Source organism: Nonlabens sp. MB-3u-79, assembly GCF_002831625.1.
Lineage (GTDB): Bacteria > Bacteroidota > Bacteroidia > Flavobacteriales > Flavobacteriaceae > Nonlabens.
Genome location: NZ_CP025116.1, coordinates 2,383,528 through 2,498,870 on the forward strand (window position 1 = coordinate 2,383,528; position 115,343 = coordinate 2,498,870).

Sequence of the window (115,343 nt, forward strand, 5' to 3'; positions counted from 1 at the left end):
AAGCAGGAATAGTATCCAAGCCTAGAAGCCTAGAAGCGCGACACCTGCGTTCTCCAGAAACGAGTTCATACTTACCAAACCCCTTTTTACGTACCGTAATAGGTTGTATCACACCAAGTTCTCTTATGGAAGAAGCCAGTTCTCTTAATTGATCCTCGTTAAAACTGGTTCTAGGTTGAAACGGGTTCATGTCGATGTCCTCTAAAGAAAGGTCTATGACATTACCTACTATTTGATCTGCATTTTTATCTGTAGTAGAATTGATATCGTTACTAGGGTCTTTTAAAAGTGCAGATAAACCTCTTCCTAGTGCTTGTTTTTTAGTTGCTTTGGCCATATTGCTTAGGCGTTTTTCTGTATGAGTTCATTGGCAAGGCTCAAATAGTTTTCTGACCCTTTACTGGACGCATCATAATTAATAATACTTTCTCCATAAGAAGGTGCTTCACTTAAACGCACATTACGTTGAATGATTGTTTTAAAGGTAAGGCCTTCAAAATGTTGATTCACTTCTTCAACCACTTGATTAGAAAGTCGCAGCCTGCTATCGTACATGGTAAGTAATAAACCTTCTATATCAAGGTTGGCATTATGTATTTTTTGAACACTCTTTACCGTGTTCAGTAATTTACCTAATCCTTCTAAGGCAAAGTACTCACATTGAATAGGAATTAATACCGAATTGCTCGCGGTGAGTGCATTTAAAGTAAGTAAACCTAAAGATGGAGCACAATCGATAATAATGTAATCGTAGCTATCTTTTATACTCTGTAAAGCTTTTTTCATCATGTACTCGCGGTCTTCTTTATCTACGAGCTCTATTTCTATGGCAACAAGATCAATATGTGATGGAATAATGTCAACATTAGGAGATGCTGTTTTGATAATTAAATCCTCTGCCTTTGCAGAGTTCTCTATAAGCTGATAGGTTCCTTGTTCAATAGTGTCTACATCAATTCCTAAGCCTGAAGTAGCATTTGCCTGAGGGTCAGCGTCAATGAGTAAAACTTTCTTTTCTAAAACACCTAAACAAGCTGCAAGATTAACAGCTGTTGTTGTTTTTCCTACACCACCTTTTTGATTTGCTATGGCAATTATTTTACCCATGGAAGATTTATAAATTAAAAATGCTAAAGTAAATATTTTACAGCGGATTTTAGGCTCTATTCCATAATTTGGTTGACAAGATTTTGTTAGTAAGTAGGTATTTGTGCTTATTTCATTGATTTGGAGCTTCAGACTTTAACAAATGATTTTATAGCAACTGGTCAATTTATCGATCTAGTAAGATCTAAGAACTAACTTTGCTTTATGAAAAAACTACTCGTCATAGGAAAAAACTGGCCAGAACCTAACACAACAGCTGCAGGCTACAGAATGCTACAGTTGCTCAGGATTTTTCAAGAAGACGCATATCAAATTCATTTTTCATGTGCTGCAACAAAATCTGAATTTTCTGAGGATTTAAAGTCTTTACAGATCATTGAAAAGTCTCTTCTTCTCAACGATTCTAGTTTTGACGATTACGTCAAAGAATTGCAACCAGATATCATCCTGTACGATCGTTTTATGACCGAAGAGCAATATGGGTGGCGCTGTAGAGAACAGGTAACTAAAGCGATTCACATACTGGATACTGAAGATCTACATTTGTTGCGAAAAGCTAGGGAAGAAGCCTTCAAGAAAAAGGAACAGGTAAATGTATATAATGAAACTGCTATGAGAGAAATTGCAGCTATATACAGGTGTGATTTGAGTATTATTATTTCCAAAGTAGAGATGGACCTATTAAAGCAGATATTTCAAGTACCAGACGCCAAGTTGATTTACGTGCCTTTTTTATTCCAGGCTTCTCTATATCAAAAGAATCAGAAGAGCCTCCCTAGTTACCAAGAACGAAAACATTTTATAATGATTGGGAACTCCCTACACCGTCCTAATTACGACGCGATTTTACATATGAAGAAGGATATATGGCCTAGTATTAGAAAACAATTGCCAGGGGTGGAGATTCATATTTACGGAGCTTATCAAAAGGAGAAGATCAACCAACTTCACAATAAGGAACAAGGATTTATTATAAAAGGATTTGCTCTAAATGCCATGGATACTTTAAAACAATATAGAATATTGATGGCACCATTAAGGTTTGGCGCGGGTTTAAAGGGTAAGATATTTGATGCCATGCAATCCTGCACACCAGTCGCAATGTCCTCTATTGCGTCAGAAGGCATGTTTAACGATGGGAAGTTATACGGTTTTGAGGAAAACGACCCCATAGATTATGCAAATAAATCTGTGGAATTGTATAGCTCTAAATCAGAATGGAATCATATCAGTGGTACTAATGAGGAAGTATTAAAAGATAATTATGAGTATACCGCTTTCGCGAAAGCTTTTTTAGATCGAGTTGTATCGATAAATAACCAAGACTTGTCCATCGAGTTAAAGGATGATTTTTTCATCAAAATGCTTAACTATCATTCCAATAATAAATATAAATATTTGAGCAAATGGATCGAGCTGAAAGAGCAGTTATCAAAAAGTTAATTCACCCTTTTTTTCAACCCTTTTTTCGACCAAATTACCAATATGTATTTCATCGATAAAAAATATATTCACCCCACTTTTAGCCCTCAAATGTTCATTACCATCCAATTGGTAACTATTATAAGGGCTATATCTTAACTTTTACCGATTAAAAGCATTAACATTTGTTTAGCATATCGACGTATGAAAAGCTAATTATATTTTTTTATAAATTACTTTATTTATTAATTACCTAATAATCAAGTATTTAAATTAAAATATTTATTTTTTTATGATGTAATGCATAGCATTTTGCTTGTATCTGCTTATTTCATTTTTTATTCTTGTGTCACTCATTTTTAACATTGGAATAATGAAAAAAATTAACCGATTAAACCTTAGGGTGTTACTCACTGTATTCACCTTATTATTTACCGTTTTTCTTTTTGGACAGATTACCATTTTTGATGCTCATTTTGAAAATGGGTTTGGAGATAGTTCATGGTCCTATCAAAACAACGGTGGTCTTTCTTTTCAAAGAGGTACTAATAATACATACTTTCCCGGTAATCCTGGAAGATATCAATACTCAGGTACATCAAGTAATCGCTATCGAAATAATACGGACATATCTGCAACTTCTCCGGTTATTGATTTATCCGGTTATGATAAAATGACTTTGTCTGTAGACATTAGTCATGACACTCAGACTAGTTATGATGGAATGAACATAGAGTTTACCAATGATGCTGGGGCTAACTGGCACTTACTAGGAATATATAACGGTGAAGCAACGAACTGGTATAATAGAAGTTATGATGTAACTGCGACAGGAAGGATTTCAGTTATGATAGGCGCATGGAGTGGAGACTCCAACGGATGGTTCAATGCTTCCATTGATTTGCCATCTCAAGCATTTGATAATCAAAGCAGCGTGCAGTTTAGAGTTAATTTTGAAAGTAATGGTTCTACCACAGACCGTGGTGTGGCATTTGATAATTTTACAATTGTCGGATTTACTCAACAGGTTAAAAATTACATTACTTGTGGAGCTGGTATCTATGACAACCTAGAGTTGTGGCTCAATACAGAAACACTAGCGTTAGCAGGATTGAATAATGGAGATCGAGTGAGTGAATGGGAAAATACTTCAGCATTACTTGCTGGGTCAAATATCAGTCCAGATTGGACTAATGCTAAGGCTTCAGGATCAGAACGACCTACCTATTATGATAATTCCACCAATAACGTCAATTATAATCCAGTAGTCTCCTTTGATGGGTCCAACGCAATGTTTGGTAAGTCTGGATTTTACAGTGAAGATCTATATATCGTCATTAACCCAACACTTACCATATCTGCTTCTCGTCCTACAGAGGATGTTTTTTTAGGAGACGATTATGTGACGGATGGAAGAAATCAAGATATAACAGGTATTGCTATCAATAACTCTTCAGCTAGATATGGAGCTTCGCCGGACATTGTGGGTTATAATCAAGGAGCTCAAAGTGATTACGGTAAAGCCATTATTCATCCTACGTTAGTTTATGACCGCCCCGTTATTTTTAATGCCCGTTTGAACGCCGCTGGTAATGCGATGGATTTGTATCTAGATGGTATAGACTTGGGTGTTACGGTTGCTCCGTCTTTTACTCAGGAAGAAAATCTAGCCACGTTTAAAAACATTTTAAACTCAAGATATTGGTTGGGTAGATCAGAGTATTTTGGACCTAGTTTCACAGGTGATTTTTTAGAGGTGATGTCCTTTTCGCAACGCAAGAGTGATGCAGATCGCAAACGTATAGAATCTTACTTAGCCGTAAAATTTGGAATAACGCTCGGTCTTTATGAACTTACAGCTATAGGTGTTCCACACGTTCCAGGCGAGTATTTTGATTCTAATGGAGTTGCTTTATGGAACACAACATTAGATTTTGGCTATACGAACAATGTAACAAGTATAGGTCGTGATGATTGTTATTTATTGAATCAGAAACAAGCAAAAAGTGTGGACCCGTTTACTTTTATGACGGTAGGTTTAGGAGATATTTATCCTACTAACAGTGCTAATCCAAGTGCTTTTGAAGATAGTGGTGACTTTTTAATGTGGGGTAGTACTCGCGGGGCCCTTTCAGCACTGCCAACCCCTCTAGAGGTAACTTTAGGTCCAAGCCTTGTAACTACGTTTACAGACGTGACAGAGCGAACTTGGAAGTTTAAAGAGCTGTCTCAAAACGCTAATGATATTCCAGAAGTAAAAATATCAGTAGTAACAGCTGGATTAATTTCCTTACCACCACTAGTTGGAAATGACGCTTATGTCATGATAGTTGCCGATGATGATAATTTTACAACAGCAGTTGAAACCATCTTTCTGGAAACGGTGGGTGCTAATCAAGAAGCTACGTATGATTTTGATGGGACACGTTTTATGAAATTTGGCGTTGCTCATGAAGTTATTGCTTCTAAGGACATCCTCTTTGATGGGACCAATGATTATGTAGCTATGGGAGACGAAGTGGGGTTAGGCGGTGATTACTCTATCTCTGCTTGGGTAAAAACAGATGGATCCAATTCAAGCAATTCCAATAAAACAATTGTTTCTAAAAGAGCGGCAGGTAACGATGGCTATCATTTCTACTTAACAGACAGCAATCGCCTGGCAATGAGCCATAACGGGACGTCTATTATAGTTAGTAATACTGCTTTAAGTAATAATGTATGGAGGTATGTGACTTTTACATACACTGGTAGTACAGCAGTGCTTTATATAGATGGAGTCGAAGATATCACTCAGAGTATAGCTAATACAGTTCCTAATGATGCTAAGTTTTGTATTGCTTCTCGGTATGTAGACAAAGATAACATCATCGATAACTTTTCAGGAAGTCTGGATGAGATCAGGATATTTTCCAGAGCCCTTAGTCAGGATCAGATCCGTTTTATGATGAATCAAGAAATTGAAATTGATGGAACAGGTATAAAAGGATCTATTATTCCAGACACAGTGAGTAGGAATGATATTTCTGGATTGGATTGGAATAATGATCTAGAAGCTTATTTCAACATGAATACGTACATAGGAACGCACCTTAACGATGCTTCAGGAAACGGACATAGAGGTGGTTTGATCCAGCCAGATAGTTTTAGTATCAACGAGCAAACGGCACCTCTTCCTTATATATCTACAACAGATGGAAATTGGAATAGCGGTAGCAGCTGGAGTAACGGTAGTGCGATGTTTATCCCAGGCTCCACGAGAGTTATTAATGGCACGACTATTTCAATAGACTGGAATATAGCTGTTGTCAATGAAAATATTATTGCAGATAATAAGGACTACACCCTATTAGGGCTTGAAGTAGGCACGTTAGGAAATCTTTCTATGGAAGGCGATCGAGGCCTTACGATAACTCATAACTTAAAATTAGACGGCACCATAGATCTTCAAGGAGAATCTCAATTGGTACAATCTACGGATAGTGATTTGATCCCTTCTATTACAGGAAAGATAGAAATAGATCAGCAAGGGACTTCTGATTTGTTCAACTACAACTACTGGAGTTCACCTGTAAGCAGAATTACAAATGGTGCTAATAACAACGGATACACCATCTCTGGAGTTCTTAAAGACGGAACTTTAGTAACAACTCCTAGGGATTTATTATTTACTCCGTCCTCAGTAGGAAATGGTGCTCCGGGAACAGCTAGCACACCTGCCACTATTTCAGGAAGATGGTTGTATAAATATGGAAACACAACTAGTAACACCTATGCCAACTGGGAATATGCAGGCCCTAGCAGCAGTCAGCTTACAGGAGAAGCTTGGACGATGAAAGGAACAGGAGCCGCAGGAGCCACACAGAACTATATCTTTGTAGGGAAGCCTAACAATGGAGATATCAATTTAGACATTGATAATGGTAATGATTACTTGGTAGGAAATCCTTATCCAAGTGCACTAGATGCTCATGAGTTTATCTCAGATAATCCAGATACAGATGGGACCGTTTACTTTTGGGAACATTGGGGAGGAAACTCCCATATATTAAGAGACTACCAAGGAGGTTATGCTACCTATAATTACTCTGGTGGAGTAGGAAGTGCGACTTTTGGGACTTCAAATCCAGATATCAATCAGGGAGGAGTAGCCACCAAGCGACCAGAACAATTTATCCCAGTAGGGCAAGGATTCTTTGTCACAGGAATCAATAATGGTGGGAGCATTAGATTTAGAAACGATCAGCGTCAGTTTAGAAAAGAGTCCGATGGGCAAAGCTTATTTGTAACTGCTCCGGGAAGTAATCCTATCTCAAGCATAGGACATCTCAATACAGTCAATGACCCACGCTCAAAAATAAGACTAGGATTTGATTCTTCAAATCTTATTCACAGACAGTTGTTGTTGACTATAGATAGCAACGCGACATCAGGTTTTGACAGAGGTTATGATGGAAGAATGCAAGAAGAGCAAATGGATGATATGGCTTGGAAGCTACCTAATGAGAAACTATTGATCCAAGGAGTTCCTGCCATGGATACTAGCACAGAGCTGCCTTTATTTATAAAAATAAATAACAACAGTAGTTTTAGTATTAAGCTAGATGATTTACGCAATGTGTCTGCTACGCAGGAAATATTTGTCAAAGATGCCTTATTACATACGTATGTCAATCTTATGAATGGTACTTATACCAGCCCACAACTGGTTGCGGGAACTTATGAAGACCGCTTCTCTATTAGCTTTTCAGACCCATCTACTTTGAGTAATGATCCTTTAGAAATAAGCGCTACAGATATTATTGTATTTACACCTAATAATATAGAAGAGCTACATATCAAGAAACCTGTAGAAATAGAGATCCAAGAGCTTAGGATCATCAACATGTTAGGACAAGAGTTGAAAGTTTGGGATGTAGCCGATCAGAATGGAATCATTAGAATAGACACCTCTTCCATTGCGAGGGGTAACTACATTATAAAAATGAATACTAATTACGGTATTCAAACTAGAAAGGTGATCATCAAATAAAAGTCACTCACAAATAATTTAAAAAGCCTGTTTTCAAAAGAAAACAGGCTTTTTTTCTAGCGGGTAACATTGCTGCTTTTAAGAAAACAGTGATTTAACGATCACAATCTACATAATCGCTATTGTAATCCTTTGGGCTAATTCTAATGCGATTAATATATACATAAACACTATTTGGGTCATCTACTAAGAAATAGGATCCATTGGTACCGTTACGACCATCTACATGAATGCGATCGGTAGTTTTTTCAGATCTTTTAATTTCAGCTCTATCTCGATAAGCAACCATTTTTGTGCTAAAATGAATGTTCTCTTCATACCTATTTCTAAACTCAACAGACCAACGAGTTTTTTTTGCATATTTATTATAACCATCATTGCGCACTCTAAAATCCAAACCTCTTAAGCAATCGGTAAGATTCCAAGAGCCCCATTTTCCTTCTTGGTAATCGGCGAGGTTGATTTCTATTAGCAGGTCTAAAGATTCATCAATACACTCTTCCTTTATAGGAGTAAAACTGTATAAAGATATACCAACTATCAGTATACCAGTTAGATAAATTAATTTTTTCATAATTGTAAAATTTTAAGATAACCAAATATACTAGACTTGTCCTTTATATAAAATACCCTATAAAGGGTAATTTTCTTTGATATTTAGTGCTGTTTTATGTTTTTTAAACAATAGGAAACCACAGATGGAACTTTATTCTGTCTGAAAACGACATAAAAAAAGCCCAATCATAAGATGGGCTTTTCTATAAATAGTAGGGGAGTAATCAACTATACCGGTACCAATTCTTCCAGTTGAATTTCACACTGTCCCTTTAATATATCCTTCATAGTTTCTCGTTCTCTTATCAAGTGGGATTTACCGTTGTACCAAAGAACCTCTGCAGGTCTGTAACGAGAATTATAATTACTTGCCATAGAAAAACAATAAGCTCCTGCATTAGAGAAGGAAAGAATGTCTCCTTCTGTAATTTCTGATATTTGACGGTTGTTTGCAAACGTATCTGTTTCACAAATATATCCTACGACACTATAAAACCTGTTCCTACCTTCTGGGTTAGATATATTATTGATGCCGTGGTACGAGCCGTACAACATAGGTCTTATCAAATGATTAAAACCAGAATCAATTCCAGCAAATACGGTAGAGGTGGTTTGTTTCACCACGTTTACCTGTGCCAGAAACTGTCCTGCCTCGCTAACTAAAAATTTCCCAGGTTCAAAAGCCATTGTAATATCACGACCATAATCTTCACAGAATTGGTTGAAACGTTCACTTAATTGCTCCCCTAAGTCTGCAATATCTGTAGAGACGTCGCCTTCCTTATACGGGACTTTAAAACCACTACCGAAGTCAATAAACTCCAGGTCCTTAAACTTAGCAGCCGTTTCAAATAAAATATCGGTCGCATAAAGGAATACACCAATGTCCAAAATGTCACTACCAGTATGCATGTGCACACCATTAACCGTCATTCCCGTGTTCTCTACAATACGCAAGATATGAGGAATTTGATGTATGGAAATTCCAAATTTACTATCGATATGTCCTACAGAAATATTTGCATTTCCACCAGCCATCACATGAGGATTGATTCTTATGCAAACTGGTGTATTAGGATGCTTGGAGCCGAATTGCTCTAAAATAGAGAGGTTGTCTATATTGATTTGTACTCCTCTTGTGGCAACTTTCTCTATTTCCTCTAGGGATACACCATTAGGAGTAAAGATTATTTTCTTAGGATCAACGCCAGCAGCAAGACCTAATTCCACCTCTTGTAGACTCACGGTATCGAGTCCAGCGCCTAACTGTTTAAAAAGTTTCAAGATAGAGATGTTAGAAAGTGCTTTAACAGCGTAGTGAATTCTTAAGTTTTTCGCTTTCGCGAAAGCGGAAACCAAACGTTCATACTGAGCTACAATGACCTCTGCATCATAGACATAGACCGGGCTACCGTGCTCACGAGCTATGTTTAATAAATCTTGATTGTTCATGATTAAAATTAAGCCTACAAAAGTAGTAGAGTAGCAGAATTAAACGTGAATAATATCATAAAATTTAATACTAAGTTTAAAGTCTACAGATGCTCCATATAATGTGCATAAAATAAGCATTCTTTTAGATAGAATAATTTCAAATTCAAAGTTCACTTTCTTACTTTTGCTGTACTTAAATTGAATCTTAAAGAACAATTATGAATCTTCACGAATATCAAGGTAAAGAAATACTCGCCAGCTATGGTGTTACCATACAAAGGGGTAAAGTTGCAACAACTTCAGAGGAAGCAGTAGCCGCTGCAAAAGCGCTTACCGAAGAAACTGGAACTGGATGGCATATCATTAAAGCACAGGTCCACGCTGGTGGTCGTGGTAAAGGTGGTGGTGTTAAACTTGCAAAAAGCCTTGATCAAGTAAAAGAAATTTCTGGACAGATTATAGGAATGGATCTTGTTACTCCTCAGACAAGTGCTGAAGGTAAGAGAGTACACCAAGTTCTTGTTGCAGAAGACGTATACGGCCCAGGAGAGGCAGAAATAGAAGAATTCTATATGTCGGTACTTCTAGATCGCGCACAAGGAAAAAACATGATCATGTATTCTACAGAAGGTGGAATGGATATAGAAACTGTAGCTGAAGAAACACCACACTTGATTTTTACAGAAACGATACACCCATCTCATGGTCTTCAAGCTTTTCAAGCGAGACGCATTGCTTTCAATTTAGGATTAAGCGGTAAAGCTTTTAAAGAAATGACCAAGTTTGTCGACGCTTTATACAATGCTTATGTAGGATCTGACTCTGCTTTATTTGAAATCAATCCAGTCATTAAAGCTTCTAACAATACCATTATTGCAGTTGACTGTAAGATCACTCTTGATGAGAATGCATTGTTCCGTCATAAAGATCTTGAGGCGTTGAGAGATATAAGAGAAGAAAACCCAACAGAAGTAGAAGCAAGAGCTGTAGGATTGAACTATGTAGATCTTGACGGTAACGTGGGTTGTATGGTAAATGGTGCTGGACTTGCGATGGCAACAATGGACCTGATCAAACAAGCTGGTGGGGAACCTGCAAATTTCCTAGATGTAGGAGGAACTGCAGACGCTAAACGTGTGGAAGAAGCCTTCCGTATTATTCTTAAAGATGATAAAGTAGAAGCTATTCTTGTAAACATATTTGGTGGTATCGTAAGATGTGATCGTGTAGCACAAGGTATAGTAGACGCTTATAAAAATATGGGGGATGCTATAAATGTGCCTATTATCGTAAGACTTCAAGGTACAAACGCAGAAATTGCTAAGGAACTCATCGATAGCTCTGGACTAGATGTTCAAAGTGCTATTGAGTTTCAGGAAGCAGCTGATAAAGTACAAGCGGTTTTAAATAAGTAAAACCAAACAAAATATAGAATCAAAAATCCCCTTAAAGCTATGGCTTTAAGGGGATTTTTTTTAACAACACATTTCTTAAATAAAGGAGAGCGTCTTTTTTACTCCATCCCGTCGTCATGCTTTCTATTTTTTAAAGCTCTTTTTGACATGTAATTAATTATGATAGCAGTAGGTAAAACTGGTAAAACTACAAATAACACTATTTTTAAAAATCCCATCATCTTAAAGTATTCTAATTGAAAATTGATATCACTTAAATAAAATAACGCTGCCAAAAAAAATATAACAGGAATGATGACTTTAGCCACCTTGATATTGATATTTTTCATTATTTTCAAATTGTTGCATATGGAGACGTCTCACTAGGTTTTAAATAATACAACGTCTGAGCATAGGCAAAAACAGACCTGGTTTAATCTTCTTCTTCAGCCTTCTTCAAATCATCTACGGTAATTTCTGGAAGTGCTTCTGGATTGTCCATTTCTTTTTCAGAATAATCGTCTTCATCAAAGGATTCCATTTGCATAGAAAGACGCTTAGAAATCTTTACTAGGTACTTTGTATCTTTAGTAATAATTTCTACAGCTTCTATGGTTTCATACTTATGATTTTTAAAAGTAATCACGTCATCATCCCCATATCCATCAGGAAATTTTTCTACTAGCATAGCCAATACTTCTGGCGTAAGTTTTTTGTAATCAACAATAACATTTCTCATATCAAGATCGTTTGGGGCGTACCGAAAATATATTATTTATTACAATTTACAAAACTATATTTTGAAGCAATTTAAATTTTAAAGTAGAGAAAAGCTTTTGATGACATCTTCAACGGGTACGGTCTGGTCTGTAACAAAAGAGCCTATAGATTCCAATAAAACAAATCTGATCTCTCCATTCACATTCTTTTTATCGTGTGTCATCAATTCTAGCATTTGTTCAATTTCAGATGATGTAAAGGCTAATTTCAATCCTATTTGCTGGTACCAAGAAGCTATTTCATCAAAATCTTTTCTATCCAGTCCGGTATGTAGGTGGCTTAAATAAGATTCTAAATAAAGACCTGCAGCAATTGCTTCTCCATGCAATAGTGATTCCTGATGCTCATTAGATAAACAAAAGGACTCTATGGCATGACCTATGGTATGACCGTAATTCAACGATTTACGAGGCCCTTTTTCAAAAGGATCACTGTTTACTACTTTGTTTTTAATCACTGCGCTTTGATATATAAGGCTTTCAAAGGTTTCAGAATAATAATCATCACCTATTTGAAGCATATGATTCCAGTACGTACGATCTACAATAAGACCGTGTTTAAACATTTCTATAGAACCGTTAAGCAATTGTCTTTTTTCTAGTGATGCTAAGTAGGATGTGTCTATTAAGGTCATTTCTGGTGGGACAATAACACCTATTTGATTTTTTAGAGGCCCTATATCAACACCATTTTTACCACCTATAGCGGCATCTACCATACCTAAAACGGTAGTTGGAATGTGAATGAACGAGATGCCTCTTTTAATGGTAGAAGCGATAAAACCGCCTAAATCTGTAATAACGCCACCGCCAAGATTAATCATTAAACTATTGCGATCGCAGCCTAATTCAATCATCGCACTCCACACGCCACTGCATGTTTCTATGTTTTTGTGTTCTTCTCCTGGCTCTACTTCAATGATTTCAATACGAGCTTCTGTTTCTATATGCGGCAGGAGAACGGGATAACAATGTTCCATGGTATTTTCATCTACAAGTATGAAAATGCAGCTTGGGTTTTTAGAAGCGATAAAATTATTGAGATTCAGGTAAGTTTCTTCTTGGAAATGTATGCTGTATTTGGAATTTAGAATGGACTTCATTAAAAAATAGAGTTATAAGTTTGATGCTAATCACGCTTTCGCGAAAGCGAGAACATCACAGGCTTTTAATACATGTTATGTTTTATCAAAAGTAGCGTCTATAAGATTAAATAAATCCAATTTCGCAATTATATTTGTACCATGAACGAGAACCCTTTTAATAATACCGCAAATGCATTTTCTTTAAGGTCTGATAAGGAACTTAAGAAGGCACATTTTATATTTACTTCAATGTCTAAGCCATGGCTTGTCAACTTGGGTTCTAAGGCTACCATGTTTGCCTTAAACTGGCGCCTACCTGTAAAAGGGATCATTGAAGATACCGTTTTTCAACAGTTTTGTGGTGGTACAACAGATGAAGAGTGTATGCCGCTGGTAGAAAAAATGTATGAAAAAGGAGTGAGTTCTATACTAGATTACTCGGTAGAAGGTAAGGAAAACGAAGCTGATTTTGATGCTGTAGTAGGGAAGAAGTTAACCCTGATTCATATGGCTAGTGCTAATAATGCATTGCCTTTTGAAGTGGTTAAGCCCACCGCTATAGGTCGTTTTTATATTTGGCAAAAAATTTCTGAAAAGAAAACATTAACTGTTCCAGAAGAACTGGAGTGGGAACGTATTTACAACAGAGTAGATTTGCTTTGTAAGACAGCTGTGGATAATGATATCGCTTTGCTTTTTGATGGTGAAGAAACTTGGATGCAGGACGCTGCAGATGATCTAATTGGAGAGATGATGCAAAAGTACAATCATGGTAAAGCATACATATATAATACCGTGCAGTGTTATCGTCACGACAGGCTTGATTACATCATGGAGCTTTATGAAGATGCAAAAGCAAATGATTATATCATAGGGGCAAAAATTGTTAGAGGCGCCTACATGGAAAAGGAACGCGAGCGGGCAAAAAACTATAATTATCCAAGCCCTATTTGTGTAGATAAAGCTGCTACAGATGTCATGTATAATAACGTTATGCACTATATTCTAGACAGATTAGACACCATAAAACTTTGTATAGGAACTCATAACGAAGAAAGTACTCTAGATGCTATGCGAGTTTTATCAGAGAAGGAAATAGAGCCTAATACAAATGATGTATGGTTCGGCCAGCTGTACGGTATGAGTGATAATCTTACTTTTAATCTTGCTGCCTTGGGGCACAACACTTTTAAGATATTGCCATTTGGCCCTATTGAAGATGTGATGCCTTATCTTATAAGAAGAGCGCAGGAAAACACGTCTGTGGCTGGTCAAACAGGAAGGGAACTCACTCTTATCAGGCAAGAAATGAAAAGAAGAGGGATTTAATTGCTACTGGCTTAGTACTTTTTCTACTCTAGTAAAGCGATCACAATTTCTGACCCATAAACTGGTGTTAACCAGTTCTTCTCTTCCAGAGATGTGGTAAAAATTACAAGGAATAGTATCGGTGTTGGATTTTGTAAAATCGACCTTACCGTATTTAAGAATGAGTTGAATGTCTAGGGTGTCGATTTCGCTTTGTTGCAGCATGCTGCGTACTTCAGGAGAAAATCTCACATAGTTTTTTCTAGCTATATCGTTAAGTACACGATCTTCTGGTAACCAAGTACATTGTGTTCTCTTTCCGGTAAGAAAAAAGATAAGAAACACAATACCTATAGCAAAGCCGCCACCATAAAAACCTAATCGTTTTATAAAATTCATACTTTTTTAAAAGATGAGCAAATTTACGTCGCTGTAAGGTAAATTATACCATTCACCTACCGATTTATTAGTCACAATACCATGATAAAGATAAATCCCACACTTTAAACCCTTATCCATGCGTATGGCATGCTCTATACCACCGTCGTTTGCTATATTTAATATGTAAGGAGTAAAAATATTGCTTAAAGCTACACTGGCTGTTTTTGAATACCGAGCGGGGATGTTAGGTACGCAGTAATGAGTAATACCTAGTTTGGTATAAGTAGGCTGGTCGTGACTGGTGATCTCACTAGTTTCAAAACAGCCACCCATGTCTATACTGACATCTATAATTACAGATCCTTTTTTCATGTTCTCTACCATAGTTTGAGAAACCACGACAGGTGTTCTGTTTTCGCCTGTTAGCGCTCCTATTACCACGTCACAACGTCTTAGGGCTTTGGAGAGGTACTTAGGCTGTATGGTGGAAGTGAATAATTGCTGACTCACATTATTCTGCACATTTCGCAATTTTGAAATAGAATTATCAAAAATTTTAACGCTAGCACCTAATCCTAAAGCGGTTCTCGCTGCAAATTCGCCCACAATTCCAGCACCTAAAATAACAACATCTACGGGAGGCACCCCTGTTATATTGCCAAAGAGGTGTCCTGTTCTGTTTTCTCCATTAGATAACAGTTCGGCAGCGATAAGGATAGAGGCTACTCCAGAAATTTCACTCAATGCATTTACAGCAGTAAACCTTCCTTCGTCATCTGTGATGAATTCATAAGCAAGCGCAGTAATTTTCTTTTCAGCTAGTTTATTGAAATAATTTTGATCTCTAGTTTTTAACTGCAAAGCAGATATTAAAACCGATTGTGGCTTAATCATCTTGATTTCTTCTAAAGAAGGTGGTGCCACTTTAAGAATGGTGGGGCAAGAGAATATTTTTGCAGTATCAGTAGTCAACTCTGCTCCGGCATTGTTATAATCTTGATCTGAAAAATTGCTAGCTAGCCCAGCTCCTTTTTCTATTAAAATACGATGACCATGAGCACATACTGCGGCAACAGCATCTGGAGTTAAACAAATGCGTTTTTCTTGATGTTGAGTCTCCTTGGGGATTCCGATAAACAACTCCTTCTTGGTTCTTGTAATTTCAAGACGTTCCTCTTGAGGGATTAACTGATCTTTGGTAAAAGGAGTGGAGTAAGAGGACATTCAGCTAAAGCATTTATGAATTATATATTGGGATCAATTATTTGAACCAGCGATCACTAGGTTTCTTTATTCCATCTTCAATCTCACTGATATCGATACCGTGGATTTTATCAAAAATTTTGATTCTAGCAAGATAGGAAAGAGATAAGGAGATTATTACAACAGGAACAATAAAATACAATTCACCTGAATCAATATAAGTTGTAGAAAAATCAAAAAGATTATAAAGTTGAAAGGAGTATAAACTGATAGGTATAATTATAGTGTGGTACCACCAATGTTTACAAGTGAAAAACCAAATGAGTAGCAATAATAAAGGAACTAGTTTTTGAATTAATATCCATGAGGCCATTATACGATTACCGTCAAAGGATATAGATAAAGACTTAAACATCGAGGTTTCCCATAACCAGTTGGGCAATGCTTCATAATAATAGAAAGCGTATGGTATTATAGCCATAATAACAGCAATAGCGCTTCCTATAGCGATATTGTGTTTACCTTGACTTGACTTATTTTGGGTGCCCATATAAATTTAAAATTAAAAAGCTCGCTGAAAGTAAATGTAGTGAGCTTTTTATATAAAATCAAATAAAATCTTATCCAGTTACCAGCGGCTTGAATTTAGCGAATAACTTTTCTCCATTTTACTTGTTTTTTTTTTCTTAATTTCTTGAGGTTGAAACCGAACGGTGGCTCCAGCCATGGATACGCTAAAAATAATAGTGTCTTATAGAGACTGGTTATTCATCGCATAAGAGATGAACGAGTTGTCGAGTAATGATTTTTATTAATGATCTTATCCAGTAACTGGTGGCTTGAATTGTGCAAGAAGGCACTTTTCGATTTTACTTGTTTTTGTTTCTTTAGTTTCTTGAGGTTGAAACTGAACGGCAGCTCCAGCAATGGATACGCTAAAAACGGCTAAAAGGGCTAGTGCTTTAAGAGACTTGTTTTTCATAATATGGTATTTAGATGAGTTGATGAGTAATGAGTTTTATTAATGATCTTATCCAGTAACTGGTGGCTTGAATTGTGCAAGCAGGCACTTTTCGATTTTACTTGTTTTTGTTTCTTTAGTTTCTTGAGGTTGAAACTGAACGGCAGCTCCAGCAATGGATACGCTAAAAACGGCTAAAAGGGCTAGTGCTTTAAGAGACTTGTTTTTCATAATATGGTATTTAGATGAGTTGATGAGTAATGAGTTTTATTAATGATCTTATCCAGTAACTGGTGGCTTGAATTGTGCAAGCAGGCACTTTTCGATTTTACTTGTTTTTGTTTCTTTAGTTTCTTGAGGTTGAAACTGAACGGCAGCTCCAGCAATGGATACGCTAAAAACGGCTAAAAGGGCTAGTGCTTTAAGAGACTTGTTTTTCATAATATGGTATTTAGATGAGTTGATGAGTAATGAGTTTTATTAATGATCTTATCCAGTAACTGGTGGCTTGAATTGCGCAAGTAGGCACTTTTCGATTTTACTTGTTTTTGTTTCTTTAGTTTCTTGAGGTTGAAACTGAACGGCAGCTCCAGCAATGGATACGCTAAAAACGGCTAAAAGGGCTAGTGCTTTAAGAGACTTGTTTTTCATAATATGGTATTTAGATGAGTTGATGAGTAATGAGTTTTATTAATGATCTTATCCAGTAACTGGTGGCTTGAATTGTGCAAGCAGGCACTTTTCGATTTTACTTGTTTTTGTTTCTTTAGTTTCTTGAGGTTGAAACTGAACGGCAGCTCCAGCAATGGATACGCTAAAAACGGCTAAAAGGGCTAGTGCTTTAAGAGACTTGTTTTTCATAATATGGTATTTAGATGAGTTGATGAGTAATGAGTTTTATTAATGATCTTATCCAGTAACTGGTGGCTTGAATTGCGCAAGTAGGCACTTTTCGATTTTACTTGTTTTTGTTTCTTTAGTTTCTTGAGGTTGAAACTGAACGGCAGCTCCAGCAATGGATACGCTAAAAACGGCTAAAAGGGCTAGTGCTTTAAGAGACTTGTTTTTCATAATATGGTATTTAGATGAGTTGATGAGTAATGAGTTTTATTAATGATCTTATCCAGTAACTGGTGGCTTGAATTGTGCAAGCAGGCACTTTTCGATTTTACTTGTTTTTGTTTCTTTAGTTTCTTGAGGTTGAAACTGAACGGCAGCTCCAGCAATGGATACGCTAAAAACGGCTAAAAGGGCTAGTGCTTTAAGAGACTTGTTTTTCATAATATGGTATTTAGATGAGTTGATGAGTAATGAGTTTTATTAATGATCTTATCCAGTAACTGGTGGCTTGAATTGTGCAAGAAGGCACTTTTCGATTTTACTTGTTTTTGTTTCTTTAGTTTCTTGAGGTTGAAACTGAACGGCAGCTCCAGCAATGGATACGCTAAAAACGGCTAAAAGGGCTAGTGCTTTAAGAGACTTGTTTTTCATAATATGGTATTTAGATGAGTTGATGAGTAATGAGTTTTATTAATGATCTTATCCAGTAACTGGTGGCTTGAATTGTGCAAGCAGGCACTTTTCGATTTTACTTGTTTTTGTTTCTTTAGTTTCTTGAGGTTGAAACTGAACGGCAGCTCCAGCAATGGATACGCTAAAAACGGCTAAAAGGGCTAGTGCTTTAAGAGACTTGTTTTTCATAATATGGTATTTAGATGAGTTGATGAGTAATGAGTTTTATTAATGATCTTATCCAGTAACTGGTGGCTTGAATTGTGCAAGCAGGCACTTTTCGATTTTACTTGTTTTTGTTTCTTTAGTTTCTTGAGGTTGAAACTGAACGGCAGCTCCAGCAATGGATACGCTAAAAACGGCTAAAAGGGCTAGTGCTTTAAGAGACTTGTTTTTCATAATATGGTATTTAGATGAGTTGATGAGTAATGAGTTTTATTAATGATCTTATCCAGTAACTGGTGGCTTGAATTGTGCAAGCAGGCACTTTTCGATTTTACTTGTTTTTGTTTCTTTAGTTTCTTGAGGTTGAAACTGAACGGCAGCTCCAGCAATGGATACGCTAAAAACGGCTAAAAGGGCTAGTGCTTTAAGAGACTTGTTTTTCATAATATGTAATGATTTAAATTATTGTCGACTATCTTTGGGTGTTCTACTATTCAAATAAAAACTTATCCAGTAACTGGCGGCTTGAATTGCGCAAGCAGACACTTTTCGATTTTACTTGTTTTTGTTTCCTTAGTTTCTTGAGGTTGAAACTGTACAGCAGCTCCAGCAATGGATACGCTAAAAACAGCTAAAAGAACTAGCGATTTAAGAGGTTTGTTGTTCATAATGAGTGGGTTAAATTATTTGATGAGACGAATCTAAGTAGCCGATGATTATAAATAACAATTAATAAAAATTATTCGTTAAATCACAGGTAAATCAGACGTAAAAAATTAAAAAGCAACAGATAATTATCTAAAGATAAAAAGGTTAGTTATTTAACTACTTTTTCTAAAATCAATTTTCTGGCATCTAAGCCCAGTATTTCGATTTTTATATATTGATAATCAGATAGAAAGGAAATTGATAGCTCTGGCCACTCGATAAGACAAAACGCGTCTTTTTCCAGATAATAATCAATACCAATGTCAATTAATTGATCATATGTTTCTAATCTGTAAAGATCGAAATGTATAACATCGGTAAAAGTGCCTTTGTATTCGTTAACAAGACTAAATGTTGGAGAGGTCACTTCGTTTACGACACCCAGTTGCTTACATATAGATTTTATCAAAGTAGTTTTTCCGGCACCCATAGGTGCATTGAACAAGATTACCTTTGATTCTAAGTTTTCTAGCAGCTTTTTTGCCACCGTATCAATTTCGTTAAGGGTATACGTGATTTCCATTATCTAGGTTCAAATATGGCAAAAGGTATTAACATTTCTTCTAAGGACACACCACCATGTTGATACGTGTTTCTAAAATAACTCACATAATGATTGTAGTTGTTTGGATAGGCGAAAAACAAATCCCCCTTTGCAAAAATAAAACTACTGCTCATATTTATCTTAGGTAACTTGATGGTACTAGGGTCTGTTGCCGCAAGAACATCTTTGTCTTCATAAGACAGGCTTCTACCTGTTTTATACCTTAAATTTAAACTGGTGTTTTTATCGCCTATGACCTTACTTGGATTAGTGACGTTAATAGTTCCATGATCTGTGGTTAAAACTAATTTGAACCCCAATTCCTGTCCGCGTTGTATAATATCTAATAAAGGAGAGTTCTTAAACCAACTTAAGGTTAACGACCTATAACTTTTATCGGTACTTGCGAGTTCTTTAATGACTTCCATTTCAGTTTTAGAATGGGAGAGCATATCTACAAAATTGTAAACAACAACAGTAAGGTCGTTATCTTTTTGGGATTTAAAATTTTCAGCGAGTTTACGGCCGCTATTCTCATTTGTTATTTTATGATATTGGTGTTTGATATGAAGACCAAGTCTTTTTAATTGAGCAATTAAAAAGGCGTTTTCATGCATGTTTTTCCCACCTTCATCAGTATCATCTAGCCATAAGTCGGGATGACGCTTTTTCATGTCTTCTGGCATTAACCCAGAAAATATCGCATTTCTAGCATATTGTGTAGCCGTAGGAAGAATCGAGCAATAGGTTTCTTCTTTAATTTTTTTGTAATGATTATTGATTAGGTTTTCAAAAACTTTAAATTGATCGTAGCGCAAATTATCTACAACTATAAATAAAACAGGTTCCTTCTTTTTTAGTAGTGGAGCAACACGCTTCCTGAAAAGATCATGACTCAAGGTCGGATTGCTTTCATGGCCATCAAACCAGTCAGGATAATTTTTTTCTATAAACTTACAGAATTGCTGATTTGCTTCATTTTTTTGAGCAGTTAAGATTTCGAACATTCCTGAATCATCAACATCTTCTAATTCAATTTCCCAATAAATTAATTTTTGATAAAGCTGCACCCACTCTTCATAAGTATTGATCATGGACATATCCATCGCAATTTTACGGAATTCCCGCTGGTAATCGCTAGTTGTTTTTTCATTGACTAACCTAGAATGGTCAAGATTTTTCTTTACAGCAAGAAGGATTTGATGTGGATTTACAGGCTTGATCAAGTAATCTGCAATCTTAGATCCTATAGCTTCTTCCATTATATACTCTTCCTCACTTTTAGTAATCATGATAACAGGGAGTTGGGCTTGTTTCTCTTTGATTTCATGTAAAGTTTCTAGACCTGTCAGTCCAGGCATATTTTCATCTAGAAAAATAAGATCATATCTTGTTTCTTCTATCGCCTCTAACGCTTCAGAGCCGCTAATTCTAGTGTCTATTGAGTAGCCTTTATTCTCAAGAAATATAATGTGAGGTTTTAATAAATCCACTTCATCATCTACCCATAGTATTTTGATCTCTGCCATATCAGTATATTTGTGTTTAAAATAGCTGTTCCCTTGAAACAACAGAACAAACTTAAAATATTAAACGATCCTATCTACGGTTTTATTTCGATTCCTTCTGAAGAGATCTTTAAAATCGTTGAGCATCCTTATTTTCAACGCTTGCGTAGAATTACCCAAATGGGGTTGAGCTACTTGGTATATCCAGGGGCACACCACACGAGGTTTCATCATGCATTGGGTTGCTTGCATTTGATGCAAAAATCAGTGCAAGTACTTAGATCTAAGTCGGTTGATATTTCAGATCAGGAAGAAGATGCCCTGTATAAAGCAATTTTACTTCATGATATTGGACACGGTCCTTTCTCTCATGCATTAGAATATCAAATTATTAATAAGGTGACGCATGAGCAATTATCATGTCATTTTATGAATCATTTAAACAATGAATTTAACGGTAGTTTAACGCTTGCTATTCAGATATTTAAAGGGGAATATCACCGTCCATTTATGCTAGAGCTTATCTCTAGCCAACTGGATATGGACCGATTGGATTATTTGAAAAGAGACAGTTTTTATACAGGAGTGGCTGAAGGTAATATCAACAGCCAGCGTTTAATCACTATGCTTAATGTTGTTGATGACCAGTTAGTGGTTGAAGAAAAAGGCCTGTACAGTGTAGAGAATTTTCTTTCTGGACGCAGGTTGATGTATTGGCAAGTTTATTTACATAAAACAGGAATAGGAGCAGAGCATTTATTACAGTCTGTGATTAAGCGTATTAAAGAGTTGATTGATAATGGAATAAAGGTAGAACTGCCTAAGCATTTAGATTATTTCATTAACAACTCAGACCCAGATTTTGATACGAGGACTAATGATCTTGAGAAATTTGCATCATTAGATGATTCTGATATTCTTGCCACTTTAAAGTTAGGAAAAGACCATAAAGACTTTGTCCTTAGTGAGTTGTGTACCATGATTTTAAATCGTCAGTTGCTTAAAATTAAATTCTCAAACAAACAAGTTGCTCCTGAAAAGGTGCAAAAACACCTTGATAAATTAATGCAAACTTATGACTTGACAGAGCATGAAGCGTCCTATTTTGTATTTTCTGGTTTTGTTGTTAACGTCGCTTACGCGAAAGCGCAACCTATAAAAATCCTGGATAAAAAAGGAAAATTAATAGAGCTTATCAAGGCTGGAAAAGAAGATAGTTTTAAAGCATTGCTCAAAGAAGTGAGAAAATATTACTGTTGTTATCCAAAGCTGCAAGATTGATATTAATTAGTACTTTTGCTACAATGAAATTTACCATCAAACAAATTGCCGAAATTTTAGAAGGAACCATTGAAGGAGATTCAAGTGTTGTAGTAAGTAAGTTGTCAAAAATAGAAGATGGTACCTCTGGTAGCCTAAGCTTTCTTTCTAATGAAAAGTATGCACCTTATATTTACAAGACACAAGCTAGTGCTGTAATTGTAAACAATGAGTTTGAAGTGGAGCAGCCAGTAAATTGTTCTTTGATTAGAGTAGAAGATGCTTACCTCGCTTTTACAAGACTATTGGAATTTTATCAATTGGCTAAAATGAATAAGCAAGGTATTGAACAGCCTAGCTTTATTCATGAGACAGCATCCTACGGAGACGGCTTATATGTTGCGGCCTTTAGTTATATAGGAGAAAATGTTAGAATAGGGAACAACGTAAAGATTTTTTCCAATGTCAACATTGAAGATAATGTGACCATAGGAGATAATTGTATCTTACATTCGGCGGTACAAGTTAAGTCTGATACCATAATAGGAAATCGGGTGGTAATTAATTCTGGTAGCGTGATAGGTTCAGATGGTTTTGGATTTGCGCCTAACAAAGACGGCACTTACATAAAAATACCTCAAACGGGTAATGTAATTATTGAAGATAACGTAGACATAGGATCGCTTACTACTATAGATAAGGCCACCTTAGGAAGTACAATTATTAGATCGGGTGTGAAACTGGACAATCAGATTCAAGTAGCTCACAATGTAGAGATTGGGTCCAATACAGTAATTGCAGCTCAAACTGGAATTGCAGGATCAACTAAAATAGGAAAGAATTGTAAGATCGGTGGACAAGTAGGTATTGCAGGTCATATAGTTATTGAAGATAATGTCAATATACAAGCGCAAAGCGGTGTCGGTAGGAAATTAAAAGAAGGAACAACTGTTCAAGGTTCTCCAGCTTTTGACTTTGGAGATTGGAATAGGAGCTACGTGTTATTTAAAAATTTAAGAAAAATAGAATCAAGAATTTCAAATCTTGAAAAAAAATAAGCATAGATGACGGTAACAGAATTTAAGCAAACGACCATAAAAAGCGAGATAACCTTATCTGGCGTAGGTTTGCATACTGGTAAAGAAGTAACTTTAGTTTTTAAGCCAGCCCCAGAAAATCATGGTTATGCTTTTCAAAGAGTAGATCTAGAAGGTAATCCGGTAATTGAAGCATCTGCTAATTATGTAACAGATACTAAAAGAGGAACTACTCTTGATAAAAGGGGGGTGCAAATCAATACATGTGAGCACGTACTGGCAGCTTTAGTAGGTTTAGAAATAGACAACTGTTTGATAGAAATAGACAGTAGTGAGCCACCTATTATGGATGGTTCTTCAAAATTCTTTATTGAAGCCCTAGAAAAAGCTGGTAGAGTAGAACAAGATCAGTTCAGAGAAGAATATGTGGTTCAAGAAAATATTTATTATAAAGATGAAGAAACAGGTAGCGAGATTATTCTAATGCCTGCTGACTCCTACCAAATCACTACAATGGTTGATTTTGGGACTAAAGTTTTAGGAACTCAAAACGCGACACTTCATAAAATAAGTGACTTTAAAGAAGAGATTGCTAGTGCGAGAACATTCAGTTTTCTTCATGAAATTGAAATGCTCATGGAACATGGCTTGATAAAAGGCGGTGATCTTAATAACGCCATTGTTTACGTTGATAAAGAGCTGTCGGAGAAAACAACAGAAAGCCTTAAAAAGGCATTCAAAAAAGATAATATTACCATTAGGCCTAATGGAATTTTAGATAACCTAGAACTTCATCACCCTAATGAGGCTGCACGTCACAAGTTGTTAGATGTGATCGGTGACCTCGCTTTAATAGGTTATAGAATTAGAGGTAAAGTTATTGCAACTAAGCCTGGACATTTTGTCAACACTCAATTTGCAAAGAAAATGTCTAAAATTATCAAGAAGGATATAAAAGATAATGTACCTCAAGTAGATATTCGTAAGGAACCACTTATGGATGTGATGCAAATTATGGAGGTGTTGCCACATCGGCCACCCTTTCTTTTAATTGATAAGATATTTGAACTTTCTGAGAGTCATGTAATTGGTTTGAAGAATGTAACAATGAATGAACCCTTCTTTGTTGGGCATTTCCCAGGCCAGCCAGTAATGCCCGGAGTGCTTATCGTAGAAGCCATGGCACAAACTGGTGGTATTTTAGTTTTAAGTACCGTTCCAGATCCAGAAAATTATTTGACTTTCTTTATGAAAATGGATAATGTAAAGTTCAAAAGAAAAGTATCCCCTGGGGATACCCTTATATTTAAATGTGATTTAATTTCCCCTATAAGAAGAGGGATTTGTCACATGCAAGCTTATGCTTATGCAAATGGTATTCTTTGTGCCGAAGCTGAGTTGATGGCACAAATTTCAAAAGTTAAATAATGAATCAACCATTAGCATACGTACATCCGGGAGCAAAAATTGCCAAAAATGTAGTTATAGAGCCTTTTACAACCATCCATAACGATGTGGTTATAGAAGAAGGAACTTGGATAGGATCTAACGTCACCATCATGGAAGGTGCGCGTATAGGTAAAAATGTAAGTATTTTCCCTGGCTCTGTAATAAGTGCCATTCCTCAAGATAAAAAGTTTGAAGATGAAGATACTGTAACTATAATAGGTGATAATACCACTATTAGAGAATGTGTGACCATTAATCGTGGTACTTCAGACCGCATGAAGACCGTTATAGGTAAAAACTGTTGGATCATGGCTTATTGCCACATTGCACACGATTGTATAGTTGGTGATAATTGTATTTTTTCTAACAATAGTACTCTTGCAGGTCATATTACGGTAGGTGATTATGTAGTGCTAGCTGGTATGGCTGCGGTACAACAGTTTTGTCAGATAGGAAGTCATGCATTTGTTACCGGAGGGTCTTTAGTTCGCAAGGATGTTCCTCCCTTTGTGAAAGCAGGTCGGGAACCTTTAAGTTATGTAGGGATTAATTCTGTAGGTTTGCGTAGAAGAGGTTTTGACCTTGAAAAAATCCGAGAAATTCAAGACATCTATCGCATTCTTTATCAAAAAAATTACAACGTTTCTCAAGGAGTAGAGATTATAGAAGCAGAAATGAGTGCTACACCAGAGCGCGATGAAATATTAGAATTTATTAAAAACACAAAGCGAGGTATCATGAGAGGATACGTTAGTAAACAATAAGATATGGCAAGTACAAGCGACATTAGAAAAGGATTGTGTATTCATTACAATCACGATATTTTTAAAATCATTGAATTTCTTCATGTGAAACCTGGTAAAGGTCCCGCATTTGTAAGAACTAAATTGAAATCTGTTACTTCCGGGAAAGTGATTGATAATACATTTTCTGCTGGACATAAAATTGAAGAAATACGTGTAGAAACTCATTCCTTTCAATTTTTATACAAAGATGGTGAAGGATATCACTTTATGAATACAGAGACTTTTGAGCAAATTATATTGCAAGAAAATTCTTTGGACTCTCCGGGATTATTAAAAGAAGGTGAAGTTGTGAAAATTCAAATCAATACAGAAGATGATTCTCCATTGTCTGTAGATATGCCACAATACGTAATTCTTAAAGTAACGGCTACGGAGCCAGGTCTTAAAGGAAATACAGCAACAAATGCATCTAAGCCAGCTACGGTTGAAACTGGTGCTGAAGTCAATGTTCCTTTATTTATCAATGAAGGTGATGTTATTAGAATTGATACTGAAAAGGGGAATTATCACGAGAGAATGAAGCAATAAGTGAAACTCCCTAAAACATACCAACTTTCTGAAATAGCTGCAATTATCAATTGTGACTATGTGGGTGAAGCCTCTTTTCCTGTTTTGGGAATGAATGAAATTCATGTGGTGACCCCAGGCGATATTGTTTTTGTGGATCACCCTAAATACTATGATAAGGCATTGCAAAGTGCCGCTACCATTGTGTTGATTAATAAACAAGTAGATTGCCCAAAAGGCAAGGCCTTACTTATTTCAGAAGATCCATTTAGAGATTTTAATAAGCTTACACAGTATTTTGTTCCTTTTTCCGCTTTCGCGAAAGCGCAACTTCCCAAAAGCATTGGAGAACACTCACACATTCATCCCAGCGCTACAATAGGTAGGGATGTAGAAATAGGAGATCATACGATTATCCATGCAAATGTGACTATAGGTGATCGCTCTGTTATAGGTGATCATGTGATCATTAATGCAGGAGTAGTCTTAGGAGGGGATGCTTTTTATTACAAACGCCGGCCAGATGGTTATGATAAATTATTAAGTAACGGTCGAGTGGTTATTGAGGATTATGTTGAACTAGGTGCTAATACCACTATTGACCGTGGTGTTACAGGAGATACTACAATAGGTTATGGAAGTAAACTTGATAACCAAGTGCAAATAGGACATGACACCGTTTTAGGTAAACACGTTCTTATTGCCAGTCAGACAGGTGTTGCAGGCTGTGTAGTGATAGAGGACGAAGTAACCATTTGGGGACAAGTAGGAATTACCAGCGGTGTAACAATAGGGAAGAAGGCAGTTATCTCTGCAAAGTCTGGAGTAAGTAAATCACTGGAAGGGAATAAAAGTTATTTTGGTATTCCTGCAGATGATTTTAGAAGTAAATACAAGGAAATAGCAGCTATAAAACAAATTCCTGAAGCCTTAGAACTTCTTAAAAAATTGAATAAGTAATAGTTAATAGTTTAACGAAAAGATAGAATTTTATTCTAGGTTAACATTTCATTCTTACCTAGTTTAGCACTCCATTAAAAGCTTTTATAAATGTCTGTTGCAGCAAAGAAAATAGTACAAAAATTTTTAGATTCTGACGTGTTTGTTAACGTTGAAGAGTTTGATCATTACATACATAAGGATCTTAAAATGCATTGGCATGCAAGCTCTGGGTATAGAGAGTTTAGTTACGATGATTATCACAGACTCAGTCAGTCTACAGCATCTTCCTATGAAAGTATGAGGTCTGAGGTGACGCATATGATCAGTGATAAGAAAGAAGTAGCAGCGAGATTTACAGTTTATGTAAGAACAATTGAAAACCCAAGAGAAGAAATTCCTGTTGGCTATTTTGTTTCTATCTTTAAGTTAGAAGACGATAAAATAATAGAGGTGCACCAATCCAGTCACCCATCACAAGGTTAAATTAAGAATACTCCATATAAATTATAAACAATGAGCGTTTTAGTAAACAAAGATTCTAAAGTAATAGTACAAGGTTTTACTGGTAGTGAAGGTACCTTCCACGCAGGTCAAATGATCGACTACGGTACTAACGTAGTAGGTGGTGTTACCCCAGGAAAAGGTGGTCAAGAACATTTGGGAAAACCAGTTTTTAATACTGTTCAAGAAGCAGTAGATAAAGCAGGAGCCAATGTAACCATCATTTTTGTACCGCCAGCTTTTGCTGCAGATGCTATTAAAGAAGCTGCAGATGCAGGTATCAAAGTAATCATTACCATTACAGAAGGTATTCCAGTTGCAGATATGGTTAAAACTGCAGACTATATTAAAGATATGGACTGTCGCCTAGTAGGTCCTAACTGCCCAGGAGTGATTACTCCAGGTGAAGCAAAAGTAGGTATCATGCCAGGTTTTGTATTTAAAAAAGGAAAAATAGGTATTGTATCCAAATCAGGAACGCTTACTTATGAGGCATCTGACCAAGTTGTAAAACAAGGTTACGGTATTTCTACAGCAATAGGAATAGGTGGTGATCCAATTATAGGAACAACTACTAAAGAAGCTGTTGAACTCTTTATGAATGACCCAGAAACAGAAGCTATCGTTATGATAGGTGAAATAGGTGGACAGTTAGAAGCTGACGCTGCACATTGGATCAAAGCAACTGGTAACAAAAAACCTGTTATAGGTTTTATCGCTGGTGAAACGGCTCCTGCAGGTCGTACTATGGGACACGCGGGTGCAATCGTAGGCGGAACTGAAGACACTGCTCAAGCTAAAAAAGCGATCATGAGAGAATGTGGAATTCACGTCGTGAATTCTCCAGCTGAAATCGGTAAGAAAGTTGCCGAAGTTTTAGGATAAATTCTACAAAGCCAGAATACGTACTATTCATTTGATACTTATTCTGGCTTTTATATAAAACCAACCTACTTATGAAACTATTACAAGGTAAAAACGTAATCATTACTGGCGCCAGTCGTGGCATAGGTAAAGGTATTGCTGAAGTATTTGCAAAACACGGAGCAAACATCGCTTTCACGTATGCAAGTTCTGAAGGCCCAGCCTTAGAACTAGAAAAGGAACTTACCGCCTTAGGAATTAAAGCAAAAGCATATAAAAGTAACGCAGCCGATTTTAAGGAGTCACAAGAACTCGTTGATGCTGTTATTAAAGATTTTGACAGTATCGATGTGTTGATCAATAATGCGGGTATCACTAAGGACAATCTCTTGATGAGAATGAGTGAAGATGATTTTGATAAAGTCATTCAGGTCAACTTAAAGTCTGTTTTTAACATGACCAAGGCAGTACAACGTACCATGTTAAAGCAACGATATGGTAGCATCGTTAATATGAGTAGTATCGTAGGGGTTAAAGGAAATGCTGGACAGACCAATTATGCAGCAAGTAAAGCAGGAATTATAGGTTTTAGTAAATCTGTAGCTTTAGAATTGGGTTCTCGTAACATACGTTGTAACTCTATTGCTCCTGGTTTTATTGAAACAGAAATGACAGATGCCCTTAATGAAGAAACAGTGCAGAGCTGGAGAAATGCTATTCCACTCAAACGCGGTGGTACTCCAGAAGATGTTGCAAACGCCTGTGTATTCCTTGCTAGTGATCTTTCGGCTTACATTACTGGTCAGACACTACACGTAGATGGCGGAATGTTAACCTAAAAAAACAATTTCATGACCGTACTCTGGATGATTATTGCTGCAGTAGTAGCTGCGTTAATAGCTCTTTTTCAATACGGTTATATAGGTGTTTATAAAAACACCAAAAGAAAACCGTGGTTTGCGCTATTGCGCTTTATCACGGTTTTTTGTATTTTATTGTTGTTTATTGCCCCAAGGTTTGACTCTAAAACTTATGAATCTCTTTTACCTCAGTTGGTAATTATGGTTGATAATTCTAAATCAATGGACTATTTAGAGGCATCGGGTACAGTTCAAAAGGATTTGCAATTATTACAAGAAAATGAGCAACTCAATTCAAAATTTGAGATGCAAAGCTTCCAGTTTTCTGACGTTATTCAACCTTTAGATTCCTTAAGTTTTGATCAATCAGAGACAGACTTAGGTATGGCGATTGAGCAACCTCAAGAACTTTTCAAGAATAGAAGTAAAGCTGTCGTTATTCTTACAGATGGTCATCAAACTACTGGAAATAGCTATGCATATGTTCCAGTGGATGATAAAACCAGTTTGTATCCAGTCATTTATGGGGATACGACTTCCTATGCAGATGTGCAAATCACCAATATAAATGTGAATAGGTATTCCTATCTCAATAATGAATTTCCAGTGGAGGTATTTGTAGCCTATCAAGGCACTGAAGAGGTCACTTTAAACTTTACAGTAACTCAAGGAAATAAAACGCTGCACAAGGAATCATTTTCTTTTGACGCAAAAAAACGCGCGGCTATTGCCAGTTTTAATTTAACGAGCACTTCTGTGGGGACACAGTCAATGCTCGCAACCGTACAAACCCTATCTCAGGAGAAGAATACAAAAAATAATTACCAAAGTTTTGCAGTGGAGGTCATTGATCAACAGACCAATGTACTTATTTTAAGTGACCAAATGCACCCAGATATAGGAGTACTCAAGAAAGCGATCGAATCTAACCAACAACGCAAGGTAAGCATCAAGAATACCTCAGATCCCTACGATTTCAATGAGTATAATTTGGTAGTGATGTATGGTGTAAGTTCCGCTTTCGCGAAAGCGTATAGCCAAAAAGCACAAACCAATAAAAACACATGGATCATCACAGGAGCTGATCCTGATTGGAATTACATGAACGCCAATAATCCTTTATTTCAAATTGACGCAAGTAATGAATACGATGAGGCGCAACCTATTCTCAATGATTCTTATGCCTCTTTCAATCTAGAGCAACTTAATTTTGAAGATTATCCACCTATTAAGGTTCCTTTTGGGGATTTGATATTTAATACCAATGTAGATGTTCTTTTTTATAAGAAAATAGGAAGTATCGCGACCACACAACCTATATGGTTTACCTATGAAAACGCCGATTCTAAACACGCAGTAACCTTAACGAGTGGTTTATGGAGGTGGAGAGGCCAAAGTTTTCTTAATAATAAGGACTTTAAAAACTTTGATGACCTAGTAAGTAGTCAAGTTCAGTATCTTGCAAGTAATAAAAAGAGAAATAGAATAGAAGTGTTTTATGAGTCTTTTTATTATCAGAATAAAGCTATTGTTGTTAATGCTCAATATCTCGATAAGAATTTTGAGTTTGAAGATAACGGTATCTTGAATATGACTTTAAGATATAAGGAAACTAATGAAATAGTCACGAGACCCTTTGTGTTGAGTGGCAATTCCTATGTAGTAGATTTAAGTGGTTTGAATGCTGGAGATTATGCCTTTACTGTTCAAGTAGAGAACGATCAATTATCTCGTTCTGGATCTTTTAGTATTTTAGATTATGATATCGAAAAGCAACAAGTGAATGCTAGCGATGTCGGTATGAAAAAATTGGTAGGGTCTTCCAATGTTTTTTATCAAGGACAAATGGATCAGTTGATGGCTCAACTAAATAGTGACCCATTATTACAAACAGTAGAAAGAGCAACCATAAAGCAAAATAGTCTTATCGACTGGAAAGTGATACTGGTAGTGATCCTTTTATTGTTAGGTTTAGAATGGTTTTTAAGAAAATATAACGGATTAGTTTAAAAAAGAAAATTATGCAAAAATTACCCAAAGCAGCAGTATTAACCTTAGTAGGTTTAGTAATACTAGCAATTATTATTATCAAAAGTTCAGTCGTTATTGAATCTGGACAAGCAGGTGTCTTATTTAAAACACTTGACAAAGGTGTTGATAGAGAAAATACCTATGGTGAAGGATTTCACATTATTGCCCCGTGGAATGACATGATCATTTATCCAGTAAGACAGCTTTCTGTAAGTGATAAAATGAGAGTGCTTTCTGTAAATGGTCTAGAAGTTACTGTAGATGGTACCGTATGGTATCAACCAGAATACAACAAATTGCCTTATTTACACCAAGAAAAAGGACGTAATTACGAGTCTGCGATTCTTGCTCCAGCCATTAGTGCTGCAGCTAGAAGTGTAGTAGGACGTTATACTCCAGAGCAATTGTACTCTAGTAAACGAGATGTTATTCAAAATGAAATCCTTGAAGAAGTTCAAAGAGAATTAGCTTCTCAATATATTCAAGTGAATAGAGTACTTGTAGAAGATGTTACTTTACCAATTAAAATTAAAGAGGCTATTGAGCGCAAATTACGTCAGGAACAAGAATCATTAGAATATGAATTTCGTCTGACTAAAGCCTCTAAGGAAGCTGAGAGACAAAGAATCGACGCAGAAGGAAAAGCAGTAGCAAACAAAATTCTAAGTGCCTCCTTAACTGATAAAATTTTAACGGAAAAAGGAATTGAAGCTACCTTAGAACTGGCTAAATCTCCTAATTCTAAAGTTATTGTTATAGGTGGCGGTGAAAACGGAAGTTTACCTATCATACTAGGGAATCAGTAAGACACATCGATTTCAATAGATTTAAAAAAAGTCCCATTTCATAGGTTATGAAATGGGACTTTTTATGTTTGTAAAAGTGGCGTGCTACCAAGTGTCTCCATCGAGTCAATAACAAGAGTCTTAAAAAAACAGCGCTTATGTCATGAACACATATACGTTCTTGAGGCTAGTGCTCATATCAAACTTTATCGGTATATACGGGTGTCTGCTAGACCTGCTATGATCCATTTGTCATCGATAAAGAAAAGGGTAAACTTATTGGTCCCTATATGGGAGAGAAAATTATTGTAATAAAATTCATAAGTAGTGGAAACCGTTGCTATTTGTGTGTCTCCAGCAAAACTAATTTCTATAAGTCGTTCTTCAAAAGGAATGCTGTCTGGAATACTAGCGATGTTTTTAAGAAACTGCGAGGCTTCAGTGGTGCTTAATTTGCGGTCTTCTCCATTCACAGACATAGAAGTCAGCGGGATATTCATAAGCATGGATTCTTTTAATGCGGTCGTATCTTGTGCGTGAAAATGCTTAAAAAAAGTTTTTACGGCACTGATAGCAGTAGGTTTTTCAATAGATACAATGGTAGAATCTTGTGGTAGAGTTTGTTGAGAGTTTGCTTTCGCGAAAGCGAGAATACAAATAATAGGAATTAGAAGTCTCATATTGTTTCAGTTTAATTAGATGTAATATTAGTACTTTTGCTACACTTAAAACAAGTGTTATGTCAACCGCAAAGAAGCAATATAAAAGAGTCACTGTAAAATCGCTAACGGAGATGAAGGGAAATAACGAGAAGATCTCGATGTTAACCGCTTATGATTATACTATGGCAAAAATTATTGATAGCGCTGGTATAGATGTTATTCTTGTAGGTGATAGCGCTAGTAATGTCATGGCAGGTCATGAAACGACCCTTCCCATTACGCTGGACCAAATGATTTATCATGCGAGTAGTGTGGTAAGAGGTACAGAACGCGCTCTAGTAGTAGTTGATTTACCTTTCGGTAGTTACCAGAGTGATCCTAAAGAGGCGTTGCGCAGTGCCATACGCATCATGAAAGAAAGTGGTGGTCACAGTGTAAAGCTGGAAGGTGGAAGCGAAGTAAAGGAATCTATCAAACGTATTCTTCATGCAGGTATTCCAGTAATGGGACACTTAGGACTGACGCCTCAGTCTATTTATAAATTTGGGACCTATACCGTTAGAGCAAAAGAAACAGAAGAAGCAGATAAACTAGTAGAAGATGCACTCGCATTAGAACGCTTGGGATGCTTTGCCTTAGTACTTGAAAAAGTACCAGCAGCACTTGCAGAGAAAGTAGCAGAGCAGCTTACTATTCCAGTAATAGGAATAGGAGCAGGAGCAGGAGTAGACGGGCAAGTCTTAGTCTCTCATGATATGTTTGGGATGACACACGAATTCAATCCGCGTTTTTTACGTCGTTATTTGAATCTCTATGAAGACATGGGTAATGCCGTGTCTAATTATGTAAAAGATGTAAAAGCAGTGGACTTTCCTAATGATGAAGAGCAGTATTGATTTTTAAATTACCGATTGCCGATTTGTATAAGGTTAGATACTAAATATTTAATGGAATAAAATATTGGCATAGGTAGATTTCAAAACATGCCTACAGCTCAGAAAGTTTCTGAGAGAGAAAAGTTCTTTTAGTAGGAGTAAAGCGATTCCTTCAGCTCGCTTAAATAGTATGTTTTTCAAAGAAACCTAAATATAGAACCTCCTTCCTTCCCTTAAACGGAGGTAGACATAGTTGCTGTTAGTGCTAAGAGTAGAGCTTCAGGCTTTAGTACTGGACGAAATATTTTTTTTTAAAATCGAGATATAACCAAGCGTTTTTCCTTGCAGCACAATGACAGGTTAAAAGTATTTATACTTTAGACTGCAAACTATTACAGAATACGGTGACTAAAAACTGTTGATTACTTGTGAATACTAAGCTTAAGAATGCTTTAACAACTTCTTCAAGTTCTTTATTTTTAAAAATCACAATCAAAGACATTCATGGGAACATTTATAATAGAAGGCGGACATCAATTAAAAGGAGATATACATCCGCAGGGAGCTAAAAACGAAGCACTTCAAATACTTTGTGCGGTTTTATTAACGGACCAACCAGTGGAAATTAATAACGTTCCAGACATTATCGATGTGAATAAACTCATCGCTTTGTTGAACAACCTAGGTGTGAAAGTGACTAAAAACGGTCCAGAATCTTACACTTTTCAGGCAGATAACATCAACCTAGACTGGTTACAGTCGGAGGAATATAAAACTCAAGGTCGTGGACTAAGGGGATCGATCATGTTAGTGGGGCCTTTATTAGCGCGTTTTGGGAAAGGTTATATTCCACGCCCTGGCGGTGATAAAATAGGTCGTCGTAGATTAGACACTCATTTTGAAGGTTTTATAAAACTAGGAGCAAAATTCAGATACAACAAAGAAGAGTATTTCTATGGAGTAGAGGCAGAGGAGCTTCACGGAGCCTATATCTTACTTGATGAAGCTTCTGTAACAGGAACGGCAAACATCGTAATGGCAGCTGTGCTTGCCAAAGGACAAACAACTATCTACAACGCCGCTTGTGAACCTTACCTACAACAACTTTGCAATATGCTCGTGCGTATGGGGGCAAATATCTCTGGTATAGGTTCTAACATGCTTATTATTGATGGTGTAGAGAAATTAGGGGGTACTACACATCGAGTACTTCCTGATATGATTGAGATAGGAAGTTGGATAGGTCTTGCTGCAATGACTAAGTCTGAAGTGACTATTAAAAATGTAGCTTATGACGAGTTGGGAATTATTCCCAATACGTTTAGAAAATTAGGAATTACCATCGAGCGCAAAGGAGATGATATTTACATTCCTGCTCATAAAGATGGGTACGAGATCCAGAATTACATCGACGGTTCTATTTTGACCATTTCTGATGCACCTTGGCCAGGTTTTACTCCAGATTTATTGAGTATTGTTTTGGTGGTGGCTGCGCAGGCAAGAGGTAGTGTGTTGATCCACCAGAAGATGTTTGAAAGCCGTTTGTTCTTTGTAGACAAATTGATCGATATGGGAGCAAAAATCATTCTTTGTGATCCACACAGAGCTTGTGTTATCGGTCATGATTTTCAATCTCAATTAAAGTCTACCACCATGACCAGCCCAGATATTAGAGCGGGTATCTCCTTACTTATAGCGGCATTAAGTGCAAAAGGCACTAGTACGATTCACAATATTGAGCAAATTGATCGTGGGTACCAAAATATAGATACTAGGTTAAGAGCGATAGGAGCTAAGATCGAGCGGGTCAACTAATTTTAGTGATTACTATTCCGTTTTTGCAGCTCTAGACTTCGAGAAGCTGAGAATAGCGATGCCGGTATTGATGTCTTATTTAGATGAGGCTTTTGCGAAAGGACTTTTGACAGGTCATAAAGTGCCAGCATTATAAAAAGACAGCTATCAATGAACAATTTGCTTTTGTAACATCATTTTAAAACCTGCCTTTACTCCTATATAAAGGCAGGTTTTATTATTAGAGCTGTTTTTAATGAACTGCAGCTGACACGGAAATCATTCTATATCAATGTCTTTGAAAGTTAAAATTGATTCTCGAGATTTATTTATTATGATTCCTTTAACCTAAAATAACTCCTTAGAATTTATATTAGGCAAGGAATTTGATAACTTGCAACTATGAAAAAGATTGTCGCATTCATTTTTATTTTTTCGTTAGGTATTTCTGTTGCTCAGGAAATCCCTAAAACCACACCACGTACTATCGATCCTGTACCTCAAACTACAACAGGTGGTTCAATGTTATTTCCAGAAAAGAAGGAAACAAAAACCTATACCAGACCTAAAGACAACAACGAAATCAAAATGCGTATTGAAACGGATTTGGTAGATCCAGGAATTAAATACGAAAAACAAAAATTTAAAAGAGATGCTCCTGTTGGGGCGGGTTTTAAAAGTGATACTTTCTTAGGTGAGATCAGAACTGGTGAAAAACTGCTTCGTTTAGTATGCAGAGATCACCAATTTGAAGATGGTGATATGGTTCGCATCTGGCAAGATGATAAAATACTGGTGGATAAAATTTATCTAAGAAATGTATATCAAGGCGTAAGTATACCTCTTAAAGACGGTTTTAATAAATTAGAAATCGAAGCGCTAAATCAAGGAACTTCAGGTCCTAATACAGCCGAATTCAAAGTAATGGATTCCAAAGGAAAAGTTATCCAGCAAAACATATGGAATCTGGCCGCCGGAGTAAAAGCAACCTTGATCATTTTAAAGAATGAGTAATGGTTTCTTTAGTGAAAACGCAAGTGAATAGCTGTGTTAAAGATTTCCGATGACCTAAATCATGCTAACTTCAATAGTAGGAACCTGAAAAAAGAGAACGTTTATGGAGTTGTTATCCGCTCTGTAATTTCTAGAACACTTTCCCCTTTTAAATCTTCTACTGTAAAATCTCCTATTCGCACACGGGCTAATCGCAATACAGGAAAACCTACTGCCGCACACATTTTACGTACCTGTCTAAATTTACCTTCTTTTAAAGTGACAGACACCCAGCTGGTCGGGCCATGTCGGTCATCTCTTACTCGTTGAAGTGTTTGCGGTAATACCGGTAGCTGTTCTAGAATACGAGCTTGACACTCTTTAGTTAAATAGTTACTACCGTTGATGCTGATCTCAATACCCGAAGTCATTTTTTCAGCAGCTTCTGAAGTTATAATGCCATCTACTTGAGCATAATATTCCTTTTCTACCTTTCCCTTTTTATTAATAATGTTGCTGAGTTGGCCGTCTGTGGTAATCATTAATAATCCTTCGCTAGTTTCGTCCAATCTCCCTACAGACATGCATTCTGATGGGAAGTCGTAAAGATCTCCAAGAAAGTTTTTGTTTTTTTGATGCCGGTCGTTCGTCATAAACTGACTTAGCATCTTATAAGGTTTATAGATTAAGAAGTGGCGGTGATCCATCCAGCAAAGTTCATGAAATCAAATAGAAAAGCCGAAGGATTCTTTAAAATAAATCTCGCATAATATTTGGCGGAATTGCAAGCTCTTGTTCTCTCATGTTTATAGGGATTCGGACTAGCTTTAATAGCTTTAATCCGGATGTGGTGATCACTTCACGCAGTTCTTCTATTTTGGTGTTGGTCAGTTGAATACTTAAAATAGAGGGCTTCTCTACTGTAATGTAATGCGGAACCAAGGAAAGCAATTGTTTTCTTTTGGTTTTACACAAACGTTCTAACTTTACGTCTAGGTAGCTAGAGCCTAAGTTTAGCTTTAAAGCCATCCACAATTTTGTAAAAATAGGGGTACTCACCTTTTCTTCCATAATCGCATAATATTGTTGTACTAAGTTTTTCATAATTAATTTTTTAGCTGTTGAGCAAATCATTTATTTTAAAATCCATTACTGTTTTAGTCAAATAAGCATGATAAGCGCTAGGTATGTCATGTGTCCATTTTTGTTAATTAAGTCTTATCAACATCCGGTCTATTTTGAGAAATTAATTCCACGACTAATATTGTCCCAAAAGCTGCCTCAATAGGATTAAAGCTTATTAAAGAGGTAAATGCAATTCCTCATCAATTAGGGTGAAAGACCTGTTTAAAAGACTTCTTTTTAAATTTCATCAAAAGGAGGGAACAACAAGCGATTTGTATCGCTAGAATGATATAAATAAAAACGCTACTATTGTCGTTATGTTGTGGGTGTCATATCCACGCAGCAACCCATAGAGAACTAAAACACCATATTGGTCTGACGGTGCATTCTTCTTAGTTGAACGCTTGAAAAGCCTTGTTTGCCAGTGACTATCCCATATAGAATATTCGAGACTATTCCCAAATACAGGGGTATTATTACAGTCGTTTTAGGAGCAACACTTACAAAATAGTAGCGTGTTAAAATAATTGGTATTAAGAGCAGTCTAAATATGATTAATGCTTATGGAATAAGCATAAGTTCCTTTATTTTGAAAGCTCAAATCTATTGCGTTTTTCCAAGGATCATTTGTGTTGACTCCTAATGTTGTCCTTTTATTTTATGAAAAATACACAATGAATAAACAAGAGCTTGTTATTACCCGCTTTAGCGAAAGCTTAACGAGTATCATCATCTTTTATATAACAAGTGGCAGAGGTGCTAGAAATAAGTTACTACGTCGCTTATAGGCGCCTTCATGGCATTTTCAAACACCAACTCAAACAATCTACTTTATTGACCAATCCTTCCACTAAAGTAAGAGTTCGATTTTTTAATAAAATGGGACAAAAAATAAACGCTCTAAAAGAATCTCTTGAGCGTTATGAACTATTTGATTTTTAAAACAATAGAGACTCAATCAAATAAATCTAAATTATAATAGGTGTTATGAGAAGTAGTATCCTTGGATGGAACCTGCTATGTGTACTTGTTTTATGTATGTTAAAAATAGACCGACAGACGAATAGCTGTTATTAGTAAACTCAGATAAAATTAAGTTTTATAAAACCAGGAAAGCACTATTTATAATTCTACAGACCCTTTCCCTTCACGTAAAAGAACAGGCTCGTCACCTGTAAGATCTATAACTGTAGAGCCTATGTTCCCTCCGTAACCGCCGTCTATGACATAATCCACTAGTTTGTCCCATTTTTCGGCTATAAGACTTGGATCTGTTGTGTATTCTATAACTTCATCATCATCTTTAATAGAAGTAGAGATGATTGGATTTCCTAATAGTCTTACTAACTCTGTAGCAATTTTATTATCGGGCACACGTATTCCTACTGTTTTCTTTTTCTTAAAAACGGCAGGTAAATTATTATTCCCTGGTAAAATAAAGGTATAAGGGCCAGGTAAATTACGCTTGAGAATTTTAAAAGTATGGGAATCAATTTGACTGGTGTAATCGCTTAGATTACTCAAGTCTTCACAGATAAAAGAAAAGTTAGCCTTTTCTAGTTTGACTCCTTTGATTCGCGCTATTTTTTCTAGTGCCGTTTTATTGGTAATATCACAACCCAAACCATAGACAGTATCAGTAGGATAAATGACTAAAGCACCAGCTCGCATAGCATCTGCGATACGCTTTAAGTCCTTTTGATTCGGATTATCGTCGTATATTTTAATCAATTGTGCCATATTAATATTGCGGATTAAAAAATGATTTGATAGGAATCCAGAGAAAGGCTAAAGCGATAATAGCAATGAGAATGCGCATCCAAAACTTCAAATTGCTATCGCCTGAATTGGGTACTACATCATATTTATATTTACCGTTGTGATCTATCTTTATAGAAATAGAATTTTTAGGGGAGTCAGGATTTGTTTTCTGATTTTTTAGAAATATCATCCATCCCAACACAAAAAGCCCGGAAACAATAACGATTGTCAAGGTGCTTTGCAGGCTGAATTGCAGTAATTGCTGTGTTGTAATTAAGCTATGATTCAAGTTCATATTTTATATAGGTTAAATTTAATCAATAAAATTCATTAATAAGCAGGTTCGACTGCGCTTTATGTTTTTAAAAGGCTTGCAGAGCCCTGTTGTTAGATATTCTGTTTCTTCGTTACCCATGTTGTTGCGCTTAGATTTTTGATACTGCCGTTTCTGTTTCTATTTTTTTAGGGTGTCTTATTTGTTCCGCTTTCGCGAAAGCGTGCTAAAAACAACTCTTTATCATTTAGTGTCAACTGGAGCACACCAATCATGGAATTAAAGCCAGCTCATCAACTTTTTAATCCTACTCAATTTAGCAGTGTAGGGGGCGTATCTAACGGGTAAATCGATCCAGGTACCTCTATGTACCACACTTTTGTAATGAGAAAACACTTCAAAAGTTTTCTTCCCATGATAAGAGCCTATACCGCTGCTACCGACGCCACCAAAGGGAAGCCTATCATTGATAACCTGAACAATACTATCGTTGATAACACCACCGCCAAAAGCAAATCGCTTGATGAACCACATTTCAAATTTAGAATCGCCACTAAAGCAATAAGCGCCCAGTGGTTTTTCAAAACTATCGATCCAATGTTCCAGATCTTCTTTTGTAGTATAGGTGATCACGGGTAGCAGAGGTCCAAATATCTCCTTCTCCATTATTTTAGCATCTTTAGATGGTTCATCAACAAGGGTAGGAGCTATATACAATGCGTCTCTATCGTGGTCGCCACCTTCCAGAAGTGTTGCTCCCTCCAGCAGGCTCATAAGTGCATCAAAATGATTCTCTCTAATTATTCTAGGAAAATCTGCCGATTCCTTTACGTTCGCACCGAAGAATTCGTGTATTTGCTTTTTGATTTCAGTAACCAATTGATCTTTAATACTTTTGTGTGCCAACAAGTAATCTGGTGCAATGCAGGTCTGACCTGCATTGAGAAACTTAGACCAGACAATACGTTTTGCAGCTACTTTGATATGGGCAGTTTCATGCACCACACATGGGTTTTTACCACCTAATTCCAAGGTTACTGGAGTAAGATGTTTTGCTGCTGCTTGATAAATTAGTTGACCTACTGCCGTACTCCCGGTAAAGAAGATATAATTCCAAGGCAAGGCAGTGAGTTCTTGCGCCACTTCTGAATCTCCTAAAACGACAGAAACATGTGCCTCATCAAAGGCTTCTTCTATAATTTCTTGCAACAATTTACTCGTGGCTTTGGAGAATTCGCTAGGTTTTAAAACCACTGTATTTCCTGCGGCTACGGCACCAATTAATGGAGCCAGCGCAAGCTGAAAAGGATAGTTCCAAGGAGATATAATCAATGTATTTCCATAAGGTTCTGGGTATCTTCTTGCCTTAGAGGGAAAGTTTAGTATAGACGCCCTAACTATTTTAGGTTGAGACCATTTACTTGTGCTTAAAATGTATTTTTTAAGCTCCCTAGTGATGGCGTTATACTCCGTAAGAAATGATTCAAACTCGCTCTTACCTAGATCATCTGCGAGTGCTTTGTAAACCTGTTGTTCTCGACTTTCAATCGCCTTTTTAAGACGTTGAAGACTTTTAACTCTGTATGTTAGCTCTTGTGTCTTACGCGTCTTAAAAAAATCTTGTTGAGTTTTATGGATCTGTTCTACATTCATCGTGATAATAAGGTGTTAGTAAAAAGGGAGGTCGCTTTTAAGTTATGGTTTTCTAACTTTTGGTCTTGAAGCCAGGTCAGGAAATTATGGATACCGTCAGAGTTCATTTGACCCCAGTGTTGCTTGTCTCCCAAAACAGAACAAGTCAGTATGATAGACTTCTGTAGATCCATATTTTTATCTTTTTCTGGAACCAGAGCCTTTAAAATTTCAGCAGCCTTCTCTGGATGTTCTTGGGCATAGAAAAAACCTTTTTTAGTAGCATTTAAAAATGATTTTAATGCGACTTCTTTGTTTGAAACCGTATGTTCAGAGCAACTTATCACAGGAGAATACGAATATGGAATGCCGTAATCCTTCAGTTGGAACAATATCAACTCCGTATTCTGTTGTGCTGCCTGAACACCTTCCCAATTGGTAAAGATCCAAGTAGCTTGAACTTGATCTTTTTCTATGGTTTCCCAAATACCTAATTTATCAGGGTAGACGCATTCTATAATTCCTTTTCCTCCATCATTTTTGATCATTTGCTTCACTATAGCATCTTCATAACGAGCCTTATAAGAAGCATAAGTGGTATGATCTAAATCTTTAGGGGAGCTAATGCCTATACCAGATTTACAAGCTATCGCACTGAGATCTTCTTGAAACAGAGCTGCAATCGCAACTAAATCAAAAGCTTTTGATTTAGTTTGATAACTCATCACGCTCTCCAGCGGACATAAAGCCAGATCTACTTGGCCTAGTTCTACTTTCTTTGCAGGGGTAAGCTGGTAATTATCCTGAGAAGGATCGATAATTTCTACAGCTACCTCTTCTTTTGTATAGTAGCCTAATTCTTGAGCTATAAAAAACCCAATGTGATTTGCATTAGGTGTCCAGTCCAGAGCGATTTTTAACGATGTCATCGATTGTTTTTAAATTCAAAACAATTTACATCATAGAATAATAAGTTATGTGAAGGAGTTTGTAAAGTTTAGTTTAAAGTGCTATCAATCCCCGACAGCGGCCTTCCACAAAGCATCTTTTTCATTTACAGGAGCGACGATTTTCACAGGTTCTTTTTTCACTGGATGTATGAATTCTAAGGTTCTCGCATGAAGATGAATACTGCCGTCTTTGTTACTGCGTTTGGCGCCGTATTTTAAATCTCCTTTGATCACACAGCCTATTTTACTCAGTTGTGATCTGATCTGGTGGTGTCTTCCTGTTTCTAATTTAACTTCTAAAAGTGTATAACGATCCAGTTCTTTAATAACCGAGTAGGAGAGTGCTGCTTTTTTAGAGTTAGGCACCTCATGATCATGTGCGTAGCTTTTATTTTGCTTTGGATTACGGACCAAGTAATGTTCCAAACGGTCTTTTTTCTTAGGTACATTTCCTTCTACAATTGCCCAATAGGTTTTATCTGTTTCATGAGCAGCAAAAAGGTTGTTCATCCTTGGCAATGCTTTTGAGGTGCGAGCAAAGATCACGACACCACTTGTAGGACGGTCTAATCTATGTACAACACCTAAAAAGACAGCACCAGGTTTATCGTATTTCTTAGCGATATAATCTTTGATCAAATCAGGAAGAATCTCATCTCCGGTTTTATCTCCTTGCACGAGATCTCCAGACTGCTTATTAATAGCAATGAGGTGGTTGTCTTCAAAAAGGATGCGGTGGTTGATGGACATAGGTGATAAACTTGTGGTAAAGGTACTACTTGTAGTGCTCAATTCCCTATGTTTTTGGAATGGACAGACCTAATCTTGTTCTGTTTGAAATGCCGACACTTTACCTGTTGGAATTATTGTAAAAATCAGATCAAACGTTCTTTAAAAGCCAAAAATTTAGACTGCAAAGGAATATCTTTTTTATGGGAGGTATCTTTGTATTCATGGTTAAAGAATTCATAGATAGAACCCTTAGAAGCAATAAACGCATGAAAAAGTTAAGCCCCTATTTGCAAAAGCAAATAGGGGCTTAACCAACTCTTCGTCATACTAAAGACTATTCAACTACTTCGATAAACTCAGAACGATCTAATAGATCAATACTGATTATAGATGATCAAAGGAGTACATCAATTCTTTTTTAAATTAAAACAAACCTTCATTTTTATTAGAAAAATAATTGAAATCGTGATTGTTTTCAATCTTCAATAAAGTTTCATAAATCATTTTGATGACGTTTTCTACATCGTCCCTGTGTACCATTTCCACGGTAGTATGCATATAACGCAAAGGAAGCGATATCAAGGCACTTGGAACGCCGCCATTAGAATAAGCAAATGCATCTGTATCTGTTCCTGTAGAACGAGACGTAGCTCTTTTTTGATAAGGAATCTTTTTCTCATCTGCAGCATCCATGATCAGGTTGCGCAAGTTGTTTTGAATCGCTGGCGCATAAGCGAGGACAGGGCCTTTTCCTATGGCTGCATCTCCATTAGATTTCTTTTCGATCATTGGAGTAGTAGTGTCGTGAGTTACATCTGTAACGATCGCCACGTTAGGTTTTATGGTTTGCGTGATCATTTCTGCTCCTCGCAGGCCTATTTCTTCTTGAACAGAATTAGTTATATAAAGGCCGAAATCCAATTCTTGCTTATTTTCCTTCAGTAATCGCGCTACTTCAGCAATCATGAAGCCGCCCATGCGGTTGTCTAGTGCACGACATACAAATTTATTTTTGTTCAAAACAAAAAACTCATCTGGATAAGTAATTACACATCCCACATCAACTCCTAGCGCTAGCACTTCGTCCTTAGTCTCACAGCCACAATCTATAAAAATATTGTCTGGTTTAGGAGCCTCTTCTTTTGACTTATCTCTTGTGTGAATCGCTGGCCAGCCGAATACTCCTGTCACGACTCCCTTCTTGGTATGAATGTTTACTTTTTTAGAAGGAGCAATTTGATGGTCAGAGCCACCGTTGCGCACCACATAAACAAGTCCGTCGTCAGTAATGTAATTCACATACCACGAGATCTCATCTGCATGTCCTTCTATAACAACTTTAAATTTGGCATCTGGATTGATAACTCCTACTGCTGTACCGTAATTATCTGTGATAAAGCTGTCTACATAAGGTTTTAGGTAGTCCATCCATACCTTTTGGCCGTTCCATTCATAACCAGTAGGAGAGGCGGTATTTAGGTATTTTTCCAGAAAGTCGAGTGATTTTTTATTTAAAATGCTTTTGTCAGCCATGTGATAAATTTTAGAGCGTGAAGATAATAATATGGTCGCAAAAACGCTTGTATTCTATTGGGTTTCTTATTTTTGGAACACTTTTAGAGCATACTTGTTTATGATAAAGAATTTAATTTTTTTACTAGTGGCTTTTGGTGGTCTCGCTTTCGCGAAAGCGCAAGAAACACCAACACCTAAACCTGTTTCAAAGGACTCGATAGTAAAGTCAGTAGAGCAATATTTCTATGTAGACGGCGACTCATTGAGTGCCATAGAACTGGATAAGGTACTTTTGATACAAGACTTAAACTTTGACAGCAGGTACGAACGCATTCGTTATTTAATCTTAAAACGTAAGGTGGAAAAAGTATGGCCTTATGCAAAACTGGCGGCCGAACGTTTAACCGTACTCGATAAACGACTGGCTTCTTTAGAAACTACCAACCAAAAGAAGAAATATTCTAAGATGGTTGAGGACTATATCGAAGACGAATTCAAAGAAAAACTTAAAAAATTTTCCAAATCTGAAGGACAAATACTCATTAAGCTCATTCACCGGCAGACTGGAAACACAGCTTATGACTTATTAAAGCGCTTAAGAAGTGGATGGAGTGCTTTCTGGTTTGATAAAACAGCCAGCGTTTTTGATATGTCTCTAAAAGAAGAGTACCGACCAGAAACCGTTGTGGATGATTTTTACGTGGAAGACATTCTTCTCAACAGCATTATTGATGACAAGTTAGAAGATCAAAAACCAGCTATTGAGTTTGATTATTTTGCTGCTCGAGCCCATTGGAAAACGTATGAAAAAGAACTTCCAGCAAATTATGACAGCATCCAACTCGCTGCAAGAGCAAAACGCATACAGGAATACAACGAGAAAAAAGCACGTAAAGCCAAGCGTAAAAATTAATTTTTTTCCAGTTTCTAGAGTTAAGATGTTCTAGGTACTCCATACCTGCAGCAGCTTCAAAAGGACCATTAGAATACATGAGAAACGGTATAATAGAAAATGTCTATAGTGAGTTTTTTAATTATTTAAAATAATGTTAATCAATTATTTATATGGTTTAAGTAAACAAATAATTGACGTCTTTAAATAGACTTAAACGTTCTTATTTTATCCTTCCATCAGTACACAGCACACCCTGTAATTACATTAAAATCTGTTTAAATTGTTGTACGATGGATTAGAAATTAGTGTTCCTGCTTGCGATTTGATCAATTCATACAACTTTTATGTACAGCTGAAATAAGGAGTTCTAAAAAAGTAAATATTTTTACTGTTGCGCTTTCTTAATCTTATAGCAGCCCTTACATTTGTTATTTAAAATAATTCTAAATAATAAATTATAATGGGTAGAAAAACTTCTCAAAAAATGCGCGAGTTGCACAGGTATCTGGGCTTTTTCCTTGCAGGTATCATGGCTGTTTATGCGATTAGTGGTATTGCTTTAATCTTTAGAGATACAGACTTATTAAAGCAAGAGGTCAGCATTGAACAAATAGTACAACCACAACTGTCCATAAGCGAAATTGGCCCAGCGCTTAAAATAAAGAAACTGGAAGTAGACAGAAATGAGGCTGGGACTTACTATTTTGAAAATGGCACCTATAACAGTCTTACCGGAGAGGCGCAATTCACTAAAATGGAATTGCCTTACCTATTAGATAAGCTCACTCACTTCCATAAAGCAAAAACAGGGCAGCCCTTGTTCTTTTTAAACATCTTCTTTGGTGTGGGTTTGCTATTCTTTGTCATATCGGCATTCTGGATGTTTATGCCTGGCACAAAAATTTTTCAAAAAGGAATCCTTTTTACTGCTGCTGGATTGATCTTAACATTGATCTTGCTATTTGTGTAGTTGTTACTGCTCAACTAGATTTCATTGTAAATAAAAAAATCCTCCAAATAGACACTTGATCTATTTGGAGGATTTTTTTCTAAAACCTAGTGATATCAAGCCCTTTTAAGCTGTATGATACCTACAGCGTTCAGTAATCTAATAATAAGGTAGGTGATGTCTATTTCGTACCATTTCACACCAAAGTTGGCGCGATTAGCGTATTTGTGGTGGTTGTTGTGATAACCTTCTCCCATCATTAAGAAATCAAATCTAAACAAGTTCTTACTGGTATTTTTCATTTGGTAATTCACATAACCATAGATATGACCGAACCAGTTGATGATTACCCCATGAATAGGAGCCATCATAAGGGTGACTGGTAATAATATCCATTGCCACCAAGCGGTTACGAAGAAAGCAAAGAACAATACATACAACGTAATCCATAAAAGTCTAGAGAAACGGGAGCTAGCAAATTTGTCAAAAGCTTTCCATTGAGGTACATTTTTAGTAAAACGTGGCTCTACTGCTATGCGATCTAGATTAATGTCTTGATAGATGGTTTTAGTTTTCCACATCATAGCAAACATATTGTCATCAAATTTTGGGGAATGTGGATCTTTTTCTGTGTCGGTAAAAGCGTGATGCATTCTATGCATGATGCCGTAACCGTAGGCACTGAGATAACTAGAACCTTGGAAGATCCATGTGAGTACAAAAGTAATGCGTTCCATTGTTTTAGACATCGTAAACACTTGGTGCGCTGCATAACGATGTAAAAAGAAGGATTGAAAGAAGAGTCCACCGTACCAAAGTGCTACAACTAAAAGTATAACAGCCATAAGTCTTTTTTTTACAAAGGTAGGAGCAGTACAGGTGTAAAACTATGAACCTAGATCAAGAAATTCGCTTTCTGATTCGGCTCAATGCTTGTGCGGTAACCCCTATATAAGAGCTGATATATTTCAACGGCATGACACGTATCAATTGAGGTCTTTCTTTAAATAACTTCACGTACCTCTCTTCAGCATTGAGATTCAAGAGATTCTGTTCGCGTTTAGATTTTATTAGAAAAAGGCGCTCTGCAGTTAATCGGCCTATAAGATTCCCGATTTGTGTCTTTTTGTATACTTCTTGTAGGTCGTCATAAGTAATGCTGAGCAAACTGGTTTTAGTCAGCGTTTGTAATTGATACAACGAAGGCTGTCTGGTTAAAAAAGAGTCGTAGGCACTTATGAACTGGTTTTCAAAACTAAAGCCAAAAGTGATGTCTTTTTCATCGTCCTCTTTAGGGATAAACAAGCGTACGATACCAGATTCTATAAATGAGATTTGATTTTCTACCTCACCTAATTTTAAAAAAACTTCTTTTTTAGGAATCACTCGTTGGGTTAATTTTGAGGTAAAGAATTCCCAGTCTTCCTTAGAGATGAGAGCAATACTTTCTAAATATTCTTTAATTTGTTCCATTGAGGTCGAGCCTACTGATTCCGTTTCAAAGATAGGTGCATAGAAATGAATTCATAGAACGCAGCTTCCTAATTAAAAGGTAATTTATTTATAAAACATAGCGCACGAACCTATTTGATGGAGGATTGAAATGTTCGGTAGAATAGAGAAGAGATACTAATAAAGACCGTCTCAACCTTTACTTGTTTTTTAGCTACACATAAGGATGCCATCCAGTGAATCGCTTGTCTATTGCATCATTTTATCCCTGCAACGCCATAGTTGCTTTACAATTAGGACAAATAATTTTATTGCCCTTCATTAAATCTTGAGTAAGAAACGGGATCGCAGTTCCACAATCAGGACAAGGGATGCTGGAGGTTTTTCCCTTTTTAATTTTAGTAAACTTCTTGAATAAATCCATTTTCTCTTGATCCATGTCTGTTTTTTCTGTCATTCCTATTTTTACATCACAGTTGGAACAGCTAAAGCTTTTCCCTTTTAGAAATTCTTCTGTGTTTATAGAAATCAGCGTTTGGCAATTGGGGCAAGGGATGTTATCAGACATTGGAGTGGTGTGGATGAAATGCATCACAAATATAAGCTGAAGCACCACTCCTAAAACAGAATAATAATAAAGTCCTGATAGGTTGTTCTACAGATGTATTATTTTTATCCTTGCTAGTACCAAGTGCTTTTAGCGGATTTACCACATCATAAAAAACAAATGACCATGACCATCATCAACATTCAACCATTAGGATTTCCATGGAAAACACAAGATCCTTTTTTGTTCTGTGCCTATCATCGAGATTTATATCCAGCTGGGGATAAGCATTTAGGAATTCCTGATGTTCAAAAAGCGGGTAGGAATATAGGTCAGGATTTTATGATCAAAGATGGTTTTAGAATGTACCACGGTAGTCACGTCCCTGGTTTCCCATACCATCCGCACCGCGGATTTGAAACCATTACCATTAATAAAGAAGGAATTGTAGATCATTCGGACTCTTTGGGTGGTGCAGGTCGTTTTGGCGCTGGAGATGTGCAATGGATGACCGCTGGAAAAGGCATTTTACACAGTGAGATGTTTCCGATGTTGCACGATCATAAGGAAAATACGCTAGAAATATTTCAGGTATGGCTCAATCTACCAAAAGTGAGTAAAATGGTGCCGCCGCATTTTAAAATGTTGTGGAATGAAGAAGTGCCTGTGATTCATCAAAAAGATCAAAACGGTCGTTCTACCGCAGTAGATCTTATTGCTGGAAATTTAAACGAAGTTCATTCCTTGGATCCGACGCCAGATTCTTGGGCAGCAAATGCCGATAATGAAGTGCTGGTTGCTACTATAAAAATGGAAGCTGGTGCTACTTATATATTACCAAAAGCCCAAAGCAGTGAAGCTAAAAGGAATCTCTATTTCTATAGAGGTACGCAACTAGAAATAGCAGGTAAAACAGTAGCTGAAAATCATTCTATTGAGGTTGTTGCAACTGAAGATTTAGAGATCAAAAATATTGGAGCAGATGCTTTTCTTCTCGTTTTACAAGGCAAGCCTATTAAGGAGCCCGTGGCACAACACGGACCATTTGTGATGAACACACAGGAAGAAATTAGGGAAGCCTTTGCAGACTACCAAGAAACCCAGTTCGGTGGCTGGCCGTGGCCAGAACAAGAGCAAGTTCACGAGCGCAATAAAGGCAGGTTTGCTTTGCACAGTGATGGCAGAGTGGAAGAGAAAGGGATATGAATTCTTAATAATGATTAACGCCCAATGAATACCGATTTTCAATTGGTCAATTCTAAAGTATTGTTTGGAGGCTTAGCGCAATGCCTAGTTGAATACTAAATGGATCTCGTTGAGCAGGTAGCATATTTGAGTGCAGGCAAGGTCAATACCTATGAGTGTGATTCGATCTGTTATTATAAACACAGGTTTATGACTGTTGCTCCAACGGGCATCTTCATTATGAAAAGCTACATGAGTAAGAAGTTAGGGAAGTTCTGAAAGACTTGGTGGAGCACTAAAGATATTTCAACCTAGCATTTCACAATCCTTTTCCAATCAAACTCTACGAATACAATATCAAAAACACACCGATCATTATTCCAGCTAGGGGGATTAGTTTTTTGCGTTTATTTTTCTCTTTAAAGAGCAAACCGCCTAGAACTACCGCAATGATGATCTGGCTTCTTTTTATAGCACTGAGCAGCATGATTAAGGCTTCTGGATCTTGTAGGGCTTTAAAATAGAAATAATCGGCGGTTTGTAATAGGATGCCGACTGCTGGAATGGACCACCGGAATTTAAAATCCCTGCGTTTTTGAGCGTACGGAAACCAAGTAATAGAAAGGATCAATATTAAAATCAAAATCGTGTACAAACAAAACCAAAATTGCAAGGTCTGTGGGTTGAGTAGTAAGGTCTGAACTAAAAACTTATCGTACAAACCACTGGAAGCACCTAAAAAGGTAGCGGCGATAATTGCAAAAATCCATTTGTTACTTTTAAAATGAATGCCTTCTTTTTTGCCGATTTTAGAATACAGCAGCACCGACAATATGATCATAAAAAACCCCATCCATTGATAGGTGTTAGGAGCCTCATTATAAATAAAAATGGCTCCAATAAAGGTGAAAAATGGCCCAGCAGATCTTATAGGAGTAACAATAGTCAGCGGTAAATGCTTTAATGCTTGATAAGCCAGTATCCAAGAAGCCGCCATAATCATGGATTTGATAAAAATAAACCCGTGTGTAGACCAAGAAATAGGTTCTATATAAAAGCCTATTTCTTTAGTGGTTGTCGGATAAAAAACAGATCCCAAATAAAAAGGCAGAATCACCAAGAAACCCGCTATCAAGGTGCCTAACAGGACAGGGAACACCTCGTTGCCTTGTACAGCATGCTTCTTACATAAGTTGTGTAATCCTAAAAATAAAGCTGCCAAAAGGCCTAAATACATCCACATGCCGCGAAGATAGTTTTTTGGTCAGATGAAGCAAGCTTTTGAGTTTAGATAGGTTTTGTTGATTGCCTATGTTACTGACATAACAAAGAATCAAAATACCGGAATACGATAACTGTTGTCCTGGTATTGTTTTTATCTTTTCAGTTTGTATACACAACTTTATATTTTTAAGATGAGGTAAAGCAGACAACAACTTATATTTGCGAGCGCATTAACAACGTTTGTTAAGCAGTCAAATCTTCTCATTACACTTTTGTAGTTGAGATTTATAATATTGTATATTACCCAAATCTGTTCGTATTACTATGCTTTGTTAACGAATGGCTTTATTAAACTCCAACATAGCTTTAATCAAGTACCAAAATTTAATAAATGAAATTTGCAATCTTATCAGCCAGTCCAAATCTCTATTCTACTAAAAGAATTATCGAGGCAGGTAAAAAGAAAGGTCATGAAATGATCATTATAGATCACACCAAATGTGATCTTGTTATTGAAAAAAAGAAACCCATTGTTATTTATAAAGACGAAGAGATACGAGACCTTGATGGAGTTATCCCTCGTATAGGTGCTTCGGTAACCTTTTTTGGTACCGCTGTGGTGCGACAGTTTGAAATGATGAAAATATTCACCGCTACAGAGTCACAAGCCTTAGTGCGTTCTAGAGATAAGTTGAGAAGTCTTCAAATATTAGCTCGTGCAGGTCTTGATTTACCAAAAACGGTATTTAGTAATTACTCTAAAAACGTAAGTAATGTAGTTGAGAAGGTAGGTGGCGCCCCCTTAGTTATTAAATTGTTAGAAGGAACTCAGGGGTTAGGTGTAGTCTTAGCAGATAATAAAAACTCAGCAGAGTCTATCCTAGAAGCTTTTAACGGTTTACAAGCCCGTGTGATTGTACAAGAATTTATTAAAGAGGCAAAAGGTGCCGACATACGTGCTTTTATAGTTGATGGTGTAGTAGTAGGAGCGATGAAAAGACAAGGAAAGGAAGGAGAGTTCAGGTCTAATTTACACAGAGGTGGAACAGCAGATATTATTGAATTAACTGACGAAGAAGAAAATGCGGCTTTAAAAGCAGCTAAAGTAATGGGATTAGGTATTGCAGGTGTAGATATGTTGCAGTCGGCAAGAGGTCCTTTAATTTTAGAAGTAAACTCTTCTCCTGGGCTAGAAGGTATTGAGACAGCAACAGGTAAAGACATAGCTTCCCAAATCATCAAATATGTAGAGAGAAATGCCTAACAGTAGTAATATCGAAGTTTTAGGAAAAGTTATTTCAGAAGGGAAAGGAATTCAGATCAATCTCGACATTGCTAAACTTCATACGCGTACAAAAATAGAAGTCCCTATCATTATTGAGAGGGCAAAAGAACCTGGTCCAACTATTTTAATTACTGGAGGAATCCATGGTGACGAAATTAACGGAGTAGAAATTGTGAGACAACTGGTCGCTAATGGGTATCACAAGCCTCAAAAAGGCATGGTGATTTGTATTCCAGTAGTTAATATTTTTGGATTTTTAAATCAAACCCGTCAGTTTCCCGATGGTAGGGATTTAAACCGTGTTTTCCCTGGTTCTAAAAGAGGTTCTCTAGCCAGTATATTTGCTTATCACTTGATGAAAGAAATTGTCCCGCTGGCCGATTACTGTTTAGACTTTCATACGGGTGGTGCTGATCGTTTTAATGCCCCTCAAATACGAATTAATGAAGGAGACGAAGAAAGCTTAGAGTTAGCTAAAATCTTTGGAGCTCCGTTTATTATGAAATCTAAACGCAGAGAAAAATCGTATAGAGATTCTGTCATCAAACTAGGAAAAAAAGTTCTTTTATTTGAAGGTGGGAAATCTTTAGATATAGACAAATCAGTAACTAAAGTAGGTGTCAAAGGAGCTTTGAATTTGATGCATCATTTAGGGGTTAGGGACTTTTCAAAAGAACTGGCTTCCAAGGCAAAAGTTAGTGAGCCTATTGTTGTAGCAAGTTCTAAATGGATCAGAGCTAGTTATTCTGGCATGTTTCGCAGTAATGCAGTGTTGGGAAGGTTATATAACAAAGGGGATAAGCTAGGTAGTATTTCAGATCCTTTCGGCTTTTTTGAAAAAGACGTCAAAGCTCCTATAAAAGGCTATGTCTTTTGTATCAATAAAGCACCTATTGTCAATAAAGGGGATGCCGTTATCAATATGTCTGTAGAAAAGTAGGGGCGTACTTATAAGAGTTGCTCTATATATATTGAAGAGAAGATCTAATTTTTTGTCCTTGGCACTAGAACTCTTTTGGCTTATTCCCGCATGTAGTTTTTTGGATAACAAGTAGCATATCTGATGCCAACTAATTCTTAGAGTGTTATGTGCTGTTTTTTTTTGCCTCGCTTTCGCGAAAGCGGAAGTAGTATAAACATTCTTAACAATAGCAATAGGTTACTGGTTGTTGCTCTCTATAGCGTGAACAGTGCTTTTAGTCCAATCGGTAAAACTCGAATTACTAGGCAGTTCAAATATTTCCAAATTAAAATATGGTACTGCTGCAATCAGATGGTCAAATATATCGGCCATGATGTACTCATAATTTTGCCAGCGCTTATCACTACTAAAAGCATACATCTCTATAGGAATACCATGAGCAGTAGGGGCTAACTGTCGCACCATGATCATCATTTCCTTATTGGTACCCGAATGGTTCTCAATATAGGTCTCCATATACTTTCTAAACACGCCTATATTGGTAAGGTTTCTACCGTTTAACAACAATTCTTTATTGATGTTATTTTCTGCGTTATACGTGGTAATATCAGATTGGCGAGATTCTAAATAGGAAGAAATCAGCTGAATGTCTTTTAATTGTTCTACTTCATCTATGGTTAGATGTTTGATACTGTCTAATTTGATATTTAAAGCTCTTTTAATACGTCTGCCGTCTGATTCTTCCATACCACGCCAGTTTTTAAAAGAATCAGAAATAAGGGCATAGGTAGGTATGGTGGTAATGGTTTTATCAAAGTTTTGAACTTTAACTGTCGATAGGTTGATCTCGACCACATCACCATCAGCGCCGTATTTTTCAAAAGTGATCCAGTCACCTATGCGCACCATATCGTTTATAGACACCTGGATACTGGCTACAAAACCAAGAATGGTATCTTTAAACACTAAAATAATGATGGCTGAAGCCGCACCAATAGTCGTGATGAATTTTATAAACTCTATCCCTGTCATGATCGCAAAAGCAGAAAGTATCCCGAGCAACCAAGCAAAGATCATAATCACCTGTATGTAGCTGTCTATAGGCTTATCATTTAAGCGAGGTAAAGTTTTGAAGTAATCTTTAAGAGCATTTAAAAAGCTACGAGCTATCCATAAAATGAGCAGGATTGCAAATACCTTAAGACCTTTTTCCACTACAGCCTCAAGGTATGGGAAATCGACAAATACCTTAGGGTTAAACTCCAGGATCAACAGAAGCGGAATGATATGAGCTACATTTTGAGGTACCCTGTTTTTAACTAAAAAATTATCAAAAGCGGTTTTTGTTTTTTCGCTAAATTGAGTGAATAACTTGATGATCACTTTACTCGTGATAAAATCAATAATAAACGCTAAGACCAAGAGCACAAAGAGCAAGCTGATGAGGTTTGCATATTTGGCTGCTGTGTCTGACAATCCTGATGCTACTAAATAATCATATAACAGATGTTCTATTTTCATAAAAGTGGCCTTTGTTGGGAACTATTGGTGATGTAATTAGTGTTATTTTCTAGTTTGTAAAATTAGGTATCCTTATATAGAATTGCCTTGGTTTAACAAGATTTATTTTTAAATTTATCAAGCAAGACAAAGAAGGTAGACCGCTTTATACTAAGAAAGTAGACCGTACAGATGTCGTTGGTATTCTTTATTATCAAAGAAATAAAGTAGCCTTTTTGCAAAGGATGTTGTCATGTGGATAAATGGTACTATCTTTGCAGTAATATTAGTATTAATAAAAAATAAATTACATTAAGATGAGTAAAGGAACAGTAAAATTTTTCAATGACACTAAAGGATTTGGATTTATCACAGAAGAAGGAGTTGAAAAAGACCATTTTGTACACATTTCAGGATTAATCGATGAGATTAGAGAAGGTGACGAAGTAGAATTTGATTTACAAGAAGGAAACAAAGGACCAAACGCAGTAAACGTAAAGGTTCTCTAATATATATTTATATATTTAGACAAAAGCCCCATCAATTTTGATGGGGCTTTTTTATGGTCTTTATTTAAAGGTGTTGGAATCATAAGATGTTGCGATTAGATCCGATAGATGCTGCATTACATCAATAAACTCTGTATGTAATGGCAGGTTATTCTTCCTCGGCAGTAGCGAGAACGTCTGCTAGTTCTAGATCTTTGTCCATAGTATGTACAACAGGTACTGAATTTTTAAGAGCGACAAATGATTTTAATTGCTCCATATCTTCCTCTTCACCAGAGAAATAAGGAAATACGTCCATAATAGGCGACTCAGCCACCGCTGGGATGGTGTATTCTCCCATCGTATCTTTCATAGTTAGGACTGTGTTTTCATAAGCTTCCTTGACATCATTAGCTTGAACTAATAAGTACATATTGGTCTTGCGTTCCTTACCGCTTTCTTCGTCAAAGGCAATTAAGGATACACGGGATTTGAACCAGCGATCTGTATTTTCAAACGGGTGGATCTCTGCATAATTGGCCACCTTGATATTGGTGATTTTAATTTCTTCGCTTTCTGGCAAATAAGCTGCCATTTCTTCAGTGATTCTACTTTCGGCTTCTGTATAAGAAATCGCATCCACCAGGAAGGGCTCTGTCTTTATTTTTTGTGTGCCAGAGGCTTCATCAAATTTTCTATATTTTACTTTGCACTCGTACCAAGTTGCACTCATATTTTTTGTTTTAAGGACGCCAAATATAGGCTGCTGCGCCAGCTCCAATCCTTAAAGACCAGAATAGATGTTCACAATTCCAAGGCGGCATTTATAGGGCTTTTAAAGTGAGGGAGTTAGCCGTTTTTTTTCTTTGATCAAATCAAGGCATATTGCGAAAGGGAGGTAGCAGTTGATTTGAACCCCGATTCAGGTCGGTGCTGTTATTATAATTTTTTCATCAAAATGATTTGAAACTACCCGTCGATTCCCGACAAACTCTCCAATGCATAAAATAACCGATTCTTAGCATTGTCCTGCGATCCAAATATGGATCTGTAGAGTTGGCCATTGGAGCTGATCAGGAGCCATTGTGGTGTGCCTTCAGCATGGAATTGCTCGTAGACTTTGTGGTGCTGGTCTATATAGATAGGGAAAGGGATCTGGCCACTAGTAAAAACACTTTTTATATTTTCTTTTGTGCCTTCTCTTGTTGGAAAATCCGCATGGATGGCGGCTACTTGTATACTAGGGTACTGACATTGGAATTCATAGGCGAGTGGCAGGGCACGCCCTGTACAACCTAGACAGTCATTGTTATAAATAAGTAACAACAGCACTTTGTCTTTATAGCGTTTTATCAAATCGACTTCTAGACGATCAAGATCTGTAACGGCTATGGATGCGATACCTGTGTTCATTAGATTAAAGTTGACCTTTTTTCTTGATTCTTATTTCCTTTCTGTTTTGCGTAACCGATTGCAACGGCATCCTTTTGTTTTTCTTTTTAAAACAAAAGATAAAGTGAAAAGCGGGACCCGTTAGGGAAACGCCCAAACCATTACAAACAACTTTTTTCACCTATTTAAAGGTATGTCGCATCTCATCGGTTGAAGAGGCTCCCAACAATTCATTGAATGTTTTTATGGTATTAAAGTCGGAAGTAATAGCCTCAGCAACCATAATACCAGAAACGCCAGTGGCTAGAATGTCTGTTACATCTTCTGTGGTAATCTTGCCAAAACCAATAAGAGGAGTATCTGTGTTTAAAGCCTCTGATATAAGGGTATAACCATTCTTACCTAAAGCTTTACTTGTGGTTTCTGAAGTTGTTTTAAAAGGCCCCAATCCTATATAATCTACTTCTTTAGTGAGCAAAGTCTTACATTCTTCTAAGCTATGTGCTGTAGCGCCTATAGTTTGCCAAGGGTGCAACTCTTCTCTAGCTAGAGTAGGGCAGGCATCATTTTGTTCTAGGTAAAGACCGTCTGCTTTGACCTCATGGGCAATCTTATAAAAGGTCTTAATAACCAACCTGGTTTGAAAATGCGCTGTTATTTTTAATACTTCTTGAGCGAGTTTCAAATGATCTTTTCCATCAATATGCTCCAGGTCAAGTTGTACCAATTCGGCTCCAGAGCTGCAGGCTTTTTGGATGTTTTCTAAATGTGCGGCGCTAGTAGTTGCTTGTGAAAGGTAATGTAGCTTAGGGATCATAAGTTCTTATTTTATGCAATAGAATACATATGGATGTATGGATCTCCAAAAGTATCTATTTAAAATGGGATAGGAGTGCTATTGAAACTACAATTGAACGCAAGTAGTAACAATCTATATGAGTTTGAATGTGATTTGTCCCTTCTTTACACCGCCTATAACGGCTTCTATCTCCTTATCTATTTTGCTCATATAATAATTATACAACGTGATTTTGAATGATTTTTTTGTTTACATTTCGTAAGAATAACAGGCTGAAAAAAAATGTTTTCTTTAAGTAATTTAAAGGCTGTTTATTCCTTAAATATGTAAAGATACTATAGCGATCTAGCGGGCGCAACCACGTGTAACTTCTTAAACTTAAGGGGTGCTAAAAGCCTATTGGACTTGAGGTGGTCAACATCCATGACACATATAATTAGAAATCTAAAAATTTAAAAATAATGAAAACAAAAGCAATAGTATTTTTATGTGCAGTAGGTATATTTTTCTCTTCTTTTAAAACAATAGATCAGGAATTAAAGACTGCTGTAGTAATTTATGACGGTTACGAATATGAAGAGTTTAATTTCACTATTTCAGGTACTGAATACGGAGAAGACAGCTTCCTTTCTTTTACTGTAGTACCTGAGGAAATATTAAAATCTTTTGATTTAGAATCATACGACCTGATAGGAGAAAGTTTTAAAATTACTTATGAAGTTGTTTCCAAAAAAACAGTAGATGGGGAGTTCTCTCTAGAGACTTACGTGTTAAAAACATTAAAAAAAGTAGAATAACAGTAAATCGGAACTGCTTGAAGTGGTCCCGTATTTTTATAAGATCTTATACTTATGGAATCAGATAACAGTACAATTGTCAAGTTTAAAAATAAAACAGTGAGCGTGAAAAGAAAAATCCTCTTTGTTTCCAAGTATGGAGAGACTTTGGATATTGCAAATGCTATCCAATCAGAAGGCCATAGTATTAAGTTTTTTATACAAGAAAGAGGTTGTAAAGAAATTGGTTATGGCTTTTGTCCTAAAGTTACCGATTGGAAGAAACATACCGATTGGGCAGACTTAATTATTTTTGATTACACCGGTTATGGAGCCATTTGCGAAGAACTTAGAAATGCTGGAAAACTTGTTGTAGGTGGATCCATTTATACGGATTCATTAGAGTTAGACCGCAATTTTGGCCATCAACAATTGAAAGCTCATAAGATTAAAGTACTGCCATCTTATGAATTTACTAATTTTCAAGAGGCTATTGTATTTATTGAAAAACATCCAGATACTTATGTTATCAAACCTTCTGGTGAAACCCAAGAATTCAAGCAGTTGTTATTTGTAGGTAGTGATGATGAAGGATTAGATGTGATCCGAGTTTTAAAAGCTTATGAAAAATCATGGGGTAATAATTTTGGTGATTTTCAACTTCAAAAAAAGGTAAAAGGTGTAGAGATTTCTATAGCTTCCTTTTTTAACGGAAAGGAGTTCTTAAAACCTATCAATATCACTTTTGAACATAAGAAATTATTCCCTAAGGAATTAGGGGTTTCCACTGGGGAGATGGGGACCAGCATGTTTTGGACTAAAGATTCTCCCATATTTGATGCGACTCTAAAGAAATTTGAAAGCACTCTAGCCAAATCTAATTTTATAGGACATATAGACATCAATTGTATCGTCAACGGAAACGGTATTTACCCATTAGAATTTACCTCCAGATTTGGATACCCACAAATTCTAATCCAGCGGGCTGGAATTAATGAACCTTTAGGCGATTTCTTCTACCGATTGGCTTCTGGTCAGAAATTTGATATCAAAGTTAAAAAAGGATTTCAGGTAGGAGTTTTTATTGTCGTACCACCATTTCCCTATGAGGATAAGAAAACCTTTCAACTCTTTTCTAAAGATGCTGTGGTAATTCTTAAAAAGGAAGCCAAAGAGGGCATACATATAATGCACCTTAAAAAAGTAAATAATGAATGGCTTATTACTGGGGACACTGGAATAGCGCTTCTTATTAGTGGAACAGGGCTCACCATGAAAGATGCACAGCGGCATATGTACAACCGAGTACAAAACGTCATTGTCAATAATAGTTACTACCGCACCGATATTGGAGATCGATGGCAAGAGGACTCCGACAAGTTATGGTCTTGGGGGCTGTTATAAACGACCGTATGACACTTAAAATTTTAAAAAACGAATCTATTTTTATAGACCTATTGCCTTTAGAGTGGCAAGAAGGTATTCAATCGATTTGGAAAAAAAATAAAGAACATGCTCTTATATATGTACTGGAGCAGGATGATGAAATTTGTGCAGGAGGTATTGTTTTTTCTGCTTTAACACCAGAAATGGAGGTTTATAAAGAGGAGGCTCGTTATTGGTTCTTAAAAGGTTATTTGTACATAGGTTATGTTTGGGTACCTGAAGATAAAAGAAATAAAAGTTACGGGAGTCTATGGCTTAAAAACTTGTTGTTAATGAATCCCAAGCAGCATTATTGGCTGACCACAGAAGAGCAACAACTCCGTTATTTTTATGAAAAAGAAGGTTTTACTTATGTCAAAACAATGAAGTATCAAGACCTGGAGGAAGAGCTGTTTGTTTACTAGAAATGGTATGGAACCTTTTGTAGTTGGTTAATTCTAATTTGCATCTTAATAGGTTATTTAGGAGAGGATTTGCATTATATCTGTGTATCAAGATTAAATGGCTTCTGGATACTATTCCCCTAATAACTTAATATTATAAATGAACCATAATGTATATTATGTCAAATAGAATTTATTAGAACTAACTAACTATATAGAATCATTTACTTAGCCTCTTCTAGCATGGTTGCCTTTAGCTCCTCTCTGGATGCTATAAGGTCATCATGAAAACTGTTGACGAGGTCTCCGTATCCATTGATGTACAAAAATCGCAATGAAGCTATTCTCGATTTGTGTTCCTCACTCTTTAATAAATAATTGATACAATCATTCTCACATTTTAAGTCGGTAATTAAAGTGGTATACCAAAGTTGTGTTTCTTCTAGGTATTCCAGATTTGTAGTAAACTTTTTATAAATGATTTGTTCCATATCATTTATATCCTTAAAATAGGATTTATAAATCCCGCTCAGGTTGATTAAATTTTCAGAGGCTTGAGAATTATGTAATACCGCATTATCTATCCAATTGCTGTTCTGTTTATCGAGACTTAAATCTTTAACATCAAACAATATGGTAGACAATATTCCTTTTTTATCTACTTTAGTTTTATCGTACTCCCGCTCTAGAACTCTTAGATAGGTATTGTCCAAAGTATCTAATTCTTTTAGAAACTCATCCAAGTCATTAATATCTTTATCCAGTTGCGTCAAGACCTTTTCTTGTAATTGGACATTAGCTATTGCAATTTGTTCTTCTTTATTCCAGTTATTGATCCACAATGCTATCAGGATACCTGCTACCACGAGAATAATTTCTCCTGTTGCATACAGCATATACTTGCGCAAACCGCTAGCTTTAATCTGCTCTAATCTTGCTTTATTAAAAAATCTCATATTTGATTGGTTCCAAATTTTAGACTTACTCCTCTTCTACTTCCAGCCATTTTAATCGGCCTTCGTATTTCATAAAGGTACGGTGTGAACTGTTAATGCTTAACCTCACATTATTAGGTTGGTAAATTTGAAGTTCGACGTCCAGCGTTTCTGCATCATTTCTTGTGGTAAATTCATAAGAAAGATAGCCTTTTTTCTCATTGATACTGCTCTTGATATTTTTTATATCGGCTATAAAGTTAAAACCTGTATCGGTACCATAGCCTCCACTCATGCGGCGCTCTCCGTAAAATGGCAAGGCAAATTCGCTCTCTTGCTCTGCTATCTTTAGGCTGTAATGATCGCCTTGTACATCGATGCGTGAAACGTTGTTACCAGTGCGTATCAATAGATCGTTGGCCACATTATTAAGAGCTTGAGTATTAAATGGAATCACAACATCTGCCTCAAATTCAAAACCTTGCTGGCTCATTTGTTTTTGTAGGTCTACTAATTTATTTCGGTCATCCTCTGTAAAACTGGTTTTACAAGAGCTAAAAGTCAGTAACACTAGCAGGAATAAGGAATAGGTTATAGTTTTCATTTTGCTTCTTTTCATTATAAACACACAAATAATGCCGTAAGGCCAGAACTTGTTTTGCTTTTTGGGCTAAGCATAATCAGAGCGCGAAAGCAAATTTTTAATGATGCGATTTATCTTTCTTAAAGGTCCTGCATCCCACTTCTGTACTTTTATAAACTTGTACACAATATACTAAGAAAATCACCTTGAATTCAAGGGGCCATTAACGTTTTAAGGTCACATGTCCTGTAATGAGTTGCTCCTTATAGTATAACTTGTACCAGTAATCATTGCTAGGAAGGGGCTGATTGCGATACATTCCTGTCCACCCTTCTTCTAGGTCATTAATTTGTTGTAACAATTTTCCATACCTATCATAGAGTTCGAGTCTTGCGCCAGGAAATCGGTCAATACCATAAATTTTAAAGGTATCGTGAAATCCATCAGCATTAGGGGTGAAAAATTTAGGGATTCGAATCCGCAAAAACTCTTGTGTAACGACTTCACAACCAAAACGGTCTCTAACTCTAGCAGTAACCTGTAAAAAAGTGGTGATATCAAACGTATTTCTAGTAGTCCATTGACTTCCATCAATACTGAACTGGTAATCGCCTGGAGTTTGTAAATTGATTCTAAGCTCCTCTCCTATTAGATCGAGTGATGATATCACAGGAAGTTCAACCACGCTCACCATAAAGTTGGCAATAGAAGAACAACCAGCTTCATTGAAAACCTCACAGGTGTAGGTTCCTTCAGTTCCTACGCTAATGCTAGGTGTAGTTGCTCCAGTATTCCAAACATACCTCCCATTAGGAACTTGTGGATCCAACACTACCATATCAGTTGGACAGATGGTAAAATCGGCATTGTTGACTACTGGATTATTTTCTATGATATATACTACTGGAACTCTTGTAGGACGCACACAACCACTCAACGAATCACGTGTTTCAACATAATAAGTTCCCGCTGAAGTTGGGGTATATTCGGCTGAATTGCTATTTATCAATGTGCCCGCAGTAGCACTGTCGTACCAATAGGCTTCTAATCCTGGCGCAAGATCAACAATAAGATCTACTAGTTCGCCATCACAGGATACAAAAGGGTCGCTTCTAGGGACAGCCGGGCCAACGACTACTTCTCTAAATTCAAAAATTTCAGAAAAATTGACACATTGTGAATTATTGAGATTTATAGCGTCTTCAGCGACTTTAACTCTATAAAAAGTAGTAGTAGTAGTTACAACCGGAGTGGTATAGGTAGCGGTATTGGCACCAGCGATATCCATAAAATTAATTCCATCACTACTAGTTTGCCACTGGTATGCTGGAGTGACAAAAACGTTTGTTGATGCTGCAGCATTTAAGATAATGGAGGTACCAGGGTCATTTTCACAAATGGAAGAAAAATTTGCGTTTGCTGAATTGAGAACTTCGGTAATATCTCCGCAGGCTTTAAATTCTATATCGTCTATAGCCAAATCATTCCCACAACCTCCTATACCTTCATTGATCATTTTTAAGATACAACCGTTTTGTCCAGGTGCTGTTGTAAACGTAAGTCCGTACTTCACCCATAAAGGTGTGGTATCAGAATTGCGCGGACTCATCACCCCATCAGAAAGTAAGTTGGTATCTGTACTGTCCCAAATTTCAAATCGTACTTGAATAGGAATTTCATTAGTCCCACAGGGATTATTATTGCTCAATACATTTATTACCCAAGAGCTGAATTCATAAGGTGTGTTCTCACAAAGTCCTAAAATCGGAGTTTGATAAAAAACCCCTGGATTAAAATCAGCATTAACGATCAGCATTTTTCCATTGGGATTCCCAGTATGGTCTGGTGCATTCCAGAAGCTTCCTAGTTGTTGCATATTACTTGAAATGGTGTATTCACCATCCTGAACCCCACTGTTTACATAAACATAACTGGTAACGCTAGCTGGTAAGGCGGGACCATTGGTAATTCCTTGACCAAAATCTTCTGTAAAGATCGCATCTCCACTTTGACCAGAGCAAAATCCTAATTGCGCTTTCGCGAAAGCGGAACATAAAAATACACAGAGAAAAAGGCTAAAAAATTTATTCATATTCGAAAAGTACTATGGTTTGCCTGTTTTCTATAAAATAAGGTGTTTAATTTTTAAAATTTTAACGATTACTTGATTATCAAGACATGGAGGATTAAGATCAGCCTTTAACCTAACGCTTATGATAATCCGCTTAAGGACAACTCTACTAGGAGTCGAAGACTTAGCAAATAGCTTCTGTATAGCTGGTATTTCTGTTTTGACCGGTACAACATTTCAATGGCGCTTTTGCGAAAGCAAAACATCCAAAAAAAACACAGGTTTTAAGGGTTAAAGTGTTATTCATTTGTGAATAAAAACACGATTTTTTTGTTTTTTATTAAAAATGAGCATCTTTTTTAAGCTTTTAACGATTAACGGAATTGTAAAACATCGACGAACAACATAATTAACGGCTTTTTTAATTAATTATTAGTTAATATGAAGTACAGCTCTCCCTATTGTCTTATTCCAGGTATTGAGACATTTTTAAAAGTTTATTTGCTCCTTTTATGAAGGCTATTATTTAAATGGAAACAGCCGTTATTGTTGGGCTAGTTCAATTTTTTTGATCTTTTTTTTTACACATAGGACATTTCCCTTTTAACCAAAATGAAACATAAACGTCACTCTTGTCAAATAAAAACAGATCAAACAATAAAAAAAAAATAGGTAAAAGATTTTACTCATATGTTAAACGAACTGACGTTTTCCAGCTTTATTTATAATTTAAATGGTGTAATTTTAAGGATAAACGATCATTATTTTTAACAAAGATAGGTTAGCGGAATAAATTACTTTTTATCGAAGTTTAATCAGTTGTTCAAAAATAGAATTGCTTTTTTTGATTGAAGGGTGTTGTAGAATTACTTTTACTGTCAATTAGCGATTTACATACTATACAAATATGAAAGGATTTTTACTCCGAAAAATGAAAATAATGCCATATGCAGTGGCTTTACTTTTCTTTGTGTCATTAAACACTATTAATGCACAATGTCCAACGGTGCCTGTTTCTCCTCAGGTAATTTGTGACGCTGCTGGTTTTGACTTTAACGATTTGAATGCATTTGCAACACCAGCACCTGGAAACAGTTTGCGCTGGTATCTAAATGCCACTGGTGGAACACCTCTACAGCAATCACAACTGGTTAGACAAGGTACTTATTATGCTGGCGATCCAACAGGAACTTGCGGTACTCGTCCAGCTTTAGTAGTAGACTTTACAGTAGATCCTAGCGGCCAAAGTCTGGATGCTATTTTCTGTTCTAATGAGAATCCTACGGTACAGACTTATATAGACAATGCACTTATCATTAATTCACCGGCGGGTGGAAGTGTTCAGGTTTATGGCGACTTTGCACTCACTAACCTGCTAAATCCAGCAACAGCCTTATCAGGAAACACCAATTACTTTATAGTATTTGTTGATTCCGTTGGTTGTCGTAGCCAAATAGAAACAGGTAGTACTGCTGTATTTCCTTCACCTGTGCCACCTACTCCTCTAGCGACTCAGCAATTTTGTTCAGATACCAATCCAACTATAGCTGACTTGCTTCCTGGAACAACAGCTAACTTTAATTGGTTCGAAAATGTGGATGGATCTAATAATCCTATTCCACCGGCTTTGTTAGATACAGATGCTTTAGTAGATGGTGCTACCTATTATGTTCAGGCAGATAATTTCTTTTGTGAAAGTGATCCAGCAGCTGTAGTTGTTCAAATCAATGACCCAGTTGATGCAGGAATGAGCAATAGTTTAGAGTATTGTGAAGATAATATCCCCGCAGCAGATTTTGACCTATTTCCTTTATTAGGTCCTAATGCTGACACTGGAGGAGCATGGACTGGTCCTCTGACTACATCAAATGGAGATCAAGGAACTGTCAACATAAGTGGACAAGTAATAGGCGTTTATAATTTTGTTTATACCGTTTCCGGAGTTGGCGTGTGTCCAGATGAAACCGCAACGGTTTCTATTGAGGTTTTAGAAATTTTATCTTCTGGTTTGCCTTCCGCAATAAACCCAGTAAGTTTTTGTGTATCTCAATTACCTACATCTTATGACCTGACTTTATTATTGGACAACGAAGACATAGGAGGAACATGGACACAAGGAACAACCAGTATGGATCCAACGGTGACTTCACCTTTAGATTTGTCGTCATTCATTCCTGGAACTTATGACTTTACATACAGTCAAAACTTAACTCCTAATCCATGTCCAGAGGAATCTACCACCGTACAAGTCATTGTGCTAGCAGATCCTAATGCAGGAACTGCTGTGGTTACTGAATTTTGCGAAAATGACCTTAGTGTTAATTCTCCTTATGATTTGTTCAGTTCCTTAGATGGATCTCAAGATAATAATCTTGGAACTTGGACAGACGCTATGAATAACACGGTCACCAATTCGGTTGATATTACTGCTTTTACAGTAGCAGGAAGTCCTTATAACTATACCTACACTATTGATAACGGTTCTTGTCAGGATTCTGAAACGATTGTAATTGATGTTTTACCAGCACCAGAATCTGGTAATTATATAGGAACACCTTTTACAGTTTGTGAAGATCAAGCAGCGGCTAACTCGCCTTATGATCTTTTCAACTTACTAGATGGAACACAAGACACGAACGGAACATGGTATGCTGGTAACACCTCTGCAGGAACAGCAGTAACCAATCCAATCGACTTAACCACATTAGCAAACGGAACCTTTGATTTTACTTATGCAGTTCCTGCGATAGGAACTTGTACAGATGTAGATGTGGTGGTAACGGTAATTATCAATGAATTACCGAATACAGGAACTCCTACTCCATTCTTAGTTTGTGAAAGTGAACTAGCAGCTAACTCCCCTTTAGATTTATTCGGACAACTGTCTGGACAAGATGCTGGTGGAACTTGGTCTGATGACGATGCTACTGGCGCCTTAACAGGCAACACTGTGGATCTTACCGGATTGATCGTAGGTGGCTATAATTTTTCTTATTCGATTACAGACGCTAACGGATGTATGAACAGCTCTACAGTTATAGTAACCGTTGCTCCAGCACCAGAATCTGGTAATTATATAGGAACACCTTTTACAGTTTGTGAAGATCAAGCAGCGGCCAACTCGCCTTATGATCTTTTCAACTTACTAGATGGAACACAAGACACGAACGGAACATGGTATGCTGGTAACACCTCTGCAGGAACAGCAGTAACCAATCCAATCGACTTAACCACATTAGCAAACGGAACCTTTGATTTTACTTATGCAGTTCCTGCGATAGGAACTTGTACGGATGTAGATGTGGTAGTAACGGTAATTATCAATGAATTACCTAATACAGGAACTCCTACTCCATTCTTAGTTTGTGAAGATGAACTAGCAACTAATTCCCCTTTAGATTTATTCGGACAGCTGTCTGGACAAGATGCTGGTGGAACTTGGTCTGATGACGATACTACTGGAGCATTAACAGGCAACACTGTGGATCTTACCGGATTGATTGTAGGCGACTATAATTTTTCTTATTCCATTACAGATACTAACGGATGTATGAACAGCTCAACAGTTTTAGTAACTGTAGCTCCGGCACCAGAATCTGGTAACTATATAGGAACACCTTTTACAGTTTGTGAAGATCAAGCAGCGTCCAACTCGCCTTATGATCTTTTCAACTTACTAGATGGAACGCAAGACACGAACGGAACATGGTATGCTGGAAACACCTCTGCAGGTACAGCAGTAAACAATCCAATCGACTTAACTACATTAGCAAACGGAACCTTTGATTTTACTTATGCAGTTCCTGCGATAGGAACTTGTACAGATGTAGATGTGGTAGTAACGGTAATTATCAATGAATTACCGAATACAGGAATTCCTACTCCATTCTTGGTTTGTGAAGATGAACTAGCAGCTAACTCCCCTTTAGATTTATTCGGACAGCTGTCTGGACAAGATGCTGGTGGAACTTGGTCTGATGACGATGCTACTGGCGCCTTAACAGGCAACACTGTTGATCTTACCGGATTGATCGTAGGTACTTATAACTTCTCTTATTCGATTACAGACGCTAACGGATGTATGAACAGCTCTACAGTTTTAGTAACTGTAGCTCCGGCACCAGAATCTGGTAATTATATAGGAACACCTTTTACAGTTTGTGAAGATCAAGCAGCGGCCAACTCGCCTTATGACCTTTTCAACTTACTTGATGGAACACAAGACACGAACGGAACATGGTATGCAGGAAACACTTCGGCAGGTACAGCAGTAACCAATCCGATCGACTTAACTGCATTAGCCAACGGAACCTTTGACTTTACTTATGCAGTTCCTGCGATAGGAACTTGTACTGATGTAGATGTGGTAGTAACGGTAATTATCAATGAATTACCTAATACAGGAACTCCTACTCCATTCTTAGTTTGTGAAAATGAACTAGCAGCTAACTCCCCTTTAGATTTATTCGGACAGCTGTCTGGACAAGATGCTGGTGGAACTTGGTCTGATGACGATACTACTGGCGCCTTAACAGGCAACACTGTTGATCTTACCGGATTGATCGTAGGTACTTATAACTTCTCTTATACGATCACTGATGGGAATACCTGTACCAACAGTTCAACAGTTGCAGTAACTGTAGCTCCGGCACCAGAATCTGGTAATTATATAGGAACACCTTTTACAGTTTGTGAAGATCAAGCAGCAGCTAACTCGCCTTATGACCTTTTCAACTTACTGGATGGAACACAAGACACGAATGGAACATGGTATGCAGGAAACACCTCTGCAGGTACAGCGGTAGCTAATCCAATTGACTTAACCACATTATCAAACGGAACCTTTGATTTTACTTATGCCGTTCCTGCGATAGGAACTTGTACTGATATAGATGTAACGGTTACGATCATCATTAATGCGCTTACAGAGGCAGGAACAGCTACAACATTTGTAGTTTGTGCCAATGAATTGGCAGCTAACTCCCCTTTAGATTTATTCGGTCAACTGTCTGGACAAGATGCTGGTGGAACTTGGTCTGATGACGATGCTACCGGCGCCTTAACAGGAAACAATGTTGACCTTACTGGATTTGTTGTAGGGGACTATAACTTTACCTATACCGTTACTAATGGATCTTGTTCAGATACGGCAACAGTACTTGTTAGTGTGTTGGATGCACCTAATGCCGGTACTTCTACTGACTTAGACATCTGTCTTTCAGATATCACTACAGGACAAACATTAGATTTATTTACTCAGTTGACTGGAAATGATGCTGGTGGAAACTGGTCTGATGATGATCTTACGGGTGAACTGACTGGTTCTATTTTAAACATTTCTGCTTTAACCACGGGAGTTTATAATTTCACGTATTCCGTTTCTCCTTCTACCACTTGTAGTGCAGACATGGAAACGGTACAAATAACGATCAGCAATATTAATGCTCCTACTGCTCCGGCTATTCAAGACTTTTGTGATCAAGCAACTGTTGCTGATTTATCAGTGATGGGTAATGCCGTGATATGGTATGAAGATGCGGCATTAATGAATCCGCTAATAGGCACAGATGCTCTTTTAGATGGAGAAGATTATTTTGCTACACAAACAGATGCGATAACCAATTGTGAATCTAACGATAGTGTTGCCGTGACGGTAAATATATTTGCATCACCTAATTCTGGTGTTGCCGTATTACTTTCTGTTTGTAACGATCAAAGCATGGTAGATTTATTTACTGCTTTAGATGGCACACAGGATGCTGGTGGTACTTGGATCGATACAGATGCAACCATGGCACTGACAGGAAATATATTTGATTCAACTGCAGTAGTTGCTGGAACCTATAGCTTTGAATATATGGTAAGTGCAACGGCACCTTGTACAGATGCTTCTACCATTGTAATGGTAACCGTAGAAACTCCGGTAGACGCAGGAACAGATGCTGTTTTAGATGCATGTACTGACAATGGAACAACAGATTTATTCACTTTATTGGGAACAGCTACTACTGGTGGAACATGGAGTCCTGCATTAGCTAGTAATAGTGGTGTATTTGACCCAGCTACTGACCTTGCAGCTACTTATAGCTATACGGTTACTAGTTCTTGTAACACATCTTCAGCTGATGTTGTTGTTACGATTACTGAAGCTCCTGATGCTGGAACAGACAATATGATTTCTACTTGTGTATCTGACGGTATCATTGACTTATTAACTCAATTAGGCGGTACACCTGACGCGACAGGGACTTGGTTTCCATTACTAGATAGTGGAACTAATATATTTGACCCAACAGTGGACGTTGCAGGAATGTATACTTATACGGTTACTGCAACTTCTCCTTGTGCTACAGATGCTTCAGCTACCTTAGACATTCAAGTGGATGAAAGTGCAGCGCCTACTCTGATAAGCGCAACTCTTGATTTTTGTGCGACTGATAATCCTACAGTAATGGATCTAGATACAGCTGTAACTGGAGATATGATAGTATGGTATGATGCCATCGATGCAACGATTCCATTAGCAGCTACCGAAAGTCTTATCGATGCAACCACTTATTTTGCATCTCAAACAGAAGCAAATGGATGTGAATCCAGTATCAGAACAGAAGTAATGGTTATTGTAGGAGATGCACCAACCCCTACTTTAGATCAAGATGGAGAACTTTTCTGTATCAATGATAATCCTACTTTGCAACAACTTACTTTGAACGTATTGGAATATGATTCTATTGCTAATAACGTTGTTTGGTACAATGCGGTTGATGGCACGAATGCCTTACCTCTTACTACAATAATGACAAGTGGAACTACGTATTACGCTGCTTTAATAGATGCAGCAACTGGTTGTGAAAGCAGTATAAGACTAGAAGTAACGGTAGATTTATCAGCTTGTGGAGATCTAACCATTCCAGACGGGTTTTCACCTAATGCTGATGGGGTCAATGATACTTTTGATATTGATAACTTGAACTTTCTTTATCCTAATTTCAGTATTGAGTTCTATAACCGATATGGAAGTCGCGTTTATAGTGGAACTGCCAACACACCTAGATTTAACGGTTTCAGTAATCAATCGGCCTTATTGAGTGACGGAGAGTTACCAGTAGGTGTTTATTACTACATCCTTAAATACAACGATGGAACTACAAAACCATCCCAAGGTAGAATTTACTTAAGCCGATAGTCACTTCAAGAAAGAAACAAACAAAATGAAAAATTTTAATATAACACCTTTATTAATTGTATTGATCGGTATGCTTTCCTTGAGCACGGTTGCTCAGCAGGATCCGCAGTTTACTCAATACATGTATAATCAAAGTATCTTGAACCCGGCTTATGCTACTGCAAACAAGTCTGAGCTCAATGTGGGTGCTTTGTATAGAACACAATGGGTAGGACTGGAAGGCGCTCCTAAGACAGCTTCTTTATTTGTTCATTATCCTGTAAGTGATCGCGTGGAAGTGGGAATCTCTTTTACAAATGATGACATAGGAAATGTCGTTACAGAAAATAATATCTATGCAGATTTTGCCTATGTATTACCTGTTTCTGAAACGGCTAAACTTTCCTTGGGTATAAAAGCGGGTCTTACTTTATTTGATGCTAACTTTAATGGGTTCAACCTTCAGTCTGGTGGCGTAGATACTGATGTAGCTTTTAATGAAAATGTAACTCAAAGTTTTCCTAACGTAGGTTTAGGAGGTTTTTATTTTACAGATAAATTCTATGTAGGTTTATCGGCTCCTAATTTATTAACGACAACACATTTAGAGAATGAAAACGGCATACAGTCTACTGGTGTCCAAGACATTCATTTTTTCTTAAATAGTGGTTATGTATTTGATATTAATCCAGACTTAAAGTTCAAGCCTTCTTTTTTACTAAAAGGTGTAAAAGGAGCTCCTTTATCTGCAGATCTGAATGCAAACTTCTTGTTTAATGACACATTAGAAGCTGGTATAGGTTATCGTTTAGATGACTCTGTCAGTGCACTGGTTAACTTTAAAGTATCTCCAGAGCTTAGATTAGGGTATGCTTATGATTACACCACAAGTAATTTAGGTAACTTTAATTCTGGATCTCACGAGATCATTTTACTGTATAACATTAAAACAAAATTCTGGAGAGGTGGTTACGATCGTTCTCCTAGATTTTTCTAAACCTATTCATCACCATACTTATGAGATTAATAATTACTATATTGATGACCGCATTGCTAGTAGGAACTTATAGCCATGCCCAGAATTTAAGTCTGAAAAAGACTGATAAATTATTCAAAAATCAGGCGTATACGGAAGCTATAGCTAATTATAAAAACCTGGAGGCTTCTGAGGGAGTTCTTCAAAAGCTAGCAGACTCTTATTATTACACCAATGATTTTGAAAACGCAGCAAAGACCTACACCAAGCTTAAAGATACATATAGCGATATTATAGACAAAGATCGTGTATATAGATATGCACAATCGCTTCTTGCTGTTAAGGATTATCAAACAGCAGATGTCTATTTAAAATCTTACTACGGTAAAGATTGGAACACAGAAGAATTTCTCTCTGAATTAAAGAGAACCACACCTCACGTTTTTGAAGTAGTGCCAGTTACAAATAAAGGGTCTAAAAGTGATTTTGGTCTATCTTTTATAGACTCCAATAATGTTGCTTTTGCTTCTTCTCGTAATATGGATCGACCTGTTTTTTCTTGGAATGGTTTACCTTATCTGGACCTTTACGAAGCTCAATTAAACGGTACTACATTAAGTGAGGTGACACCATTTTCTGAAGAAATAAATACGGCTCTTCATGAGAGTAATGCCGTTTTTACCAATAAAGGTAAAGTCATGTATTTCAATCGTAACAATGAAAAACGAATTAAAATAGATGGAGAAAGGGTTTCTAATATTCAATTGTACCGCGCAGAAAAAGTGGATAATAAATGGTCCAATGTGACTTTATTACCTTTTAATAATGAATTGTATAGTGTGGAACATCCTTCTATTAGTAAAGACGGTATGACACTTTACTTTTCAAGCAATATGCCTGGTGGATACGGTGAATTTGATATCTACAAAGTAGCAATCAATGAGGATGGTTCTTATGGTGCCCCTGTTAACTTAGGAGCTTCTATCAATACTGCTTATAGAGATCAATTTCCTTATATCAGTAATATCAACACCTTGTATTATGCCACTAACGGTAAACAAGGCGTAGGTGGATTGGATATACATAGAGCAAACCTGGTGAATGGTGAGTTTGACACTCCTGTTAATTTGGGTACTAGTATCAATAGCTCTAATGATGATTATGCTTTTGTAATTGATGAAGCCACAAATGAGAGTTATTTTTCCTCTAACAGAGATGGTTTAGATCAAATCTATACAGGAAAAAGAGAGGAAAATATACTTACTAAATATCAGGTAGTAGGTGTCGTACAAGACAGCATCAGTAAAAAGACGTTACCAGGTTCACTTGTTTCCTTATTGGATGAGCGTGGAGTTGTTATAGATGACATGATCACTGGTAACGACGCTTCTTACCTATTTAAAATCGAGCCAAATAAAAAATATACAGTTCGTGCTACTCGCAAGCTATATATCCCTCGTAATGTAGATTTTTCTACAGATAAAAACGGAAAAGTGAGTCATGATATATTTTTAACGCTTCTCTCCTATCAAGATGCAGAAGAAATTATAAAAAAAGATCGCAAGGGAGATGTACAAGTAGAATTAGAACAAATATTTTTTGATTTTGATCAGGCGGTTATTAAACCTGAAGCTGCTGCTACTTTAGATGATCTTGTAGCTATCATGAATAAATATCCTGAAATGCACGTAGAGGTATCTGCTCACACGGATGTCCGTGGACCTAGTGAATACAATCTAACCTTATCTAAACAACGTGCCGCTTCTACTATGAAATACTTGATCAGTCAAGGGATTGATGAAAATCGATTGCGCAGTATAGGTTATGGTGAGATGCAACCACTTAATGAATGTGTTAAAGAAGGTATTTGTACTGATGAAGAATATGATATCAACCGTCGTTGCGAATTTAAAGTGATGCAATAAGAAACAAATAGAATACTTTAAATCCCAATAGCTAGTTGTAGTTATTGGGATTTTTTTGTTGGTGGTATGTATGGATATTGATCTCGCTTTCGCGAAAGCGAGATCAATATCATCAAATAAACGTTTGCTAAAAACATATTAGAAAAACCACACTGCTGCTAGACCTGTTAAATTATTAAGGATGCCTTTTATGGCTTAAACCTTAAAGCTTTACTAAAGCTATACTAATGATTGTATAAAGACAACACCAACAATCTATGAGTAACTTAACTTAGAGTAAAATCAACAAAATGACTATTCAATTTAATTACCAGCACGTTTCTGGAAGTACAGATCTAGAGAATTACACAAAAGAAAAATTACAAACTATTTTTGACCGATACAGTTGGATCACTAGAGCTGATGTGTTTTTTATAGCCGAAAACACCTCTAGCGATCAAACAGGGATGATTGCTCAAATAAGATTAAGTGCTCCAGGCCCACGACTGTTTGCCGAAGAAAGTCACAATACATTTACAAAATCCGTAAGCAAGGTGGTAGACCAACTTAAAACGCAGTGCGAAAAGAGAAAGGCAACCATAATTACACATTCCTAAGATGATATCCCTAGCTGCAAATCACAGACAAATTGTTTTATTATACAATTCAAATCAAAAAAGCCATCGGGAGATATTGGCTTACGCAAAGGCTGCTGGCAAATATTTGCTTGCTGTAGATGTTTCTAAAGACAAAGTTGCTGCAACGGTTTGGACAGAAATAGCAGATGTGCTTCAAGTCAATGTTAGCGACCTGCTGCACACAGATCATTCCTCTTATGAAAATAAATATGGCAAAGGTCATCAGATAGATGACACAGGAGCCCTTAAAACACTGCAAAAGGATCCTGAAATGCTGTTGTATCCCATTGCCATAAATGGTGAAAAAGGAATAGAAGTGAAATTATATAATGAAATGTTGAAATTATTTGATGTGGATACAGCAGCAATCAAAATCCCATAATATTTTTACTACCAAAATTAAAAATCCAGCTTTGTAAAGGTGGATTTTTATATTTTACAATTATCTTTCCTTATGATCATTTGGATATCCTTTATCGTCTTAGTCAGCATCTTTTTATGCTTGGATCTTTTTGTTTTTAACAGAAAGGCCCATGTCATAAAAACCAAAGAAGCTTCAAAATTCACTGCCTTGTGGGTAGGTATTGCGTTGCTTTTTACTGGTGTTATTTATTTTATATACGATGGAGGTTATTTAGCAAACCCTGACCAACTCAACGGTAGCGATGCTGCTATCAAGTATTTAACAGGCTACTTAATAGAGCTTTCGTTGAGCGTTGATAATATTTTTGTCATCGCAGTTATCTTTAAGTCCTTTTCTATAGATCAAAAATACCAACATAGAGTTCTCTTTTGGGGAATTGTTGGAGCGCTTGTTTTTAGGGCCTTGATGATCCTTTTTGGGATTGCTCTGATTAATGAGATCAGTTGGATGACCTACATTTTTGGAGCCTTTTTATTGTATACCGCCTTTAAAATGATCAAAAGTAAAGAAGAAGAATTTGATCCAAAAACTTCCTATATATATAAATTTTCTAGAAAGCTATTTCCTGTTACAGATCGCATAGAAGGGCAGCAATTGTTTATTAAAAAAATGGGGAAGCGTATTGCTACTCCTCTATTCTTAGCATTGGTAGTCATTGAACTGACCGATGTGCTGTTTGCTTTAGATTCGATTCCAGCAATACTTGCTATTACCGCAGACCCATTTTTAGTATTCTCTAGTAATATACTAGCGATTATGGGATTGCGTAGTATGTATTTTTTCTTAGCTAATTTATTGGATAAGTTTCAGCACATTCATTACAGTCTAGTTGCTATTCTAGCTTTCGTTGGTATCAAAATGATTTTAGTTCATTACGTGCCTTTTCCAGAATGGCTTTCTCTAGCAGTCATTTTTGTTTCTCTAGCAGTGGGCGCTTTATTCTCCCTACGAGATAAGAAAACGGAAGATGATATTCAAGAACAAAATAAATGATTAAATACTTAAAAAACGCTGGATTAAGTTGTTGCTGTTGCTTCTAACTATTTTAACATTTTATAAAAAACCGTCATTGCTTTTGCTACGTAAGTATTCTAAAAGACAACATGATCCATTTCTCTTACATTCACGTTCCTTCTAATCGCAACCTGGAAGCTTTTACCAGTAAATCTATACAACAGCTCAATAAACACTCTTGTTTAGACAGGGTTGACGTTACTTTTAAAAAGATATTTGATCTAAAAAATCGAACTAGAGAGGTAGCACACATAGCAATTACCTGTGATGGACATCAAGTACACTGCGTCATAGCTTCTCTTAATTTCAAAAAATCAGTAGGAATTGCAGTAAAATCTTTAGGAAATAAATTGATGGCCAACAGTGATCAACTTTCTGCATAACTAAAAATGCCTTGAACATATTCAAGGCACCTTTTTTGTTTAACTTGTAACAAGAATTACTTGAGTATACTTCCTAACTTTTAATTATCGTTTAGGTCACCAGTAGCTTTGTAGTCTCCATTAAAAACAAAATCATTTTGTTTTTTACGAGATCGCTCACCTGTTTCAGCCTCTTGTAAAAAATCAGGAACATCGCTTAGTTCTCCACCGTAATATCCCAGTGCTATAGCAGTTGCTACATGAAAAGTTTCTGGAAACTTGAATTCTTTTTTAGCTTTCTCATAGTCCAGTCCAGCCATTTGATGGAATGCTATTCCCATACTCTGTGCTTGTAGTGCCATATTTGCAGAAAACTGTCCTAAATCATGAGGTGCGTGATAATTGTCATCACCTTTAGGTGTTTTGGTGTCTACCACACCTAATAATAATACTGGAGCATTCTTTGCCCATTTCTGATTGAACTCAACCAAGACGTCCATAATGCGATCATAGGTATCACTTCCTTTGATACCCCAAACTATATTCCAGGGCTGCAAATTATTAGAGCTAGGAGCCCATCTTCCCGCTTCAAAAAGCATCTGAAGTTCCTTTTGAGAAACAGGTTGATCAGAAAATGTACGCGGACTCCACCTGTTTTTAATAAGATCTATAATATCGTGATCGGTAGGTGTTTTTTTATTAAAATCTGTAATGTTCTTCATAGTTGTGTTTTGATTTAAAATTAATAATTAATCAAGCCGTTAAGTTAATGCTTTAGAAAGCTTTAACCCTGCTTAAATCCATTTCAAAGAATGGAAAGTTCCCTATGCTGAATTACGACTGGCATTAATATTTCCATATAGAGATCTAGTGACCATGCGCTCATAGGTTTCTGTACTTTCAGTCACCTTTCCTGCATTGATATCTTGAACCATTTTTAAGGCATACTGCTGTATGGTTAATAATGGCAAGACTATCTTTTCTCTAGCTTGAATACTCGCTCGTCCTGCTGGCTCATTTTCCATTAATGTTTTCATTCCAGAGATCTTCAACATGTACTTTTTAGAACGCTCATATTCTGCATAAATCATCTTCCAAAACTCACCATAAATAGGATCATGCTCCATATATGCAGTTAAAGCAAAGAATGACTTGGTTAAACTCATCATGCTATTATCTAGTAAAGTACGGAAAAATTTATTGTTTTTATATAGTTCTTCTGCCGCTTCCCAATTACCAGCTTTATCCATTGTTTCTAGCGCGGTACCTACACCGTAAAACCCAGGAACATTCTGTTTTAATTGACTCCAAGAACCTACAAATGGTATAGCTCTTAAATCTTTAAATCTCAATTCTGCACTTCCAGCACGCTTGCTAGGGCGACTTCCTATATTGGTTTTGGCATAATATTTTAAGGTACTCATCTGTTCCAGATAGGATAAGAACTGTGGGTGCGCTTTGAAATCTGTGTAAGCTATATAACTTGATTTTGCCAGTTGATCCATAGTTGCTTTATCTTTTTCTGAAAAGTCATTGGCATCACTAGCGTATACGGCGTTACTCACCCCACTACTAATCATTTGCTCCAGATTGTATTGGCAGCTTTCTAACGTACCAAACTTAGAGCTAATAGTCTGGCCTTGAACTGTTAATTGAATGTGTTTAGCTTCTATTTTTGTTCCCATAGAAGCATAAAACTGGTGCGTTTGACCTCCACCACGAGCAGGTGGGCCACCTCTACCATCAAAGAATACAATAGAAATACCGTATTCCCTAGAAACGGTACTTAATGCTTCCTTAGCTTCATAAATAGCCCAATTGGCCATTAAATAGCCACCATCTTTAGTACCGTCACTAAAGCCCAACATGATATGTTGTGTGTCATCGCGTCTTTTTACGTGAGCTCGGTAATGCTCATTTTCATAAAGTGATCGCATCACATCTGGAGCTTTTATCAGGTCTGGAACGGTTTCAAATAAGGGCACTACATCTATTTTGGGTTGTGGCATATTACACAACCTTATCATTGCATAGACCTCCATAATTTGAGAAGCCATTTGTGTATTAGAAATAATGTAACGATTACAACCTTTTTCCCCATTGCGTTCTTGGATATTTTTAATGGCGTAAATACTGCTTAACGTGCGTTGTGTGTAGTCGTCTGTAAAGTCTTTAGGATCGATAGAACCTTCTACCTGTGCCAGTACGTTCACTTTCTCTTCTTCAGATAAGCTGTTGTAGTTGGTGGGTAGTTTCGCTTTCGCGAAAGCGAGGATCTCATCAAAAACCGCATCATGAGCACTGCTATCCTGACGTATATCTAAAGTGGCAAAATGGAAACCGAACAATTCGATTTTATGTATAAAACTATCTATTTGACCAAGAAATAAGGAGTTATGCTGCTCTATAACAGTAGATCTGATCTCGTTCATTCTATCGATAAGATCTTGAGGTGCAAACTCCAATACATCCTTTTCAAAAATAGCTTTGTAACACATGCTTTCTAGAGCCGCTAACTGCTCTTCAACGCCTTTAAAAGTGAGTCTTCTACGCAGCTTGCGTAAATCCCTATAATAATTTCTAAATATGGTGGAACGCAATCGTTTAGCCACATTTATAGTAATAGCAGTCGTAACAAACGGATTTCCATCACGATCACCACCAGGCCAAAACCCTATTTCAACAATCTGATTCTTAAACTCCTGCGGATTCTCAATATGTGTTTTAAGGTAATCGTAAATATTACCCATGGCCTGATAGAATACGTGTTCCAGATACCAAATTAAACTTACCGCTTCATCAAAAGGAGTAGGTTTTTCCTTTTTAAAGAAAGGGGTTTTACCCAATTGTGAAAGCAGTAGTTTTACCTCCTGAAGTTGATTAGCTTTAATCGCATCGCCCAGATCATTAATAATTCCCAGAACAGAACCTGGGTAAAACTGTGTAGGGTGAGCGGTTAATACAGGACGTACTTTAAACTCTTTTAAATAAGCTGCCAGTTCTTCTGTTTTATTAAGTTCCACTGCTTCCTCTTTGACGCTACGTAAGGAACCACGCCCATCAATATTGTTGACTTTACTAAAAGCAGCATCTTCAATGGCATCAAACAACACCACTTGTCTTTCTATATACTGAATAAACCTAAAAAGCATGTCTTCTCGTTCTTTAGGACTGGTATCACGCATGTATCTTTCAAAAAAGTATTCAACGATCTCTGTGGGGTTTTTACCTTTTTCATAGCCTTTCACACACATTTCATGAAACAAGGGTAACAATCCGCCAGTATTAGAAATCTGATCAAATGGCAGGGTCATAAAAATCCCATTGAAAATCTGGTACTTAGATTCTACTTCATTTTTAAAACGTTCAATTTTTGGTAATCTTGACATATGATAGGTAATTTATATGATTGGTAATTTAATGGCAAATGAAATTTAAGAAGCGATTTTTGCTGTGACTATTTCAATAGCGTCACGTACCGTTTGCATAGCTTCCATATCCTTCTCATCAAGAGTAATATCAAAGGCGTCTTCCACATCGAGAACAATATCTACTAAATGGGCACTGTTGATGCCCAGGTCTTGCATTAAATGGCTGTCCAGTTGTATAGCGTCTTCATTTACATCTTGCGGTAAATAGACTTTAACAATCTTAAAAAGCTCTTGCTGTATTTCGTTTTCTTGCATGTTATTATTTCAATAGAATCTTAAAAGTACTATCAAAAAACGGATTTTCCGTAGAGGTTAGGGAGAGTTTAAGAGTTTAAACCATTAAAAATAACGTCCAGATCAGTGAAGCCCCTTTTCTGAGAATTCAGTATTTAAGAACTATACTTTTTAAGTAGGACACATGCGTTTACATCTCCGAAACCGAAACTCGCCTTGGCCAAAATATTAAGATCTACGTTTGCAGAGCTTAAAGGGAAGCTGGTTTTGTCAATTAAATCAGTAATCTCAGGATGTAAAGAGCTGATATTGCTATTTCCATAGACCTTTTGCTCTTTTAATTGTAGCACTGCTCCTACCAATTCCACACTACCTGCTGCAGCTAAGCAGTGGCCTATATAAGATTTAAAGGTATTTATAAAAGGAAACTCTGCGCCTTTACGGTTTAAAGCGGTCGACCAATTTTTAATTTCAAAAGCATCTTTTGAAGTTGCGGTGAGATGTCCATTAATGGCATCAATCTCTGTTGCAGTTACTCCAGCATCTTTCATTGCCAGATGTATACAATCTTGTACAGCTTGACCATTAGGAGCTGTCATAGAGCCGTCAGCTCTATGTCCACCAGAATTTACAGCGCCACCCAATACCTCTGCATAGATAGTTGCCCCTCGTTTTTGAGCACTTTCTAAATGCTCTAAAATAAAAGCTCCAGCCCCAGATCCAGGCACAAAACCTGCTGCATCATCTGATAAAGGCCTGCTTGCATTTTCTGGATCCTCGTTGTATTTAGTTGGTAAAATCCGCATTGCATCAAATCCGCCCCAAATATAAGGTCCAGAATCGCTAGTAGAACCCACCAGCATTTGCGATGCTTTTCCAGCAGCAATACGCTCATAGCCCATAAGAAAGGCTTCTGTACCTGTGCAGCAAGCACTAGAATTACTGGTGACCATATTACCACAGCCTAATTCTCCTGCCAGCCAGGCACTGATACCGCTGGTCATGGTTTGAATCACGCTGGTACTTCCTAAGCGGCGCACTTTTTTATCATCAATTAAATGAATGGCTTCCCTGAATTTTTCACCACCGCTTTGTCCAGTTCCAAAAATGATTCCCATTTCTGATAGGGCCTTTTCTGGACCAGCGATTTCCAAACCAGCATCCTTAAAAGCTTCTTTTCCAGCGATAACACCATAAACCAGGCCACTAGCTTTTAAGCCTCTCAGTTGTAAAGGTGTAAAATTATCGGTAAGTAATTCTTCAGTAATTTGTGGGGTGCCAGACACTTGGCAGCCAAAGTTTAAATCGGCTAATTGTGGATCAAATCGTATTCCAGAGGTTTGTTCTTGTAAGGCTTTCGCGAAAGCGGAAACCCCAACGGCATTAGGTGCCACAACCCCCATTCCTGTAATAACAACTCGTCTTCTATTATTTGTATTCATAGCTGCACTAAACTACATAATCTTTAGTAGATATGAGGTATTGTTATTTATGGACTTTTACTCTTTGATTGATTGAATAGGACTTCATAGATGCAACAGGTGGAGACTTTTCAAATTTTGTGTTCAAGTGATAAGGTTAAATTAAGCCCAGATATAGGTGTGCGTTTTATTCATAGGTGTATCTTTATTGCAGTATTCCTAAAGGATTCAGGTTTTGGTCTTGGTAAACATCAGGCAAGTGGTCTGGTTTAGGAATAGGACAGTACTTAAAAAAACAGATTATGAGACATACCCTATCTTTATTGGTTGCACTATTGGTTATAGGCTTTTGTAGCTCCCAAAAGGAAGACGTGCAAGAACAGTATTTATCAAATGATATAGTTCCTTCTGTGCATCATCCTAAAATGGACATACTGATGGAAGAAGTCATCGAATTAGAAGAGAAGAACTATTTCTCAGAAGACGAAGAGGCTGAAACTACACTTGAAGAAGAAACTAGGCCGATGAACAAAGAAGCCTTTGATCACAGCCGTTTTGATCAATTGCTTAAAAAATATGTCAACAAAAACGGTATAGTAAATTATGCTGGAATTAAAAAAGATCAAAAACCCTTAAAGGACTACTTAGAAACCATTAGGGTACACGCACCAGACGATACGTGGAGCCGTCAGGATCAGTTTGCCTATTACTTGAATGCTTATAATGCGATGACCATTGATTTGATTGTCAGAAACTATCCATTAAAGAGTATCAAAGACATCAAGGATCCTTGGGAACAACGCAACTGGAACATAGGCAAAAAATCGATCAGTCTAGAAGAGATTGAGCATGAAATTTTAAGGAAAATGAACGAGCCACGCATTCATTTTGGGATCAACTGCGCCTCTTTTTCTTGTCCGCCATTGATGAATGAAGCTTTTACAGCTGCTAAAGTGGATGTACAATTGGAGCGTTTAGCAGTACAATTTATCAATGATCCTAAGCGCAATAAGATAACAGCAGATAGAATCGAAATTTCCAATATCTTCAGATGGTTCAAAAAGGATTTTACCGAAAATGGTGATCTCATTGATTTTTTAAACAAATACAGTAAAGTTCCAATTGATAAAAATGCCCGAGTGCGTCATATGGATTACGATTGGAGTTTGAACGAATAAGCGTTGATTTGAGTTAGTTGCGTAAGCGACAAAACGAGATTAGTTAGCGATTATAATCCCACTCATCCAGCCTTCAGCGATCTTATCCTCGTTCTCATCTATCATTTGTACCATAACCTTCAATTTACCAAAACGAAAATATTCTTTCTTTGCAGTAACGATGACTGTTGTTTCTGGTAAAACAGTATTTAAGAAAGTAATGTGATTTTCTGTAAAGGCAAATTGAAGAGGTTTCTCTTCATCTTGCATCAAATAACTCCCTAAGCAAGCCAAACCTATTTGAGCCATACATTCTGTTAGAATAACGCCAGGAGTTACTGGGTGGTCTTTAAAATGGTGCTTATAGAAGTATTCGGTCTTTTGAAAATGGTAAATCCCGATTACACTATTGTCATCGATCTCTAATAATTGATCTACAAACTTAAATCCGTCACCATAAGGGAGATTGGCGACTATTTTTTCTATTGGATTCAGGAGCATTTTTTTGGATTATTAAGTATGATGTACAAATCTATAGAATTTTGAAGTTGGATTTCAACTTGGCTTCAAGTTTTGGTTTCCCAACCCTAATTTTAAGTTAGCGTTCCCCAAAGATAAAGGCTTCAGAAGCACCATTCTATTTCATTTCAATTTTAAAAATTTCAACCTTTAGGTCGAGGTAAGATTTCATTTTTTTAATTCAAGTTCAAATTCGACTTCGAGTTCAACTTCGAGTTCTCTGGCCTATCCTAAATCCTTTCCAAAGGAAAGGACTGCTGTTTTCTTTGTAATGGCTTTTGAGAGTAGATTCGGGTTAGAGTTCGAGTTCAAGTTCGAGTTCAACTTCGTGTTCAAGTTCGAGTTCGACTTCGAGTTCAAGTTCGAGTTCTCTGGCCTATCCTAAATCCTTTCCAAAGGAAAGGACTGCTGTTTTCTTTGTAATGGCTTTTGAGAGTAGATTTGGGTTAGAGTTCGTGTTCGAGTTCAAGTTCGAGTTCGAGTTCGAGTTCAAGTTCGAGTTCAAATTCAAGTTCGACTCAGAGTTCGACTTCGAGTTCGACTTCGACTTCGAGTTCAAGTTCAAATTCGACTTCGAGTTTCCGTTCCCCATCCCTAAAGGGTGCGGAAACAATAACTTTTACTGCAAATTTTCACCGCCATCTACTTTGATAACCGTTCCAGTAATCCAGCTTGCTTCTTCCCTACTCATTAAATACACCGCGTTTGCCACTCGCTCTGGAGTGGTTAATTCTTGATGAGGATTACGCTTTAGACTTGCTGCCATCAATTCTTCGTATATAGGAATCATACTCAAACTCAAGGTATCGGTAACTCCGGCTTGTATACAATTGGAAGTAATTTGGTATGGAGCAAACTCAATGGCTATACTCCTATTGATGGCTTCTAAAACTGCTTTTGCGGCGCTCACGGCAGCATAAGATTTCATAGGCTTGGTACTTCCTTCACTTGTAAAACTTAGAATCTTTGCTGGTTGAGCAAACAAATTAGTGTCGTAAAGTGCTTTGGTCCAGCTGTACAAGCTTATCCCCATAGAATGAATCGTTTGCTGGAAATCATTAGTAGTTAATGTTTGATTCCCTGTTAATGGCTTTAGATTGCCTTTAGAGATGCTGTGCAGCAGCACACTAATTTTTCCACCTTTTAAAAAGTCTTCTATTTTTGACAAGTTTTGTTCTAGTTGATCCTCTCTAGTCGCATCACTATTAATGGTAACTAACTGTATGTCATAAGAACGCAATACATCAAACCTAGCTTCTATATGTTCCATTTGCATTCTGGCTGCTCTATAGAAAATGATCAAATTCATTCCATGTTGAGCCAATTTTAAAGCACTAGCATAACCTAAGCCACTACTACCGCCTAAAATTAAAGCATACTTATCTTTAAACTCTGTTACCATTCTAACAGTATTCTTTGAGCTGTAAATCCGGGTCCAAAACTCAACATCAAACCCTTAGAGCCTTTGTTGAGCTCACGACTCATAAAGCGTTCTAAAACAAATAGAACCGTCGCGCTACTCATGTTTCCATAGATACGCAATACTTCTTTGGTGTCGTCTATATTTTTACCGAGTTTATGAAACAGTTCTTCTACGGTTTGTACGATCTTTTTACCTCCAGGATGGAAAATTAAATGATCAATGTCGTTGATAGTTAATCCATTCTTTTCTAAAAACGGATGAATAATAGCTGGAAAATGACTGGCTATAGTTTCTGGAACAGATTTGTCCAACACCATTTGCAAACCACTGTTCACTAGGTCAAACCCCATCATGTGTGTTGCATCTGGGAAGTGATACATTTCATGGGCTTTTATGGTTGGGCCGTTGTCTTCTTCACAAGAAGAAAGCAATACACAGGCGCATCCATCACCAAAAATAGCAGCACTCACCATATTAGCCATAGAGAAATCATCTAATTGGAAGGTTGCCGTCGGTGCTTCTACAGCTAGTACTGCTGCTTTTTTATTTGGATTTGCTCTCAGGAAATTTTCAGCATAGATCAGTCCAGAGATTCCAGCGACACAACCCATTTCTGTAACTGGTAAACGCACGATATCTTGTCTCATCCCCATGGAGTTGATCAAATAGGCATCAATAGACGGGATCATGATACCTGTGCAACTTACGGTGATGATGTAGTCGAGTTCTTGAGCATTCCAAGAGGCTTTTTCTAAAGCTTTCTCTATTGCCGTTTGAGCCAGTGGTACCACTTCTCTTTTATAAATATCATTGCGGTCTTGAAAAGAAGTCCTCGTAAAGACCTCTATAGGATCCATGATGGAATAACGTTTATCCACGCCTGCACCTTCAAAAATTTTGATGGTTTTACGTCTCAAACGCTCGTCCTGACCAGAAAGCCATTCTTCAACAAAGGGTAAAATGTCTTTGGTTTCCTTATAATACTGCGGCGTTACCGTCGCTACACTTTTAATTTTTACGCTCATCTATTGGAATTATCCATATAAAACGGAACGACCACTTCCATGTCCATCGGTCATTTTTTACGCCTATAGCAGCTGCATATTTCTTAAAATCTCTGCCTTTAAAACCTGATGCAATACTGATCAATCCATCGTGTTTAGAGATCTCATGTTTTATAAAAATAGGGCTTATATATTTAAAAAAAAGAAAGGCAATCCTATGCCTGTGCAAGTCGTTAATAATGATACTTTTTGTTGTAATCTCTTTAAACTTGGAAAGAAAACTTACGATTTCTTCGTCATCAAAATGATGCATGGTTAAAGAGCTAATCAGAATATCACATTGCAATTCTGCTGGGTTGGTCTGCAGAATATCGCTTTCGCGAAAGCTTAACCTTGACAATCCCTCACTCTTATTACGAGCTTTCTCAATAGATCGGGCAGCAAAATCTAGCCCAAGAAAGCTGATATTTTCTCTATTCAAATGGGCTTCTAAATAACGCAACATCTCGCCATCACCACAACCTGCATCTACTATTACCAATGCTTGATCGGGGTGTTTTGAGACTTCTTTTTTTACCGCCTGAAGCATAAATTTAAATCCGCCTAGCAGATTATTCACCGTATTGATATCGTCAACAGCATGTTGCAAGGTGACTTCATCCAGCTTTGGATCATCCATCCATTCTGGATCGGTGTTGCGTTTATGAGATTCGTAAGTAATACTAGATAGGTTTCCCATGAGTGCCTTTTATGGTGGTAGATAATAAAAAAGGGAATTTACGAAGGAACCATAGACCCCAGCTTGTATAGGTCTTGTTTAAAAGTATTCCTTGCAGGATACGTCCTATTTTTAAACGTTTGCGGAATGTTTTTTTCCACCTATTGGCATAATTCTTCAAGGCTTGTTCTCGGGATAAATCATTCCTAAGGAAAGGATGTAACTCTTCAAAAGCGATTTTGGCGCTGTGTATAGCCATAGCCATTCCATTACCGCAAAGCGGGTGTATTAAACCTGCTGTATCTCCTAACATAAGAATGTTGTTTTCTACAGGTTCTTTCTTTTCAAAAGAGATTTGAGAAATTGTAATGGGCTGCTCCCAGGCAGGGACAGCTTCTTTAAAAAAACTGTTTAAAAACTCATTTTTTGACAGTACTTCCTCATTAAAGTCTGTGACGTTTTTATGCTTTTTAAAAGAATCATAACTAGCTAAGTAGCAAAGGTTCACATATCCATTTTCTACCTTAGAAATACCCGCATAACCACCATCAAAGTTGTGTAGTTCTACCAGGCGATCACTCATATCGTACTTGTAATGCATCTTAACTGCGAGCCATGGTGATTTTTGTTGTATAAATTCACGATCTAGCTTTTTATCTAACAGAGATCGTTTTCCAGTTGCCATGATAAATTGCTTACACTGCAAATTTTGAGAAGTAGTGTTGACTTGAAAAGAACCTTTTTCAAAAACAGCATCAATGACCTTATCTTGAAGGAAATCGGCGTTTTTAATGGCTTTTTGATACAGTAGGTGATCGAGATGATACCTTGAAATTCCTTTACCACCCTGAGGCAATGGGCACTCTATAGATCGATGACCAGCAAGGGTGAATTTTAAGTTTTCTAAATCAACAGACGATTCTCGATCCAGATCAATCTCTAGGCTCTTTAGGAAACCGATGACTTCATTGCTCAAATACTCACCACACATTTTATGGCGCGGATACGCATCTGGATCTATACACAGGACGTTGAAATCTTTAGAAAACAAAATTGCCGCTGTAAGACCTGAAAGTCCTCCACCGGCAATAATTATATCGTATTCTTTTTTCACTATTCAAAGATAGTAGCTCTAGATACATTTCAGCTTAATTAGACTCTTTATCTTTATATTTTGTCTTCTGTATAAGTTTTAAAACTAAATAAACAACTAATAGAGTTCCAAATAAAGTCAATAAAGTGATTGCGGTGTTCATTAAAGAGCCACCTTCAGGGTCGGGACCAAAGAATACTAAAAAAGCAAATATAATAGTCAAGGTCCAAAGTACATAGCGAAAATTATCCGCCTCATCCATAAATTTCATAACTTCATTTTATTAGTTTGCTCAGGGGTGTATCAAAAGTATCATATTTATTAACTTTAATTTAATATTTTAGCAACTTTTTTAATTTTTCTTTTAAATCTTGTAACGGAAGGTAATTATTTTCTAAGCCTTTTTCAAAAGGAATCGGTGTGTCAATACTTCCTAACCTCATTACAGGAGCATCTAAATATTCAAAGCATTCTTCACTAATAAAGGCTGCTATATCACTAATAACGCTTCCTGTTAGATTGTCTTCGGTTACTAATAAAACCCTTCCTGTTTTTTGAACTGATTTAATTATCGCCTGTTTATCTAAAGGAACTAACGTTCTTAAATCTATAAGGTCTATAGAAAGATTTTCTTCCTTGATCAATTGCTTTGCCCAATGTACTCCTGCTCCAAAAGTAATGATGGTGGCATCATTACCTACGCAAATGTTTAATGCTTTTCCTAATTCAATATTGTAGTAACCGTCTGGAACGTCATCATAAATGGAACGATATAATGCTTTATGTTCAAAGAATAGTACTGGATTGGGATCTTCTATGGAGGCAATTAATAAGCCTTTAGCGTCTGCTGGAGTTGAAGGGTATACGATTTTAAGTCCTGGCACGGTATAAAACCAAGATTCATTGGTTTGTGAGTGAAAAGGCCCAGCTCCTACTCCTGCTCCACAAGGCATACGTATCACCACATCTGCTTTTTGATTCCAACGGTAATAAGATTTGGCCAGGTAATTAACAATAGGATTAAAGCCGCTGCTCACAAAATCGGCAAACTGCATCTCTACGACTGCTTTCATCCCCATAATACTCAAACCCATTCCAGCTTCTACAATTGCGCTTTCACAAATAGGGGTGTTTCTAACGCGTTCTCTTCCGTATTTTTCTACAAATCCATCGGTTATTTTAAATACTCCCCCGTATTCTGCGACGTCTTGTCCCATAATCACCAGATTGTCATAGGCATCCATAGCTTCCTCTAGTCCATCTTTTATAGCATCTATCAAACGTATGTTTTGAGAAGAACTATCGGGATTCACTTGATTGAATGTGTGTGGTGCAAACACATCTGCCAGTTCTAGTTCTGTTGTTGATTCAGGTAAAGCTTTCGCGAAAGCGGTATCTAAACCATCGTTGATCTCTTTTTTAAACTCCTTATTCCAGTTTTTAATTAGATCGCTAGAAATAATATGTTCTTCCAGTAAAAACTTTTCAAATCTGGATAAAGGATCTCTTTGTTCCCAATATTCCAACAATTCATCAGGCACATATTTGGTGCCACTTGCCTCTTCATGACCACGTCTTCTAAAGGTCTTGAACTCGATCAACACTGGATGAGGACGTTCCCGCATGTCATTCAATATCGCCGAAATTTTAGTGTATACTTCTATGATATTATTCCCATCTATAATATGAGATTCCATACCATAGCCCAATGCACGGTCTGCGAGGTGTTCACAATTGTATTGTTCTGAAGTAGGTGTGCTGAGTCCATAACCGTTGTTTTCTATACAGAAAAGCACCGGTAAACTCCAAACACTGGCTACATTAAGCGCCTCGTGAAAATCGCCTTCACTCGTCCCACCTTCACCAGTGAAAACCGCAGTGGCTTTACCAGTGTTGTTCATTTTTTGGGCAAGTGCAATCCCGTCTGCAACCCCTAGTTGTGGACCTAGGTGTGAGATCATCCCAATGATTTTATACTCTTGAGTACCAAAGTGAAAACTTCGGTCCCGGCCTTTGGTAAAGCCTTCTGCTTTCCCCTGCCACTGTGCAAAGAGCTTCCATAAGGGTATTTCTCGAGAGGTAAAAACACCAAGATTTCTATGCATAGGTAAGATGTACTCATCCTTTTGCATAGCAGCGGTAAGACCTATAGAAATTGCTTCCTGGCCTATTCCAGAAAACCATTTAGAAATACGGCCTTGACGCAAGAGAATTAACATCTTCTCTTCTATCAATCGAGGCATTAGCATTTTTTTATATAAATCTATAAGCACCTTATGATCTAAGGTATTGCTGTATAGTTTTTTTAAGTCAGTTTGATCTGTATCTATCATTAGTACGTAGTGTATTTCAAATGTAAGATAATCTGTCTACTTCCTTTAAGGTTGTAGCAAAAGAGTAGTCCTCATTTACTAACTTTGTATCAACAATCAAAGTTCTATGAAACAACTTCTTTTACTATTCTTCATTTTCTTTTCGATCACCTGTCATAGCCAGCAAAAAGTAGCTGATTCCCTTCCGTTTCAAAAAGAAGTAAGTTTTAAATACTCTTCCCTCCTGCTTCCTACTGGACTAGTAAGCTACGGTATTCTAGGGATTAAGAATGACCCTGTTAGAAAATGGGATCGGGATATAAGAAAGAGTCTGGACCCTAATGGCACTAAAACTTCTGTAGATGACTACATTCTATTCACTCCTATTGCAGCTGCTTACGGGCTCGACCTTGCAGGTATAAAGGGGCGAAACAACATGCTTGATAAAAGTACTATTTTAGGAACCTCTACCCTATTGCTGTATTCCAGTGTGAATATCATCAAGAACAATACAAACATAAGAAGACCCAGCGGCAAGTCTCAAAGCAGCTTTCCATCTGGTCACACAGCGATTTCATTTATGGCAGCAGAATTCCTGCATCAAGAATACGGTCAAGTATCCCTATGGTACAGTATAGCCGGTTATTCCATGGCAACAGCGACTGGCTTTTTGCGCATGTACAATGACAAACACTGGTTCAGTGATGTTATGGCAGGAGCTGGAATAGGAATTTTATCCATAAAAATAGCTTACTGGCTGTATCCTTTACTAAAGAATGTTATCTTTAAAAACAGAAATAAAACACTAGAATCTCAAGTACAGTTTCAATTGACACCCTTGTACACAGGTAATGAGTTGTTGCTCGCTACTTCACTGAGATTTTAATTACAGAACTTCTAATACTATTTATTACCATGACTAATATCCCAAGTGTAGATCTAGCTGACTTTCTGAGCGACGATCCTAAGAGAAAAGAAAAATTTATCAACGAGATAGGCGCTGCTTATGAAGACATAGGTTTTGTCGCTTTAAAAAACCACTTCTTATCTGATGAATTGGTGGAAGAATTATATACAGAAGTAGAGCAGTTCTTTCAACTTCCTAAAGCTACTAAACTCGGTTACGAACGCGAGGAGCTGAATGGCCAGCGTGGTTATGTCTCCTTTGGAAAGGAACACGCAAAAGGAAAAAAAGAGGGCGATTTGAAGGAGTTTTGGCATTTTGGACAAGAAGTGTCAGCAGATGCTCAGTTAGATGAAGTCTATCCAGATAATGTACAAGTTAAGGAGCTTCCAGAATTCAACAAAGTAGGAATGCAAGCCTACCGCATGCTAGAGAAAACTGGTATTTATGTACTCAGAGCTTTGTCACTTCACATAGGTTTGAAGGAAAACTATTTTGATCATTGGGCAAGTAATGGGAACTCGATCTTGAGACCTATTCATTACCCACCCATCACCAGTGAGCCAGATAATGCCGTACGAGCAGGAGCACATGGAGATATCAACCTTATTACTTTATTGATGGGTGCAAGCGCACCAGGATTACAAGTTCAAAATCGCCAAGGCGAATGGATTGATGCTATTGCTCAAGAAGATGAGCTGGTTATTAATGTAGGTGATATGCTGCAACGCCACACCAATAATAAACTGCGCTCTACCATCCACAGAGTGGTAAATCCGCCACGTGAATTGTGGCATACGAGCCGCTACTCTATCCCCTTTTTCTTGCACCCACGTAGTGATATGAAATTGGACTGCCTAGAAGAGTGTGTGGATGAGAATAACCCAAAACAATACGAAGACATTACCTCAGGTGATTTCTTACACCAGCGACTGGTGGAGATTGGTTTAATTAAGAAGTAGTTTCTTAAGATTACAGATCGCCATCGCTTACAGAGTTTAGCTCTAGCGATAGCTCATAGTACTAAAGTCCACTGGAAGTTGATTCTCGGGGACTTTTTTTTTATGGACGCTTTCGCGAAAGCGGAATAAATCAAATCATGATGACAATAGGTCCTGTTTATAAGGGTTCTTTTCTTATTCAATTATAAGTGGTTTAAATTTCTTAAATTGGATTACTGAAATTGATACATAGCATAAAGCCCACTGATTACTAGCGGTAGTGTCATTTAAGAGCTCTGTAAAAGCATCAAGGCTAGAAGGTTTACACAAGATATTACACAGGAGATGATGCGTCTAAGACCTATAATGTCCTGTTTCTGTTAATAGCAAATAAAGTGTTTTAAGTAGAAGCTGCCACCTTTAACAGGGTCCTATATTTTTGCATCCTCTTTTTCTTAGAAACTAATAGTTTGATAAAGTGGTTCAAAACGTCTTGTTAAACCTTTAAGGTTGGCTTTTTAAATCCATATTTTTACGTTCTTAAAGTAAAAAATATGTCAGACAGTAAAGTGCTCCATTATATCAAAGAAGTTTTAGAAAACATGCCTAAAGACTGGATAGGTCTGACAACACATCGTCTAGATCTTTATGAGGAGAAACTAGCTAAAACTCAATTTTTAGAGCAGTTCGAGACCTTGTTTGAGGCTGACAATACGCAAACTTCTGCTCTAAGCATTCTACCTACTGCCTACGATTATATTCGTTTGGGACATCCGTTATCTTCTATATTAGAATGGGCAATTGCTCAATTGAATCATACGGAATCCGATCATGTGATCAGTTTTGCATCAAAAACAATTCCTGTTTTAGCGGTACTTAGAAAAAACTTGTTGGATCAAAAAAACACTCAAATACTCTATACCGGTGAATTGCCAGAACTATTGGACGCCGATTTATTGAGAGCTGTTTATGGCTATAACTTTGAGTTGCGCCAAGTGGATGATCTAGAAAAAGTTCCTGCATTTAACGGCAGCAGCATTTATATTTCGCAAAAAAATGACATTGGCCATTTTGACCTTGTTCCCAATGTTGATTTCTTTATCAATATTCACGCTCACTTGGGCAGTGTTCTATTAGTTAACGGTTCAAAAAACGAATCTTATATTTCAGATATTCAGCATGTAAGAAGAAGGGAGACCATAGCCATGACTCCAGCCGATTCTTATACCGCGTTACAATCACTGGTTGAAAAAACTCTTATACCAACAAGGGAAACTTTAGCTGTGGAGTCCAATAAAAAGAGCGTGTTAGCATCCATTGCAACAGTTACGGGTTCCCAAACAAAAGCCTTAGTAGGTTCTTGTGGTTTATCCATTCAATATGCTATTATGATGGGGCTGATAGATGAAGCATTAGAAAAACATCCTGGTAAGGCAATTAAGTTTATAGTCCCTCCTAATTGTTATGGTGGCACAAATGATCAAGCTAGACGAGTAGCAGCTTGCCTTGACACTGTTGAAGTGGTGGATCTACCCGTGGATGGAGATAACGATATGGTTAAAAGTATTGATACTGTTTTAAATCAAATAGCTCATGAAGATGCGATACCTTATATCATTGCTGAAATCCCAACCAATCCTAGAGTTGAAGTGCCAGATCTTCTCCAGTTGAAAGCGGTCTTAACAAAAGAGCGCACCACCAATACTGGTGAAGTGGCTATAGATCCTGTTTTTATTTTAGATCAAACTTTTTGTCCTAATTATCACTTTTTAGGAGATGGAAAAATACTCTCTACTGTAAGAACTATATCCTATGCAAGTGGATCAAAATTTCCAAGCGGTGGTCAATGTACTGCTGGATATTGTATAGGAAATAAAAAGACAGTCTCTTTGATGGATAAAGTGGAAAAACATTTAATTTTCTGCGATAATGAGGCGACTGATCTGCAATATGAAATATTAGCAAGACAATTGCCTTCTATGAATCAACGAATCAACGATGCTTATAAAAACACTCGCGAATTTGTAAATTTCATAGCTAAAACCTTACCTGAGGCTAAAATCAATTTTGTATCTGAAGATATAGCCGATCAAGGCTTTACCCCATCTGTATTTTCATTAGACCTTCCTACTAAAGGATCCACTGATGAAGAAAGAGAATCTTACAAAAGGACGTTGAATCTTAAATTGATTCATTTAATGATTGCCGAAATTCCAGACGAAAGTAAATTTTGTGTGAGTTATGGCCAATTAAAAGGATGCTACTGGACCGTACCTGCCACCTCGACTCAAGGAACTACTAAAGAAGGTGATAAAGATTATATTGTACGTGCCTCACTGTCACCAAATTTAGATTTGGAGCGTCATAAAGAAGTGTTTTTAGAATTTGTGGAACAAATTTGATAAAAATCTACATGCGCTGCTTTATAAGGAGTTGTGCTTCATTAGAATAAAATGAAAAGTGAATTAAATCAAATATTAGAATCCCTACCTAGGTAGGTTCCTTGGAGTAAAATTGTTGAATTTGACAACTTCGATGAAAGGTTATCGGCAATAAGTATTTTGTTTGTAAACACGATTGGCGTTTGTGAAAATTATATCGAATTCTGTCCTGATAACGAACCACCTCAAAGAGAAGAAATACTATCGTGGATATGGTCATATAGACCTGACTTAACAAATGAACTCTTAGAGCTGGACTTGTCTGAAGACTTCAAAAAACTTATTGTTTATTACAAATCCTCTGAAATGAGTAAATTTTGGGAATATGTCAGTTAGTCACGACACAATAATACAAATTGAAATTGATGATTCTGGAAAACTTCATATTAAACCTGAATATGAAAAGTTTATTATGATTTATAGGACTGCGACTGAAGTTCATTGGAATACAGAAAACAATACTCTTTACTCTCCTACGCCAAGAGATAGGACATACCTAGAGTGGTTTGAACAAATTATTAAAGTGGTTAAAGAAGAATGTTCTTGCGATTTATACATAACGGAACAAACGGAATGGATTAATATCCCTAACCAATTGAAAAAAGAAATAGCGAAAGCACAACAATGGCCATAATTAGTAAGGGTTTTGGTGCTTAACCTAAAGTTTAGAGCTTTAAACTAGTCCTTTTTAACAGTAATTTCAATAGTCTCCTTTGCCTAGCAAGGTTATGTCAAGTGTGTTTTTCTAAAAAAAATAAGCCGTGTCCATAAAAGCACCAAAAACCATAGACTTGATTCTTGGCGCTTTTTTATTGTTGTTTAAATGACGTATTAAAAGAAATAAAGATCTTTGAATAAACCAGACTTCTCGCAACTCTAGTATATTGCACAAGTAAAACAGTATTATGAAATTAAACTTATTGTCTTGTGATGCTCAGAGACCAGATAAAAGAGCGATAGCCCAATGTATTGCAGAGATTTCATTTCAAATGAATGCCTCTTTATCAAATGAATTGACAGATATTCTTCTTGAAGGAGATGCAGTAGACATTGAGGTAGAAGATAAAAACACCGCCACTGCGCTAAGATTATTGCGCAAACTAAGTATCGACTACGAGATTATAGAATAAACCAAATTAGGCATACCCAACAGGCCTATCTACTACTAACAAATTTCTAAAAACGTATGGATAGTACTCTTCAAAATAAAGCTGTTCTTATCTCCTTTCCCTTTTTAAAATAATCATCAAGTCATTCCAAGGTTTGGAACTTTTACAAAATAAACAGGTTTAGTTATCCTTATAAACCTATCCAGAAGCCATACCACTCGTATTGGAGTAGATAGCTCCCTTTTACTGCTATTGCTTCAGTCTGTAATCAGACCATAAGCAGAAGTCTTTTCTAGGCTTTTATGTCCTCTACGGGCACTTTGCTCCTGCCGAAGAAGAGCAAAGAGAGTAATAGACGGTTCTAAGACGATCAGTTACTTATGTTTCAGTTCCCAGAGCTCTACTTCTTCTTTATCACGCCAGTGTGGATCGCGTTTGGTTTTTTCTGAAGCAGAATTCACTCGTTTTTTAAAGCAACGCTCCAGTTGGAACCTGTCGTTTTCTGCGAGTTCCTTTTCTATAGGATGTTCTTTGGTGACCTCTGTTATTTGAGCGATATTAGAAAACAAAATAACTAATTTACCATCTTCAGACAAGCGTTCTTTTGCTCCTTCAAAAAAGGCAGGAAATAGATCTTCTTTATAATAAATGGCCTCGTCTAGTCCTTCAACCTCTTGTGATGCAGGCAACCATGGTGGGTTAAACACAATAAGTTCTACCGGCTTATCAAACTTGCCAAAAAGCGGTGCATGATCCAGTTCTATCTTACGAGATAACTTCGTGTCTCCCATAAATTCAGTAAGGCCGATGATAGCATTCGGATTCACATCGGTAGCAAAAACTTTTTGAAAGCTATATTTAACCATTTGAAGAGCGAGAACACCAGATCCTGTTCCTACATCAAAAGCTCCTTTCTTAGGACCCTCATAACGTTCTAAATAGGTGTCAAAAACCTCCAAATGCTCAAAACGCGTTGGAAAATAAACCCCGTAATAAGGATGTATTTTATTGCGCAGTACAGGAATGGAAATCCCTTTTTTAAACCATTGCCAAGAACTGTTAAGTCCTTGAATTAGAGGAAGAGGTAAATGAAATTCGCTGACGTCTGGATATAACTTCTCTAACCACCCTATGGAAGGTGCTTTTTTGACTTCAAGTTGATTTTGAACAATCTCCAGCAAAATAAGATGAGACATCTTGCGGTAGGTATCCCTGTAAATTTGCTGTTCTTGATAGGTTTTATTAGGCAACTTCTTTTTAAGGTGCACATGCAATTCCTTGAGCAGATTCAGACCATTGCTATAAAATGATCGTATAAGCACCACTTTCCCCTCTTCTAAGTTGTTCATAGTAGTAACGAGGTTAGAATCAGCATCATAAAATGCCGGTCGCTCTGTTAAATCTATAGGTGTAGGTCTGTTAATTTTTATATCTGTACTCATGAATAGGTTTTGATGATTGGTAATATAAGGTATATTTTCACTTTTACCTCATTCATTAGGGCGTGACCACTCTGGTGGTCGGGCTTTATGTTGCAATTCCTCGCAGGTACCCAAGAAAAATGGGCGCCTGCTGCGGGATTTTCACTGCAATCCCTCACGCATACTTGTAATTAATAGTAGTTCTTCATTAAAATTAAAAAAGGAAAAAGCCAGCTACAACAGTTAAAAAAAAGTCATCTTATTGATATTAAGAAGAAGAGATCAAAAAAACACTTGCCGAACTTTATATTACAGGGAATGTTCCCCACGTTAGCACTACCAATTCACAGGCTTCATTCCATGTTCTTGTAGATAGCGATTGGTCTTAGAAAAATGTTGGTTTCCAAACCAGTAGCCTCTATTAGCACTTAAAGGTGATGGATGTCCGGTTTCTAAAATAAAATGATATTTAGGATCGACAAGCTTTGCTTTTCCTTTGGCAAAACCGCCCCAGAGGAGAAATACCACATCTTTGCGCTCATCAGATATTTTTTTAATAACGGCATCGGTGAATTTTTCCCAACCTTTTTTCTGGTGACTACCTGCCATTGATTCCTGTACCGTAAGAACCGTATTGAGCAACAAAACCCCTTGATCTGCCCAGCGTTCTAAATTCCCAGATTCTGGATACGACTGATTTAAATCCTTAGAAATTTCTTTAAATATATTGATCAAACTAGGTGGATGTTTTATACCATCAGCCACAGAGAAACACAAACCGTTAGCCTGGCCCGAGCCATGATAAGGATCTTGACCTATAATCACCACTTTCACTTGTTCATAAGGTGTGCGATCAAAAGCCGCAAAAATCTTATTGCCTGGCGGGTAACAAGTATTTTCTCTGTATTCATGCTTGACAAACTCCGTCAAGTCCTCAAAGTAAGGTTGACTAAACTCTTCACGCAACACTTCTCTCCAACTCGCTTCTATCTGTAGGGACATGTTTGTTTTTGGGTAAAGTTACTAGATGTTCTTGAGTAATAGGATGGTTTAGAACAATAGAATTTATAAAAGCATGTCGTGAAATACTTAGAAGTCAGCGATTCCGATTTACATCATACAGGTAACAAAAAATCATGAAGTTCAACGACTCCAGGTTTTTGAAAGCTTAAGGATTTGATGACTCATCAACTCAAAACTATAATTCACCGCTTAAAACTCAAACCTAAAATCGTACTTTTGTGAAAATCAAAAATCTCTCATGCTTATACTAGGAATCGCAGGTGGAACCGGTAGTGGAAAAACCACAGTTGTAGAACAAATGGTTCATGAATATCCCGATCACGAAGTAACGGTTATTTCTCAAGATTCTTATTATAAAGACACCAGCGACCTGAGCTATGAAGAGCGCACTAAAATCAATTTTGATCATCCAGAAAGTATAGATTTTGATTTATTGGAAAAGCATCTTTTGCAGCTCAAAGCAGGGAAAACTATTGATCAACCAGTTTACAGCTTTAAAGAGCATAATCGCACTGGAGAAACCATAAAAACGGCACCTAGTAAAGTTATTATCGTAGAAGGTATTTTAATCCTTACCATGCCTAGTATACGTAAGTTGTTTGATATCAAAGTGTACATTGATTGCGACAGCGATGAGCGATTGATAAGAAGGTTAAAACGCGATATAGCAGACCGTGGTCGCAATTTAAATGAAGTACTGGAACGTTACCAGACGACCCTAAAACCTATGCACCAGCAATTTATAGAATCGACGAAGGTATATGCAGATGTAATTATTCCTACCAACCGATTCAATTCGGTAGGTGTTAAAATCTTACGTACTATAATTGACCAAAAACTAGGATAATTTCTTAAATTTCCACTTATGGGATTGAATAAAATAAAGACTAATCCATATTGGAAGTTTTTCAGTAATAAGTATACGCTTATTAGCCTCTTTTTTGCAGTCTGGATTTTGTTTCTTGACGCAAATGCTTGGATGACATCGCATAGAAGTATAGACGAGCAACTTTCTGAAAAAAAACAAAATGCCGATTTCTATATGAAAGGTATTGCCCGTGATCAAGCGCGTATAGCGACCTTAAACGACAGTTTAGGTCTAGAAAAATTTGCCAGAGAACGCTATCTAATGAAGCGAGATAATGAAGAGGTGTTTATCATTCAGCATCCAGACTCTGTAAAAACTAAAGAAAATGAGTAAAGAACTTTTCCGAGATTTTGAACCTGTTTCTGAAGCACAATGGAAACAGAATATTCAAATGGACCTCAAAGGTGCCGATTATAATAAGACACTTATAACAGCAACACGAGAAGGCATAAATATCAAGCCATTTTACCATAGAGAAAGTGCGCCAAAGGTTCATATTCCTAATCGATCGTCACAGACTAACGACTGGTATATTTCTCAACGTGTATATGCTGGTAATGCGGTTGCCGCAAATAAAAAAGCACTAGATATACTCAGCCGTGGTGGAGAAGGTATCATCTTCTTTATACCTCACAAAGATATTGATCCAGCGGTCTTATTAAAAAACCTTCCAAAAGTTGGTATACAGTTGCACCCCCAGTTTTTCGACTTGGATTATATCAAATCTGTTCATGAAATCGCTCCAAAAGCATACATTCATATAGACATCATCCACCAACTGGTAAGTGACGGAAACTGGTTTAAAAACAAGGATCAAGATCATCAAAAACTAGATGCTTTTATCAAGAATTTTGACGGTTACTTTTCAAATATTACGGTAAATACAACTACCTATCAACAAGCTGGTGCAACGATCACGCAGGAACTCGCCTATTTTACTGCTCATCTCAACGAGTATTTAAACCACATGGATGATGCTGGTCACTTGTCCGCTTTCGCGAAAGCGGAAAAAAGAATCAACATAGACACATCAATAGGGAGCCATTACTTTTTTGAAATGGCAAAATACCGTGCTTATCGCGTTCTTACTAAAACATTAGGCGATGTTTACGGTATTGATTTAGGTTGCTATATTACGGCCTCACCTAGCCTACGCAACAAATCCTTGATGGATTACAACGTCAATTTATTGCGTACAACAACAGAATGTATGAGCGCTGTTTTGGGCGGTGCCGATACCTTATGTAATATTCCCTACGATACCTTTTTTAATAAAGAAAACGAATTTGGAGATAGGATTGCTCGCAACCAATTGATCATCTTAAAAGAAGAAGCTTCCCTGAATCAAATAGGTAACGCTGCAGATGGATCTTATTATGTGGACACAATTACCAAACAATTGGTAGAAAAAGCGCTTGAAATTTTTAAAGAGATCGAGAAAGCTGGTGGATTCATACAATCTCTTTTTGAAGGAACTATACAACGCAAGATCAAAGAAAGTGCGCAACAGGAACAGCAAGATTTCAACAACGGAAATCGAGTTTTGGTAGGAGTCAATAAATATCCTAACGTAGATCTTTCCCTTCAAAAAGAATATGAAATTCTGCCTTTTGTAAAAATGAATCCGCGTAAAACTCTAGTGCAACCTGTGATTGTAAGAAGACTGACCGAAGAACTGGAGAAAAGTGAAATGAAAAAATTATAATGAAAAGAAAGGACATCTCTCACATAACACCCAATTACGATTTTCATAGTAAACGACCAGAGGGCGCTACTTATGAAACATCTGAAGGGATTATTATCAAGAAAGAATACACAAAAGAAGATGTGGCAAGCTTAAAGCATCTGGACTTTGTGGCTGGCTCAGCTCCTAACTTACGCGGTCCTTATTCCACGATGTATGTACGCAGGCCTTGGACTGTAAGACAGTATGCTGGTTTTTCAAGTGCGACAGAATCTAATGCGTTTTATAAGCGCAATCTCGCCGCTGGACAAAAAGGACTATCGGTAGCTTTTGATCTCGCTACACATAGGGGTTATGATTCTGATCATGAACGTGTGGTAGGCGATGTAGGAAAAGCTGGTGTAGCCATAGATAGTGTGGAGGATATGAAAATTCTATTTAATGAAATTCCTCTAGATAAAATGTCGGTTTCTATGACGATGAATGGCGCTGTGTTGCCTATCATGGCATTTTATATTGTCGCTGCTATGGAACAAGGCGTCGATCTTCAATTATTAAGCGGTACGATTCAAAATGATATCCTTAAGGAATTCATGGTACGCAATACGTACATTTATCCGCCTACTCCTAGTATGCAGATTATCTCAGACATATTTGAGTACACGAGTCAGCACATGCCTAAATTTAACTCGATTTCTATATCTGGTTACCACATGTATGAAGCTGGAGCAACCAGCGACATTGAATTGGCCTATACACTTGCTGATGGTTTAGAGTATGTACGTAAAGGACTCGCAGCAGGAATGGATATAGATACCTTTGCTCCTCGTTTATCTTTTTTCTGGGCAATCGGAATGAATCACTTTATGGAAATTGCCAAAATGCGTGCGGCACGTATGCTTTGGGCAAAAATGATTCAGCAATTTCATCCTAAAAATCCCAAGTCTCTTGCGTTAAGAACCCATTGTCAGACTTCTGGCTGGTCCCTTACCGAGCAAGACCCATTTAATAATGTCGCTCGGACTGCTATTGAAGCTTCGGCGGCAGCCTTTGGGGGAACCCAAAGTTTGCATACCAATGCACTGGATGAAGCCATTGCTTTACCAACAGATTTCTCTGCTCGTATTGCGAGAAACACACAATTATACCTTCAAGAAGAGACAGGAATTACAAAAACTGTAGATCCTTGGGCGGGTTCTTATTATGTAGAATCACTTACGGATCAAATAGCCGATAAAGCTTGGGAGCTTATTCAGGAAGTAGAAGAATTAGGAGGAATGACAAAAGCTATAGAAGCTGGAATTCCTAAAATGCGTATTGAAGAAGCCGCAGCAAAAAAGCAAGCACGTATAGACTCTGGTGTTGATACCATCGTGGGAGTGAATAAATACTTGAGTCCAGTTGAAGATATGATCGATACCTTTGAAGTAGATAATGCTGCTGTAAGAGTAGAACAGATCGATCGTCTGACAGAGATAAAAGCTGCTAGAGATGACAAAAAGGTAAAAGAAGCTTTAAAGGCATTAACCGATTGTGCCGATTCTAAAAAAGGAAACCTTTTGGAGCTAGCGGTAATCGCAGCAAAGGAGCGAGCTACTTTAGGTGAAATTTCTGATGCGCTAGAAGAAGTGTACGGTCGTTACCGTGCCACTATTAAGAGTGTTCAAGGCGTTTATAAAAAAGAAATTATGAATGATCCCACTTTCGCGAAAGCGCAACAACTAGCCGACCAATTTGCAAAGACAGAAGGGCGAAGACCGAGAATCATGATCGCTAAAATGGGTCAAGACGGACACGATCGCGGAGCTAAAGTAGTGGCCACAGGCTATGCAGACGTTGGTTTTGATGTGGATATTGGCCCTTTGTTCCAGACACCAGCCGAAGCTGCTAAACAAGCCGTAGAGAACGACGTACATGTTTTAGGTGTTTCTTCACTCGCTGCAGGTCACAAGACTTTGGTACCACAAGTCATGGACGAATTAAAGAAATACGGCCGTGAAGATATCATGATCGTGGTTGGCGGAGTGATACCTCGTAAGGATTACCAGTTTCTTTTTGATGAAGGAGTAGCTGCTGTATTTGGTCCAGGAACAAAGATCAGTGCAGCTGCCATAGATATTTTAGGAATGTTGATGGAAGAATAAGTATTGCTAGGTTCTCTAGGACAAATTACCTCAGCCTTTAAAGCAACCTAAAACATACAACAGACCTTGTTATTCTAATTTAAGTATTTTATAGGGAGTAAAAATATACTTGTGCATTATGATGTTTAAAATACATCTTAAAATCAACTGGCACAATATATTGAATGCTATTGTGTAAATCTTTTGTTTACTATAATTTATGTAACGTTCAAGACCGTTACTTTATTTTATGAAAGTACAAGCATTAACAAAAAACTGTTAATGGCGTAAGATTTTACTAGCTAAATCGTCTAAAATAAATATGATACGCGCTTTTACTTGCCTTACAATACTTTTACTCATGAATCAATCCCCAACCACTATATTCAATTTCAATAAGGATTCTGACATTTCTGCTTGGAATATTGTAGACGATCGTGTCATGGGAGGAATCTCTAGAAGCTATTTTGAGCTTACTGAAGACGGTTATGGAAAATTTCATGGCTATGTTACCACAGAAAGTAATGGAGGGTTCAGCTCTGTAGATTATAACTTTGACAAGTTACAGGTGAGCCCTTCTGACAAAATAAGAATCAAACTCAAAGGTGATGGAAAGACTTTTCAGTTGAGAGTGAAAGCCTTTGCTGGCGATCGACATAATTACATCAAAGAGTTTGATACGACTGGTGAAAGGCAAACTATTGAAATAGCGCTTTCTGAAATGCAACCTTCCTGGAGGGGAGCTAAATTAAGGATTCCTAATTTTGATAAGGATCAAATAAGAAGCGTCACGGTATTGATAGCAAATGGAAAGAAACAAAATTTTGAACTTCTAATTGATTCCATAAAACTTGTAAAGTAGTAATGAACTCAATAAACAGTTGCCGTAAACGCAACATGCCTAATTAGATACAATTATCATTTACTTCCATTTGCTAGAAGCTCTATCCGATCGTATTGCTCGATATTAAAACAAAGATTTATTATTCTTTCTTTCTTTTCGATGCCTTCTAGCCTCTTTCTTTTTGAGAAAGTACAAACGGCGTTTTTCTTTAATACTCAAATCTTCAGGGTCGCGACTTAGTAATTCTTGAAGATCTTGATTCACTGTTTTTTTTAATCGAATAGCACTGTAATCTCTTACGTTTAAGCGTATTCCTATAGCAAGGTTAAAGTAATTAGCATTGTTAAAGCTATCGTTCAATGAAGGAGCTGTATTAATACGGTAAGTAACTATTTCATAGCTAGGACTGAAGAAAAATGAAATTCCATCACTAAAATGATATTCCAAGCTCGAAGTAAAACGCAACACATTTCCAGAATCCCTAAACTTTCCACCACCCTGGGACCCACTTTGCCTGTTTTTATTCTGGCTATACCCATAGCCTAGGTCTGCTGTGATATTCCAATCTTCATTTAAGCGGTAGTCGTAACCTGCAAAGACATAAGCGTTAAACTTTGTAGCTCTAGCATACTCGCCAACTATAGCCGTGCTTTTTACACTCATAAAATCTTGTGTAAGCGCAGCTCCTAAATAAAAGTTTTTTGGCACATAAAACTGCATACGTATTCCATAGCCGGCTCCTCCTTCCAATCCATTACCAGCAAAATTATCTCCAGAGGGAATTCCACGTTGTAAATAAAGATCGGTAAGAAATAGACGTTTAGGTTGTTCAGAATTGGGTACGGCTAATTCTGATGAGTCTTCTTGAGCAAAAGATAGTCCTGTAACCAAAAAAAGCAGGATGCTTATAATTATTCTAGTAGGTAATCTCATATCGTTCTAAAGCACTGGTTATAGTATAAGTTCTTATGGATTCATTACCCATAGCATCTGTAAATCGGACCTCAATCACAGACGGATAGAATAGGTTCAATTCAAAAATACCATCGTTAGCTGTTCTATTAAAACTTGTGGATTGAAAATTATAAAATATACAGTCCTGATCCTGCGTCAGCATATCATTTCTATAAATGAGAGCACAATCTAAAGATTCAAAATCAAAAGTGGCGTTGTACTCCTCTATAGTTCCTGAGGTGTTTACAAATTCAATTTCCACTGTTGAAGTTTCTTTTAAGATCGTCTCTGGGATATCTAATAGATAATCATCATTCAATTCTTGTCTTGAAACGCTGATTTTGTTAGCTGCGTAATCTTCTGAATCAAAACTTATAAAAAAACTGCCATCTACCAGCATTACAAATTCCACTTGCCCATTTTCATCAGTAATTCCTTTCCCTAATATAAAATCTTCGTCTGCCGGAGAAAACTTGGAGAGCGCCTGTCCTGTGATAAAACGATTGGTTCTATAGGTAGTAGCACTTACCTGCATATCAGCAATAGGATCACCTGATGCATCTACTACCCTTGTTTTAAAAAGTGCTCTGGCATCGTTTTCTAACCTGGCCTCACAAGAAACAAGCAGAATAGGAAGAAGTAAAAAGAATAATTTTCTCATCTAAGTTTTGATTTTATAATAGATGAAACAATTTAGAAATGGTTGCGTCTACAGACGAGAAGAAATTTTAATCCTTTATTTAGTAATTACATCAGCACCTAAAAACTGATCGTCTTTATTGTAATACCACTTGCGCACTTTAGGCATATTGATATCATTAACCACTTGGTTTTCAGAAAGTAAAATATACTCTCCAGTATTAGGAATTATTTTTCCAAAAGGTTCCGTTTTAAAAAACTGGTACACTTCCATCTTATATGTAGTGGGGTCAAAATAAAAAAACCATGCATCGCTACCTACATGTTGATCATAAGTGGCCTTGAGTACAAGGTACTCTTTGCCTTTAAAGGTTTTGCGTTCTACTTTTTCGGCTATATGAGTTCCTTGATCCTTCAACTTCATAGGTAATCCATACAAATAGGTGTAGTAGTTTTTCATAAAAACAGCACGTTCCAAATCCTTTTCTGTAGTCTCTAGTTGCTTTTCTGGGTTTTTCCAGTCTAGCTTTACGACGTTAACTTCATCTTCATTGACACGATACTCGGTCATAACGCTGTCTCTTACAGCAATCAATTCAAAACATTGAGCGGGTAAATTAATGTCAATATTGCTAACCCTTTTAGGGTTTTTAGGTGTGGTCATTGTTATCTCTAACTTACCTGTAAATGAAGACCAATTATTATTAGGATCATGTTTCTTAATTGCCTTATCCAGTAATTGCTTACCGCTGAGTTCTTGCGCATTGATATTAAAGCTTGTAAAGAACACCAGAAGAGTAAAGAGATATTTCATAATACTACTATTTGGAGCTAAGATAAGGAAATGTCATGCCTTGTTTAAATTTTAGGATTAAACAAAAAAACCCAACGGCTAGCCGTTGGGTTTTTATATAAAATAGAAAAGTTTAATTATTAAGTAACCGCTTTCCTGTGAAAACTGATACTGAGTGTGTGGTTTCCATTACAAATTTGCAATAGTAAATCAATAATTAAGAGATTTATCCTTTATGCATAAAAGCCTGTTTGGCTTCTAGCTCTTCCTTCGTTTCTACCACATTGTCGTCTGGCACACAACAATCTACCGGACAAACAGCAGCACATTGTGGCTCTTCATGAAAGCCAACACATTCGGTACATTTATCGGGTACTATATAATAAAATTCGTCACTTACTGGTTCTTGCGTCTCGTTAGCATCTATTTCTTTTCCAGATGGCAACACTACATTTCCATCTAGATCAGTACCATCTGCATAGCGATAGTCGTCAGCTGGTTCATAAATTGCCGTGTTCGGACACTCTGCCTCGCAAGCACCGCAATTAATACATTCGTCTGTTATGATGATTGCCATAGCTTTTATTTACTTTTGTGCAAAAATAGCCACTAGTGAAGACAAAGTCAATTAATACCTCGTTAAATGATCGAATTACCGCTTTCGCGAAAGCGAGTTCCCTACTTTCCTCCTACCTAGAAGGCAGTTTAAAAGCGTTAACAAATGACGGTGTAAGCTGGCACGACCGTATTCAGCAGAGATTAGAGCTCGCTCAACGCAAGAACTCTTGGTTTACAGATGACACCTTAGAATTTGCCATTACACAATGGGCAGAGGCACTTAACGAAGAAAATTTAACGATTTGGATGCAAAATTATCCTTTAGATAAGGTGACCGCTAAAAATATTGCATTAATAACTGCTGGTAATTTGCCATTAGTAGGTTTTCACGATGTGTTATCGGTGATCATCGTTGGTCATCATGCCATGATAAAAAATTCGAGTAATGATGATGTGTTGACGCCTTTACTGCTAGAAATAGCAACTTCATTTTGTGCAGACTTAGCATCATCTTATTCCTATGTGGATGGTAAATTGGAAAATTACGATGCTGTTATCGCGACAGGAAGCAACAATACCGCACGTTATTTTGAACATTATTTTGGTGAAAAACCTAACATCATACGCAAGAACCGTAATAGTGTTGCTGTACTAACAGGGAATGAAACTCTAGAGCAAATGGAGGCTTTGAGTAAGGATGTGTTTCTTTATTTTGGTTTGGGTTGTAGAAGTGTGAGTCATTTAAAGGTTCCTAAAGGTTATAATTTTGATCTTTTTTTTAATGGGATGTTTGTGCAGAAAGGACTTATCAAAAATGAGAAGTACTTGAATAATTACGATTACAACAAGGCGGTTTACCTGATGAGTGAGTTTGATTTACTGGACAACGAATTCTTATTGATAAAAGAAGAGAACAGCAGCTACTCTTCTCCTATCGCGAGTTTAGGTTATAGTTTTTATGAACACATAGAAGATCTAGCGGTAGAATTTGAACAAAACGCAGATCAATTGCAATGTGTTGTTGCCCAAGGGGCCGCAGCGGCTACTGTCATAGAAAAGTTGGGAGGTAAGAACGCTCCTCAAATTGTTGATTTTGGAACAACACAGACCCCTGGATTACAAGATTATGCTGATGGTGTGGACACGATTCAGTTTTTGTTGACATTATCTTAAAAACCTTATCGATTTCATAACATATTTTGGTCTTTGATTTTGCATTTTTGTATTTCATCCTAAAGAGAACAAAAAATGCTTAAGCACAATTTTAGCGCAGGTCCTTGCATACTGCCACAAGAAGTTTTCAAAAAAGCAGCTGCAGCTGTTCTTAATTTCAATGACCTTAGTATTTTAGAGATTTCCCACCGGAGTAAAGATTTTGTTGCGGTAATGGAAAAAGCCCAGGCTCTAGCCTTAGAACACTTAGGTTTAACTGATAAAGGTTACAAAGCAATCTTTTTAGGTGGCGGCGCAAGCATGCAATTTTTAATGGTAGCTTATAACCTACTTGAGAAAAAAGCAGCCTATCTCAATACAGGTACTTGGAGCGATAAAGCGATCAAGGAAGCCAAAATGTTTGGAGAGGTTGTTGAAGTAGGCTCTTCAAAGAAAGACAACTACAACTATATACCTAAAGGTTATGTAGTGCCAGAAGATGTGGATTACTTTCACTTTCAGACCAATAACACCATTTTTGGTACGCAGTTACAGTACACACCTGATGTTTCTGTTCCTCTTATTTGTGATATGAGTAGTGATATTTTTTCAAGACAACGCGATTTTGAAAAATACGATTTGATTTATGCTGGAGCTCAAAAAAATATGGGCCCTGCTGGAGCCACATTAATTGTAGTAAAAGAAGATATCTTAGGGAAAGTTTCAAGACAAATCCCTTCTATGCTCGATTATAGAAAACACATCTCTAAAGAGTCTATGTTCAATACGCCACCAGTATTTCCTATTTATGTGAGCATGCTCACCTTAGAGTGGCTAAAAGAAAACGGCGGAATTGATGCGATTGAAAAACTCAACAATCAGAAAGCTGCTTTGATTTATAACGAAATAGATCGCAACCCATTATTTAAAGGTTTCGTTACAGAAAAAGAAGATCGTTCCACTATGAACGCCACTTTTGTACTGAACAATGAGGCACATGCCCCTGCTTTTGACGCTTTATGGAAAGAAGCAGGAATCAACGGTTTAAACGGTCATAGGTCTGTAGGTGGATATCGTGCAAGTATGTACAATGCTTTGCCATTAGAAAGCGTACAAGCACTTGTGGATACCATGAAAGAACTAGAGAGAACAGCTTAAAGAGCTGAAAACAAAATTAAAATTAAAAGCATTTGTTTCCGACTTCCCTTGGATGGGTTAACGGCAATTAAAAAATTAGAAGATTATTATGAAAATACTAGCAAATGATGGCGTTTCACAAAGCGGAATAGATAAATTAACCGCAGCTGGTCACGAGGTGTTGACTACAAATGTAGCACAAGATCAACTACAAGATTACATCAATAAAAATGATATCGCAGTTCTTTTAGTACGATCTGCTACAACGGCTCGTAAGGAATTGATCGATAATTGTCCAAGTCTTAAAATTATAGGTCGTGGTGGTGTTGGAATGGATAATATAGATGTGACTTATGCTCGTGAAAAAGGTCTTCAAGTAATCAATACTCCTGCAGCGAGTAGCGCAAGTGTCTCTGAATTGGTTTTTGCACACCTTTATGGTGGAGTTCGTTTTCTTTATGATGCAAACCGCAACATGCCGCTAGAAGGAGAAAGCAACTTTAAAGGGCTTAAAAAAACCTATGCAAAAGGTTCTGAACTACGAGGTAAAACTATAGGGATAATTGGAATAGGACGTATAGGACAAGAAGTGGCCAAAATTGCTGCTGGTGTAGGAATGAACGTAATTGCTCACGATAGTTTTGCAGATAAGTCACCTACTGTTTCCTGGGATCTTTTTGACGGACAAACTATTAATGTTGAAATTCCTTTGGTAAGTAAAGAAGAACTATTAAAAACAGCCGACTTTGTAACTATTCATGTTCCCGCACAAACGGATTATGTTATAGGAACTGATGAGTTAGAAATGATGAAAAAAGGAGCTGCTATTGTTAATGCTGCTCGTGGTGGTGTTCTTGATGAAGTAGCTTTAGTAGCTGCCTTAGAATCAGAGCACATCTCTTTTGCTGCGTTAGATGTTTTTGAAAAAGAACCAAAACCTGAGGTTGTATTGCTTATGAACTCTAAACTTTCTTTAAGTCCACATATAGGTGCTGCAACTAATGAAGCTCAGGACCGTATTGGAACCGAACTAGCAGACCAGATTATTAACATATTAGGGTAAGACGCTGCCGTATGATTATCAAATCATATAGTTGAATACAGTACTGTATTGCTAAAATTATTTGAAACAATCTGAAGCTGTTTTAGGTATCAAAAGACTACAATGGTAAAATAGGATGAACCGCATTTCAATGAGAAATGCGGTTTTTTTTGATTCCGTTAACACCATATTACTTGTACATACAATAAATTTGTCTGCATGAATACAACCCTACACAAATCAGATTCTAGAGGTCATGCAAATCATGGCTGGTTGAATAGTTACCATTCGTTTAGCTTTGCGGGATATCACAATCCAGACCGTATGAGTTTTGGAGTATTGCGCGTATTAAATGATGATGCTGTTGCAGGTGGTATGGGCTTTGGTGCTCACCCGCATGAGAACATGGAGATTATAAGCATCCCTCTTTCTGGGGACTTAAAACACCAAGACAGTACAGGAAGAACAACCATTATCAAAAATGGAGATATCCAAGTGATGAGCGCAGGGACGGGGATTACTCACAGTGAGAAAAATGCAAGTCAAAATGAAGAAGTGAAATTTCTTCAAATTTGGGTTATTCCTAATCAGCAAAATGTCACTCCTCGTTATGATCAAATCACTCTTGACCCTAACAATAGGCGCAATCAATTAGAACAAATACTTTCTCCTAACCCAGAGGATGCCGGTGTATGGATTCATCAAGATGCTTGGTTTCATTTAGGAACTTTTGAAAAAGGTATAAAAAGTACTTATGAGATCAACAAGTCTGGAAACGGGGTCTACGCTTTTGTTTTAAAAGGTTCTTTTAAGATAGGAGATCAAGAAATGAGCCATCGCGATGGGTTAGGGATTTGGGAGGCCTCCTCTTTTGAATTGACTTCTTTATCTGAGAATGCTGAGATTTTATTGATGGAAGTACCATTAGGATAAAAACCGTTGAAATACTTCTTGCAATTCCCGTAGGAAAGTTGGATAAGCCCTAAGTTAATTACCATCGTCTTTATCCTTTACAAATAAGTTTTCTCTATAAGCAGCATCAGAATCTTGTCTACAGTTTTAAAACAGGGTTTATTACTGCTGTTGTTAAGCTCACACTATATTTCGCAAAGGCCTACTTTTATAAAATAGGCTCCTGTTAGATGTTCAATAACAAGAATTACCTTCTAATTATAATGCCGCAAAATCATGTTGAATCTATCCGCTTCTTATACTATTTTACTTATAAATAGCTGTTTACAAAAAAAAAAGCTTTTCAGATTAAGGCAATCTTTTGTAACAAAACCACAACAGGAACCGTCAGATATAGTTGAACAGATCTAAAACCAATTTGATGATTAAAAAAATAATACTGGGAATGGTTATCATTGTGGTAATCGCTGCTGCTGCTGGTGGATATGCGATATATTCCTTCTTTCCTGAAGATGATTATGTCGCTCAATTTGCTTTAGAAAATCCAGATAAATCTGCTTTTTTATTAATTAGAAATGATACCGTCATCGGTCAGCAAAACCTTCATAAACAAATGCCACTGGCCAGTACGCTAAAGTTAATCATAGCAGTGGAATTTGCTGAGCAAGTTGGACAAGGTTTGCTAAATCCAGAGGAGAAAATAGCAAAGAAAGAACTGCTTCAATTCTATGTTCCTAATTCAGATGCCGGCGCTCATAATAACTGGAGTGACAGCGATGATATTCTTAAATACGGCGATAGTATACCTTTAATAAGTATTGCAAAAGGAATGATGCAATACAGTTCTAATGCAAATTCAGAATGGCTTATGGAACGATTAGGTCTTAAAAATATCAATAATCAGTTGACCAAATTAGATTTTAAGGACCACTCTCCTATTTATCCTTTTGTTTCTTCCTTATTTATTACTAAAGAGTACTTTAAAGATAAAACAGAAGAGGAACTAATACAGGCTATTAAAAACTTATCTGAAGAGCAGTACATCAATTATGCACTGGATATTCATCAGAAAATGCTTAAGGATCCTGATTATAGCAACCAACAGTTGGATTTAAATGAGACCATGCAGCGTATTTGGTCGGACAGATTGCCTACTGGAAGTGTTGGTGATTATGTTGCATTGATGAAAAAACTCAATTCCAAAACCTATTATGATGAAAAAACACAAACTGTTCTCCATGAAATCATTGAAACAAGTATGCGCTATAATTCTACAAAGGAATTCTATAAGCATATAGGAATTAAAAGTGGGTCGACTCTCTTTATCATAACAAAAGCTCTTTATGCTGAAGACCATAAAGGGAATAAAACCGAGATGGCTTACTTTTTTAATGACCTGGATGCTCAGGAGCGTAAAAAAATGACCATGTTCATGAAGGACTTTGACAGGGCAGTACTTAGAAATCCTATAATGGTACAACAAATTCAGAAGTTGTATTCCACCGATGAATAGTGTTTTTATGTATTTGTTAACAAGGCTTTTAAAGAATCAGACCTATTAAACCAAGGTGTTTTACAAGGTGAAAAGAGTCTTCCAAAAAATGTCTTTATATGCTGGAAACAAGTGGGCTTTGGCAAATAAATAGAACTGCATTTGAAAAACTAAAGGAATGACCTTTCAAGTAGTTGCTTTATTAATTTCACTCATTGAACATGCCTGCTGACTCATTGCTCCTTTTTAAATCTTAACTTCCACTTTACTTTTAGCCTATGAAAAATTTATTATACAGCATTTTAATAATAGCAGCTATTGTAGGATGCAGCTCCGTGCAAACGAGGACAAAAGGAAAAAAGAATCCCTCTGGAGTACAAAATGATACCGTGCGTATTGCAAATGACAGTCTGCAATACGAGCTAATCGTTATAGAGCCAGGATTTTATGGTTGGCTTGCAGGTCAACCACAACAAGGATATTACTCACAATCTAGTATGGAAATTAGTAATAATTTTAAAGTAATGGAGTATAATTTACGAACTAGGAACCCCATGCAGTACGGAGTTAATTTATACACTTTTCCTATAGAATATGATCGCAATATAGATTATGGCTATGAAGTCAATTATATGTTATATAACTACTTTCTTTTCTTTGAACAAACATACAATCAGAGGCTGAAGTAACTTATTTTTGCAGCATGCAAAAAATAAAAAAGAATTGGGAAATAACTCATAACTGGCAACTCATTTTTATACCCTTAGGAATTCTAGGACTTCTCGCCTGCGGTTATTTTATAGCAGTGCTGACATTACCTACCACTTTTGAAGACATTACTTATGAATATGCTTTTACGGGCATTACGACAGTATTCCTTGCTTTTATTTTTTATATAGTCACTATGTGGCTGTTTAAAAAATTGAGGACGAGATGGGACGTCACTTATAGATGGGAATTGATAGCTATTTTTATTGTGTTTGCCGTTACAGGTTCTCTATCTGCTCGCTTATCTGGTCCTCTTATGGAGTTAATAGGCTTGACTAAGGAATCTACTTCGCTTTGGGTTTTTTGGCCACTGCGTATTTTGATAATCTTCCCTATTTACCAAATCGTTTTGGTAGGAATGGGATGGGTTTTTGGACAGCATGCGTTTTTCTGGGAATTTGAAAAGAAGATGTTATCTAGGTTTGGTATTAAGTTGTGACAGCTAAAATTTATTTTACTGGACAGGTGAGTTATTAATAGTGCTTTCGCGAAAGCGGAACTCCTCACTTAATCCTTCCTAAAAACAATGATAATTGTACCTTTGCATCTTTCAACTAGTCTATAATCAAAAGAAATGGATAACAACGATATTTTAAGAAGACTGCGATTTACTCTCAACCTGAGTGATGATTCCATGATGGATATGTATGCTAAAGGAGGTGAGCGTGTTTCTAGAGCAGAGATAAGTAGCTGGCTTAAAAAAGAGGAGGATGAAGATTTTGATGTTGTTGTCGATGAGAATCTAGCGACTTTTCTCAATGGTCTTATCGTGAATTATCGCGGTAAAAAAGAGGGGCAGATTCCTGTTGTAGAAACAGAATTAGACAATACTATTATTTTGCGCAAACTGAAAATTGCTTTTAATTTCACTTCAGACGAGTTGATTTATATCTGGAAAAAAGCTGACGTTGAAATTAGTGAAACAGAGTTAAGCGCCTTTTTTAGAAAGAAATCACATCCTAAGTTTAAATACTTAAACGATCAGTATTTACGTAAATTCCTAAAAGGATTCCAGATTCAGCGCAAAACACAGCGGGAGAAGGAAGCCTATAGAAATTCTTTTAAGAAGTAACTAACTATAACTCTAAGAGATAGCACAACACCTAGAGGTGCTTATCAAATTATATAAAACTCATAGAATTTCTTTATAAACACGATCAGGTATGTTTGTGCACCAACTATTCTGAGAATAGTGATTAACAGAAAAGCCGATACATATTAAATGTATCGGCTTTTTAATTTTAAAATTCTAGCAGCTTACTTCTTCTTAGATTCCCTGTGAATCTTAAACTCCTTGTACCTTGCAAAGGCTGCAATGACAAATATAACCGACAGTGTAATCACAGCAAATTGATACGAGATGATCTGATCTCCACTGGCATAACTGTGCAATCCTGATAGGTAAAAGTTGACTCCAAAATAGGTCATCAAAACACTAGCAAAAGCGAGAACAGACCATAAGTTAAAGGTCCATCTTCCTTTCAATCCTGGAACCAGTCGCAAGTGCAATACAAAGGCGTAGATAAAAATGGTGATCAAAGCCCAAGTTTCCTTAGGATCCCAACCCCAGTAACGACCCCAAGATTCATTTGCCCACATACCACCAAGAAAGTTTCCTATGGTTAACATGATCAACCCTACAGTAAGTGCTACTTCATTGATATAGGTTAACTCTTTGATATTGAGGTCCATGATTTTTCTATTTTTCTTGGTAGAGAAAATCATTAAAATCAGAGTGACCAACCCGAGTATCATTCCTAAAGCAAAAGGGCCATAACTACCTACAATCACCGCTACGTGGATCATTAACCAATATGAATCTAACACCGGTTGCAAATTACCTATGGATGGATCCAGCCAGTTCAATTGCGCTACCCATAAAATGATAGCCACGACAAATGCAGTACTTGCCACAGTCATCTCACTCTTTCTACCAAACATTAATCCAAAAGCCATAGTGGCCCAAGCTACATAAATCAAAGATTCATAAGCATCTGACCAAGGCGCATGACCACTCAGATACCATCTGGTGATTAAAGCTGCGGTATGCACTAAGAATAAGGCTGCAATCACCCAGTGATGGAATTTAATAGTCCATCGTATTTGCTTCATAGGTCTTATGATCTCTACGATTAGGAGAATCAACATAAGAATACCAAACCACACGTACCATTTATACAAGTTCTTAAAGACATTGTATTTGTTGTACAAAATCTCTGCATCGATACGTTCTTTGCTAGGAATGATTTCTGATCCGTGATAACGTTGGAATTCAAAAAGGCTGTTCAGTGCTGCATTTGCATTGAGATAATTACCGCTGGCATTTCCTTGACGTAATAAAGAGGTGTAAGCAGGGAAAAAGTCTCTAACAAAATTAATATCTCGTTCTTCTTCATACGCAGCTTTTTCCAGATCTGGTGAAGCATACCAAGTGTTGTTTTCTGCTCCTTTTTTAGGAAAGATCTTTAAAATGGAACCTGAAAGTACTTGATCTAAAATCCCTACACTGTAATTGATGTCTATAAAGCCTTGTTGTATACTGGACTTTACATCAGCAGCATTTGCTTGATCTAGGTACGGACTGATTTTATAACTACCTATCGTACTGTCTTGCCTTCTCCAGAAGTCCATTCCACGTGCGTACTTGGTGCTTTTATCGACGCCAAGAATTGTTTTTAAAGAATCGTTTTTATAATTCAGTTTTATCAGTGGAACATCAAACCACAAATCTCTGAATTGAATCATACTGATTATGGTTTGTTCTGGTGTTAGACGGACAATACTATCCCCTACTTTTGCCTCATAATAGTCTCGTTCAGAGAGTCTACGTAGTACTTCACTAGCTAGAGTAGACATGGGCTTCATACGTCCATCATCTTGTACGACTACTTTACCAAAACGCTCTGCCTGCGCCAGAGGGGCCATATTAGCCACAATGATACTATCGGCGAGTCTAACGGGAATAGGTGTCATCTTAGGTGCTGCTATATCTTCTGCAGCTACTCCTATAGCTACAGTGGAAGCGTCTTGATTGGTGCTCTCTCCTTCCCTATTTTCAATAGACTTAGAATGTTCTCCAGGGGCATGTTGATGCCCTGTATGGTCTTCTTCTTGCACTTGAGCTCCAGCAATACTTGCCGTAAACAAGAGCGCTATCATTGCAAGATGCTTTGCTTTGCGTTTTTTAACTCGTTCAATCAACCTTCTCAATTCTCCAAATCTTGTATTCGGATCAAAAATTAACGCCATCAGACCAAGATACAGTAAACAGTACCCTATATAAGTTACCGTTTTACCCCAAAAATCATGGTTGACAGAAAGGTGGGTGCCAAGCTCATCTGGATCAAATCCTGCTTGGAAAAATCTATAGCCTCCTTTATCGAGTACATGGTTCATATAAATACGTTCTTGTGACTTCCCAGCTGAATCAATTACGGTTACTTGACTTTCAAAAGCCG

General features: G+C 37.0%; 115 protein-coding genes (2 of these 115 only partly in view). 53 read left to right on the forward strand and 62 right to left on the reverse strand.

Translation table 11 applies throughout. The features are described 5' to 3' along the window. On the reverse strand, positions 1 to 337 hold the 5' end (the start) of the coding sequence (locus CW736_RS10515; RefSeq protein ID WP_101013896.1) for a ParB/RepB/Spo0J family partition protein. It extends 560 nt beyond the left edge of the window; 337 of the gene's 897 nt are visible here — the first part of the coding sequence; it begins with the start codon at positions 335 to 337; its stop codon lies beyond the left edge, outside the window. Positions 338 to 342: 5 nt separating this feature from the next. Next, positions 343 to 1,107 carry a ParA family protein gene (locus tag CW736_RS10520; RefSeq protein ID WP_101013897.1) on the reverse strand — a complete coding sequence of 255 codons (765 nt, stop codon included), beginning with the start codon at positions 1,105 to 1,107 and terminating at the stop codon, positions 343 to 345. 204 nt (positions 1,108 to 1,311) lie between these two features. Here CW736_RS10520 and CW736_RS10525 point away from each other — a divergent pair, with 204 nt between their 5' ends. Both CW736_RS10525 and CW736_RS10530 read left to right on the forward strand, forming a co-directional pair. Then, positions 1,312 to 2,550 carry a glycosyltransferase family 4 protein gene (locus CW736_RS10525; RefSeq protein WP_101013898.1) on the forward strand — a complete coding sequence of 413 codons (1,239 nt, stop codon included), beginning with the start codon at positions 1,312 to 1,314 and terminating at the stop codon, positions 2,548 to 2,550. 352 nt (positions 2,551 to 2,902) lie between these two features. Then, positions 2,903 to 7,561 carry a LamG-like jellyroll fold domain-containing protein gene (locus tag CW736_RS10530; protein ID WP_101013899.1) on the forward strand — a complete coding sequence of 1,553 codons (4,659 nt, stop codon included), beginning with the start codon at positions 2,903 to 2,905 and terminating at the stop codon, positions 7,559 to 7,561. Between the two features lie 94 nt (positions 7,562 to 7,655). Here CW736_RS10530 and CW736_RS10535 read toward each other — a convergent pair whose 3' ends face one another. Continuing rightward, the gene (locus CW736_RS10535; RefSeq protein ID WP_101013900.1) at positions 7,656 to 8,135 is read right to left on the reverse strand and encodes a hypothetical protein; all 480 of its coding nucleotides are present in this window, start codon (positions 8,133 to 8,135) and stop codon (positions 7,656 to 7,658) included. Positions 8,136 to 8,344: 209 nt separating this feature from the next. Beyond that, positions 8,345 to 9,568: a diaminopimelate decarboxylase gene (lysA, locus tag CW736_RS10540; protein ID WP_101013901.1), complete on the reverse strand. Its 1,224-nt coding sequence runs from the start codon at positions 9,566 to 9,568 to the stop codon at positions 8,345 to 8,347. A 200-nt stretch (positions 9,569 to 9,768) separates the two neighbouring features. Here lysA and sucC point away from each other — a divergent pair, with 200 nt between their 5' ends. Next, positions 9,769 to 10,965, forward strand: coding sequence for an ADP-forming succinate--CoA ligase subunit beta (gene sucC, locus CW736_RS10545; RefSeq protein ID WP_101013902.1), 1,197 nt, complete (start codon positions 9,769 to 9,771; stop codon positions 10,963 to 10,965). A gap of 98 nt (positions 10,966 to 11,063) precedes the next feature. On the opposite strand, the gene CW736_RS10550 is transcribed toward sucC, so the two are convergent. The 3 genes from CW736_RS10550 to aroB form a co-directional block, all read right to left on the reverse strand. Further along, the gene (locus CW736_RS10550; protein ID WP_101013903.1) at positions 11,064 to 11,294 is read right to left on the reverse strand and encodes a hypothetical protein; all 231 of its coding nucleotides are present in this window, start codon (positions 11,292 to 11,294) and stop codon (positions 11,064 to 11,066) included. 83 nt (positions 11,295 to 11,377) lie between these two features. Next, positions 11,378 to 11,683, reverse strand: a complete 306-nt coding sequence (locus CW736_RS10555) for a hypothetical protein (RefSeq protein WP_101013904.1) — start codon at positions 11,681 to 11,683, stop codon at positions 11,378 to 11,380. Between the two features lie 78 nt (positions 11,684 to 11,761). Continuing rightward, a complete protein-coding gene (aroB, locus tag CW736_RS10560) occupies positions 11,762 to 12,826 on the reverse strand; it encodes a 3-dehydroquinate synthase (protein WP_101013905.1) in 1,065 nt (354 codons plus the stop codon). A 141-nt stretch (positions 12,827 to 12,967) separates the two neighbouring features. Between aroB and CW736_RS10565 the strand changes: the two genes are divergently transcribed. Further along, the gene (locus tag CW736_RS10565) at positions 12,968 to 14,137 is read left to right on the forward strand and encodes a proline dehydrogenase family protein (protein WP_101013906.1); all 1,170 of its coding nucleotides are present in this window, start codon (positions 12,968 to 12,970) and stop codon (positions 14,135 to 14,137) included. 3 nt (positions 14,138 to 14,140) lie between these two features. Here CW736_RS10565 and CW736_RS10570 read toward each other — a convergent pair whose 3' ends face one another. The 17 genes from CW736_RS10570 to CW736_RS10590 all read right to left on the reverse strand — a co-directional run bounded on the left by CW736_RS10570 (position 14,141) and on the right by CW736_RS10590 (position 21,119). Continuing rightward, positions 14,141 to 14,515 (reverse strand): DUF4258 domain-containing protein, encoded by a 375-nt coding sequence (locus tag CW736_RS10570; protein WP_101013907.1) that lies wholly within the window; start codon positions 14,513 to 14,515, stop codon positions 14,141 to 14,143. Between the two features lie 6 nt (positions 14,516 to 14,521). Then, a complete protein-coding gene (locus tag CW736_RS10575; RefSeq protein ID WP_101013908.1) occupies positions 14,522 to 15,721 on the reverse strand; it encodes an alanine dehydrogenase in 1,200 nt (399 codons plus the stop codon). Between the two features lie 37 nt (positions 15,722 to 15,758). After that, positions 15,759 to 16,250 (reverse strand): hypothetical protein, encoded by a 492-nt coding sequence (locus tag CW736_RS10580; RefSeq protein WP_101013909.1) that lies wholly within the window; start codon positions 16,248 to 16,250, stop codon positions 15,759 to 15,761. A 270-nt stretch (positions 16,251 to 16,520) separates the two neighbouring features. Then, complete coding sequence (locus tag CW736_RS14075) at positions 16,521 to 16,682, reverse strand: hypothetical protein (RefSeq protein WP_157810930.1); 162 nt, start codon at positions 16,680 to 16,682, stop codon at positions 16,521 to 16,523. Between the two features lie 48 nt (positions 16,683 to 16,730). Then, positions 16,731 to 16,892 carry a hypothetical protein gene (locus tag CW736_RS14080; RefSeq protein ID WP_157810930.1) on the reverse strand — a complete coding sequence of 54 codons (162 nt, stop codon included), beginning with the start codon at positions 16,890 to 16,892 and terminating at the stop codon, positions 16,731 to 16,733. 48 nt (positions 16,893 to 16,940) lie between these two features. Continuing rightward, complete coding sequence (locus CW736_RS14085) at positions 16,941 to 17,102, reverse strand: hypothetical protein (protein WP_157810930.1); 162 nt, start codon at positions 17,100 to 17,102, stop codon at positions 16,941 to 16,943. A 48-nt stretch (positions 17,103 to 17,150) separates the two neighbouring features. After that, entirely contained in the window at positions 17,151 to 17,312 is a 162-nt protein-coding gene (locus CW736_RS14090) for a hypothetical protein (protein ID WP_157810930.1), read from the reverse strand. A gap of 48 nt (positions 17,313 to 17,360) precedes the next feature. Further along, positions 17,361 to 17,522: a hypothetical protein gene (locus CW736_RS14095; protein ID WP_157810930.1), complete on the reverse strand. Its 162-nt coding sequence runs from the start codon at positions 17,520 to 17,522 to the stop codon at positions 17,361 to 17,363. Positions 17,523 to 17,570: 48 nt separating this feature from the next. Continuing rightward, positions 17,571 to 17,732 carry a hypothetical protein gene (locus CW736_RS14100; RefSeq protein WP_157810930.1) on the reverse strand — a complete coding sequence of 54 codons (162 nt, stop codon included), beginning with the start codon at positions 17,730 to 17,732 and terminating at the stop codon, positions 17,571 to 17,573. Positions 17,733 to 17,780: 48 nt separating this feature from the next. Continuing rightward, on the reverse strand, positions 17,781 to 17,942 hold the full coding sequence (locus tag CW736_RS14105; RefSeq protein ID WP_157810930.1) for a hypothetical protein: 162 nt from the start codon (positions 17,940 to 17,942) through the stop codon (positions 17,781 to 17,783). 48 nt (positions 17,943 to 17,990) lie between these two features. Continuing rightward, positions 17,991 to 18,152 carry a hypothetical protein gene (locus CW736_RS14110; RefSeq protein ID WP_157810930.1) on the reverse strand — a complete coding sequence of 54 codons (162 nt, stop codon included), beginning with the start codon at positions 18,150 to 18,152 and terminating at the stop codon, positions 17,991 to 17,993. Between the two features lie 48 nt (positions 18,153 to 18,200). Further along, positions 18,201 to 18,362 carry a hypothetical protein gene (locus CW736_RS14115; RefSeq protein WP_157810930.1) on the reverse strand — a complete coding sequence of 54 codons (162 nt, stop codon included), beginning with the start codon at positions 18,360 to 18,362 and terminating at the stop codon, positions 18,201 to 18,203. 48 nt (positions 18,363 to 18,410) lie between these two features. Then, the gene (locus CW736_RS14120; protein ID WP_157810930.1) at positions 18,411 to 18,572 is read right to left on the reverse strand and encodes a hypothetical protein; all 162 of its coding nucleotides are present in this window, start codon (positions 18,570 to 18,572) and stop codon (positions 18,411 to 18,413) included. 48 nt (positions 18,573 to 18,620) lie between these two features. Next, positions 18,621 to 18,782 carry a hypothetical protein gene (locus tag CW736_RS14125; RefSeq protein ID WP_157810930.1) on the reverse strand — a complete coding sequence of 54 codons (162 nt, stop codon included), beginning with the start codon at positions 18,780 to 18,782 and terminating at the stop codon, positions 18,621 to 18,623. 62 nt (positions 18,783 to 18,844) lie between these two features. Next, a complete protein-coding gene (locus CW736_RS14130) occupies positions 18,845 to 19,006 on the reverse strand; it encodes a hypothetical protein (RefSeq protein WP_157810931.1) in 162 nt (53 codons plus the stop codon). A gap of 149 nt (positions 19,007 to 19,155) precedes the next feature. Then, positions 19,156 to 19,569, reverse strand: a complete 414-nt coding sequence (gene tsaE / locus CW736_RS10585; RefSeq protein WP_101013910.1) for a tRNA (adenosine(37)-N6)-threonylcarbamoyltransferase complex ATPase subunit type 1 TsaE — start codon at positions 19,567 to 19,569, stop codon at positions 19,156 to 19,158. Continuing rightward, on the reverse strand, positions 19,569 to 21,119 hold the full coding sequence (locus CW736_RS10590) for a bifunctional response regulator/alkaline phosphatase family protein (RefSeq protein WP_101015120.1): 1,551 nt from the start codon (positions 21,117 to 21,119) through the stop codon (positions 19,569 to 19,571). Before CW736_RS10590 ends, tsaE begins: the two co-directional genes overlap by 1 nt. A 33-nt stretch (positions 21,120 to 21,152) precedes the next feature. Between CW736_RS10590 and CW736_RS10595 the strand changes: the two genes are divergently transcribed. The 11 genes from CW736_RS10595 (at position 21,153) to CW736_RS10645 (ending at position 32,161) form a co-directional block, all read left to right on the forward strand. Further along, a complete protein-coding gene (locus CW736_RS10595) occupies positions 21,153 to 22,379 on the forward strand; it encodes an HD domain-containing protein (RefSeq protein WP_101013911.1) in 1,227 nt (408 codons plus the stop codon). 23 nt (positions 22,380 to 22,402) lie between these two features. Further along, entirely contained in the window at positions 22,403 to 23,416 is a 1,014-nt protein-coding gene (gene lpxD, locus CW736_RS10600) for a UDP-3-O-(3-hydroxymyristoyl)glucosamine N-acyltransferase (RefSeq protein WP_101013912.1), read from the forward strand. A 6-nt stretch (positions 23,417 to 23,422) separates the two neighbouring features. After that, positions 23,423 to 24,823, forward strand: coding sequence for a bifunctional UDP-3-O-[3-hydroxymyristoyl] N-acetylglucosamine deacetylase/3-hydroxyacyl-ACP dehydratase (locus CW736_RS10605; RefSeq protein ID WP_101013913.1), 1,401 nt, complete (start codon positions 23,423 to 23,425; stop codon positions 24,821 to 24,823). After that, positions 24,823 to 25,608, forward strand: coding sequence for an acyl-ACP--UDP-N-acetylglucosamine O-acyltransferase (gene lpxA / locus CW736_RS10610; protein ID WP_101013914.1), 786 nt, complete (start codon positions 24,823 to 24,825; stop codon positions 25,606 to 25,608). Before CW736_RS10605 ends, lpxA begins: the two co-directional genes overlap by 1 nt. A gap of 3 nt (positions 25,609 to 25,611) precedes the next feature. Next, on the forward strand, positions 25,612 to 26,178 hold the full coding sequence (efp, locus tag CW736_RS10615; RefSeq protein WP_101013915.1) for an elongation factor P: 567 nt from the start codon (positions 25,612 to 25,614) through the stop codon (positions 26,176 to 26,178). Further along, positions 26,179 to 27,117 (forward strand): UDP-3-O-(3-hydroxymyristoyl)glucosamine N-acyltransferase, encoded by a 939-nt coding sequence (locus CW736_RS10620; protein ID WP_101013916.1) that lies wholly within the window; start codon positions 26,179 to 26,181, stop codon positions 27,115 to 27,117. It abuts the gene before it with no gap. A 90-nt stretch (positions 27,118 to 27,207) separates the two neighbouring features. After that, the gene (locus CW736_RS10625) at positions 27,208 to 27,582 is read left to right on the forward strand and encodes a nuclear transport factor 2 family protein (protein WP_101013917.1); all 375 of its coding nucleotides are present in this window, start codon (positions 27,208 to 27,210) and stop codon (positions 27,580 to 27,582) included. A 30-nt stretch (positions 27,583 to 27,612) separates the two neighbouring features. Beyond that, positions 27,613 to 28,485, forward strand: a complete 873-nt coding sequence (sucD, locus tag CW736_RS10630) for a succinate--CoA ligase subunit alpha (protein ID WP_101013918.1) — start codon at positions 27,613 to 27,615, stop codon at positions 28,483 to 28,485. A 71-nt stretch (positions 28,486 to 28,556) separates the two neighbouring features. Beyond that, entirely contained in the window at positions 28,557 to 29,303 is a 747-nt protein-coding gene (gene fabG / locus CW736_RS10635; RefSeq protein WP_101013919.1) for a 3-oxoacyl-[acyl-carrier-protein] reductase, read from the forward strand. A gap of 12 nt (positions 29,304 to 29,315) precedes the next feature. Continuing rightward, complete coding sequence (locus CW736_RS10640; protein WP_101013920.1) at positions 29,316 to 31,334, forward strand: vWA domain-containing protein; 2,019 nt, start codon at positions 29,316 to 29,318, stop codon at positions 31,332 to 31,334. Between the two features lie 11 nt (positions 31,335 to 31,345). Then, the gene (locus tag CW736_RS10645; protein ID WP_101013921.1) at positions 31,346 to 32,161 is read left to right on the forward strand and encodes a prohibitin family protein; all 816 of its coding nucleotides are present in this window, start codon (positions 31,346 to 31,348) and stop codon (positions 32,159 to 32,161) included. A gap of 185 nt (positions 32,162 to 32,346) precedes the next feature. Here CW736_RS10645 and CW736_RS10650 read toward each other — a convergent pair whose 3' ends face one another. Continuing rightward, entirely contained in the window at positions 32,347 to 32,820 is a 474-nt protein-coding gene (locus CW736_RS10650; protein ID WP_101013922.1) for a 3-methyl-2-oxobutanoate hydroxymethyltransferase, read from the reverse strand. A 59-nt stretch (positions 32,821 to 32,879) separates the two neighbouring features. Here CW736_RS10650 and panB point away from each other — a divergent pair, with 59 nt between their 5' ends. From panB to CW736_RS10665, 3 genes are all read left to right on the forward strand, one after another. Beyond that, positions 32,880 to 33,698 carry a 3-methyl-2-oxobutanoate hydroxymethyltransferase gene (gene panB, locus CW736_RS10655; RefSeq protein WP_101013923.1) on the forward strand — a complete coding sequence of 273 codons (819 nt, stop codon included), beginning with the start codon at positions 32,880 to 32,882 and terminating at the stop codon, positions 33,696 to 33,698. Between the two features lie 483 nt (positions 33,699 to 34,181). After that, positions 34,182 to 35,492, forward strand: a complete 1,311-nt coding sequence (gene murA, locus CW736_RS10660; protein WP_101013924.1) for a UDP-N-acetylglucosamine 1-carboxyvinyltransferase — start codon at positions 34,182 to 34,184, stop codon at positions 35,490 to 35,492. 381 nt (positions 35,493 to 35,873) lie between these two features. Beyond that, a complete protein-coding gene (locus CW736_RS10665) occupies positions 35,874 to 36,485 on the forward strand; it encodes a hypothetical protein (protein ID WP_101013925.1) in 612 nt (203 codons plus the stop codon). A gap of 101 nt (positions 36,486 to 36,586) precedes the next feature. Here CW736_RS10665 and CW736_RS10670 read toward each other — a convergent pair whose 3' ends face one another. The 8 genes from CW736_RS10670 to CW736_RS10705 form a co-directional block, all read right to left on the reverse strand. Further along, the gene (locus tag CW736_RS10670) at positions 36,587 to 37,171 is read right to left on the reverse strand and encodes a pseudouridine synthase (protein WP_101013926.1); all 585 of its coding nucleotides are present in this window, start codon (positions 37,169 to 37,171) and stop codon (positions 36,587 to 36,589) included. Positions 37,172 to 37,214: 43 nt separating this feature from the next. Continuing rightward, positions 37,215 to 37,568, reverse strand: coding sequence for a hypothetical protein (locus tag CW736_RS10675; RefSeq protein ID WP_101013927.1), 354 nt, complete (start codon positions 37,566 to 37,568; stop codon positions 37,215 to 37,217). Positions 37,569 to 38,711: 1,143 nt separating this feature from the next. Continuing rightward, the gene (locus CW736_RS10680; protein WP_101013928.1) at positions 38,712 to 39,329 is read right to left on the reverse strand and encodes an L-threonylcarbamoyladenylate synthase; all 618 of its coding nucleotides are present in this window, start codon (positions 39,327 to 39,329) and stop codon (positions 38,712 to 38,714) included. A gap of 1 nt (position 39,330) precedes the next feature. Beyond that, positions 39,331 to 39,639, reverse strand: coding sequence for a hypothetical protein (locus CW736_RS10685; RefSeq protein ID WP_157810932.1), 309 nt, complete (start codon positions 39,637 to 39,639; stop codon positions 39,331 to 39,333). Between the two features lie 264 nt (positions 39,640 to 39,903). Continuing rightward, positions 39,904 to 41,277: an aldehyde dehydrogenase gene (locus CW736_RS10690; RefSeq protein ID WP_101013930.1), complete on the reverse strand. Its 1,374-nt coding sequence runs from the start codon at positions 41,275 to 41,277 to the stop codon at positions 39,904 to 39,906. Further along, positions 41,274 to 42,185 carry an ABC transporter substrate-binding protein gene (locus CW736_RS10695; protein ID WP_101013931.1) on the reverse strand — a complete coding sequence of 304 codons (912 nt, stop codon included), beginning with the start codon at positions 42,183 to 42,185 and terminating at the stop codon, positions 41,274 to 41,276. Before CW736_RS10695 ends, CW736_RS10690 begins: the two co-directional genes overlap by 4 nt. Before the next feature lie 84 nt (positions 42,186 to 42,269). Then, positions 42,270 to 42,956, reverse strand: a complete 687-nt coding sequence (locus CW736_RS10700) for an RluA family pseudouridine synthase (protein WP_101013932.1) — start codon at positions 42,954 to 42,956, stop codon at positions 42,270 to 42,272. Between the two features lie 405 nt (positions 42,957 to 43,361). Further along, positions 43,362 to 44,471 carry a M42 family metallopeptidase gene (locus CW736_RS10705; protein WP_101013933.1) on the reverse strand — a complete coding sequence of 370 codons (1,110 nt, stop codon included), beginning with the start codon at positions 44,469 to 44,471 and terminating at the stop codon, positions 43,362 to 43,364. 100 nt (positions 44,472 to 44,571) lie between these two features. Here CW736_RS10705 and CW736_RS10710 point away from each other — a divergent pair, with 100 nt between their 5' ends. Further along, positions 44,572 to 45,366: a DUF4294 domain-containing protein gene (locus CW736_RS10710; RefSeq protein WP_101015121.1), complete on the forward strand. Its 795-nt coding sequence runs from the start codon at positions 44,572 to 44,574 to the stop codon at positions 45,364 to 45,366. Between the two features lie 442 nt (positions 45,367 to 45,808). Continuing rightward, the gene (locus tag CW736_RS10715; RefSeq protein ID WP_101013934.1) at positions 45,809 to 46,318 is read left to right on the forward strand and encodes a PepSY domain-containing protein; all 510 of its coding nucleotides are present in this window, start codon (positions 45,809 to 45,811) and stop codon (positions 46,316 to 46,318) included. 95 nt (positions 46,319 to 46,413) lie between these two features. Here CW736_RS10715 and CW736_RS10720 read toward each other — a convergent pair whose 3' ends face one another. From CW736_RS10720 to CW736_RS10730, 3 genes are all read right to left on the reverse strand, one after another. After that, entirely contained in the window at positions 46,414 to 47,142 is a 729-nt protein-coding gene (locus CW736_RS10720) for an acyl-CoA desaturase (protein WP_101013935.1), read from the reverse strand. A 55-nt stretch (positions 47,143 to 47,197) separates the two neighbouring features. Then, entirely contained in the window at positions 47,198 to 47,770 is a 573-nt protein-coding gene (locus tag CW736_RS10725) for a Crp/Fnr family transcriptional regulator (RefSeq protein WP_101013936.1), read from the reverse strand. A 241-nt stretch (positions 47,771 to 48,011) separates the two neighbouring features. Next, positions 48,012 to 48,317 (reverse strand): hypothetical protein, encoded by a 306-nt coding sequence (locus CW736_RS10730; RefSeq protein WP_101013937.1) that lies wholly within the window; start codon positions 48,315 to 48,317, stop codon positions 48,012 to 48,014. A 165-nt stretch (positions 48,318 to 48,482) separates the two neighbouring features. Between CW736_RS10730 and CW736_RS10735 the strand changes: the two genes are divergently transcribed. Continuing rightward, the gene (locus tag CW736_RS10735) at positions 48,483 to 49,502 is read left to right on the forward strand and encodes a pirin family protein (RefSeq protein WP_317044396.1); all 1,020 of its coding nucleotides are present in this window, start codon (positions 48,483 to 48,485) and stop codon (positions 49,500 to 49,502) included. Positions 49,503 to 49,824: 322 nt separating this feature from the next. Here CW736_RS10735 and CW736_RS10740 read toward each other — a convergent pair whose 3' ends face one another. Continuing rightward, entirely contained in the window at positions 49,825 to 50,724 is a 900-nt protein-coding gene (locus CW736_RS10740) for an EamA family transporter (RefSeq protein ID WP_101013939.1), read from the reverse strand. Positions 50,725 to 51,096: 372 nt separating this feature from the next. Here CW736_RS10740 and rimK point away from each other — a divergent pair, with 372 nt between their 5' ends. Then, positions 51,097 to 51,969, forward strand: coding sequence for a 30S ribosomal protein S6--L-glutamate ligase (rimK, locus tag CW736_RS10745; protein WP_101013940.1), 873 nt, complete (start codon positions 51,097 to 51,099; stop codon positions 51,967 to 51,969). Next, positions 51,962 to 52,930 carry a succinylglutamate desuccinylase/aspartoacylase family protein gene (locus CW736_RS10750; RefSeq protein WP_101013941.1) on the forward strand — a complete coding sequence of 323 codons (969 nt, stop codon included), beginning with the start codon at positions 51,962 to 51,964 and terminating at the stop codon, positions 52,928 to 52,930. The genes rimK and CW736_RS10750 overlap by 8 nt, the downstream gene beginning before the upstream one ends. Before the next feature lie 219 nt (positions 52,931 to 53,149). On the opposite strand, the gene CW736_RS10755 is transcribed toward CW736_RS10750, so the two are convergent. Further along, on the reverse strand, positions 53,150 to 54,433 hold the full coding sequence (locus tag CW736_RS10755) for a mechanosensitive ion channel family protein (RefSeq protein WP_101013942.1): 1,284 nt from the start codon (positions 54,431 to 54,433) through the stop codon (positions 53,150 to 53,152). Between the two features lie 296 nt (positions 54,434 to 54,729). Between CW736_RS10755 and CW736_RS10760 the strand changes: the two genes are divergently transcribed. Further along, complete coding sequence (locus CW736_RS10760; protein ID WP_101013943.1) at positions 54,730 to 54,921, forward strand: cold-shock protein; 192 nt, start codon at positions 54,730 to 54,732, stop codon at positions 54,919 to 54,921. 148 nt (positions 54,922 to 55,069) lie between these two features. Here the strand turns inward: CW736_RS10760 and CW736_RS10765 are convergent, their stop codons facing one another. The 3 genes from CW736_RS10765 to CW736_RS10775 all read right to left on the reverse strand — a co-directional run bounded on the left by CW736_RS10765 (position 55,070) and on the right by CW736_RS10775 (position 57,109). After that, a complete protein-coding gene (locus CW736_RS10765) occupies positions 55,070 to 55,633 on the reverse strand; it encodes a DUF4494 domain-containing protein (RefSeq protein ID WP_101015122.1) in 564 nt (187 codons plus the stop codon). 236 nt (positions 55,634 to 55,869) lie between these two features. Next, complete coding sequence (locus tag CW736_RS10770; protein ID WP_101013944.1) at positions 55,870 to 56,313, reverse strand: TlpA family protein disulfide reductase; 444 nt, start codon at positions 56,311 to 56,313, stop codon at positions 55,870 to 55,872. A gap of 160 nt (positions 56,314 to 56,473) precedes the next feature. Beyond that, positions 56,474 to 57,109, reverse strand: a complete 636-nt coding sequence (locus CW736_RS10775; RefSeq protein WP_101013945.1) for a thiamine phosphate synthase — start codon at positions 57,107 to 57,109, stop codon at positions 56,474 to 56,476. Between the two features lie 443 nt (positions 57,110 to 57,552). Between CW736_RS10775 and CW736_RS10780 the strand changes: the two genes are divergently transcribed. The 3 genes from CW736_RS10780 (at position 57,553) to CW736_RS10790 (ending at position 59,717) form a co-directional block, all read left to right on the forward strand. Beyond that, positions 57,553 to 57,888 (forward strand): hypothetical protein, encoded by a 336-nt coding sequence (locus CW736_RS10780; RefSeq protein WP_101013946.1) that lies wholly within the window; start codon positions 57,553 to 57,555, stop codon positions 57,886 to 57,888. Between the two features lie 105 nt (positions 57,889 to 57,993). Next, positions 57,994 to 59,271 (forward strand): phosphoribosylamine--glycine ligase, encoded by a 1,278-nt coding sequence (locus CW736_RS10785; protein WP_232735350.1) that lies wholly within the window; start codon positions 57,994 to 57,996, stop codon positions 59,269 to 59,271. A gap of 8 nt (positions 59,272 to 59,279) precedes the next feature. After that, positions 59,280 to 59,717 (forward strand): hypothetical protein, encoded by a 438-nt coding sequence (locus CW736_RS10790; protein WP_101013948.1) that lies wholly within the window; start codon positions 59,280 to 59,282, stop codon positions 59,715 to 59,717. A gap of 203 nt (positions 59,718 to 59,920) precedes the next feature. Here CW736_RS10790 and CW736_RS10795 read toward each other — a convergent pair whose 3' ends face one another. The 3 genes from CW736_RS10795 to CW736_RS10805 form a co-directional block, all read right to left on the reverse strand. Then, on the reverse strand, positions 59,921 to 60,652 hold the full coding sequence (locus tag CW736_RS10795; protein WP_101013949.1) for a hypothetical protein: 732 nt from the start codon (positions 60,650 to 60,652) through the stop codon (positions 59,921 to 59,923). 25 nt (positions 60,653 to 60,677) lie between these two features. After that, the gene (locus CW736_RS10800; protein WP_157810933.1) at positions 60,678 to 61,235 is read right to left on the reverse strand and encodes a DUF4251 domain-containing protein; all 558 of its coding nucleotides are present in this window, start codon (positions 61,233 to 61,235) and stop codon (positions 60,678 to 60,680) included. A gap of 202 nt (positions 61,236 to 61,437) precedes the next feature. After that, positions 61,438 to 63,306, reverse strand: a complete 1,869-nt coding sequence (locus CW736_RS10805; protein WP_101013951.1) for a T9SS type B sorting domain-containing protein — start codon at positions 63,304 to 63,306, stop codon at positions 61,438 to 61,440. Between the two features lie 910 nt (positions 63,307 to 64,216). Between CW736_RS10805 and CW736_RS10810 the strand changes: the two genes are divergently transcribed. The 7 genes from CW736_RS10810 (at position 64,217) to CW736_RS10840 (ending at position 75,789) form a co-directional block, all read left to right on the forward strand. Then, positions 64,217 to 70,471: a gliding motility-associated C-terminal domain-containing protein gene (locus CW736_RS10810; protein WP_157810934.1), complete on the forward strand. Its 6,255-nt coding sequence runs from the start codon at positions 64,217 to 64,219 to the stop codon at positions 70,469 to 70,471. 25 nt (positions 70,472 to 70,496) lie between these two features. After that, the gene (locus CW736_RS10815; protein ID WP_101013953.1) at positions 70,497 to 71,447 is read left to right on the forward strand and encodes a type IX secretion system membrane protein PorP/SprF; all 951 of its coding nucleotides are present in this window, start codon (positions 70,497 to 70,499) and stop codon (positions 71,445 to 71,447) included. Positions 71,448 to 71,467: 20 nt separating this feature from the next. Continuing rightward, positions 71,468 to 73,351, forward strand: a complete 1,884-nt coding sequence (locus CW736_RS10820; protein WP_101013954.1) for an OmpA family protein — start codon at positions 71,468 to 71,470, stop codon at positions 73,349 to 73,351. Positions 73,352 to 73,641: 290 nt separating this feature from the next. Continuing rightward, a complete protein-coding gene (locus tag CW736_RS10825) occupies positions 73,642 to 73,947 on the forward strand; it encodes an HPF/RaiA family ribosome-associated protein (protein WP_101013955.1) in 306 nt (101 codons plus the stop codon). Position 73,948: 1 nt separating this feature from the next. Continuing rightward, the gene (locus CW736_RS10830) at positions 73,949 to 74,350 is read left to right on the forward strand and encodes a hypothetical protein (protein WP_101013956.1); all 402 of its coding nucleotides are present in this window, start codon (positions 73,949 to 73,951) and stop codon (positions 74,348 to 74,350) included. Positions 74,351 to 74,422: 72 nt separating this feature from the next. After that, positions 74,423 to 75,385 carry a TerC family protein gene (locus CW736_RS10835; protein WP_101013957.1) on the forward strand — a complete coding sequence of 321 codons (963 nt, stop codon included), beginning with the start codon at positions 74,423 to 74,425 and terminating at the stop codon, positions 75,383 to 75,385. A gap of 110 nt (positions 75,386 to 75,495) precedes the next feature. Beyond that, entirely contained in the window at positions 75,496 to 75,789 is a 294-nt protein-coding gene (locus tag CW736_RS10840; protein ID WP_101013958.1) for a hypothetical protein, read from the forward strand. Between the two features lie 80 nt (positions 75,790 to 75,869). Here the strand turns inward: CW736_RS10840 and CW736_RS10845 are convergent, their stop codons facing one another. From CW736_RS10845 to CW736_RS10860, 4 genes are all read right to left on the reverse strand, one after another. Then, on the reverse strand, positions 75,870 to 76,490 hold the full coding sequence (locus CW736_RS10845) for a nitroreductase family protein (protein WP_101013959.1): 621 nt from the start codon (positions 76,488 to 76,490) through the stop codon (positions 75,870 to 75,872). Between the two features lie 102 nt (positions 76,491 to 76,592). Beyond that, on the reverse strand, positions 76,593 to 79,157 hold the full coding sequence (locus tag CW736_RS10850) for a phosphoenolpyruvate carboxylase (protein WP_101013960.1): 2,565 nt from the start codon (positions 79,155 to 79,157) through the stop codon (positions 76,593 to 76,595). 45 nt (positions 79,158 to 79,202) lie between these two features. Continuing rightward, a complete protein-coding gene (locus tag CW736_RS10855; RefSeq protein WP_101013961.1) occupies positions 79,203 to 79,454 on the reverse strand; it encodes an acyl carrier protein in 252 nt (83 codons plus the stop codon). A 134-nt stretch (positions 79,455 to 79,588) separates the two neighbouring features. Beyond that, positions 79,589 to 80,875 (reverse strand): beta-ketoacyl-[acyl-carrier-protein] synthase family protein, encoded by a 1,287-nt coding sequence (locus CW736_RS10860; protein ID WP_101013962.1) that lies wholly within the window; start codon positions 80,873 to 80,875, stop codon positions 79,589 to 79,591. A gap of 281 nt (positions 80,876 to 81,156) precedes the next feature. Between CW736_RS10860 and CW736_RS10865 the strand changes: the two genes are divergently transcribed. Beyond that, entirely contained in the window at positions 81,157 to 82,032 is an 876-nt protein-coding gene (locus CW736_RS10865) for a DUF547 domain-containing protein (RefSeq protein ID WP_232735351.1), read from the forward strand. Positions 82,033 to 82,071: 39 nt separating this feature from the next. Here the strand turns inward: CW736_RS10865 and CW736_RS10870 are convergent, their stop codons facing one another. From CW736_RS10870 to CW736_RS10900, 7 genes are all read right to left on the reverse strand, one after another. Then, a complete protein-coding gene (locus CW736_RS10870) occupies positions 82,072 to 82,512 on the reverse strand; it encodes a 3-hydroxyacyl-ACP dehydratase FabZ family protein (protein ID WP_101013963.1) in 441 nt (146 codons plus the stop codon). A 637-nt stretch (positions 82,513 to 83,149) separates the two neighbouring features. Beyond that, complete coding sequence (locus CW736_RS10875; protein WP_101013964.1) at positions 83,150 to 83,932, reverse strand: SDR family oxidoreductase; 783 nt, start codon at positions 83,930 to 83,932, stop codon at positions 83,150 to 83,152. Further along, a complete protein-coding gene (locus CW736_RS10880) occupies positions 83,926 to 84,978 on the reverse strand; it encodes a type III polyketide synthase (RefSeq protein ID WP_101013965.1) in 1,053 nt (350 codons plus the stop codon). The genes CW736_RS10875 and CW736_RS10880 overlap by 7 nt, the downstream gene beginning before the upstream one ends. Continuing rightward, complete coding sequence (locus CW736_RS10885) at positions 84,962 to 85,696, reverse strand: methyltransferase domain-containing protein (protein WP_101013966.1); 735 nt, start codon at positions 85,694 to 85,696, stop codon at positions 84,962 to 84,964. The genes CW736_RS10880 and CW736_RS10885 overlap by 17 nt, the downstream gene beginning before the upstream one ends. Then, on the reverse strand, positions 85,680 to 86,789 hold the full coding sequence (locus CW736_RS10890) for an NAD(P)/FAD-dependent oxidoreductase (RefSeq protein ID WP_101013967.1): 1,110 nt from the start codon (positions 86,787 to 86,789) through the stop codon (positions 85,680 to 85,682). The genes CW736_RS10885 and CW736_RS10890 overlap by 17 nt, the downstream gene beginning before the upstream one ends. 34 nt (positions 86,790 to 86,823) lie before the next feature. After that, complete coding sequence (locus CW736_RS10895; RefSeq protein WP_101013968.1) at positions 86,824 to 87,039, reverse strand: hypothetical protein; 216 nt, start codon at positions 87,037 to 87,039, stop codon at positions 86,824 to 86,826. Between the two features lie 61 nt (positions 87,040 to 87,100). Further along, complete coding sequence (locus CW736_RS10900) at positions 87,101 to 89,101, reverse strand: thiamine pyrophosphate-dependent enzyme (RefSeq protein ID WP_101013969.1); 2,001 nt, start codon at positions 89,099 to 89,101, stop codon at positions 87,101 to 87,103. Positions 89,102 to 89,207: 106 nt separating this feature from the next. On the opposite strand from CW736_RS10900, the gene CW736_RS10905 reads away from it, so the two are divergent. From CW736_RS10905 to CW736_RS10930, 5 genes are all read left to right on the forward strand, one after another. Further along, entirely contained in the window at positions 89,208 to 89,966 is a 759-nt protein-coding gene (locus CW736_RS10905; RefSeq protein WP_101013970.1) for a phosphatase PAP2 family protein, read from the forward strand. A 29-nt stretch (positions 89,967 to 89,995) separates the two neighbouring features. Then, the gene (locus CW736_RS10910) at positions 89,996 to 90,946 is read left to right on the forward strand and encodes an isopenicillin N synthase family dioxygenase (protein WP_101013971.1); all 951 of its coding nucleotides are present in this window, start codon (positions 89,996 to 89,998) and stop codon (positions 90,944 to 90,946) included. Between the two features lie 533 nt (positions 90,947 to 91,479). Then, positions 91,480 to 93,327, forward strand: coding sequence for a PLP-dependent transferase (locus CW736_RS10915; protein WP_101013972.1), 1,848 nt, complete (start codon positions 91,480 to 91,482; stop codon positions 93,325 to 93,327). Between the two features lie 364 nt (positions 93,328 to 93,691). After that, the gene (locus CW736_RS10925; RefSeq protein ID WP_101013974.1) at positions 93,692 to 94,000 is read left to right on the forward strand and encodes a hypothetical protein; all 309 of its coding nucleotides are present in this window, start codon (positions 93,692 to 93,694) and stop codon (positions 93,998 to 94,000) included. A gap of 271 nt (positions 94,001 to 94,271) precedes the next feature. After that, positions 94,272 to 94,496 carry a hypothetical protein gene (locus CW736_RS10930; protein WP_101013975.1) on the forward strand — a complete coding sequence of 75 codons (225 nt, stop codon included), beginning with the start codon at positions 94,272 to 94,274 and terminating at the stop codon, positions 94,494 to 94,496. A 353-nt stretch (positions 94,497 to 94,849) separates the two neighbouring features. On the opposite strand, the gene CW736_RS10935 is transcribed toward CW736_RS10930, so the two are convergent. Together CW736_RS10935 and ung are read right to left on the reverse strand one after the other, a co-directional pair. Then, positions 94,850 to 95,917, reverse strand: a complete 1,068-nt coding sequence (locus tag CW736_RS10935; RefSeq protein WP_101013976.1) for a methyltransferase — start codon at positions 95,915 to 95,917, stop codon at positions 94,850 to 94,852. Positions 95,918 to 96,232: 315 nt separating this feature from the next. Beyond that, positions 96,233 to 96,898 (reverse strand): uracil-DNA glycosylase, encoded by a 666-nt coding sequence (gene ung, locus CW736_RS10940; protein WP_101013977.1) that lies wholly within the window; start codon positions 96,896 to 96,898, stop codon positions 96,233 to 96,235. 259 nt (positions 96,899 to 97,157) lie between these two features. On the opposite strand from ung, the gene udk reads away from it, so the two are divergent. The 5 genes from udk to CW736_RS10965 all read left to right on the forward strand — a co-directional run bounded on the left by udk (position 97,158) and on the right by CW736_RS10965 (position 102,456). Further along, entirely contained in the window at positions 97,158 to 97,766 is a 609-nt protein-coding gene (udk, locus tag CW736_RS10945) for a uridine kinase (protein WP_101013978.1), read from the forward strand. An 18-nt stretch (positions 97,767 to 97,784) separates the two neighbouring features. Further along, positions 97,785 to 98,120 (forward strand): FtsB family cell division protein, encoded by a 336-nt coding sequence (locus tag CW736_RS10950; RefSeq protein ID WP_101013979.1) that lies wholly within the window; start codon positions 97,785 to 97,787, stop codon positions 98,118 to 98,120. Next, complete coding sequence (locus tag CW736_RS10955) at positions 98,113 to 99,492, forward strand: methylmalonyl-CoA mutase subunit beta (RefSeq protein ID WP_101013980.1); 1,380 nt, start codon at positions 98,113 to 98,115, stop codon at positions 99,490 to 99,492. Before CW736_RS10950 ends, CW736_RS10955 begins: the two co-directional genes overlap by 8 nt. Then, positions 99,492 to 101,615, forward strand: coding sequence for a methylmalonyl-CoA mutase (scpA, locus tag CW736_RS10960; protein WP_101013981.1), 2,124 nt, complete (start codon positions 99,492 to 99,494; stop codon positions 101,613 to 101,615). Before CW736_RS10955 ends, scpA begins: the two co-directional genes overlap by 1 nt. Positions 101,616 to 101,955: 340 nt before the next feature. Next, positions 101,956 to 102,456, forward strand: a complete 501-nt coding sequence (locus CW736_RS10965) for a CIA30 family protein (protein ID WP_232735352.1) — start codon at positions 101,956 to 101,958, stop codon at positions 102,454 to 102,456. Between the two features lie 105 nt (positions 102,457 to 102,561). On the opposite strand, the gene CW736_RS10970 is transcribed toward CW736_RS10965, so the two are convergent. From CW736_RS10970 to CW736_RS10985, 4 genes are all read right to left on the reverse strand, one after another. Continuing rightward, positions 102,562 to 103,371, reverse strand: coding sequence for an autotransporter domain-containing protein (locus CW736_RS10970; RefSeq protein WP_101013983.1), 810 nt, complete (start codon positions 103,369 to 103,371; stop codon positions 102,562 to 102,564). Then, positions 103,355 to 104,053 (reverse strand): hypothetical protein, encoded by a 699-nt coding sequence (locus tag CW736_RS10975; protein ID WP_101013984.1) that lies wholly within the window; start codon positions 104,051 to 104,053, stop codon positions 103,355 to 103,357. Before CW736_RS10975 ends, CW736_RS10970 begins: the two co-directional genes overlap by 17 nt. A gap of 75 nt (positions 104,054 to 104,128) precedes the next feature. Beyond that, positions 104,129 to 104,845, reverse strand: a complete 717-nt coding sequence (locus CW736_RS10980) for a DUF6503 family protein (RefSeq protein WP_101013985.1) — start codon at positions 104,843 to 104,845, stop codon at positions 104,129 to 104,131. Positions 104,846 to 105,050: 205 nt separating this feature from the next. Then, a complete protein-coding gene (locus CW736_RS10985) occupies positions 105,051 to 105,401 on the reverse strand; it encodes a 4Fe-4S dicluster domain-containing protein (RefSeq protein ID WP_101013986.1) in 351 nt (116 codons plus the stop codon). Positions 105,402 to 105,436: 35 nt separating this feature from the next. On the opposite strand from CW736_RS10985, the gene CW736_RS10990 reads away from it, so the two are divergent. The 8 genes from CW736_RS10990 (at position 105,437) to CW736_RS11025 (ending at position 112,957) form a co-directional block, all read left to right on the forward strand. Continuing rightward, positions 105,437 to 106,555, forward strand: coding sequence for an acyl-CoA reductase (locus CW736_RS10990; RefSeq protein WP_101013987.1), 1,119 nt, complete (start codon positions 105,437 to 105,439; stop codon positions 106,553 to 106,555). 75 nt (positions 106,556 to 106,630) lie between these two features. After that, entirely contained in the window at positions 106,631 to 107,692 is a 1,062-nt protein-coding gene (gene serC, locus CW736_RS10995) for a 3-phosphoserine/phosphohydroxythreonine transaminase (RefSeq protein WP_101013988.1), read from the forward strand. Positions 107,693 to 107,780: 88 nt separating this feature from the next. Then, on the forward strand, positions 107,781 to 108,734 hold the full coding sequence (locus CW736_RS11000; protein ID WP_101013989.1) for an NAD(P)-dependent oxidoreductase: 954 nt from the start codon (positions 107,781 to 107,783) through the stop codon (positions 108,732 to 108,734). Between the two features lie 198 nt (positions 108,735 to 108,932). Then, a complete protein-coding gene (locus CW736_RS11005) occupies positions 108,933 to 109,646 on the forward strand; it encodes a pirin family protein (protein ID WP_101013990.1) in 714 nt (237 codons plus the stop codon). A 400-nt stretch (positions 109,647 to 110,046) separates the two neighbouring features. Continuing rightward, positions 110,047 to 111,138, forward strand: a complete 1,092-nt coding sequence (locus tag CW736_RS11010; protein ID WP_157810935.1) for a serine hydrolase — start codon at positions 110,047 to 110,049, stop codon at positions 111,136 to 111,138. 257 nt (positions 111,139 to 111,395) lie between these two features. Further along, a complete protein-coding gene (locus tag CW736_RS11015; RefSeq protein ID WP_101013992.1) occupies positions 111,396 to 111,806 on the forward strand; it encodes a DUF6146 family protein in 411 nt (136 codons plus the stop codon). 14 nt (positions 111,807 to 111,820) lie between these two features. After that, the gene (locus CW736_RS11020) at positions 111,821 to 112,324 is read left to right on the forward strand and encodes a DUF6787 family protein (protein WP_101013993.1); all 504 of its coding nucleotides are present in this window, start codon (positions 111,821 to 111,823) and stop codon (positions 112,322 to 112,324) included. Positions 112,325 to 112,459: 135 nt separating this feature from the next. Continuing rightward, positions 112,460 to 112,957: a DUF1456 family protein gene (locus CW736_RS11025; protein ID WP_101013994.1), complete on the forward strand. Its 498-nt coding sequence runs from the start codon at positions 112,460 to 112,462 to the stop codon at positions 112,955 to 112,957. Between the two features lie 185 nt (positions 112,958 to 113,142). Here CW736_RS11025 and ccsA read toward each other — a convergent pair whose 3' ends face one another. Further along, on the reverse strand, positions 113,143 to 115,343 hold the 3' portion of the coding sequence (gene ccsA, locus CW736_RS11030; RefSeq protein WP_101013995.1) for a cytochrome c biogenesis protein. Its footprint extends 1,138 nt past the window's final position; only the last 2,201 of its 3,339 coding nucleotides appear in the window; its start codon lies beyond the right edge, outside the window; its stop codon occupies positions 113,143 to 113,145.

Excerpts from the sequence above, each read along its gene's own strand:
- CW736_RS10520 (WP_101013897.1), bottom strand. The coding sequence starts at position 1,107 with ATGGGTAAAATAATTGCCATAGCAAATCAAAAAGGTGGTGTAGGAAAA.
- CW736_RS10525 (WP_101013898.1), top strand. The coding sequence starts at position 1,312 with ATGAAAAAACTACTCGTCATAGGAAAAAACTGGCCAGAACCTAACACA.
- CW736_RS10530 (WP_101013899.1), top strand. The coding sequence starts at position 2,903 with ATGAAAAAAATTAACCGATTAAACCTTAGGGTGTTACTCACTGTATTC.
- CW736_RS10535 (WP_101013900.1), bottom strand. The coding sequence starts at position 8,135 with ATGAAAAAATTAATTTATCTAACTGGTATACTGATAGTTGGTATATCT.
- lysA (WP_101013901.1), bottom strand. The coding sequence starts at position 9,568 with ATGAACAATCAAGATTTATTAAACATAGCTCGTGAGCACGGTAGCCCG.
- sucC (WP_101013902.1), top strand. The coding sequence starts at position 9,769 with ATGAATCTTCACGAATATCAAGGTAAAGAAATACTCGCCAGCTATGGT.
- CW736_RS10550 (WP_101013903.1), bottom strand. The coding sequence starts at position 11,294 with ATGAAAAATATCAATATCAAGGTGGCTAAAGTCATCATTCCTGTTATA.
- CW736_RS10555 (WP_101013904.1), bottom strand. The coding sequence starts at position 11,683 with ATGAGAAATGTTATTGTTGATTACAAAAAACTTACGCCAGAAGTATTG.
- aroB (WP_101013905.1), bottom strand. The coding sequence starts at position 12,826 with ATGAAGTCCATTCTAAATTCCAAATACAGCATACATTTCCAAGAAGAA.
- CW736_RS10565 (WP_101013906.1), top strand. The coding sequence starts at position 12,968 with ATGAACGAGAACCCTTTTAATAATACCGCAAATGCATTTTCTTTAAGG.
- CW736_RS10570 (WP_101013907.1), bottom strand. The coding sequence starts at position 14,515 with ATGAATTTTATAAAACGATTAGGTTTTTATGGTGGCGGCTTTGCTATA.
- CW736_RS10575 (WP_101013908.1), bottom strand. The coding sequence starts at position 15,721 with ATGTCCTCTTACTCCACTCCTTTTACCAAAGATCAGTTAATCCCTCAA.
- CW736_RS10580 (WP_101013909.1), bottom strand. The coding sequence starts at position 16,250 with ATGGGCACCCAAAATAAGTCAAGTCAAGGTAAACACAATATCGCTATA.
- CW736_RS14075 (WP_157810930.1), bottom strand. The coding sequence starts at position 16,682 with ATGAAAAACAAGTCTCTTAAAGCACTAGCCCTTTTAGCCGTTTTTAGC.
- CW736_RS14080 (WP_157810930.1), bottom strand. The coding sequence starts at position 16,892 with ATGAAAAACAAGTCTCTTAAAGCACTAGCCCTTTTAGCCGTTTTTAGC.
- CW736_RS14085 (WP_157810930.1), bottom strand. The coding sequence starts at position 17,102 with ATGAAAAACAAGTCTCTTAAAGCACTAGCCCTTTTAGCCGTTTTTAGC.
- CW736_RS14090 (WP_157810930.1), bottom strand. The coding sequence starts at position 17,312 with ATGAAAAACAAGTCTCTTAAAGCACTAGCCCTTTTAGCCGTTTTTAGC.
- CW736_RS14095 (WP_157810930.1), bottom strand. The coding sequence starts at position 17,522 with ATGAAAAACAAGTCTCTTAAAGCACTAGCCCTTTTAGCCGTTTTTAGC.
- CW736_RS14100 (WP_157810930.1), bottom strand. The coding sequence starts at position 17,732 with ATGAAAAACAAGTCTCTTAAAGCACTAGCCCTTTTAGCCGTTTTTAGC.
- CW736_RS14105 (WP_157810930.1), bottom strand. The coding sequence starts at position 17,942 with ATGAAAAACAAGTCTCTTAAAGCACTAGCCCTTTTAGCCGTTTTTAGC.
- CW736_RS14110 (WP_157810930.1), bottom strand. The coding sequence starts at position 18,152 with ATGAAAAACAAGTCTCTTAAAGCACTAGCCCTTTTAGCCGTTTTTAGC.
- CW736_RS14115 (WP_157810930.1), bottom strand. The coding sequence starts at position 18,362 with ATGAAAAACAAGTCTCTTAAAGCACTAGCCCTTTTAGCCGTTTTTAGC.
- CW736_RS14120 (WP_157810930.1), bottom strand. The coding sequence starts at position 18,572 with ATGAAAAACAAGTCTCTTAAAGCACTAGCCCTTTTAGCCGTTTTTAGC.
- CW736_RS14125 (WP_157810930.1), bottom strand. The coding sequence starts at position 18,782 with ATGAAAAACAAGTCTCTTAAAGCACTAGCCCTTTTAGCCGTTTTTAGC.
- CW736_RS14130 (WP_157810931.1), bottom strand. The coding sequence starts at position 19,006 with ATGAACAACAAACCTCTTAAATCGCTAGTTCTTTTAGCTGTTTTTAGC.
- tsaE (WP_101013910.1), bottom strand. The coding sequence starts at position 19,569 with ATGGAAATCACGTATACCCTTAACGAAATTGATACGGTGGCAAAAAAG.
- CW736_RS10590 (WP_101015120.1), bottom strand. The coding sequence starts at position 21,119 with ATGGCAGAGATCAAAATACTATGGGTAGATGATGAAGTGGATTTATTA.
- lpxD (WP_101013912.1), top strand. The coding sequence starts at position 22,403 with ATGAAATTTACCATCAAACAAATTGCCGAAATTTTAGAAGGAACCATT.
- CW736_RS10605 (WP_101013913.1), top strand. The coding sequence starts at position 23,423 with ATGACGGTAACAGAATTTAAGCAAACGACCATAAAAAGCGAGATAACC.
- lpxA (WP_101013914.1), top strand. The coding sequence starts at position 24,823 with ATGAATCAACCATTAGCATACGTACATCCGGGAGCAAAAATTGCCAAA.
- efp (WP_101013915.1), top strand. The coding sequence starts at position 25,612 with ATGGCAAGTACAAGCGACATTAGAAAAGGATTGTGTATTCATTACAAT.
- CW736_RS10625 (WP_101013917.1), top strand. The coding sequence starts at position 27,208 with ATGTCTGTTGCAGCAAAGAAAATAGTACAAAAATTTTTAGATTCTGAC.
- sucD (WP_101013918.1), top strand. The coding sequence starts at position 27,613 with ATGAGCGTTTTAGTAAACAAAGATTCTAAAGTAATAGTACAAGGTTTT.
- fabG (WP_101013919.1), top strand. The coding sequence starts at position 28,557 with ATGAAACTATTACAAGGTAAAAACGTAATCATTACTGGCGCCAGTCGT.
- CW736_RS10640 (WP_101013920.1), top strand. The coding sequence starts at position 29,316 with ATGACCGTACTCTGGATGATTATTGCTGCAGTAGTAGCTGCGTTAATA.
- CW736_RS10645 (WP_101013921.1), top strand. The coding sequence starts at position 31,346 with ATGCAAAAATTACCCAAAGCAGCAGTATTAACCTTAGTAGGTTTAGTA.
- CW736_RS10650 (WP_101013922.1), bottom strand. The coding sequence starts at position 32,820 with ATGAGACTTCTAATTCCTATTATTTGTATTCTCGCTTTCGCGAAAGCA.
- panB (WP_101013923.1), top strand. The coding sequence starts at position 32,880 with ATGTCAACCGCAAAGAAGCAATATAAAAGAGTCACTGTAAAATCGCTA.
- murA (WP_101013924.1), top strand. The coding sequence starts at position 34,182 with ATGGGAACATTTATAATAGAAGGCGGACATCAATTAAAAGGAGATATA.
- CW736_RS10665 (WP_101013925.1), top strand. The coding sequence starts at position 35,874 with ATGAAAAAGATTGTCGCATTCATTTTTATTTTTTCGTTAGGTATTTCT.
- CW736_RS10670 (WP_101013926.1), bottom strand. The coding sequence starts at position 37,171 with ATGGATCACCGCCACTTCTTAATCTATAAACCTTATAAGATGCTAAGT.
- CW736_RS10675 (WP_101013927.1), bottom strand. The coding sequence starts at position 37,568 with ATGAAAAACTTAGTACAACAATATTATGCGATTATGGAAGAAAAGGTG.
- CW736_RS10680 (WP_101013928.1), bottom strand. The coding sequence starts at position 39,329 with ATGGCACAATTGATTAAAATATACGACGATAATCCGAATCAAAAGGAC.
- CW736_RS10690 (WP_101013930.1), bottom strand. The coding sequence starts at position 41,277 with ATGAATGTAGAACAGATCCATAAAACTCAACAAGATTTTTTTAAGACG.
- CW736_RS10695 (WP_101013931.1), bottom strand. The coding sequence starts at position 42,185 with ATGACATCGTTAAAAATCGCTCTGGACTGGACACCTAATGCAAATCAC.
- CW736_RS10700 (WP_101013932.1), bottom strand. The coding sequence starts at position 42,956 with ATGTCCATCAACCACCGCATCCTTTTTGAAGACAACCACCTCATTGCT.
- CW736_RS10705 (WP_101013933.1), bottom strand. The coding sequence starts at position 44,471 with ATGGCTGACAAAAGCATTTTAAATAAAAAATCACTCGACTTTCTGGAA.
- CW736_RS10710 (WP_101015121.1), top strand. The coding sequence starts at position 44,572 with ATGATAAAGAATTTAATTTTTTTACTAGTGGCTTTTGGTGGTCTCGCT.
- CW736_RS10715 (WP_101013934.1), top strand. The coding sequence starts at position 45,809 with ATGGGTAGAAAAACTTCTCAAAAAATGCGCGAGTTGCACAGGTATCTG.
- CW736_RS10720 (WP_101013935.1), bottom strand. The coding sequence starts at position 47,142 with ATGGCTGTTATACTTTTAGTTGTAGCACTTTGGTACGGTGGACTCTTC.
- CW736_RS10725 (WP_101013936.1), bottom strand. The coding sequence starts at position 47,770 with ATGGAACAAATTAAAGAATATTTAGAAAGTATTGCTCTCATCTCTAAG.
- CW736_RS10730 (WP_101013937.1), bottom strand. The coding sequence starts at position 48,317 with ATGTCTGATAACATCCCTTGCCCCAATTGCCAAACGCTGATTTCTATA.
- CW736_RS10735 (WP_317044396.1), top strand. The coding sequence starts at position 48,483 with ATGACCATCATCAACATTCAACCATTAGGATTTCCATGGAAAACACAA.
- CW736_RS10740 (WP_101013939.1), bottom strand. The coding sequence starts at position 50,724 with ATGTGGATGTATTTAGGCCTTTTGGCAGCTTTATTTTTAGGATTACAC.
- rimK (WP_101013940.1), top strand. The coding sequence starts at position 51,097 with ATGAAATTTGCAATCTTATCAGCCAGTCCAAATCTCTATTCTACTAAA.
- CW736_RS10750 (WP_101013941.1), top strand. The coding sequence starts at position 51,962 with ATGCCTAACAGTAGTAATATCGAAGTTTTAGGAAAAGTTATTTCAGAA.
- CW736_RS10755 (WP_101013942.1), bottom strand. The coding sequence starts at position 54,433 with ATGAAAATAGAACATCTGTTATATGATTATTTAGTAGCATCAGGATTG.
- CW736_RS10760 (WP_101013943.1), top strand. The coding sequence starts at position 54,730 with ATGAGTAAAGGAACAGTAAAATTTTTCAATGACACTAAAGGATTTGGA.
- CW736_RS10765 (WP_101015122.1), bottom strand. The coding sequence starts at position 55,633 with ATGAGTGCAACTTGGTACGAGTGCAAAGTAAAATATAGAAAATTTGAT.
- CW736_RS10770 (WP_101013944.1), bottom strand. The coding sequence starts at position 56,313 with ATGAACACAGGTATCGCATCCATAGCCGTTACAGATCTTGATCGTCTA.
- CW736_RS10775 (WP_101013945.1), bottom strand. The coding sequence starts at position 57,109 with ATGATCCCTAAGCTACATTACCTTTCACAAGCAACTACTAGCGCCGCA.
- CW736_RS10780 (WP_101013946.1), top strand. The coding sequence starts at position 57,553 with ATGAAAACAAAAGCAATAGTATTTTTATGTGCAGTAGGTATATTTTTC.
- CW736_RS10790 (WP_101013948.1), top strand. The coding sequence starts at position 59,280 with ATGACACTTAAAATTTTAAAAAACGAATCTATTTTTATAGACCTATTG.
- CW736_RS10795 (WP_101013949.1), bottom strand. The coding sequence starts at position 60,652 with ATGAGATTTTTTAATAAAGCAAGATTAGAGCAGATTAAAGCTAGCGGT.
- CW736_RS10800 (WP_157810933.1), bottom strand. The coding sequence starts at position 61,235 with ATGAAAACTATAACCTATTCCTTATTCCTGCTAGTGTTACTGACTTTT.
- CW736_RS10805 (WP_101013951.1), bottom strand. The coding sequence starts at position 63,306 with ATGAATAAATTTTTTAGCCTTTTTCTCTGTGTATTTTTATGTTCCGCT.
- CW736_RS10810 (WP_157810934.1), top strand. The coding sequence starts at position 64,217 with ATGAAAATAATGCCATATGCAGTGGCTTTACTTTTCTTTGTGTCATTA.
- CW736_RS10815 (WP_101013953.1), top strand. The coding sequence starts at position 70,497 with ATGAAAAATTTTAATATAACACCTTTATTAATTGTATTGATCGGTATG.
- CW736_RS10820 (WP_101013954.1), top strand. The coding sequence starts at position 71,468 with ATGAGATTAATAATTACTATATTGATGACCGCATTGCTAGTAGGAACT.
- CW736_RS10825 (WP_101013955.1), top strand. The coding sequence starts at position 73,642 with ATGACTATTCAATTTAATTACCAGCACGTTTCTGGAAGTACAGATCTA.
- CW736_RS10830 (WP_101013956.1), top strand. The coding sequence starts at position 73,949 with ATGATATCCCTAGCTGCAAATCACAGACAAATTGTTTTATTATACAAT.
- CW736_RS10835 (WP_101013957.1), top strand. The coding sequence starts at position 74,423 with ATGATCATTTGGATATCCTTTATCGTCTTAGTCAGCATCTTTTTATGC.
- CW736_RS10840 (WP_101013958.1), top strand. The coding sequence starts at position 75,496 with ATGATCCATTTCTCTTACATTCACGTTCCTTCTAATCGCAACCTGGAA.
- CW736_RS10845 (WP_101013959.1), bottom strand. The coding sequence starts at position 76,490 with ATGAAGAACATTACAGATTTTAATAAAAAAACACCTACCGATCACGAT.
- CW736_RS10850 (WP_101013960.1), bottom strand. The coding sequence starts at position 79,157 with ATGTCAAGATTACCAAAAATTGAACGTTTTAAAAATGAAGTAGAATCT.
- CW736_RS10855 (WP_101013961.1), bottom strand. The coding sequence starts at position 79,454 with ATGCAAGAAAACGAAATACAGCAAGAGCTTTTTAAGATTGTTAAAGTC.
- CW736_RS10860 (WP_101013962.1), bottom strand. The coding sequence starts at position 80,875 with ATGAATACAAATAATAGAAGACGAGTTGTTATTACAGGAATGGGGGTT.
- CW736_RS10865 (WP_232735351.1), top strand. The coding sequence starts at position 81,157 with ATGAGACATACCCTATCTTTATTGGTTGCACTATTGGTTATAGGCTTT.
- CW736_RS10870 (WP_101013963.1), bottom strand. The coding sequence starts at position 82,512 with ATGCTCCTGAATCCAATAGAAAAAATAGTCGCCAATCTCCCTTATGGT.
- CW736_RS10875 (WP_101013964.1), bottom strand. The coding sequence starts at position 83,932 with ATGGTAACAGAGTTTAAAGATAAGTATGCTTTAATTTTAGGCGGTAGT.
- CW736_RS10880 (WP_101013965.1), bottom strand. The coding sequence starts at position 84,978 with ATGAGCGTAAAAATTAAAAGTGTAGCGACGGTAACGCCGCAGTATTAT.
- CW736_RS10885 (WP_101013966.1), bottom strand. The coding sequence starts at position 85,696 with ATGGGAAACCTATCTAGTATTACTTACGAATCTCATAAACGCAACACC.
- CW736_RS10895 (WP_101013968.1), bottom strand. The coding sequence starts at position 87,039 with ATGAAATTTATGGATGAGGCGGATAATTTTCGCTATGTACTTTGGACC.
- CW736_RS10900 (WP_101013969.1), bottom strand. The coding sequence starts at position 89,101 with ATGATAGATACAGATCAAACTGACTTAAAAAAACTATACAGCAATACC.
- CW736_RS10905 (WP_101013970.1), top strand. The coding sequence starts at position 89,208 with ATGAAACAACTTCTTTTACTATTCTTCATTTTCTTTTCGATCACCTGT.
- CW736_RS10910 (WP_101013971.1), top strand. The coding sequence starts at position 89,996 with ATGACTAATATCCCAAGTGTAGATCTAGCTGACTTTCTGAGCGACGAT.
- CW736_RS10915 (WP_101013972.1), top strand. The coding sequence starts at position 91,480 with ATGTCAGACAGTAAAGTGCTCCATTATATCAAAGAAGTTTTAGAAAAC.
- CW736_RS10925 (WP_101013974.1), top strand. The coding sequence starts at position 93,692 with ATGTCAGTTAGTCACGACACAATAATACAAATTGAAATTGATGATTCT.
- CW736_RS10930 (WP_101013975.1), top strand. The coding sequence starts at position 94,272 with ATGAAATTAAACTTATTGTCTTGTGATGCTCAGAGACCAGATAAAAGA.
- CW736_RS10935 (WP_101013976.1), bottom strand. The coding sequence starts at position 95,917 with ATGAGTACAGATATAAAAATTAACAGACCTACACCTATAGATTTAACA.
- ung (WP_101013977.1), bottom strand. The coding sequence starts at position 96,898 with ATGTCCCTACAGATAGAAGCGAGTTGGAGAGAAGTGTTGCGTGAAGAG.
- udk (WP_101013978.1), top strand. The coding sequence starts at position 97,158 with ATGCTTATACTAGGAATCGCAGGTGGAACCGGTAGTGGAAAAACCACA.
- CW736_RS10950 (WP_101013979.1), top strand. The coding sequence starts at position 97,785 with ATGGGATTGAATAAAATAAAGACTAATCCATATTGGAAGTTTTTCAGT.
- CW736_RS10955 (WP_101013980.1), top strand. The coding sequence starts at position 98,113 with ATGAGTAAAGAACTTTTCCGAGATTTTGAACCTGTTTCTGAAGCACAA.
- scpA (WP_101013981.1), top strand. The coding sequence starts at position 99,492 with ATGAAAAGAAAGGACATCTCTCACATAACACCCAATTACGATTTTCAT.
- CW736_RS10965 (WP_232735352.1), top strand. The coding sequence starts at position 101,956 with ATGAATCAATCCCCAACCACTATATTCAATTTCAATAAGGATTCTGAC.
- CW736_RS10970 (WP_101013983.1), bottom strand. The coding sequence starts at position 103,371 with ATGAGATTACCTACTAGAATAATTATAAGCATCCTGCTTTTTTTGGTT.
- CW736_RS10975 (WP_101013984.1), bottom strand. The coding sequence starts at position 104,053 with ATGAGAAAATTATTCTTTTTACTTCTTCCTATTCTGCTTGTTTCTTGT.
- CW736_RS10980 (WP_101013985.1), bottom strand. The coding sequence starts at position 104,845 with ATGAAATATCTCTTTACTCTTCTGGTGTTCTTTACAAGCTTTAATATC.
- CW736_RS10985 (WP_101013986.1), bottom strand. The coding sequence starts at position 105,401 with ATGGCAATCATCATAACAGACGAATGTATTAATTGCGGTGCTTGCGAG.
- serC (WP_101013988.1), top strand. The coding sequence starts at position 106,631 with ATGCTTAAGCACAATTTTAGCGCAGGTCCTTGCATACTGCCACAAGAA.
- CW736_RS11000 (WP_101013989.1), top strand. The coding sequence starts at position 107,781 with ATGAAAATACTAGCAAATGATGGCGTTTCACAAAGCGGAATAGATAAA.
- CW736_RS11005 (WP_101013990.1), top strand. The coding sequence starts at position 108,933 with ATGAATACAACCCTACACAAATCAGATTCTAGAGGTCATGCAAATCAT.
- CW736_RS11010 (WP_157810935.1), top strand. The coding sequence starts at position 110,047 with ATGATTAAAAAAATAATACTGGGAATGGTTATCATTGTGGTAATCGCT.
- CW736_RS11015 (WP_101013992.1), top strand. The coding sequence starts at position 111,396 with ATGAAAAATTTATTATACAGCATTTTAATAATAGCAGCTATTGTAGGA.
- CW736_RS11020 (WP_101013993.1), top strand. The coding sequence starts at position 111,821 with ATGCAAAAAATAAAAAAGAATTGGGAAATAACTCATAACTGGCAACTC.
- CW736_RS11025 (WP_101013994.1), top strand. The coding sequence starts at position 112,460 with ATGGATAACAACGATATTTTAAGAAGACTGCGATTTACTCTCAACCTG.